Genomic DNA, 114094 nt, shown 5'->3' on the forward strand with positions numbered 1-114094 from the left:
GTGCCGTCCCCGTGTCCGTCCTCGCCGTACCGGCATGATTGCGTGAGGCGTATGACCGCGATCAAAGTGCTCCTCGTCGACGACGACCCGCTGGTGCGGGCAGGACTGGCTCTGATGATGGGCGGGGCCGACGACATCCGGATCGTGGGCGAGGCCGCCGACGGCGGCGAGGTCGAGGCGCTCGTCGAGCGCACCCGCCCCGACGTCGTGCTGATGGACATCCGGATGCCTTCGGTGGACGGGCTGACCGCCACCGAACTGCTGCGTGGCAGGCCGGACGCCCCGCAGATCGTCGTGCTCACCACCTTCCACGCCGACGAGCAGGTCCTCGGGGCGCTGCGCGCGGGCGCCGCCGGGTTCGTCCTCAAGGACACTCCGCCCGCGGAGATCGTGGCGGCGGTGCGCCGGGTCGCGGCCGGGGACCCCGTGCTGTCGCCCGCCGTCACCCGTCAGCTGATGCGGCACGCGGCCGGTACCGCCGCCGACACCCGCCGGGCACGCGCGCGTGCGCGCCTCGCGGCCCTCAACGAGCGGGAGCGCGAGGTCACCGTCGCCGTCGGACGCGGCCTGTCCAACGCCGAGATCGGCACCGCCCTGTTCATGAGCGTCGCCACCGTCAAGACCCACGTCTCCCGCGTCCTCGCCAAACTGGAACTCAACAACCGTGTGCAGATAGCGCTCCTGGCGCACGACGCGGGGCTCCTGGAGGACGGGGAGGACGACGTCGACCGCAAAGCGTGGCCCGGGCACTGATCGGCGTGCCCGGCCGTTGTCCTGGTGACGGGGGCGTCGGCAGGGCGGGAGGGGAAGCATGACGACCGAGGTGGTCGACCTGAGCGGGGCCGGTGAGGAGCTGCGCCGGGACCCGTACCCGGTGTACGCGCGGCTGCGGGAGCGCGGCCCGGTGCACCGGGTGCGGCTGCCGGGCCCCGACGGTCCGTACGAGAGCTGGCTCGTGGTGGGGTACGAGGAGGCGCGAGCCGCCCTCACCGACCCGCGCCTGGTGAAGGACTTCGAGACGGTCTCGGCGACGTTCCTGGACGCGCAGCTGATCGGCAAGCACCTGTTGATCACCGACCCGCCGCAGCACACCCGGCTGCGCTCCCTGGTCAACCGGGCGTTCACCGCGCGCCGCGTGGAGGAGCTGCGCCCGCGCGTGCGGCGGATCACCGACGACCTGCTCGACGCGATGCTGCCGCAGGGCCGCGCCGACCTCGTCGCCTCCCTCGCCTACCCGCTGCCCATCACCGTCATCTGCGAACTCCTCGGCGTCCCCGAGATCGACCGCACCGCCTTCCGCGAGATGTCCACCGAGGTGGTGGCCCCCACCGACGCGGAGCGTGGGTACGAGGCCTTCGTCCGTCTCGGCGCCTACCTGACCGAGCTGATCGAGGACAAGCGGGCCGCCGGGCCGGGCGGCGACCTGCTGAGCGACCTGATCCGCACCACCTCCGAGGACGGTGACCGGCTCTCCGCCGGGGAGCTGCGCGGCATGGCCTTCCTGCTGCTCGTCGCCGGTCACGAGACCACCGTCAATCTCATCACCAACACGGTCCACGCCCTGCTCACCCACCCCGGACAGCTCGCCGCGCTGCGCGCCGACCCCGGCCTGCTCGACGGGGTGATCGAGGAGACCCTGCGCTGGGACGGCCCGGTGGAGAACGCCACCTACCGGTACGCCGCCGAGCCCGTGGAGATCGGCGGCGTCACGATGGAGAAGGGCGCGCCGGTTCTGGTCGGCCTCGCCGCCGCGGACCGGGACACCGGCCGCTATCCCGACGCCGACCGCTACGACATCCACCGTGACCCGCGCGGCCACCTCGCCTTCGGCCACGGCATCCACTACTGCCTGGGCGCCCCGCTGGCCCGTCTGGAGGCCCGTACGGCGATAGGGACGCTGCTGGAGCGTGCCCCTGGCCTGACCCTGGACGGCCCGCCCGGCGAACGGCTGCCCGGAATGCTCATGCGGGGTCTGCGCGCCCTGCCGGTGCGCTGGCGGCCCGGCGCCGACCCGTCCGACGACCCGTCCGCCGACCCTCGGAGCGCGCGTTGACATCACCCACCTCACCCACCTCGCCCACTTCACCGACCTCGCCCACCGCATCACGCACTGTGCCGCCCGCGCCCGCCCCGTCCGCCGACTTCGACCTGACCCTTGCTCGGAAGGCGCTGGACAGCCAGCCGTTCAGCCGTCTGCTCGGCGCCCGGCTGACCGCCTTCGGCGACGGCGCGGCCACGCTGGAGCTCGACATCCGCGAGGACCTGCGCCAGCAGAACGGCTTCCTGCACGGCGGAGTGCTGTCCTACGCCGCGGACAACGCCCTCACCTTCGCCGGGGGCTCGTCCCTCGGCCCGGCCGTCCTGACGGGCGGCTTCTCCATCCAGTACGTGCGCCCCGCCACCGGGCGCACACTGCGCGCCCGTGCCGAGGTCGTCCAGGCCGGCCGCCGCCAGGCCGTCGTCCGCTGCGACCTGCACACGGTGGGGGAGGACGGCGGGGAGAGGCTCTGCGCCGTCGCGCAGGGCACGGTGCTGGCGGTGGAGGGCGGCTGAGGCCGGCCGGGCGGCGAAGGCGGGCCGGCGCTCACCCCAGCGGGGCAGGCTCCCGGCCGCCGGGGATCTCCCGCAGCGGCACCGGCCTGTGCTCCCGCCGCGAGACGTCGCAGGCCTCGGCGATCCGCAGCGCCTGCAGCGCCTCGCGGCCGTCGCAGGGGTTGGCGCGCTCCCCGTTCACCACCTCGACGAACGCGGCCAGTTCCGCCTCGTACGCGGGCGCGAACCGCTCCAGGAAACCGGCCCACGGCTTGTCCGCGGCCGGTGGCCCCGTCGGCTCGGTCGAGGCGATGGGGGTGCGGTCGTCCAGTCCCACCACGATCTGGTCCAGCTCCCCGGCCAGCTCCATGCGCACGTCGTAGCCCGCGCCGTTGAGCCGGGTCGCGGTGGCCGTGACGAGCGTGCCGTCCTCCAGGGTGAGCACCACGGCCGCGGTGTCGGCGTCGCCCGCCGCGCGGAACATCGAGGGTCCGGCGGCCGACCCGGTGGCGTACACCTCGGACACCTCCCGCCCGGTCAGCCAGCGCACCGCGTCGAAGTCGTGGATCAGCGCGTCCCGGTAGATGCCACCGGACAGCGGCAGCCACTCCGCGGGCGGCGGCGCCTGGTCGGAGGTCACCGCCCGCACGGTGTGCAGCCGGCCGAGCCGGCCCGAGCGCACCGCCTCCCGGGCACCGGTGTAGCCGCGGTCGAACCGCCGCTGGAAGCCCATCTGCAGAACCGTCCCGGCGGCCTCCACCTCCTCGATGGCCTGTAAGGTCCCCGCCAGGTCCAGGGCGATCGGCTTCTCGCAGAAGACGGGCAGACCGGAGCGGGCCGCCCGGCCGATCAGCTCCGCGTGGGCCGACGTGGCCGTGGTGATCACGACCGCGTCCACGCCCCACCTGAAGATCTCGTCGACTCCCGGCGCCGCCGTCTCGCCGAGCCGCCGCGCCAGTTCCTGGGCCCGCGCGGGCTCCGCGTCCGTCAGGATCAGCGATCCGACCTCGCGGTGGCGGCTGAGCGTGTTCGCGTGGATCGTGCCGAGGCGGCCGGTCCCGATGACCCCGATGCGCATGGAAACAAAGTGCGGTCGGAGCGCCTGCCCTGTCAATGCGTATGTCCGGACAATCTAACTACACGACTTCCCGTCAACCGGCCACGGAGCTACGCTCGGCCCCGTGCCGAAACCAGATGTGGACCCGACCGTGCAGCTCGACCTCCGCGTGGACCGGAGTTCTCCCGTCCCCTTGTACTTCCAGCTCTCCCAGCAGCTGGAAGCGGCGATCGAGCACGGATCGCTCACCCCCGGCAGCCTGCTGGGCAACGAGATCGAGCTGGCCGGCCGGCTGGGGCTGTCCCGCCCGACCGTCCGCCAGGCCATCCAGTCGCTGGTCGACAAGGGTCTCCTGGTGCGTCGCAGAGGAGTCGGCACCCAGGTCGTGCACAGCCAGGTCAAGCGCCCGCTGGAACTCAGCAGCCTCTACGACGACCTGGAGGCGGCCGGGCAGCGGCCCGCCACCACCGTCCTGGTCAACACCGTCGTGGCGGCCACGGCCGAGGTCGCCGCCGCGCTCGGCGTCGCGGAGGGCGGCGACGTCCAGCGGGTGGAGCGGCTGCGCCTCGCCCACGGGGAGCCGATGGCCTACCTCTGCAACCACCTGCCGGCCGGCCTGCTCGATCTGGACACCGGACAGCTGGAGGCCACCGGGCTGTACCGGCTGATGCGGACCGCCGGGATCACCCTGCACAGCGCCCGCCAGTCCATCGGCGCGCGCGCCGCCACCGCCGCCGAGGCCGAACGGCTCGCCGAGGCGGAGGGCGCCCCGCTGCTCACCATGCAGCGCACCACCTTCGACGACACCGGCCGCCCGGTCGAGTTCGGCGACCACATCTACCGGCCCAGCCGCTACTCCTTCGAGTTCCAGCTCCTCGTACGGCCCTGAACCCTCCGGCGGACCCCTGCCCGACGCCCGACTTCGTCGCAATGTCCGGACAATGCGACCCCGTCACGGTCCCCGGTCACGTGCCGCGCGGGGCCCGTGTTCGATACTGGGGCGTTTGCGTCCGGTGAGCGGTCACCGGACGCGCGCACGTCAGGACGGCGTCGGTACGCCGGAGCACAGCAAGAAGGGCACGGCCTCGTGGCACGGTTTCGGACCTGGGCAGGAATCGCATTGGCGGGGGCGCTGTGCGTATCGCTCGCGGGGTGCAGCAGCACCGGCGGCAAGCGCGCGGAGGACGCCCGCAGGGCCGCCGCCGCCCGGGGCGGGCCGGGGGTGGACACACCGCGCTGGACGTTCGCGATGATCACCCACTCGGGTGACGGCGACACGTTCTGGGACATCGTCCAGAGCGGCGCGAAGCAGGCCGCGATCAAGGACAACATCAACTTCCTGTACTCCCACGACGACGAGGCCCAGCAGCAGGCCCAGCTCGTCGACGCGGCCATCGACAAGAAGGTCGACGCCCTCATCGTCACCCTCGCCAAGCCCGACGCGATGAAGGCCGCCCTCGCCCGCGCCGCCGAGGCCGGCATCCCTGTGATCACCGTGAACTCCGGCTCGGAGCGGTCCAAGGCCTACGGCGCGCTCGCCCACATCGGCCAGGACGAGTCCGTCGCCGGCGAGGCGGTCGGCGAGGAGCTGAACCGGCGCGGCCGCGAGAAGGCTCTCTGCGTGCTCCACGAGCAGGGCAACGTCGGCCACGAACAGCGCTGCGACGGCGTCGGGAAGACCTTCCACGGACAACTGCAGCGGCTCTACGTCAACGGCACCAACATGCCCGACGTGCAGTCCGCCCTGGAGGCCAAGCTCCAGGCCGACGCCGCCGTCGACGCCGTCGTCACTCTCGGCGCCCCCTACGCCGACACCGCCGTGAAGGCACGACAGAGCGCCGGCAGCAAGGCCGAGATCGACACCTTCGACCTCAACGCCAAGGTCGCCGCCGGGCTGAGCTCGGGCACCCTCGGCTTCGCCGTCGACCAGCAGCCCTACCTCCAGGGCTACGAGGCCGTCGACCTGCTGTGGCTGTACAAGTACAACGGCGACGTCCTCGGCGGCGGCCGGCCGGTGCTGACCGGCCCGCAGATCGTCACCGAGGACCAGGCGGCCGAACTGGCCCGGTACACCGAACGGGGCACCCGATGAGCGCCGTCACCGACGAGCGACTGCTGCCCGCCTCCGCCCTGCGCCGGCTGCTCGGCCGGCCGGAGCTGGGCTCCGTCGTCGGCGCGGTCGCGGTCTTCCTGTTCTTCGCGCTCGCCGCCGACAGCTTCCTGCGCGCGCCCAGCCTCAGCACGGTGCTGTACGCCTCCTCCACGATCGGCATCATGGCGGTACCGGTGGCGCTGCTGATGATCGGCGGCGAGTTCGACCTGTCGGCCGGCGTCATGGTGACGTCGTCCGCGCTGATCTCGTCGATGTTCAGCTACCAGATGACGGCGAACGTCTGGGTGGGCGTCGTCGTGTCCCTGGTGACCACCCTCGCGATCGGCGCCTTCAACGGCTTCGTGCTCAACCGCACCGGGCTGCCCAGCTTCATCGTCACGCTGGGCACCTTCCTCATGCTGACCGGGCTGAACCTGGGCTGCACCAAGCTGATCGACGGCACGGTCTCGACGAAGACCATCGCCGACATGGAGGGGTTCCCCAGCGCCCACGCCGTCTTCGCGTCGACGGTGACGATCGGCGGCGTCGACTTCAAGATCACCATCCTGTGGTGGTTCGCCCTGGTCGCGGTCGCCTCCTGGATCCTGCTGCGCACCCGCGCGGGCAACTGGATCTTCGCCGTCGGCGGCAACGCCGAAGCCGCCCGCGCGGTCGGCGTCCCCGTCACCCGGACCCGGATCGGCCTCTACACGGGCGTCGCCCTCGGCGCCTGGGTCTCCGGCCAGCACCTGCTCTTCTCGTACGACGTCGTCCAGTCCGGTGAGGGCGTCGGCAACGAGCTGATCTACATCATCGCGGCTGTCATCGGCGGCTGCCTGATCACCGGCGGCCACGGCAGCGCCGTCGGCTCGGCGGTCGGCGCGTTCATCTTCGGCATGACCGGCAAGGGCATCGTCTTCGCCGAGTGGAACCCCGACTGGTTCAAGTTCTTCCTCGGAGCGATGCTGCTCCTCGCGACCCTGCTCAACGCCTGGGTCCGCAAGCGCGCGGAGGCCACCAAGTGACGCTCGTCGAGCTGACCGACGTCAGCAAGCACTACGGCACCGTCCGGGCCCTGGAGGGCGTCTCCCTGACGGTGAACGCGGGCGAGATCACCTGTGTCCTCGGCGACAACGGCGCGGGCAAGTCGACCCTCATCAAGATCGTCGCGGGACTGCACCAGCACGACGGCGGTGTCCTGCGCGTCGACGGCGAGGAGACCCGGCTGGCCTCGCCCCGCGACGCCCTGGACCGCGGCATCGCCACGGTCCACCAGGACCTGGCGGTGGTCCCGCTCATGCCGGTCTGGCGCAACTTCTTCCTCGGCTCCGAACCCCGCAAGGGCGCCGGCCCCTTCAAGCGCCTGGACGTCGACCTCATGCGGCGGACCACCCACGCGGAACTGCTCCGCATGGGCATCGACCTGCGCGACGTCGACCAGCCCATCGGCACCCTGTCCGGCGGCGAACGACAGTGCGTGGCCATCGCGCGCGCCGTGCACTTCGGCGCGAAGGTCCTCGTACTGGACGAGCCGACGGCCGCACTCGGCGTCAAGCAGTCCGGGGTGGTGCTGAAGTACGTGGCGGCGGCCCGGGACCGGGGCCTGGGCGTGGTCCTGATCACCCACAACCCGCACCACGCCCACCTGGTGGGGGACAGGTTCGTGCTGCTGCGGCGCGGGACCATGGTGGGCAGCCACGAACGCGACGCCATCACGCTGGAGGAACTCACCGGCCAGATGGCCGGCGGCGGCGACCTGGACGATCTGCGCCACGAGCTGCGGCGGACCTGAGACCGGGGACCGTGCCCCGCGCGCGGCCCCACCGGCGAGCCCCACCAGCCACAACACACCCGTACCCGACAACGCTGGCCACCGTGAGGCAGAATCGGCCCCGATGAGCACCTACCGCGACCTCACCGCCCCCATCGGCTCCCGTCGTGCCCCGGTCCTGAGAACCGTCGGCACCCGGGAGCGCCGCTCGCATCTGACCGCACCCCGCGTGCCCACGGTCGGTATCGACATCGGCGGCACCAAAGTGATGGCGGGGGTCGTCGACGCCGACGGCAACATCCTGGAGAAGGTGCGCACCGAGACCCCGGACAAGTCCAAGAGCCCCAAGGTCGTCGAGGACACCATCGTCGAACTGGTGCTGGACCTGTCCGACCGCCACGACGTGCACGCGGTCGGCATCGGCGCCGCCGGCTGGGTCGACGCCGACCGCAACCGCGTGCTGTTCGCCCCGCACCTGTCCTGGCGCAACGAGCCGCTGCGCGACCGCATCGCCGGACGCCTCGCGGTTCCCGTCCTCGTCGACAACGACGCCAACACCGCGGCGTGGGCGGAGTGGCGGTTCGGCGCAGGCCGCGGCGAGGACCACCTCGTCATGATCACCCTCGGCACCGGCATCGGCGGCGCCATCCTGGAGGACGGGCAGGTCAAGCGCGGCAAGTACGGAGTCGCCGGCGAGTTCGGCCACATGCAGGTGGTGCCCGGCGGACACCGCTGCCCGTGCGGCAACCGCGGCTGCTGGGAGCAGTACAGCTCCGGCAACGCCCTCGTGCGCGAGGCCCGGGAGCTGGCCGCCGCCGACTCGCCGGTGGCGTACGGGATCATCGAGCACGTCAAGGGCAACATCGGGGACATCACCGGCCCGATGATCACCGAGCTGGCCCGCGAGGGCGACGCCATGTGCGTGGAGCTGCTCCAGGACATCGGCCAGTGGCTCGGCGTCGGCATCGCCAACCTCGCCGCCGCCCTCGACCCCTCCTGCTTCGTGATCGGCGGCGGCGTCTCGGCCGCAGACGACCTGCTGATCGGCCCCGCGCGCGACGCGTTCAAGCGGCACCTCACCGGCCGCGGCTACCGCCCCGAGGCCCGCATCGTGCGCGCCCAGCTCGGCCCCGAGGCCGGCATGGTCGGCGCCGCCGACCTCGCCCGCCTGGTCGCCCGCCGCTTCCGGCGCGCCAAGCGGCGCCGGGTGGAGCGCTACGAGCGCTTCGAGCGGTTCGCCGAGGCCGCCCGACGGACCCGGGACAGCGCGTGACCGCGGTACTGCCCCACCAGGGCGCGCACCCGGACGAGCCCGCCCGGCCGCCGGAGGACCGCCGCCACATGATCCGCCGGCGGGCGCTCACGCTGCTGATCATCGTGCTCCTCATCGGCGTACCGGCCGGATACCTGGTGATCTCCGCCGCGCAGAGCCGCGACAGCGGCAAGGACAAGGAACGCAAGTACGCGGCGACCGGCCTCACCGCCGGCTGGCCGTCCAGCGTCCAGAGCCGCCTCTACCAGGTGCCGATCCCCGGCGGCTCGACCAGCGTCGCCTACTACGAGACGAACAACTGGAAGACCAGCCGCCTCTACGTGCAGTTCCGGACCACCCCGGCCGGCCTGGACGCGTTCCTGACCGGGCTGGGCGTCAACCGCTCCGACCTCACCGCGGGCGACATCACCATCAGCGCCCGGGACCAGCAGGTCACCGGCTGGAAGTTCACCGGGCCCGGCTTCCGGCCCGGCGACCACTCCGGGCTCGTGCACGAGCAGGAGGACCCCAGGCCGACCCAGGACGTCGTCGTCAACACCGGCGACCCCGCCCACCCCGTGGTGTACGTCGTCTCCCGCACCGTCCCCTGACCGGCGCGGCGGCCGGCTGTGCCGGGGCGCGCCGGTCGCCGGGACCGATTGTCAGACCCCGCCCGTAGAGTCGAAGACGACTGATCCGACGCGCGGGCGGGAGGTGAACAGACCGGATGAGCGACATGGCCGTGGCCGAGCGGACCCGGGTCCCGGTGCGTCTCGCAGCCGTCTTCCTGCCCGCAGCCCTGCCCCGCGAGGGCCGCATGGCCTTCTGGGCCCCCGACGGCGACCCGCTGCCCGCCCTCCCGGACGGGGAGCCGGCCGAACGCACCGAACTGACCGTCGTCCGACGCCACGGCGCCGCCGTCCGCCGCAAGCCGGCCCCCGCGCTGTCGCTGCCGCTCGACCGTGCGCTGCCGCTGCTCGTGCGCGCCCGGCACGACCCGCTGGCCCACCCCGCCACCGCCTGCTGGGGCGCCGCCGCGCTGCACGCCCTCCGGCTCACCGCGCGCGGCAGGCTGCTGCCCGGACTGACCCCGACCGGCCACGACGCCTGGCGGGCCGGCCCGCTCGACCCGCAGGACGTCGCACACCTGCGCGCGGTCGCCGCCGCCCTGCCCCCCGAGGGCCACGCCGTGCCGCTGCCGGGTGCCGGCCCGCTGCGGCTGCCCCGGCCCGAGGCACTGCTGCGCGCCTTCCTGGACGCGGTCGCGGACACCCTGCCCCGCACCCCCGCCGCGCCGTACGCCGCCGGGCGGCCCTTCGCCGACCGCCGGCCCCAGCGGCTCCCCGGCGCCCGCGACTGGGCGGCCGAGGTCGCCGCGGGCATGGACGCGGGCGTGCGGATCTCGCTCCGCCTCGACCTGTCGGCGTACGACCTCTTCGACGGCGGCGCCCGCACCGACGGCGCGGGGGCCGCGATCGTCCAGGTGCACAGCCTCGCCGACCCCACCCTCGTGGCCGACGCCGCGTCCCTGTGGGCGGGCGAGGCCGACGGCGCCTTCGGCCGCCGCGCCCGCGTCGACGCGGCCCTCGCCGTCCGCCGCGCCGCCCGTGTCTGGCCGCCGCTCGCCCGGCTCGGCGAACAGGACGTTCCCGACGTTCTGGCCCTGTCGCAGGAGGAGGTGAGCGACCTCCTCGGTGTCGCCGCGACCCGGCTCGCGGCGGCCGGCGTCGCCGTGCACTGGCCGAGGGACCTGGCCCACGACCTGACCGCCACCGCGGTGGTGCGGCCCGCCCCCGGCTCGGCCACCGACGGCACGGGCTTCTTCGACAGCGAGGACCTGCTGCGCTTCGGCTGGCAGCTGGCGCTCGGCGGCGACCCGCTCACCGAGGCCGAGATGGACGCCCTCGCCGAGGCGCACCGCCCGGTCGTCCGGCTGCGCGACCGCTGGGTGCTGGTCGACCCCGACCTCGTCCGCAAGGCCCGCCGCCGCGAACTGGGCCTGCTGGACCCGGTCGACGCGCTCGCCGTCGCCCTCACCGGCACCGCCGAGATCGACGGCGAGACGGTTCCGGCCGTGCCGGCCGGTGCCCTCGCCGCGCTCCGCGACCGTCTCACGGCCGGCCTGCGCCCCGCCGAACCCCCCGCCGCGCTGAGGGCCACCCTGCGCGACTACCAACTGCGCGGCCTGGCCTGGCTGGAGCTGATGACCGGCCTCGGCCTCGGCGGCTGCCTCGCCGACGACATGGGCCTCGGCAAGACCGTCACCGTCATCGCCCTGCACCTGAAGCGGGCCCGCACCGAACCGACCCTCGTCGTCTGCCCGGCCTCCCTCCTCGGCAACTGGCAGCGGGAGATCGCCCGGTTCGCCCCCGGAGTCCCCGTGCGCCGCTTCCACGGCGCCGACCGCAGCCTCGACTCCCTGTCCGGCGGCTTCGTGCTGACGACGTACGGCACCATGCGGTCCGCGGCCGCCACCCTCGCCGCCCAGCCCTGGGGCATGGTCGTCGCCGACGAGGCCCAGCACGTGAAGAACCCGTACTCGGCGACGGCGAAGGCGCTGCGGACCATCCCGACGCCCGCCCGCGTCGCCCTCACCGGCACACCGGTCGAGAACAACCTGTCCGAACTGTGGGCGCTCCTGGACTGGACGACACCGGGTCTGCTGGGCCCCCTGAAGTCCTTCCGCGCCCGCCACGCGCGCGCGGTGGAGACCGGCGAGGACGAGCAGGCCGCCGAGCGCCTCGCCCGGCTGGTCCGTCCCTTCCTCCTGCGGCGCAGGAAGTCCGACCCCGGCATCGTGCCCGAGCTCCCGCCCAAGACGGAGACCGACCACCCCGTGCCGCTCACCCGCGAACAGGCCGCGCTGTACGAGGCGGTGGTGCGCGAGTCCATGCTCGCCATCGAGACGGCGGAGGGCATCGCCCGGCGCGGACTGGTGCTGAAGCTGCTGGGCGCCCTGAAGCAGATCTGCGACCATCCCGCCCTCTACCTGAAGGAGGAGCACGCCACGGCCACCGGTCACCTCCTCGCCGCCCGCTCGGGCAAGCTCACCCTGCTGGACGAACTGCTGGACACCGTGCTCGCGGAGGACGGCTCGGCGCTCGTCTTCACGCAGTACGTGGGCATGGCCCGGCTCATCACCGCGCACCTCACCGGCCGCGCCGTACCCGTGGACCTCCTGCACGGCGGCACCCCGGTGCCGGAGCGGGAGCGCATGGTCGACCGCTTCCAGGCCGGCACCACCCCGGTCCTCGTGCTGTCCCTGAAGGCGGCCGGTACGGGGCTGAACCTCACCCGCGCCGGTCATGTCGTCCACTTCGACCGCTGGTGGAACCCGGCCGTGGAGGAACAGGCCACCGACCGCGCCTACCGCATCGGTCAGACCCAGCCCGTCCAGGTCCACCGCCTGATCACCGAGGGCACGGTGGAGGACCGCATCGCCGAGATGCTCGCCGCCAAGCGGGCGCTCGCCGACGCGATCCTCGGCTCCGGCGAGTCGGCCCTGACCGAACTGACGGACCGTGAGCTGGCCGACCTGGTGTCGCTGCGGAGGGAGGCGCGGTGACGGACGAGCGGCGGCAAGGGGAACACCCGCGGACGGACGCGGTCGCGGGCGGGGAGGAACGCGGCCGGGAGCGTCCGGAGGCCGGCGTGCGCCCGGCGGACGTCGTGCGACGCGCGCTGCGGGCCGCGCGGGAGGCGACCGGGAGCGCGGCGGACGAGGAGGACCAGGAAGCGGCCCGCGACCGCGCACGGGAGCGGGAACCCGGCCCCGGCGACGCCGCCCGGGCCGCCCTGCGACGGGCGAAGGCCGAGGGCACGAGCGGCGAGCCCGGGAACGACCGCGGCGACGGCCGCGTGGCCGCCGCCGCGGTCGAGGGCCGGGCTGGGACGACGCCCGGCGAGACTGGCGTGCCTACCGCGGGGGTGTCCGGTGAGGCCGGTGTGCCTACCGCGGGGGTGTCCGGTGAGGCCGGTGTGCCTACCGCGGGGGTGTCCGGCGAGGCCGGCGTGCCCGCCGCGGGGGCGGCCGACGAGGTCGGTGTGCCCGCCGCGGGGGCGTCCGGCGAGACCGGCACGGCCGACTCCGGCGGACGGGACCACCCCGCCGGTTCCACCGCAGCCCCTGCTCCCGAGCCCGCCTCCGCCGCCCAGGTCCCGCCCTCATCCCCATCCGCCCCCGCTGCCTCGGCCGCGTCCGCCCCGGCCCCCTCTCCGGCACACCGCGCGGCCGGTCAGCCCCGCGCCGCGGACATCGCGCGGGAGGCGCTGCGCGCCGCTCGTGCGCAGGCCCGGCGGAGCGCTTCCGAGGAGGCCCGACGGGAGGGCGGCCGCCGCCGGGGCGGAGCCGGGCGGGGCGCCGGGGCCGACAAGGACGCCGTAGGCCGCCGGAGTGACACACGGGCGCCCGGCGCCGGCGAGCGGGCCCACCGGACCGCAGAGGGGGCCCATGGCGCCGGCCAGCGCGCGCGGGAACTCCGCGCCATGCTGTCGGGCGCCTTCCGGATGCCGGCGGACGAGTCACCGCCCCTCCCGCACGACGCCCCACCGGACACCTCCGGGGAGCCGACGGGCCCTCCGGCCGCCACCCCCTCAGCCGCGGACATCCACCCCGGGCCGGACGCCGGAGGTGACGCCCGGGCCCGTGCCGGCGGCCCGTCCGACGCCCGGACCCCGGCGGCCGCCGAGGAGCCTGCCCGAACCCGGGCGGCCGACGCGGCCGACGCGGCCGGGCAGCCCGGCCGCGACGAGACGGCGCCGTCGGTCGGGGCAGCAGCGCGGGCGCCCCGCTCCATGGCCGCCCCGTCCCGTGACGGCGACCTGCGGCGCACGTTCCCGGCGTTCCCGGCGTCCCGGCAGCGCACCGGCACCGGCACCGCGGACGGCGAGGGCGCCGCCTTCGCCGAGACCTGGTGGGGCAACGCCTGGGTCACCGCCCTGGAGGAAGGCGCGCTGGACGTCAAGCGGCTGCTGCGCGGGCGCGGTTACGCCGAGGGCGGCCAGGTCGACGCCATCACCGTGACACCGGGACTGGTGCTGGCGTACGTCCGGGGCAGCCGGCCCAGGCCGTACCGCGTACAGGTCCGGCTGCGCACCCTGGACGACGCCGACTGGGACCGCTTCCTGGACGCTGCCGTGGACCGGCCGGACCGCATCGCGGCCCTGCTGGACAAGGAGATGCCGGAGTCCCTCGCCGACTGCGGCGTCCCGCTGCTGCCCGGCCCGGGTGACCTCGACCCGCACTGCAGCTGCCCGGACCGCGGCCACCCCTGCAAACACGCCGCCGCCCTCTGCTACCAGACGGCCCGCCTCCTCGACGCCGACCCCTTCGTGCTGCTGTTGCTGCGCGGCCGGGGCGAGCGCGACCTGCTCGACGCCCTGTCCCGCCGCAACGCCACCCGCGCGGCCCGCGCCGCGCGGGACCGCGAGCCGGAGCCCCTGCCCGGGGTACGCGCCACGGACGCCCTCGCCGAACGCAGGCTGCCGCCCCTGCCGGCCCCGCTCCCCCCGCCGGCCCACCCCGAACAGCCCCCGGCGTACCCGTCCGCGCCGGACGGCCCGGACTCCTTCGCCCTGGACCAGCTCGCCACCGACGCGGCCGCCCGCGCCCACGCCCTGCTCACCACCGGCCGGGACGAGATCGGCGAGCTCACGCTGTGGCAGGACGCGGTCCGCACAGCCGCCGCCCGCCCCGGCTCGGGGCTGACCGCCGCGAGCCGTGCCCTGTACTCCGCGCTCGCCTCCGCCACCGGCCGCACCCCGACCGATCTGGCCCGCGCGGTCGCCGCCTGGCGGCAGGGCGGCCCCGACGGACTGGCGGCGCTGGAGGATCCCTGGGACCCGCCGGCCGGGCGTTTCGACCGGGCCCGCCCCCTGCTCCTCGCCGCCGACCTGCCCGCCTTCCGGCCCTGGCGCAACCGCCTCACCCACCCGGCCGGCGATGTCCAGCTCCGCCTCGGCCGGGACGGCCTGTGGTACGCCTACGAGTCGGAACCGGACCGGGACGACTGGTGGCCCCGCGGCACCCCCGACCCGGACCCGGTGGGCGCACTCACCGGCCTCGGCGGCTCCGGAGGACTGTGAGCCCAGACACCGGCCCCTCTACAAGCACACGCCCCGGCCGTTCCAACGCATAGTCAGGGAAGCGGGAGGTCCTCGGAGTCGGCCCGCGGCTTTGACCAGCGCCGTCGGCGTCCGTGGTCGTCGCTTTCGCATTCCGGACTGCCGTGGCCGCAGGTCTTCGTTTCCGGTGCTCCTGGGGCGGCGGGACCCGGGAAGGAGGACCCTGTCCGTATCCGGAAGAGCCGCTTCAGGGAGCAGTCCCTCCATGTGCGACCACGAGGACCTCGTCCGCAGGAATGCCGCCCTCCAGGAGGAGGTCGAGCAGCTCAAGCACGCCGTCGTGTCCCATGCCGTCGTCGATCAGGCCATCGGGGTCGTGGTCGCGTACGGCCGGCTGCGGCCCGACTGCGCCTGGGACGTTCTCAGAGAGGTCTCCCAGCACACCAACACCAAACTGCGCGAGGTGGCGGAGCACCTCGTGCAGTGGCCGCGCTGCGGATGGCTGCCGCCGGAGATCCATCGGGAGCTGACGGCCTCTCTGGCCGGGACACGCAAGCGCATGGTGAGGAGAGAAACGCGGCCATGACGCCCCGATGCCGACTCGCCGCACGTCCCGCCCAGTACCGCCCAGTACCGCTCCGTCCCGACCTCGCGCCCGCAAGAAGCCCGAACCGGCATCCAGCCCGCCCCGCCGCCGCGCCCGCCCCGCCGCCGCGCCCGGACGGCACCGCGCCCGGACGGCACCGCGCCCGGACGGCACCGCGCCCGGACGGCACCGCGCCCGGACGGCACCGCGCCCGGACGGCACCGCGCCCGGACGGCACCGCGCCCGGACGGCACCGCGCCCGGATGGCACCGACCCGGTACGTGTGCCGGCCCAGCACGTATCCGCGCCCGGATGCCACCGACCTGGCACGTGCGCCGATCCGGCACGTACGCCGATCTGGCACGTGCGCCGATCCGGCACCCGCACCGACCCCGCCTCACCCCCGCAGCGTGTGGGACGGACTCGTGCCGTACGCCTGGCGGTACTGGGCGGCGAACCGGCCGGGGTGGGGGAAGCCCCAACGGGCGGCGACGGAACCGACGGTGGTGCCGTCCGTCGGGTCGGCGGCGCGCAGCTCCTGGTGGGCGTGGGCGAGGCGGACCCGGCGCAGATAGCCGAGCGGGGTGGTGTCGAGGTGGCGCCGGAAGGCGTACTGCAGGGTGCGCACGGTCACGTGTACGGCGGCGGCGATGCCCGCGACGCTCAGTGGCTGGTCGGCGTGGTCGTCGATGTACGCGACGGCGCGCCGCAGTGTGTCCGAGTGCGCGTCCGAGCGGTCCCGCGCGGTCGGGTCGGTGCGCGCGGTGTTGGGGAAGGCGGCGAGCACCGTCGCCGCCAGGAGCTGGCCGCTGGTCGACGCGATCAGCGGTTCGTCTGCCGTCGGCTCGGCGACTACGTGGTCGCGCAGGTAGCCGATGGTGCTCTTCAGCCGGCGCGCGGCGGCGGCCGAGTGGGGCCGGTGCCCGGTCAGCCGTACGGGCTGCGGGCGCCGCCCCGCGGCGGTGGCGGCGACCTGGTCCAGCAGGGCGGTGTCCAGCATCGTGATGTTGTAGCGGGCGGTCCGGACCCGCCCCGCGTAGGGCAGGTCCGGCGGTGCGAAGAGCACCATGTCGCCGGGCCCGAAGCTGTCCCGCACGCCCTGGAAGACGTGGTCCTCGATGGTGCCCTCGTGCATCAGGCACAGGCAGATCCGCCCGAGCGGCGTCACCGCGTAGCTCATGTCGAAGCCCAGGGCGATCTCGTCGACGGTGACCGACGGCATGCTGTCGCGCCGTATGTGCGCCCGGCCCGCCCGGGAGGCGCCGATCGTCATGCGGGCGTACGCCTGACAGAGGAAGTCCTCCGTCGCCTCCAGGTCGTCGCTGTCGAACACCAGCGAGCCCATCACGTCAGTGCCCTGACCAGGTAAAAAGTGCCATGTCAGCGTCCTTCCCCGCCGGGCGGGAAGTAGGCGCCGACGTCCCGCATGCCGGACAGGGCACCGAGCCGCTTTGCGGAAACGGCAAACGGCCTCGCTTTCCGCCCAACGGTTTCAGGAAGATCGGTGGCGATGGCAAGGACCGCGGACCGATGGCCCAGGAGGATCACATGTCGCACCACCCCGCTGAGATCACCCACCGGTCGGTGCCCACACCGGCGGGCCGGACGCACGTGGTGGAGCAGGGGACCGGACCGCTGGTCCTGCTGGTCCACGGCTTCCCGGAGTCCTGGTACTCCTGGCGTCACCAGTTGCCCGCGCTCGCGGCGGCGGGGTATCGCGCGGTCGCCCTCGACGTCCGCGGCTACGGCCGCTCCTCGAAGCCGGCCGCGACGCACGACTACCGGATGCTCGACCTGGTGGCCGACAACGCGGCGGTGGTGCGCGCCCTCGGTGAGGAGACGGCGGTGATCGTCGGCCACGACTGGGGTGCGGCCATCGCCGCGAACTCCGCCCTGCTCAGGCCGGAGGTCTTCCGGGCGGTGGGGCTGCTGAGCGTCCCCTACACCCCGCGCGGCGGCCCGCGCCCCGGCGAGATCTTCTCCCGGATGGGCGGCGACGAGGAGTTCTACGTGTCGTACTTCCAGGAGCCGGGCCGCGCCGAGGCCGAGATGGAGCCCGACGTCCGCGGCTGGCTCGCGGGCTTCTACACCGCGCTGTCCGGCGACACCATGCCCGGACCCGGCGCGCCCGCCCCCCACTTCGTCAGCAGGGGCGGGACGCTGCGGGACCGGTTCCCGGCCGCCGGCGGCCCGCTGCCCGCCTGGCTCGGCGAGCGGGAACTCGACCACTACGCGGGGGAGTTCGAACGGACCGGCTTCACCGGCGCGCTCAACCGCTACCGGAACATGGACCGGGACTGGGAGGACCTCGCCGCTCTCGACGGCGCGCCCGTCACCCAGCCGTCCCTGTTCGTGGGCGGCCGCCGGGACGCCTCCGTCGCATGGCTGGCCGACGCGATCGAGGCGTATCCGGTGACCCTGCCGGGCCTGGTCTCCTCCCACCTCCTCGACGGCTGCGGCCACTGGATCCAGCAGGAACGCCCCACCGAGGTCAACCGCATCCTGACCGACTGGCTCGCCGCTCTGCCGACCTGACCCGCCTCGGCGCCCGCGTTCACGACCCCTCTGCCGCGGTCGGCCGGCTGACCCGGGGTGCCCCACCCGCCGCCCGCGGCACCGCCCCGGCCTCCGCGCGGGGGACCGGGGCGACGGGGCGCCCGGGGGCGACGTCACGGAACGGCCGGACCGGGCATGCCGTGCGGCGCAGCCGAGCGGTGGGGCGACGCCCTCACACGTCGCCGCGCGGCACGGTCTCGAAGGGATCGTCGAAGTCCTCCTTGCGGGCGACACACAGGGCCCAGATGATGAACCCGGACATGGCGATCATGACGATGGACCACACCGGGTAGTACGGCAGGGAGAGGAAGTTGGCGATGACGACGAACGCGCCGACGACCACGCCGAGGACCCTGGCCCAGGTCGCCGCCTGGAACAGGCCGATCCCGATGAGGACGGCGGCGATGCCCAGGGCGAGATGGATCCAGCCCCAGCCGGTCAGATCGAACTCGAAGACGTAGTTGCGCGTGGCGAGGAACACGTCGTCCTCCGCGATCGCCATGATGCCGCGGAAGATGTCGAGGATGCCCACCAGGGTGAGCATGACGGCGGCGAAGGTCGTCAGACCCGCTGCCCACGCGTACTTCGTGGACTGCGCCTCCTGGGGAGCATGGGTGGTGGTCATCTTTCTGCCTCGATTCCTGACGCCTGCTCAGTGGCCGGCGGGTGCGGTGGGGGACGAAGCCGTGGCGGCGGTGGTGGACGCGGTCGTGGTGCCGGAGCCCGCGGCGGTGCCGGCGCCGCTGAGCACGAGGTCCTCGGCCCGGCGGAACTCCTCGTCGGTGATGTCCCCGCGGGAGCGCAGGTCGGACAGCTTGGCCAGTTCGTCGGCGCTCGACGGCCGGCTGCCGACGCCCGCCGCTCTCTGGACGTAGGCGTCGAACTCCGCCTGCTGGGCGCGGGCGTGGTCGATCTCGCGCCGGCCCAAGCCCTTGCCGCGGGCGATGACGTAGACGAAGACGCCGAGGAAGGGCAGCACGACGACGAAGATCATCCAGCCGGTCTTGCCCCAGCCGCTCAACTCGTCGTCCCGGAAGATGTCGCCGATGATCCGGAAGAGCAGGATCAGCCACATGATCCACACGAAGAACCACAGCATGGTCCAGAACATGCTGAGGAGCGGGTAGTCGTAGGCGAGTTCCATGGCGTGCTCATCTCTCTTCTCGGTCCGGGACAGGTGTCCTGCCCGCCGCCCCGGCTGCTCCCAGCGTGCGCACCCCCGCGCGGGCCCGGCCTCACCCCGCACGGGTGAGCCTGGCCCGCGCGGGCTTCCGCCGGTCCCGGACCTGCCGGTCGGGCCTGGGGACGGCGGACGCCCTGTCGTAGCCCTGGTCGACCAGCCGCTCTTCGACCTGGTCGACGACGTCGCCGAGGTCCGGGCCGAGCAGGAAGGCGCCGGCGCGGCGGGTCCCGCGGTGGCGTACGGCGGTGGCCCGGAGCGGCCGCCGGTATCGGCGTGTCCGCGGCGCTCGGCACCACGGCCTCAGTCGGGCAGCCGCCGCATCTCCAGCACCCGCAGCCCCAACGACCGGCAGCGGCCCAGCAGCCCGTACAGATGGGCCTCGTCGACGACACGGCCGTACAGCACGGTCTCGTCGGAGACCACCACGTGGTTCAGCTCCGGGAAGACCTTGGCCAGCGTGTCCGAGAGGTGCCCCTCGACGCGGATCTCGTAGCGCATGTGCCGCTCTCCCGCCGACAGCCGATGGCAGCTTCGTGGCCCTGCGGATCCCAGCATGCCGCCCTCCGGCGGCGTGCCGCCTCACCCCGGGCAGGTGAGACCCCGCGCCCGCCCCGGCGGCGGGCACCGCACGGGGCCGCCCGGCTGAACTGTCCTGGTGGCGCCCCGCCCGGCGCGCGGACGGCGGCTACGCTCGTGCCGTTCCACGGTGCGCGCGCGTCAGGAGGGCGAGACGACGGCTGGGATCGACCGCGAGCGTGTGCTCAGGACCCTGACCTTCTGGCTGCGTCCTGCCTTCGCCCTGCGCGTCCTCAACCGCTTCCAGCGTGTCGCGGGCTTCGACCGCTCCATGGCCCTGGCGTCCAGTGCCTTCACCGCGCTGGTGCCGCTCGCCCTTCTGGCGGGCGTCGTCCTGGGCAACTTGGTCCACGTCGACGCCGCCCAGCGGATCATCCAGCGCTACGACCTCAGCGGTGCCGGCGCCGAGGCGGTGACCTACCTGTTCTCCCCCCAGCAGAGCGAGGACGCGAGCACCGGCGTCTTCAGCGCGCTCTTCCTGACGGTCTCCGTGCTGAGCTTCGCCCGCGCGGCGCAGCGTCTCTTCGAGCAGACCTGGGAGCTGAAACCCCTCAGCGTGCGCAACTCGCGCAACGGCCTGTGGTGGATCCTCACCCTCGGCGCCTACGGACTGCTCACCGGGTGGATCTCCGCGGTGCTGGGAGGGGCGGCGGCCGGTCTGCCGGCCACGGTGTGCGAGGCGGCCGTGACGGCGGTGTTCCTCACCTGGAGCGGCTGGATCCTCGCGGCGAAGCGCATCGCCTGGCGCGAGCTGGTGCCGTTCGGGGTCATCGCGGCGGCGCTCATGGCCGTCTACTCCTGGGGCGCGGACTTCTACCTGCCGCGGCTGTTCAATTCGTACGCGGACCGCTACGGCGTGGTCGGCAGTGTCTTCGCGATGCTCTCGGCGCTCTTCGCGGCCATGGTCGTCCTCGTCGCGTCGGCCGCGGTGGGCCGCGAGGTGGGGGACGAACTCGTCCGGATCCGGGACGGCCTGCAGCCTTCCGAGCACGAGGTCCGGCAGCAGTGGGAGAGCCTGGTGGAGGACACCCGGTCACGCTGGCACAAGGTCCGCGACGATGTGTCCCGCCGCCGCAGGAAGCGCACCGAGCCCTGACCTGCCGGGCGGCGCACCGCCGGCTGTCTCCCCGCCCCGGGGCCCCCGGGGCCCGCGGGGGCAGGCCCATCGGTCCCCATCAGGGGCTTTCGGCCTCTGGGTGGCGTGTTCACGGACAGCGAGGCTTGATGGTGGTAGCAAGAAAAGGCCACTGCGATCCAGCGGGTGGTGAGAGCTGTGGCACCTGACGCCGAGACATCGTCGCGGCCTCCTGCCGGCCCGGACGTCGATCCGCTGGGCGATCCCTTTCTGCGGACCCGGTTCACACCTCCGTCGAGACCCGCGACGTTCCTGCGCCGTGAACGGCTGGTCGAACGCCTCCGGCAGGCGTCGACGACACCCCTGGTGATGGTCAACGGAGCCGCGGGCGCGGGCAAGACCCTCCTCGTCGCCGACTGGGCCGCCGGCCTGCGCCGGCGGGCCGCCTGGCTGACCGTGGACGAGACGGTCCGGCGGCCGGGCATGTTCTGGGCCCACCTGATCAAGGCTCTGGGCACGGCCGGCGTGCCGATCCCCGCCGACGTCGGTTTCCCCTCCGACGCACGCCAGGCGGACCCCACCCTGCTGAACCGGCTGGCGGCACGGCTCAGCGGCGACCGCACCGGCGTCACCCTGGTGGTCGACGAGTACGACCAGGTCGACCCCGAGGTCTCGCAGCAGCTGGGATTCGTCCTGCACCACGCCGGGCCGGGTCTGAACCTGGTGCTGGTCACCCGTACCGAACCGTTGCTGCCGCTGCACCGCTACCGGGCCTCCGGCGAACTGACCGAGATCAGGGACGCCGATCTGGCCTTCACGCCCGAGGAGGCCGTCGAACTGCTGGAGCGGCACGGGCTGCGCCTGCCCCTCGCCGCGGCCGAGGCCCTGGTGGACCGCACCCGCGGGTGGGCGGCCGGCCTGCGGTTGTGCGCCCTGGCCGCTCGCCGGAGCCCGGACCCGGAGCGGTACCTGAAGGAGTTCGAGGCCGGGCACAGCACCGTCGCCGACTTCCTGCTGGCCGAGGTGCTCCAGCGGCAGCCGGCTCCGACGCAGGACCTGCTGCTGCGCGTCAGCGTCCTCGACCGCTTCTGCGCCGGACTGGCGGACGAGCTGACCGGTCGCCGGGACGCCGAGCCCACCCTGGCCGAGCTGCACCGCGTGAATGCCTTCGTCGAGGACCTCGGCCACTCCTGGTACCGCCTGCATCCGCTGTTCCGGGAGATCCTCCGGGTGCATCTGCGCGAGCGGTACCCCGGTCTGGAGCCGGAGCTGCACCGGCGGTCCGCGCACTGGCTGCGGCGGTCCGGGGCCCTGCCCGAGATGGTCGCCCACGGCGCGGCCGCGGGAGACTGGGAGTTCACGGCCCGTGCCCTGGTCGACGACCTGGCGATCGGACAGTTGTTCACCGGACTGTGCCACGACGACCTGGCCCGGTTGTTCGCCGACATGGAACCCGGCACGGCGACCGCGGAGTCCGACCTCGTCCAGGCGGCCCGTGACCTCTCCCGCCACGACCTCGACCGGGGCCTGGTCCACCTGCGGGACGCGAGGGAACACCTCGCCGCCGACAACGCCCGCCCCCCGGCGGTCCAGCTGAGCTACGCGCTGCTGGAGGCGCTGGCCGCCCGGCTGTCCGGTTCCCCGCACCGGGCGGAACAGGCCGCCCGGGCGGCCGGCGAGATCCAGCGGGAGGTCCCGGCCCACCTGCTCGACCGGCACCCCGAGCTGCCCGCCCTGCTGCTGACCCACGTGGGGTCGGCCAGGCTGTGGGCGGGGCACCTGGAAGAGGCGCGCGAGGCACTGACCTCGGTGACCGACGAGCACGGCAGCGCCTCGACGGCGATGGCCCGGCAGGAGTCGCTCGCCCACCTGGCGCTGATCGACTACCTCGACGGCTGGCCGGACAAGGCGCAGCGCCGCGTGACGGCCGCCCTCGCGGAGTCGGAGCGGTTCGGCGTGCCCGAGTGCGCCGACTGCGGCCTCGGCGGACTGGTCCTGGCGGCGGTGGCGGTCGAGCGTGACGAACTGGACCGGGCTCAGGCACTGCTCGACGGGACGCCCGGATGCGCGGTACCGGACCCGGTGACGGCCGCCGGCCGGTCGCTCGTGACGGCCCGGCTGCTGCTGGCCCGCGGAAGGGCGCACGCCGCGGTCGCGGCCGCCGCCGCGGAGGTGCCGGCCGACGTCGCCTCGCCCTGGGCGCAGGGCCACACCGCACTGGTCGCGTCCTGCGCGCACCTGGCCGAAGGGCGGCCGGACGCCGCCGCGGAAGTGCTGCGCGACCTGGACACCGAGCAGCCGGCGTGCGTGGTGGGTGCGGCACGGGCCCACCTCGCGGCCGGGGACCGGACGACGGCACTCGACGTGCTCGACGCGCTGCCCGGAGCACGGCACGTCGGTCCCGCGGTGCGGGTACGGGCCACGCTGGTCCGCGCGCAGGCCGCACACGCCGACGGGGACGCCGCCGCCACCCGCCGGCTGCTCACCGAGGCGCTGCTGACCGCCCGCCGCGACAGGCTGCGTAGGCCCTTCCGGGAGGCCGGCGCGTGGCTCGGGCCCCTCCTCGCGGGGGCGCCCCTGCGGGAGCTGGCCGCCGGGTGGCTCGAGCCCGGTGACGCGGCGCCCGGTGCCGAGCCCGCGCCCGTACTGGTCGAACGGCTCAGTGAGCGCGAGCGGGACGTGCTGGTGCGCCTGGCACGGATGATGTCCACCGAGGAGATCGCCGCCGACCTGTACGTGTCGGTGAACACGGTGAAGACCCACGTGAAGAACCTCCACCGCAAGCTGGCGGTGAACCGGCGCACGGAAGCGGTACGGCAGGCCCGCAGGCTGGGCCTCCTGTGAGACACACCGCCGCACCGGGCGTCCCGGACCGGCATCGGCCTCCGCCCCGCCCGGGGACGTGCCATCCTCCGCCAAGGGTGAGGCGTTCCCCGGCGCGGTCCGGTCCCCTGGACAGGGCGGGCCGGGCCGACGGCGTCCGACCGGCACCGGGCGCCCGCGGACGGCCACCCGGCACCCGCCGACCGACCGTACGGCCGGGCCCGGCGGGCCCGACCGCCCTAGGGGTCGGCCCGCGACCACCGGGCTCCTCGCCCACGGCCCGCGACCACCGGGCCGACGTCCGGAAGGCAGCCGTCATGCCGAGAACCGAGACCACCACCACGCGTGACCGGCGCGGGGAGCGCCGCGCTCACGCCGACTACACCGGTGGTGTCTACGGTTCCATGCTGGCCGCCTCCGTACTGATCGGGGCCGGCACGCTGGGCTCCTTCCCCCGGCTGGAGCTGGTCGCCCTGCTGCTCCTGAGCGGGGTGGCCTTCTGGACAGCGCACGTGCACGCCCAGCTGTTCGGCGCCCGCCTGGCGCAGCACCCCCTCGACCGCCACACCGTCGGGCACGTCTGCCGGGACGAATGGCCCATCGTCAAGGGGACCGTCCCGCCGGCCGCGGCCGTGGCGGTCAGCCCCCTGCTGGGGCTCGGCGTCCAGGGCGCCCTGTGGCTGGCGCTCTCCGTGGCCGTGACCGGCCAGATCGGGTGGTCGGTGGCGGCCGCACGGCGGGCCGGCGCCCCACACCGCCTGATCGCGCTCACCGCCCTGGTCAATCTGGTCCTCGGCCTGCTGATCATCTCGTTCAAGCTGTTCGTGAAGCACTGACACTACCGGCGCCCCGGACCGCCCTCCCGACGGCGCCCGCCCGGCACGGCGCGAACGCCGTGCCTCGCCGGCCCGGGGTGAGGCGCGCGGGGGGCGGCCGCCGGCAAGGCGTCCAGCGTCCGGTACCACGATCGAGCGACCACGACCGCGAACCGAGCAAGACCGGACCTGACGTCAACTGCGGCCGCTGCCTCGACGGGAACCGGACCAGGCCGTTGCGCTGTCTCTGGGGACATGATCGACCATCCGTGCCTTCCGGCCGGTCCGAGGGAGCAGCTGATGAGGCGTATACGTGCGTCCGTTGGGGCCGCGGCCCTGGTGCTCACTGTGGGAGCCCTTCTCGCGGGCTGTTCGCAGGAGTACCAGGACGAGCGGGGCAAGGGGGACGCCCCGGTGGAGGGCGGCAAGGGTGAAGACACACCGGCCGAGGTCTACAACATGCCTGACGGATTCGGAAACCTCGCCACGAAGTGCGTGGGGCACGGCTTCCGCGCCTATGTCACGACGAACGCCACCGGCCCGTCGAACGTGCAGGTCGTGGAGGACAAGTCGTGCGCGGGCTGAGCAGGGCGGCGCGCACGCGGGCGGATCGGCGCGGTCCGCACCCGCACCCGCACCCGGGCCTCCGGCGTGGCGCGCGAGCCGGTGTCGCGGTCATGGGTGCCCTGCTGTCCGCCGTGCTGCTTGCCGGCTGTTCCCAGGACTACTACGACGAGCGGGGCAAGGCTGACGCCCCGGTGAAGGGAAGAGCGGGCCAGAACACCGCTGCCGAGGTCTACAACTTCCCCGACGGCTTCGGAAATCTGGCCACGAAGTGCGTCGGAGAGGGCAAGCGTGGCTACACCACCACGCGGTCCGTACAGAATGAGGAAAAGGGAGAGAACGGGATCGTGATCATTCCGGCCAACGCGGTGATCGTCGACGACCCGACGTGCGCGGCACCGTAACCGGGTGCCAAAGGCCGTCCGGGTGACGCTCCCCGCGCGTCCACCCCGCACGCGGTCCGCAGTGCGTGCATTTCGCGGCGCTCGCGGAACCGCCCGCGCAGGCGATGCGCGTGCCTGTCGTCGGGCTCTTTGCCCGGTCATGCCGGCGCGGGGTCGCACTCATGGCACCATCCGGGAACCCGTCCGCGAGTGCACTCAGTATCGGGCTGCCGTCGGCGGTGTGGCGGCACCGCTCAGACAGTGGTCGAGCAGAGTGTGCATGCGGGGCACGGGGAGGGAGGGGTTGGCCGCGGCGCCCTCTGCGGTGCCGAGGCCGGTGAGGAGGGTGTCCAGGATCTCCGGTGGCATGGTCGGGTTGGCGGCGGCAGCCCGGCGTACCGCGTCGTCGGGGTCGTCCAGCGGAGGTTCGGGCAGGGTGGGGTCGGCGGCGGCCAAGGCGCGTACCTCGGGCTCCGGGTGGCCGACGAGGTGGGTCAGGCCGGTGCGGGGGAACGCGGGCAGGGTCAGCAGGTGCGGGCGGTGGGCGGGCCGGGTCACGAAGATGTCGAGGAGGAGATTCGGCGGAGCCAGCGGGTGGTGGCAGGCCAGCCGGATCCGTACCTCCTCGTCCTCATCGAGCACCAGTATCCCGACGAGTTCTGCGGGCAGGCGGGGCCAGCTCGCCGCAACCCGGCGGAGCACCGGCTCCTCGGACGCCGCGCAGGTGGCGTACCACTCGGGCGACGGCTCGGTGGCCGGCTCCGTGATCGGGCAGGTGCAGTCGGGCCCGTGCCCGACGACCCCGTCGACCGCCTGGAATTCGTCCCAGGTACGGATGGAGGGCTGGAGGCGGGCACGCATCCGCACGTCCTCGTCCGGATCCTGCCTCAGCTCCGCCGCCTCCGGTCCCAGGTCGGGCCGGGTGGCGATCAGCCTGCGGATCTCCGCATCGGGGTGGCGGGCGAGCTGGGAGAGGGCGTTGGCCGGGGTATGGCGGTTCACGGCCAGCGGGTACACCTCGTCCTTCAGCAGGCACCGCTCGACGACCGCCGGTGACAGGGCGCGGGTGCAGAGCACGAACATCGCGTGGCGTGATCCGATGGGTGGCAGCTCGGCCTCCACAGCCTCCGGGTCCAGCTGCCGGCTGCCCTCCCTCGCTGCTTCCCGCACGGCGGGGTCGGGGTCGTCGAGCAGGGCATTGCGCTGCGAGGCGGTGAGCGACTGCCACTGGAACGCGGCGTACAGACGGAGCGCGGGGTGGTCGTGACCAGCCGCGTGCCGGGGAAAGGACCGAGGGACCTGCCGGGAGGAGCAGAGTTCCGAGGCGATCTCCATTTCGGTGACCCGGCCGTCCTCGCCTCCGTCTTGAGCGGTCAGGAAAGTGACGAGGATGTCGTTCGGCAGGGGCCGGACCCACCGAGGCCGGTGCCGGGTGCCGCCGGCGAGACGGGCACGGACGAGTCCCGATGGGGCCGACGCCAAGGGAGCAAGCCGTGCGGGGTCGACGTGCAGGTTGCGGGCGAGGGCGCGGCGGATCCGCTCGACCGGGTGGCACAGGGCCGCGTCGATGACGGCGTCGGGCAGGTCGCGACCCTCGCACATCAGCAGGCCGGCCTCACCGGCGGCTTCGTCCAGGAGGCGTATGAGCACGTCGGCCGGGGCCGCCGTGTTGAAGGCGATGCCGCGCAGCCACAGTTCACGGAGGGAATCGGACACCACGTCATCCTGCCACCCTGCCTCCCGACTTGATCTCCACCGCCAGCAACCCGGGGTTCTCCGCGTCCTTCTCGGACTTGACCACCGTTCCAGGGTAGGCCGCCAGCGCAGCCGCCTCGGCCTTCTCCTTCGCCTCGCCGGTCAGCGGCGTCTCCACCGCATCGCCGCCCTCGGCGGGAGCGGCAGCCTGCGCGTCGGCCGCACCGGTGGTGGAATCACCGGAGTCGGAACCGCCGCCGCAGGCGACGAGCGCACACATCAGCACGGCGGTGGGAACGGCGGCGAGGGCACGACGGGGCACTGCACGCATCAGGTGTCTCCAGAGCGGTAGGAGTACGGAGTCGGGGGGACTTCCGGGGGAACGTCAACGACCCCAGAAACACGCCTTCCAGAGCACGGCCAGAGAACTGACAGAGACAGGCCGGCAAACGGCCAATCTTTCGCCACCACCGCGCACAACGTCCCGCGCTCGGGCCGAAGGACGTCGTGCTCGCCGGATCGGCCCGACCGGGTCAGCCGGAGACCGGAGGCGGGCGCCACGGGGCGGTATGCCGGCTCGCATCGAGCACCCAGTCCCCGCTGACACGACGGCTGCCACGGGAGGGTTCGGCGCCCGGGGGCATCGACGGGGCGGCCGCACCGCGCATCGAGGAGGCGCACGCCCACTGCGCCTGCCGCTGCGGCGTCCCACCCGTCCACCCATTCCGGGGCCGGCCGGCCGATTACGGCTGAGCAGCATGGCCACCCCGATCAAATGGCCACCTCCGATCAACTGGAAGGCAGCGAACTGCACCTGGGCCAGTTGGGCTCCGCCCGGCTGAGGTCCGCGGGCGGCGATGGACGCAAACGGCCTTCGCGGGTCCGTCTGTACGATGCTCGGGCGTCTTGCCTCACATGTCTCGCCGACAACGGCGTGCCGGATCACCTGCTCGCCAGGTGGGCGGGGCACACCAACGTGAAGACGACGAAGAAGTGGTACGTGAAGCCGGACGTGGCGGACCTGCTTCCAGCGGCACAGGCACGGGGAGGTCTCGCAGGGGGCGTGTGACAGATCGTGACAGACGAAGGTGTGAACCCGTGACCGAAGGCAAGATCGAAACGCTGCAATACCGCTTTGACGGGCCAGAACACCTTCCCGTGCTGATCTTGGGACCGTCCCTCGGTACCACATGGCACATGTGGGACCGCCAGGTTCCCGAACTGGCCCAGCAGTGGCGGGTCTTCCGCTTCGACCTGCCGGGCCACGGCGGAGCCCCGGCCTACCCGGCCGGCTCCGTCGCCGAGCTGACCGCCCGTCTGCTCGCCACCCTCGACGGGCTCGGGGTGCAGCGCTTCGGCTACGCGGGATGCGCGCTCGGCGGGGCCATCGGCGTGCAGTTGGCGCTGCGTCACCCGGAGCGGCTGGCGTCCCTCGCGCTGATCGCGGCCTCACCCCGGTTCGGCACGGCCGACGAGTTCCGGCAGCGGGGCGTCGTGGTCCGCACCAACGGGCTGGACCCCATCGCCCGTACCTCGCCCGACCGCTGGTTCACCGGGGGTTTCGCCGCCGCGCAGCCCGCGATCACCGACTGGGCGGTGCAGATGGTGCGCACCACCGACCCCGGGTGCTACATCGCCGCCTGCGAGGCGCTCGCCGGCTTCGACGTACGGGCCGAGCTGGCCATGGTCGGTGTGCCCACCCTGGTGCTGGTCGGCTCCGAGGACCAGGTCACCGGCCCCGCCGAGGCGCGCACCCTGGTCGCCGGCATCCCCGACGCGCGCCTGGCCGTCGTACCGGGCGCCTCGCACCTGGTGCCGGTGGAGCAGCCCGCGGCGGTCACCGACCTGCTGGTCACCCACTTCTCCACCGCCTGGCAGCCCGCCTACGACACCGGCACCCACGCAGGTATCGGCCCCCACACCGCCACCGGCCCCCACACCGCCACCGGCGCCCACGCCGCCACCGGCCCCCACACCGGCACCGGCCCCCACACCGCCACCGGCGCCCACGCCGCCACCGGCCCCCACACCGGCACCGGCCTCGGGGCCGTCCCCCCCACGGGTACCGCCGCCGGTACCGGCCAGACGATGCTGCCCGGGATGCCCGCCGCCGCGGCCCCGGCCGTCCCGCCGCAGCCCACCGCGCCCGTCGCGGAGATCGCGCCCGCCGCCGTCGCGCAGCCGCCCGCGCAGGGCGGCCGTCCCGACCCGTACGACGCGGGACTGAAGGTGCGCCGCGAGGTACTCGGCGACGCCCACGTCGACCGGGCGCTGTCCCAGGCCGACGACTTCTCCGGCGACTTCCAGGAACTCGTCACCCGGTACGCGTGGGGCGAGATCTGGGACCGGCCCGGACTCGACCGGCGGGCCCGCAGCTGCGTCGCGCTCGCCGCGCTGGTCGCCGGTGGCCACCTCGACGACCTCGCCGTCCACACCCGGGCCGCGCTGCGCAACGGCCTCACCCCCGCCGAGATCAAGGAGGTGCTCCTGCAGTCCGCCGTCCACTGCGGCGTGCCGGCCGCCGGAAGCGCGTTCCGCGTGGCCCAGGAGGTCATCCGCGAGGAGACCACCCTGGACGACTGACCCGGGGGGCTCGGCCCCCGTGGGGCGCCCGGTGGCCGCCCGGTAGGACGGCCTGCCGGGCCGGTGAAGGTGTGGCCAAGGGGCAGGATGGGGGACATGAAGCTCACGAAGATGTCGCACGCCTGTGTTCGGCTGGAGAAGGACGGGAGGACGCTCGTCGTCGACCCCGGGGGGTTCAGCGAGGAGGACGCCGCGGTCGGCGCGGACGCCGTGCTGGTCACCCACGAGCACCCCGACCACTTCGACGAGGGGCGGCTGCGCGCCGCCCTGGAGGCCGGCCCGGCCACCGAGATCTGGACGCTGCGGTCGGTGGCGGAGAAGATCGCGGCGGCCTTCCCGGGCCGGGTGCACACCGTCGGCCACGGCGACACCTTCACCGCCGCCGGCTTCGACGTCCAGGTGCACGGCGAGCTGCACGCGGTGATCCACCCCGACATCCCGCGCGTCACCAACGTCGGCTACCTCATCGACGGCGGCCGGGTCTTCCACCCCGGCGACGCCCTCACCGTTCCCGACCACCCGGTGGAGACGCTGATGCTCCCCGTGCAGGCGCCCTGGAGCAAGATCTCCGAGGTCATCGACTACGTCCGCGAGGTGCGGCCGCAGCGCGCCTACGACATCCACGACGCCCTCCTGACCGACCTGGCCCGTCCGATCTACGACCGCCAGATCGGCGCCCTCGGCGGCGCCGAGCACCTGAGGCTGGCGCCGGGCGGCTCGGCGGACGTCTGAGGCCGGTTGTCACACCCGCCGGGTAGGTTGTGAGGCATGCGCATCGCGACCTGGAACGTCAACTCGATCACCGCCCGCCTGCCCAGGCTGCTGGCCTGGCTGGAGAGCAGCGGCACCGACGTGCTGTGCGTGCAGGAGGCCAAGCTCGCCGAGGACCAGTTCCCGTTCGACCCGCTGCGCGAGCTGGGGTACGAGGCGGCCGTCCACGCCACCGGCCGGTGGAACGGCGTGGCGGTACTCTCCCGCGTCGGCCTGGAGGACGTGGTCAAGGGTCTGCCCGGCGACCCCGGCTACGAGGGCGCGGTGGAGCCCCGCGCGATCTCCGCGACCTGCGGCCCGGTCCGCGTCTGGTCGGTGTACGTGCCGAACGGCCGCGAGGTCGGCCACCCTCACTACGCCTACAAGATGCAGTGGTTCGAGGCCCTGCGCGCGGCCGTCGCCGGCGACGCGCGGGGCGACCGCCCCTTCGCCGTCCTCGGCGACTACAACGTGGCCCCGACGGACGACGACGTCTACGACGTGGCGGCCTTCGAGGGCGCCACCCACGTCACCCCCGCCGAGCGTGCCGCCCTCGCCGCCCTGCGTGAGGCCGGCCTGTCCGACGTGGTGCCGCGTCCCCTGAAGTACGACCACCCCTTCACGTACTGGGACTACCGCCAGCTCTGCTTCCCCAAGAACCGGGGCATGCGCATCGACCTGGTCTACGGCAACCAGCCGTTCGCCGACACGGTCAAGGACGCCTACGTCGACCGTGAGGAGCGCAAGGGCAAGGGCGCCTCGGACCACGCGCCGGTGGTGGTGGACCTGGACGTGTAGGGCCGGTGGCGCGAGGGGACCGGCGTCCGTCCGACCCGCCGCCGCGGGCCCGCGCGCCCTGTGGTGTGCACAGCGGTATGAATGTCACGCTGGTGACATGGACATCCGTTTCCTGGACAGATGGCGCAAGAGGCGGGACGCGGACCCTTCGCTCGCGGTCCTCCCCGAGACCGGCGCGGCCGGCGGCACCGACGAGTTCCACCGGCCCGACCCGGCTGACCGGTTCCGCGAGGGCGGGGAGCCGGACGACGGCGGCCGCGGCGGCTACGCCGATCTGCTCGCCGAGTGCGAGCTGCTGCGCTCCCTGGCCGAACGGGAGGGCGTCCGGCTCGACGACACCCCCGCCTCGCTGGCGGCCCTCGACCAGCTGAAGCCGCGCTGGCGCGACGACGAGGAGACGCAGTCCGGGCTCGGCACCGACGCCGGCCTGTACCTGGGCACCGTCGTGGTGCGCACCGTCCCCGGGGCGGGCTGGCGGATCCCGGGGGACGGCCCGCCGGTCGTGCGGCTCGTCTCCGGCCGGGAGGTCGACGTGGTCGCCGACGGCCGGGACTGGGCCGCCACGGGGGTCCCCGAGCTGTCCCAGGTGTACGCGGAGATCGCGGAGGCCTGAGCCCGCCCCCGGCGCCACCACCCCGCGCCGTAAATACGGCTATTGCCCGGAAGGTGCGTGTCGTGCCGTCCGGTCATCCCCGCGTGGATAGTTTGCGGCCACCACGACACGGCTGAGAGTGAGTTGGGCTGGGATGGCCGTCGATCCGTTGATCGAACCGGGGAACGTCAAGGAGCACTGTGGGGACCCGCACGTTCTGCGGAACGTCTCGCCGGGCCGGGTGAAGGTGTCCAGGATCCTCGGGCACCCGCGGGGGCCGCACCCGTGCCGTGCCCCCCGCCTCCCGTGCGCCCACGGCCGTCCGGCCGCCGCCCGTCCGGAAGCCGCCCGTCCTCCGCGCCGTCCGCCGCCGTCGTCGAGGTACGCCCTGGACGGGTCGGCCGGGGCGGGCCTCGACTAGGATGGGCCGTTCATCCCTGGGGTGATGGTGGGTCACCGGCCCACCGTGGGAGGCGTCCCAGGGGCTGCTGCCGGGTGGGGGAAGCCCCCCACGGCCCTCGTCCGCGGGGGGCAGCAGTTCACAAGAGCCATACCCGCCCGGCCGCGCGGCCGGAGATCACTGCTCGCGCAGGGGGACCGCCAGATATGACGGGTCGTCCGCCGGTGAGGAGAAGGTCAGCCGCGCGCCGGACGGGTTGTGCTCGATGTAGAGCGGATCCACGGTGTCGACCACCAACGCCAGCCGGTGTCCCTTCGGGACGTCGTACGCCGTCGAGAACAGCTCCAGGTCCACCCCGAACGGGCGCCCCGGCGTGCGCCCGTGGAAGGTGTACGGCGCGTTGCTGACCAGCTTGCCGATGCCGAACGGCCCCACGTCGTACAGGTAGGCGACGAGGGTGCCGCTCTCCGCGGTCGGCGTGAGGGTGGTGTGCAGGGTCGCGGTGCCCCGGATGTGCTGGGCGTCGCGGTACCGCTCCGACTGCCACACGGCCGCCCAGCGGCGGGGGAGCAGCGGGATCCAGGCGGTCGGGGGGAGTTGGGCGACCTGGTCGACGATGCTGGACAGGAACACGATGCCGCCGTCGGCGCCCGAGTTCACGTTGGTGTGGATGGTGGTGGTGCCCGAGAGGCCGATCTTCCGGCTGGTCGCGCCGACCGACTTCCAGTCCGGGTACCCCTCGTAGCCGCCACCGGAGCGGGAGCTGAGCTGCACGGGCTGCTCCTGGTCGATGCCGTTGCGCTCGCCCTTGAGGTAGCGGTCGAACCAGCGCCCGGTGTCGGTCCAGACGTCGTTGGGCAGCCCGAACAGGCCGGTCAGCTCGGCCGTGGCGTGGTCGCCCGGGCGGAACTCCAGCCGCTTGGGCCCGGTCAGCTTCTCGTAGAAGTCCGCGTACTGGTTGGGCGGGAAGACGGTGTCGCCCCAGGCGTTGGCGAGCAGGACGGCCGTGCCGTTGTGGTTGAGTCGGTCCAGGTAGGTAGCGACCGAACGTTTCTTCCCCCAGTCGATCATGGCCTGTTCCCGGGACAGGTCGGAGGCGTAGAAGCCCCGGAAGACGCTTCTGAGTTCCTCGCTGCGGCGGCCGGTGACCGCTCCCGCGGTGTCCAGCACGGCGCCCGCCTGCAAGTGCTGGGTGCGGCCCGAGTAGATGGAGTCGATCAGGTCCGCCCACCCACTGAGCGCGGCGACCACCTTGACGCGGGGGTCGTGCGCGGCCGCGAGCAGGCTGATGCCGGCGCCGTAGGAGACGCCGCCCATGCCGATGTGCCGCGGGTCGGCGGGGGTGTGGGCGAGCGCCCAGTCGATCACTTTCGCGGCGTCGGCTATGTCGGGCGGGCCCGCGACTTCTATCTCGCCGCCGGACTGCCAGAACCCCCGGACATTGTAGGTGAGCACCACGTACCCGGAGTCGGCCAGCTTCCGGGCCTGGGCGAGGTACTCGAGCTGGGGCAGGCCCCAGCTCGTCGGGAACACGATGAGCGGGTAGCGGCGGGTGCCGTCGGCGCCGGCCGGCGTGATGACGTTCGCCTTGAGGACGGTGCCGCCGTCTCCGGCGATGTCGACGAAGCGGATGCCGTTCGTGGCGGCGGTCGCGGCGGGGGCGGCGACGAGCGCGCCCGCGGCGATCAGGCTCGCGGAGACGGCTCCGACGGCGGTCGTGCGCAGGGTCCTGCGGTGTCCCACGGTCACTCCTCACGTGTGGCACGGGTGCCGGTACAAAGTGACCAGACGGTAACCGTGACCTCTTACCGTAAGTAACCCGTCGGTAAGTTACGTGGGAGTAACGATTGTTGTGTGATGAATGAATGTGGTTGCCGGGTGGAGGAGTTCAGGAGGCGCGGTGGGAGGAAGGGGTGGCTTTCGCCTGGGCGGGCAGCGGCGCCTGCGCCGCCCGCGTCACGTCCGCCACCAGCTCCACCACATCCGGCCCGTACGCCTGGGAGTTGACCACCTTCAGCAGCAGGACGAAGGATCCCTTGCCGTGCTTGCGGGCCAACCGCTCGTGGTGGCGGGCCAGATAGCGCGTCGCCGCCTGGTTGGTGATCGCCCGCTGCCCGCAGAACAGGAACACCGGCCGCGCCTCCCGCCGGTCGCCCGCGGTCAGCCGGGCCAGCAGGACGTACTCCGTGACACCCGGCTCCATGCGGTAGCGCTCGGCCCCGATCTGGAAGGCTCCGCGGTCCGGCCCGGGTTCCGGATCGATGTTCATCCGCACCCCCGGCAGCATCGCCGACATGTGGGCCAGCATCCGCCGGTTGGACCCCGGGCCGCCCACGCAGAACTCCGTGCGCTCGCCGAAGCCCTGCTGCACCCCGTCCTGGGTGACCACCTGCACGTGCGCCCCGCAGTCCTTGATGAGCGCCGCGAGCTCCAGCAGGGCGAACACGTCGAAGCGGTGGACCGCCGGTTCCGAGGTCGCCGGGTCGCGGTTCACGACGAGCAGCGACTCGGAGTTCGCCGGCAGCCCGAAGAACGCCTGCCTGCGCCGGAGTTTCCGCTTCCACACGGAGGTGCGGACGAGCCAGCCCAGCAGGGCGCTGAGCCCCGCCGCCACCACGCCCAGGACGATGTTGCGCACGTCGTCGTTCATGGGCGGGCATGGTAGCGGGCCGACACCCCCGCGGCGTACCCGTGTTCGAGCCCGGATCGCCGCCGGCCCGCCCGGACGGGGGCTGTCGGGACCCGCGCGATCTCGTTACGCTGCGCGGACGGTCCTGACTGGAGGTGCGGATGCGTCGCCCTGTCGCTCGGAAACTGTCGGTCCTGGCGGTCTCGGCCGCCATGGTGTCGGTGGGGGCGGCGGCCCCGCCCTTACACCCGGGCAGCCCGGCCCACCCCGTCGAGAAGTCCCCCGTGGCGGTCGGCTGGGGCGGTGCCGTCGCCAGCGTCGACGCGGACGCGTCGGCCGCCGGCATCGAGATCCTGCGCAAGGGCGGCAACGCCGTCGACGCGGCCGTCGCCACCGCCGCCGCCCTGGGCGTCACCGAGCCCTACTCCGCGGGCATCGGCGGAGGCGGCTACTTCGTCTACTACGACGCGAAGTCCCGCACGGTGCACACCGTCGACGGCCGGGAGACCGCCCCGCTGACCGCGGACTCCGGCCTGTTCCTGGAAGACGGCAAGCCGCTCGCCTTCGCCGACGCCGTCAGCAGCGGCCTGGGCGTCGGCACCCCCGGCACCCCCGCCACCTGGGCGAGCGCGCTCGACCAGTGGGGCAGCCGGTCCCTGAGCACCCTGCTCAAGCCCGCCGAGCGGCTGGCCCGCCACGGCTTCACCGTCGACGAGACCTTCCGCGCGCAGACCGCGGCCAACGAAGCCCGCTTCCGCTACTTCCCCGACACCGCGGAGCTCTTCCTGCCCGGCGGCCGGCTTCCCGCGGTGGGCTCCACGTTCAAGAACCCGGACCTCGCCCGGACCTACCGGGAACTGGGCGCCCGGGGAGTGGGCGCGCTCTACCGCGGCCGACTGGCCGAGGACATCGTCGACACGGTCAACCACCCTCCGGTCGACCCGGGTTCGGGCTGGAACGCCCGCCCGGGCGAGCTGTCCCTGAAGGACCTCGCCGCCTACCGCGCCAAGCTCCAGGCGCCCACCAGGACGTCGTACCGGGGGCTGAACGTCTACTCCATCGCGCCCTCCTCCTCCGGCGGCACGACGGTCGGCGAGGCCCTCAACATCCTCGAGGGGACCGACCTCTCCCGGGCGAGCGAGGCGGAGTACCTGCACCGCTTCATCGAGGCGAGCCGGATCGCGTTCGCCGACCGCGGCCGCTGGCTGGGCGACCCGGCCTTCGAGGACGTACCGACGAAGGAACTGCTCGCCCAGTCGTACGCCGACTCCCGGGCGTGCCTGATCAAGGACGACGCGGTGCTCACCAGCCCGCTCCCGCCCGGCGACCCGCGCCACCCGGCGGACTGCGGCAGCGCCGGCGCGGCGGCCCCGACCACCTACGAGGGGGAGAACACCACCCACCTCACCGTCGCCGACCGGTGGGGCAACGTCGTCGCCTACACCCTCACCATCGAGCAGACCGGCGGCAGCGGCATCACCGTCCCCGGCCGCGGGTTCCTGCTCAACAACGAGCTGACCGACTTCTCCTTCGCCCCGGCCGACCCGGCCGTCCACGACCCGAACCTGCCGGGCCCGGGCAAGCGGCCCAGGTCGTCGATCTCCCCGACCATCGTGCTGGACCGGTACCACCGGCCCGTCGTCGCGCTCGGCTCGCCCGGCGGTTCCACCATCATCACCACCGTGCTGCAGGTGCTCACCGAGTTCGTCGACCGGGGGCGGCCCCTCGTCGAGGCCATCGCGGCTCCGCGCGCCAGCCAGCGCAACACCGCGCGGACGCTCCTCGAACCCGAGCTCTACGACGACGCCGCGCTGCGGGGCCGGCTGGAGGCCATCGGCCACTCCTTCGCGCTCAACCCGGAGATCGGCGCGGCGACCGGGGTGCAGCGCCTGCCGGGCGGCAAGTGGCTGGCCGCCGCCGAGACCGTACGCCGGGGCGGCGGCTCCGCCCAGGTGGTGCGCCCCGCGCGATAGCCCACCGGGTCAGAGCTCGGGGGCGGGCGGCTCGCCCGTGCGGAAGGCGAGCCGCCCCTCCTCGACGTCCACCGTGACCCGGTCGCCCTCCTTGATCCGGCCGTCCAGCAGCAGCCGCGACATCTGGTTGTCGACCTCCCGCTGGATGGTGCGGCGCAGCGGGCGGGCCCCGTACTCCGGCTGGTAGCCGCGCTCGGCCAGCCAGTCCACCGCCGGGCCGGTGAACTCGGCGGCGATGCCCTGCGCGTGCAGCAGCCGGCGCGTCTTCTCCAGCAACAGGTCGGTGATCTCCCGCAGCTGATCGGTCGTCAGCTGACGGAAGACGACCACCTCGTCGATCCGGTTGAGGAACTCCGGACGGAAGTGCTCGCGCAGCGGCCGCAGGATCTGCTCGCGCCGCGCCTCCTCGTCCGCGTCGGCACCGCCCGCCCCGAAGCCGATCCCGGCGCCGCGCCGGGTGATCGCCTCCGAGCCGAGGTTGCTGGTCATCACGATCACCGTGTTGGCGAAGTCCACGGTACGGCCCTGGGCGTCGGTGAGTCGCCCGTCGTCCAGCACCTGGAGCAGGATGTTGAAGACGTCCGGGTGCGCCTTCTCCACCTCGTCCAGCAGCAGCAGCGAGTACGGGTGCCGGCGGACCACCTCGGTGAGCTGGCCGGCCTCCTCGTGGCCCACGTACCCGGGCGGGGCGCCGACCAGCCGGCTCACGGTGTGCCGCTCCTGGTACTCGCTCATGTCGAGCCGCACCATCCGCTCCTCGCTGCCGAACAGGGCCTCCGCGAGGGCGCGCGCCAGCTCCGTCTTGCCGACGCCGGTCGGTCCGAGGAACAGGAAGCTGCCGATGGGCCGGTCCGGGCTCGCCAGCCCGGCGCGCGAGCGCAGCACCGCGTCCGCGACCACCCGTACCGCCTCGTCCTGGCCCACCACCCGCTCGTGCAGGTGCTGCTCCAGACCCAGCAGCCGGTCCTTCTCCTCCTGGGTGAGGCTGCTCACCGGGATGTGGGTCAGCCGGGACACCACCTCGGCGATCGCCTCCGCGGTCACCTCCAGGTCCATCCCCTCGTCCGCCTCGCCGCCGCCGGCCGCTTCCGCGATGCGCTGCTTCAACTCCACGATCCGGTCCCGCAGTTGCGTCGCCGTCTCGTACTGCTCGGCCGCCACCGCCTGGTCCTTGTCCCGGATCAGCTGGTCCATCTCGCGTTCCATGGCCCGCACATCGGTGCCCTTGGTCCGGGCGCCCAGCCGTACCCGCGCGCCCGCCTGGTCGATCAGGTCGATCGCCTTGTCCGGCAGCCGGCGGTCGGTCAGATAGCGGTCGGACAGCTCCACCGCCGCGACCAGCGCCTCGTCCGTGTACCGCACCTGGTGGTGCGCCTCGTAGCGGTCGCGCAGTCCGCGCAGGATCTCCACGGTGTCCGCGACGGACGGCTCGGGCACCAGGATCGGCTGGAAGCGGCGGGCCAGCGCCGCGTCCTTCTCGATGCGCCGGAACTCCTCCAGCGTCGTCGCGCCCACGATGTGCAGCTCGCCGCGCGCCAGGGCCGGCTTGAGGATGTTGCCCGCGTCCATCGAACCGCCCTCGCCGCCCCCGCCGGCGCCGACGACCGAGTGCAGCTCGTCGATGAAGACGATCAGCCGGTCGGAGTGCGCCCGGATCTCGTCGACGATGTTGTTCAGGCGTTCCTCGAAGTCGCCGCGGTAGCGCGTGCCGGCCACCACGCCGGTCAGGTCCATGGCCACCACCCGGCGGCCGGTCAGCACGTCCGGCACGTCGCCGTCCGCGATCCGCTGGGCCAGCCCCTCGACGATGGCCGTCTTGCCGACGCCCGCGTCCCCGATCAGCACCGGGTTGTTCTTGCCGCGTCGGGAGAGCACCTCGATGGTCTGCTCGATCTCCTCGTCCCGCCCGATCACCGGGTCGATACGGCCCTGCCGCGCCATGTCGGTGAGATCGCGCCCGTACTTGTCGAGCGTCGGCGTCGATGTCGGCCGCCGCTGGTCGGGCCGGGCGGCCGGAGCCGCCTCGGGGGCCTCCGCCGGCATGCCGCCGGGCGCGAACCGGGCCGCGTTCAGGATGTGCCCGGCGGCCGAGTCCGGGTTGGCGGCCAGCGCGCTCAGCACGTGCTCGGGGCCGATGTAGCCCGCCCCGCGCGAGCGGGCCAGGTCGTGGGCGTCGAGCAGGGCCCGCTTGGCGGCCGGGGTGAGACTGAGCGAGGTCGGCGGTGGCACCTCGCCGGGCGGATGCTGCGCCGGGCCCGACCGCTCGTCGATCTGCGACGCCAGCGTGTCGGGGTCCGCGCCGGCCCGGCTGAGCAGCGAACGGGTCGGCTCGGCCGCGAGGGCCGCGCGCAGCAGGTGCTCGGTGTCCAGGTCACGGCTGCCGTGCTCGGCCGCGTACTGGGCGGCGCCGCGGACCAGCTCCCTCGCCGGCTGGCTCAGGAGCTGTCCGATGTTGATCTGTCGGGGGCCGGGGCGGGGCCCGCCGAAGAAGCGGGCCAGGAACTCACCGAAGGGGTCGCCGTAGCCCTCCGGGCTGGTGAAGCCGCTGGTCATGGCGTTCCGTTCGATCGACGTACCGGTTCGCAGGCGGGTGCCCTGTCCCTGCGGGGCTTACACCACCATGGCACGGGTGGTGGGGCGCGGCACGTCCGGTCGGGCCCGGCCCCCCTACCTCATCCCCGGTCGGTGAGCACCCTCGGGCCGCCGTCGGTGACGGCCACCGTGTGTTCCGCGTGGGCCGCCCGCGAACCGTCGTCCGTGCGCAGCGTCCAGCCGTCCGGGGCCGCGTGGTAGCCGTCCCCGCCGCCCGCGATGAGCATGGGCTCGATGGCGAGGACCATGCCGTGACGCAGCGGCAGGCCCCGGCCGGGCCGGCCCTCGTTGGGGACGGGCGGGTCCTCGTGCATGCGGCGGCCGATGCCGTGGCCGCCGAACCCGTCCGGGATGCCGTAGCCGACCTCGCGGCACACCCTGCCGATCGCGTGGGCGATGTCGCCGATGCGGTTGCCCACGACAGCCGCCTCGATGCCCGCCGCGAGAGCCCGCTCGGCCGTCCGGACCAGCGCGGTGTCCGCCGGGCGCGGCCGTCCCACCGTGAAGCTGAGCGCCGAGTCGCCCGCCCAGCCCGCCAGTTCGGCACCGCAGTCGACGGAGACCAGGTCGCCGTCGCGCAGCCGGTAGCGGGTGGGGATGCCGTGCACGATCGCGTCGTTCACCGAGGCGCAGACGACCGCCGGGAAGGGGGTCGGCGCGAACGACGGACGGTAGCCGAGGAACGGGGACGTCGCCCCCGCCTCCCGCAGCACCGACCGGGCCACCTCGTCCAGTTCCAGCAGGGACACGCCCACGTCGGCGGCGTCCCGCACCGCCGTCAGCGCCCTCGCCACCACCTGGCCCGCCTCGTGCATCGCGTCGATCGACGCGTCCGTCTTCAGTTCCACCATGCCAATTACTATACCGGTATTAGAATGGGGTGCATGGTACGCACCCCCTTGACCCCCGAAGAGCGCGAACGCGGCGAACGGCTCGGCCGGCTCCTCCGCGAGGCCCGCGGCGGCCGGAGCATGGCCGAGGTGGCGGCCGACGCCGGCATCTCCGCCGAGACGCTCCGCAAGATCGAGACGGGGCGCGCGCCGACCCCCGCCTTCTTCACCGTCGCCGCGCTCGCCGGCGCTCTCGGCCTGTCCATGGACGAGCTCGCGGCGCGCTGCGCTCTCGCAGGGGTCACCCTCGCGTCATGAGCGGGTCGCGTCCCCTTCGAAAACTCCCCGTAGCCGGTCTGTAACACGGCTGGTGTTCGCTACGGAGTCGGATGATCCGGTCGGGTGGGGGTCGAGCGATGAGTGTGGATCAGCTCCCGGGAGCCGTGCGGGAGTTCGCGGACTACCTGGAGGGGCTGCTCGCGCGCCTCGATCAGCACACCGGCTGGGCGGCGGTGTTCTGGCAGCGGGACCCCGACGGCATGCGGGCCTGCCTCGACGGGCGTGAGGTGCCGCCCTGGGACGTGGTCCAGGCGCTGCTGCAGGACCTCGCGGCCGGACACGGCACCGGGGCCGCCGAGCGAGAGGCCGAACGCGCCCGCCCGCTGCACGCGCACGCGCTGGCCGCGTACGACGGCCGGCCCGGCGGCCGGGACGCCCTCGGCGACCGGCTCGACGTCATGCTCCGTGAGCAGCGCTACGCCGCCGAACGCCAGGCCGCACTCGGCCGCCTCCTCGCCGCCGCGACCACCCGCGAGGAGTCCGAGGCCCTGCGCCTCGACCTCGCCTGGGCCCACGACGACCATGAACGGGCGACGGCCCGCTGCGCCGAACTCCGCCACCGGATCGAACGGCTGGAGCGGACCGGTGCGCAGGCGCGAACGCCGTCAGGAGGCGCTGCCGGGCCCCCGGTCCCCGGCCGGGCGGAGCCCCGCGGCGCCGATGCCCCGGCTGCCGACCGTCCCGGCTTCCGGACGTCCGACCGGGACGGCCGCACGGGCGGGGGTGTCGCCGGGGACGCCGGGCCCGCGGAGGCGGGGTGGTCGGGGGGCGGCCCGGGCCCCGGTGCCGGTTCCGGTGGTGCCGGCGACGCGGCGGCCGGTGAGGGGGCGGGTCCCGGGCCGTCGGGCGGTGCCGGGGCGGACCGGGGCGGCGCCGGATCCCCTCACGACGCGGCGTACGCCCGGGGCACGGCACCGGCCCCCGCCGAAGCTTCGGGTGCCGGGTCCGGCGCCACCGCCCTTACGGAGCCCGTGGTGCCCGCGGAGCCCGCGGTGCCCGCCCGCGCCGCCAAGCAGCGCAAGCGCCGTCGCGGCGGTGCCCGGTTCGCCGGTGCGGCCGACGACGGCGCCGCGGCGGTCGCCGTACCCGCGGAGCCCGGTGCGCCCGGTCCCGGCTCCGGCCGCACCCCGCGCGGCGCGCGGTTCGCCGGGGCCGCCGAGGACGGGGGAGCGGACCCCGGGGACACGGCCGAGCCGGTGGACGCGAGGGCGCAGGGGGAGGCCGTCGAGGCGGTGCGGCGGCTGGTGCGGCTGCGCGCCGAGGGCCGCAGCGGTGAGGCGCACGCCCTGCTGGCCGAGCTGGCGTACTGGCCCGCGCCCCGCGTCCCGCTGCTCGCCGCCGAGCTGCGGCGCGCCGGGCTGGGCGCCGACTGGGCGACCCTGCTGTGGGAGGCCGCCTCGCTGCCCGCCGACCGGCTGGTCGCCGCCTCCGACGCGCTCGTCGGGGCCGGCCGCGCCGCCGACGGGGAACAGATCCTGCGGCAGGGCGTCGCCCGGCCCGCCGCCGAGATAGGGGAGGCCGTACGGGACCTGGCCGGGCAGGGCCGCCGCCGTGAGGTGCGGGCGCTGCTCGACGCCTACGTCCGGGTCCGCACCCCCGAGGAGGCCGCGCGCAGCGCCGCCCCCGATCCGCGCACCCTGGTCCCGCTGCTGCTGGAGGCCGCCCGGGCCGTGTCGGACGAGCGGCACTGGGACCTGGTCCACGCGCTCCGGGTGGCCGGCTTCACCGCCTGACCGCCTGACCGCCTGACCGCCTGACCGCCTGACCGCCTGACCGCCTGACCGCCTGACCGCCTGACCGCCTGACCGCCTGACCGCCTGACCGCCTGACCGCCTGACCGCCCGACCGCCCGACCGCCCGACCGCCCGACCGGCGAGCCGGCCGCGTCGTCGCCGCAGGTCGCGCCGGTACGCCGGATGGCTCGCGACTCACCCACCGGAGTGCGAAACACGATCGACTCCGTGCGTTGACGACGATGGTCTTGGCAAGCCTCTCCCGGAGGCTTACGTTCGTCCCTCTACGGCCCGTTTCTACGGGCGTAGAGGCTCTGACGTCCTGTCGAAGGAGCAGCTCATGGCCAACGTCGTACGCGCCGCCCTGGTCCAGGCCACCTGGACCGGCGACACCGGGTCCATGGTGGCGAAACACGTGGAGCACGCCCACGAGGCCGCCCGCCGGGGCGCCAAGGTCATCGGCTTCCAGGAAGTCTTCAACGCGCCCTACTTCTGCCAGGTCCAGGAGCCGGAGCACTACGGCTGGGCCGAGCCGATTCCCGACGGGCCGACCGTACACCGTATGCAGGACCTGGCGCGCGAGACCGGCATGGTGATCGTCGTTCCGGTGTTCGAGGTCGAGCAGTCCGGCTTCTACTACAACACCGCCGCCGTGATCGACGCCGACGGCACCTACCTCGGCAAGTACCGCAAGCACCACATCCCGCAGGTCAGCGGCTTCTGGGAGAAGTACTACTTCCGGCCGGGCAACCTCGGCTGGCCGGTCTTCGACACGGCCGTCGGCAAGGTCGGCGTCTACATCTGCTACGACCGCCACTTCCCGGAGGGCTGGCGGCAACTCGGCCTCAACGGCGCCCAGCTGGTGTACAACCCGTCGGCCACCCACCGCGGCCTGTCCTCCCACCTGTGGCGGCTGGAGCAGCCGGCGGCGGCCGTCGCCAACGAGTACTTCGTCGCCGCGATCAACCGCGTCGGACAGGAGATCTACGGCGACAACGACTTCTACGGCACCAGTTACTTCGTGGACCCGCGCGGGCAGTTCGTCGGGGACGTGGCCAGCGACACCAAGGAGGAACTCGTGGTCCGGGACCTCGACTTCGGCCTCATCGAGGAGGTCCGGCAGCAGTGGGCCTTCTACCGCGACCGGCGCCCCGACGCCTACGAGGGGCTGGTGCGGCCGTGAGCGACCTGTACGCCCGCCACCGGGCCGTCCTGCCGGACTGGCTCGCCCTCTACTACCGGGACCCGCTGGAGATCACCCACGGCGAGGGCCGCCACGTCTGGGACGCCGACGGCAACCGGTACCTGGACTTCTTCGGCGGCATCCTCACCACGATGACCGCGCACGCCCTGCCCGAGGTGACCAAGGCGGTGAGCGAGCAGGCCGGGCGGATCATCCACTCGTCCACCCTGTACCTGAACCGGCCCATGGTCGAACTCGCCGAGCGCATCGCCCAGTTGAGCGGCATCCCGGACGCGCGGGTGTTCTTCACCACCTCCGGCACCGAGGCCAACGACACCGCCCTGCTGCTGGCCACCGCCTACCGCCGCAGCAACACCGTCCTGGCGATGCGCAACAGCTACCACGGCCGCTCCTTCAGCGCGGTCGGCATCACCGGCAACCGCGGCTGGTCGCCCACCTCGCTGTCGCCGCTGCAGACGCTCTACGTCCACGGCGGCGTACGCACCCGCGGCCCGTACGCGCACCTGGACGACACCGGCTTCGTCGCGGCCTGCGTCGAGGACCTGACAGACCTGCTCGGGCACACCCGGGCGCCCGCCGCGCTGATCGCCGAGCCGATCCAGGGCGTCGGCGGCTTCACCTCACCGCCCGACGGACTGTACGCGGCATTCCGTGAGGTGCTGCACGCCCACGGAATCCTGTGGATCGCCGACGAGGTGCAGACCGGCTGGGGCCGCACCGGCGACCACTTCTGGGGCTGGCAGGCCCACGACCGCAGCGGCCCGCCCGACATCGTCACCTTCGCCAAGGGCATCGGCAACGGCACGTCCGTCGGCGGGGTCGTCGCCCGCGCCGAGATCATGAACTGTCTGGACGCCAACTCGATCTCCACCTTCGGCGGAACCCAGGTCACCATGGCGGCGGCGCTCGCGAACCTGACCTACCTGCTGGAGCACGACCTCCAGGGCAACGCCCGGCGCGTCGGCGGACTGCTCATCGAGCGGCTGCGGGCGGTGGCCGCCCAGGACCCGGGCGTCAAGGAGGTGCGCGGACGCGGACTGATGATCGGCGTCGAGCTGGTCCGGCCGGGCACCGACCGCGCCGACCCCGACCGGGCCGCCGCCGTGCTGGAGGCGGCCCGTGCCGGCGGACTGCTCATCGGCAAGGGCGGCGGACACAGCACCAGCGCCCTGCGCGTCGCCCCGCCGCTGTCCCTGACCGTCGCGGAGGCCGAGGAGGGCGCCGCGATCCTCGAACGCGCCCTGCGCGGCACCCGTCAGCGCCCGAGCGGCTGAGCGAGGGAAGACCGCCATGACCACCACCGCCGAACCCCGGGGGCCGGCCCAGCCCCCGGAGCCCGCCCTGTCGGTCCGCCAGGTGCTCTCCCTGGAACGGGTCCTCGCCGGCGAGCCCGAGGTGGTGGCCGGCGCCGCCCAGCTGGACCGGCCGGTGCGCTGGGTGCACGTCGCCGAGGCCGCCGACGTCGGCGTGATGCTCACCGGCGGCGAGATGGTACTCACCACGGGCGTGCTGCTGGCCGGTGACGACGCCCTGCAGGCCGAGTACATCCGGTCCCTGCACCGCGCCGAGGCGGCGGCCGTCGTACTCGGCCTCGGACGCGCCTTCCCCGCCCCGCCGGAGGTGATGCGGCGCGCCGCCGAGCGGTGTGGGCTGCCCCTCGTCGTGCTGCACCGCCCGTTCCCCTTCGCCGAACTGACCGAGGAGGTCCAATCCCGGCTGGTGCGGCGCAAGTTCGCAGCCGTCAGCCTCTCGGAGTCGGTCCGCACCGCCCTGACCGCGCTCATCACGGCCGGCGCCCCCCTGCAGAGCCTGCTCGACGAGGTCGCCCGGCACAGCGGGTGCCCCGTCGTCGTGACCAACCTCGCCCACCGCGTGCTCGCCACGGCGGGGGAGCGGCCCGCGGTCGACGACGTGCTGCGCGACTGGGAGCGCATCGCCCGCCAGGCGGGCGGCGGCGCCGGCGACGGCTGGGTCCGCGCCGAGCTCGGCGGGCGCGGCGAACGCTGGGGCGAGGTCATGCTCTGCGGCTACCGCGGCGACAGCGCGGGCGGCCGGCTGCTCGCCGACCGGGCCGCCGAAGCACTCGTCCTGCACCGCATGCTGGGCGGTGGCTCCGCCTGCTCCTGGGAGGAGCAGTCCGCGCAGGGCCTGCTCACCGACCTGGTCTCCGGGGTCGTACCGGCCCGCCGGCTGCTGGCCCGCGCCCGAGCCGCCGGGCTGCCCGTCAACCGCCGCACGTTCGTCCCGCTGGTCGTCCCCGACGGCGACCCGGGCCGGCTCGACCGCGTGCTGCGCCTGCTGGGGATGTCCGGCCTGGTCGCCGAACTCGCCCCCGGCACCACCGCGATCCTGCTCAGCCTCGCCCGCGACCAGGACGCCGACGCGCTCACCTCCCACTTCGCGGCCAGGCTGCGCACCGAGTCGGGCACCGCCGGCACCGTGGTCGCGGCGGCCGGTGCCCGCCCCGCCTGGGACGACGTCCCGGCCGGGCTGCGCGAGGCCCGCCACGTCGCGGACGCGGTCGCCGACTCCGCCGCCGCCCTCGACCTGCCGCCCGTGGTCCGCCTCAGGGACGTCCATCTGCGCGGGCTGGTCCGCCTGCTGCGCGACGACCCGCACGTGCAGTCCTTCGCCGAGCGGGAGCTGGACGGGCTGCTGGGCGCCGCCGACGACGACCTGCTCGGCGTGTTGCGCACCTACCTCGCCACCGGCCGGAACAAGTCCCGCACCGCCCAGCTCCACCACGTGTCCCGGCCCGCCCTCTACCGCCGCCTGGAGGCCATACAGGCCCGGCTCGGCGTCGACCTCGACGACTTCGAGCAGGCGGCCTCGGTCCACATCGCGCTCCTCGCGCACGACGCGCAGCAGGCCTGAGCCAGGCCCGCGCAACAGCTCCGAAACACGCGACCACCTGGAAAAACGGCGGTGATACATGGGCCCGGGCCAGGGTGACAGCGTGACACGCCGCACGCCCGTGGACGTGACACGCTGCAACTCGAAGCGACTCCGCCCGCTCTCTAGCCTTCTCGCACACCGAGCGACCGGAGGTCCCGATGAGCAGAGTGATCCGCGCCGCCGTCTTCCAGACCGCGTGGACCGGCGACAAGGAGTCGATGATCGAGGCGCACGAGCGGGCGGTGCGCGACGCGGCCGCCCAGGGCGCCGAGATCCTGTGCTTCCAGGAGCTGTTCTACGGACCCTACTTCTGCCAGGTCCAGGACCCGGCCTTCTACGCGTACGCCGAGCGGATCCCCGACGGCCCGATCGTCCGCCGCTTCCAGGCCCTCGCCCGCGAACACGGCATCGTCCTGGTGCTGCCGATGTACGAGGAGGAGCAGCCGGGCGTCCTCTACAACACCGCCGCCGTGATCGACGCGGACGGCACCTACCTCGGCAAGTACCGCAAGACGCACATCCCGCAGGTCCGCGGCTTCTGGGAGAAGTTCTACTTCCGCCCCGGCAACAGCGGCTGGCCGGTCTTCGACACGGCCGTCGGCAAGGTCGGCGTCTACATCTGCTACGACCGCCACTTCCCCGAGGGCTGGCGCGCGCTCGGCCTGGCCGGCGCCGAGATCGTCTTCAACCCGTCGGCCACCTCCCGCGGCCTGTCCCGCTACCTCTGGCAGCTGGAGCAGCCGGCGGCGGCCGTCGCCAACGAGTACTTCGTCGGCGCGATCAACCGGGTCGGCGTCGAGGACCTGGGCGACAACGACTTCTACGGCACGAGCTACTTCGTCGACCCGGAGGCCCAGTTCGTGGGGGAGCCGGCGAGCGACAAGGAACCCGAACTCGTCGTCCGCGACCTGGACCTGGCCAAGCTGCGCGAGGTCCGAGACCGCTGGCAGTTCTACCGCGACCGCGCGCCGGGCGCGTACACCCCGCTGACCGCCCCCTGACGGGGCGGGCCCGCCCCGCGCCCCCGCAACCGGCGCGGGGCACGGCGCGACCAGCCACCGACCACCGGCAGACCCACACCGCGAGGAGCGACCGATGCCCCGTACAGTGATCCGCGGCGGCCTAGTCATCACCGCATCCGACGAGATCCACGCCGACGTCCTGATCGAGGACGGCCGCATCGCCGCCCTCGCCGCCACCGGCACCCCGGCCGCCGAGGCGTGGACGGACGCCCGGGTCATCGATGCCACCGGGAAGTACGTCATCCCGGGCGGGGTCGACGCCCACACCCACATGGAGCTGCCGTTCGGTGGCACCTTCGCCTCCGACACCTTCGAGACCGGCACCCGCGCCGCCGCCTGGGGCGGCACCACCACGATCGTCGACTTCGCCGTGCAGAGCGTCGGCCGCACCCTGCGCGACGGCCTGGACACCTGGCACGCCAAGGCCGAGGGCACCTGCGCGATCGACTACGCCTTCCACATGATCGTTTCCGATGTGAACCAGGAGACGCTCAAGGAGATGGACCTCCTGGTCGAGGAGGGCGTGACCAGTTTCAAGCAGTTCATGGCGTACCCGGGTGTGTTCTACTCCGACGACGGCCAGATCCTGCGCGCCATGCAGCGCTCCGCCGACAACGGCGGGCTGATCATGATGCACGCCGAGAACGGCATCGCCATCGACGTCCTGGTCGAACAGGCCCTCGCCCGCGGTGAGACCGACCCCCGCTACCACGGCGAGGTCCGCAAGGCCCTGCTGGAGGCCGAGGCCACCCACCGTGCCATCCGGCTCGCCCAGGTCGCCGGGGCGCCCCTGTACGTCGTGCACGTCTCGGCGACGGAGGCGGTGGCCGAACTGGCCCGGGCGCGCGACGACGGCCTCAACGTGTTCGGCGAGACCTGCCCGCAGTACCTCTTCCTGTCGACCGACAACCTCGCCGAACCCGGCTTCGAGGGCGCCAAGTACGTCTGCTCCACCCCCCTGCGCCCCAGGGAGCACCAGGCCCGGCTCTGGCAGGGCCTGCGCACCAACGACCTGCAGGTGGTCTCCACCGACCACTGCCCCTTCTGCTTCGTGGGCCAGAAGGAGCTGGGCCGGGGCGACTTCTCCAAGATCCCCAACGGGCTGCCGGGCGTGGAGAACCGCATGGACCTGCTCCACCAGGCCGTCCTCGACGGGCACATCTCCCGACGCCGCTGGATCGAGATCGCCTGCGCCACCCCGGCCCGGATGTTCGGCCTCTACCCGAAGAAGGGCACCATCGCCCCGGGCGCCGACGCCGACATCGTCCTCTACGACCCGCACGCGGCACAGGTCCTCTCCGCCGCCACCCACCACATGAACGTCGACTACTCGGCGTATGAGGGCAAGCGGATCACCGGCCGCGTCGAGACCGTCCTCTCACGCGGCGAACCCGTCATCACCGAGCGGGAGTACACCGGACGCCCGGGCCACGGCGTCTACACCCCGCGCTCCACCTGCCAGTACCTGAACTAGGAGTGCCGCCCATGGACTTCGGACTAGTCCTGCAGACCGACCCGCCGGCCTCCAGGGTCGTCGACCTGATGAAGCGCGCCGAACACAACGGCTTCACCCACGGCTGGACCTTCGACTCCGCCGTGCTCTGGCAGGAACCCTTCGTCATCTACAGCCAGATCCTGGCCCACACGACCACGCTGAAGGTCGGCACGATGGTCACCAACCCGGGCACCCGCACCTGGGAGGTCACCGCCTCCACCTTCGCCACCCTCAACGACATGTTCGGCAACCGCACCGTCTGCGGCATCGGCCGCGGCGACTCCGCGATGCGCGTCGCCGGCCGCAGCCCCAACACCCTCGCCCGCATCAGCGCCGCCATGAAGGCCATCCGCGCCCTCGGCCGGGGCGAGGAGGCCGACCTCGGCGGCGGCACCGTCGTACGGTTCCCGTGGATCGCGCCCGGCGCCGAACTCCCCGTCTGGATGGCCGCGTACGGGCCGAAGGCGCTCAGGATGGCCGGCGAGGAGGCCGACGGGTTCATCCTCCAGCTCGCCGACCTGTACCTCACCGAGTACATGGTCAAGGCCGTGAAGGACGCGGCGGCCGCGGCCGGCCGCGACCCGTCCGAGGTGACGGTCTGCGTCGCCGCACCGGCCTACGTCACCGAGGACGACTCGCCCGAGGCGCTCGCCCACGCGCGCGAGCAGTGCCGGTGGTTCGGCGGCATGGTCGGCAACCACGTGGCCGACCTGGTGGCGAAGTACGGCGAGCACTCCGCCGCCGTACCGGACGCCCTCACCGACTACATCAAGGCGCGCGAGGGATACGACTACTCCCACCACGGACGCGCCGACAACCCCGACACCCGGTTCGTGCCCGATGAGATCGTCGACCGGTTCTGCGTCATCGGCCCCGTGGAGCGGCACATCGAGAAGCTGAACGCGCTGCGCGAGCTGGGCGTCGACCAGTTCGCCGTCTACGACATGCACGACGCGCAGGAGGCGGTCATCGACGCCTACGGCTCGCGGGTGATCCCGGCGGTCAACTCCTGACCTCCACGGGCCTGTCGGCCCCTGCTCACCCCTTTCCTTGTTGGTCTCCCCCTTCCCGCCGTCCCGGGGAGGGGGCCCAGGGCGCTTCCCCACAGGCGCACCCCCGCAGCCAGAGACACCCGGCGCCGCCCGCACGGCCACTCCCCGCCCCGTCTCACCTGATTGGCCCGCCCATGACCGACACCGCCCCCACGGCCGCACCCGCGGCCGCCCAGGTCACCCGCGCCGACGGCCGGGTGGAGATCGCCCCCGACGCCCCCCGCCCCAGCGGTCCCTACGCCAACGAGGACCTGCTCCCGGTCCCCGTCGCCGAGCGCACCTGGACCACCTACAACTTCTCCGCGCTGTGGGTCGGCATGGCCCACAACACGGCCACCTGGACCCTCGCCTCCGGACTGATAACCGTCGGCATGGACTGGAAGCAGGCGGTGTTCACCATCGCCCTGGCCAACGTGATCGTCCTGGTCCCGATGCTGCTGACCGGGCACGCGGGACCGAAGTACGGCATCCCCTTCCCGGTGTTCGCCCGCGCCTCCTTCGGCGTCCGGGGCGCCAACCTCCCCGCCGTCGTCAGGGCGTTGGTCGCCTGCGGCTGGTTCGGCATCCAGACCTGGATCGGCGGCGAGGCGATCTACTTCCTCGCCGGGAAGCTGATCGGCGACGGCTGGAGCGACGCCGCCGTGGTCGGCGGTCACGCCTGGACGATGTGGCTGTCGTTCGCCCTGTTCTGGGCGCTTCAGGTGGCCATCATCCTGCGGGGGATGGAGACCCTGCGCCGCTTCGAGAACTGGGCCGCGCCGTTCGTACTGGTCGGCGCGTTCGTGATGCTGTGGTGGATGAGCGACAGGGCGGGCGGCTTCGGCCCGCTGCTCGACCAGCCGTCCCGGCTCGGCTGGGGCGCCGACTTCTGGAAGCTGTTCTGGCCCTCCCTCATGGGCGTGATCGGCTTCTGGTCGACGCTGTCGCTGAACATCCCCGACTTCACCCGCTACGGCCGCAGCCAGAAGGCGCAGACCTGGGGACAGGCGCTCGGGCTGCCGACCACGATGACGCTGTTCGCCTTCCTGTCGGTGATGGTCACCTCCGGCTCGCAGGCCGTCTACGGCGAGCCGATCTGGGACCCGGTGCAGCTGGCCGCCAAGACCGACAACGTGGTCGGGCTGCTGTTCGCGCTGGTGACCGTGCTGGTGGCGACGCTGTCCGTGAACATCGCGGCGAACCTGGTGTCACCGGCCTTCGACTTCTCCAACGTCGCGCCGCGCAGGATCGGTTTCCGCGCCGGGGCCCTCATCACCTGTGCGCTCGGCGTGGTGATCTTCCCGTGGAAGCTGTACGCCGACCCGCAGGGCTATATCTTCACCTGGCTCGGCCTGGTCGGCGGTCTCCTGGGTACCGTCGCCGGGATCCTGATCGCCGACTACTGGGTCCTGCGCCGGGCCCGGCTGGACCTGGTCGACCTGTACCGTACGGGCGGCCGCTACTGGTACGCCGGCGGCTGGAACTGGCGGGCCGTCGCCGCCTTCCTGGCCGGCGGTGTGCTGGCGATCGGCGGCGCGAACTTCCGGCCGCTGGTCGACGGACGGCCCATCCCGGCGCTGGAGCCGCTCGCCGACTACGGCTGGGCGGTGGGTCTGGGCACCTCCATGGTGCTGTACCTGACGCTGACCCTCGCCACGGGACGGGACAGGGGCCCCGCAGTGACGCAGTGACGCAGTGACGTAGTGACGCCGTGAGGTGGACGGGTGCGGGGCCGGGTCGCCGTCAGGGCGGAACTCCGGCCTCGCGGCCCCGGCCTCGCCGCGCGGTCCGGGGCGGCCACGCTCAGCTCTTGCTCGGGCTCGCGCCGGGGCTCGCGCCGGCAGCCGTGCTCTTCCCGCCGCCCCGCAGCGCGGCCACCGCGTCCTTCGCGGCCTTGATGGCGCCCTTGTTGATCTCGTCCGTGCCCGGCGCCTTCTTCGACTCGAAGTCACTGCCGTTGTAGGTGACGACCACCAGCGCGTTGGCCGCACGGACGAACACCACGCCCTCGCGCGTCTGTTGCTTGTCCTCGGTGGTCAGGTTCACCACCGAGTACGCCTCGTCACCGAGTCCCGGCACGGCCCCGCCGCCGCTCTTCTTCGTGATCCGGTCCTGGTACGACGTCCGGGCCGCCTCGTCGGACTCCATGATCTCGAAGGTGACGTCGAGCCAGCGGTAGTCGTACCCCTTGAGTGCGTTCCACGAACAGGTGCGGCGCAGCTGGGAGTCGGTGGACCGGATCTCCTTGCCCGCCGTCTTGGCGCCGGGCACCAGCGAGCCGACCGTCTTCGCGGTCACACTGCCGCACGGAGCGGGCGCCGCCTCGTGGGTCATCGCCTTCGTCGACGCCGACGGGGCGGGAAGCGCGTCGGACGGGGTCTGCCGGGCGTCCTTGACCGCGGTGTCCTCGGTGGCGGCGAGCGGGCCGGAGGACAGCGCCCAGCCGATGCAGGCGATCACGGCGACCGGGGACAGCCGCGCGGTCAGAACGACGGGCAGAGGAAGAGAACGCACGGCGCACTTCTTTGTGGGGGAGGGTGCGGAGCAGTCCGCACTGCGGACACGGGACGCCAGTGTCACACGGCTGTGTGTGGTGCGGAAGTGTCAACTCGCTCCGTGCCCGCGTGGTCACAGTCTCTCCGGCGCCATGGGGTGTATGTCCTTATTTGTCTCCAGGGGTGCCCCCGATGCCCACGGTGCGCAGGGACACGGCGTGCGGCAGGCATACGACGGGGGCTTGTCAGGAACCCGCTACGGGACGGGGACGCCGGGACGGGAGGAGGGAGCGGATGCGCCTCTACCGCAGCCGCCCCACGGAGCCCGGGTACCGCCGATTGCCGCACGGGCGGGGCTTCCGGTACCTCGACAGCCGCAGGAACCCGCTGCGCGACCCGGCGGAACTGGCCCGCGTCCGGGGGCTGGTCATCCCGCCGGCCTGGCGCGAGGTGTGGATCTGTGCCCGCGCCCACGGCCATCTGCAGGCCGTGGGCACCGACGCGGCCGGGCGGCGGCAGTACTTGTACCACCCGAGGTTCCGCGCCGAGCAGGAACGGGCCAAGCACGAGCGTGCTCGACGTCGCCGAGCGGCTGCCCGCGCTGCGGGAGACCGTCGAAGGTCACCTGAGTGACCGGGGGGTGACCCGGCGCCGGGTACTGGCGACCGCCGTACGCCTGCTCGACCTGGGGTTCTTCCGCATCGGCAGCGACCGGTACACGGAGTTGAACCACAGCTACGGCCTGACCACCCTGCTGCGCGAGCACTCCCGCTGCCGGGCCGGCGCGGTGCTGTTCACCTACACCGGCAAGCACGGCAAGGAGATCGTCCAGACGGTCGCGGACCCCGCCGCCTGCCGCAGTCTCACCGCGCTGATGCGGCGCCGGGGCGGCGGCGACCGGCTGCTGGCCTACTGGGAGCGGCCCGCCTGGCGCGAGGTGAACGGCGACGACGTCAACACCTACCTCAAGGAGGCGGCCGGCCTGGAGATCACGGCGAAGGACTTCCGCACCTGGCACGCCACCGTCATGGCCGCAGTCGCACTGTTGGCCGCCTCGTTGTTCACCCACCGGTGCGGGCGCGTGGGTGCGTACACCTGCGCCAGCTTCACCTCGGCGCCCAGCATCCGCAGGCGCCCCGCGCCCACGGCGCGGCGCAGTGCCGCGAACTCCTCGCGCTCCTCACGTGCGGCGTGGGCGAGTACGGCCCGGCGGGCCGCGTTCAACTGCCGCAGGTAGCCCTTGCCGTACGGTCCGGTGCGCCACAGCCTCACCAGCAGCTTCTTGGCCTGCTTCTCCTCCTCGCGCCGCCGAGCGGCGACGGCCCGCCCGGCGCGCAGCGCGCGGCGGGCCACCGGGTGCACGTGGGCCTCCTCCGCCGCCTCGTGCACGGCGAGCAGACGCATCAGCTGGTCGAACGCCCGCCGACGCGTCGGCCCGGGTACGGCGGCCTTGTAGAAGCCGCGCCGGATCTGGGCGTGCTGGCGGGTCAGGATGTCGGCGGCGTCATCGCGCATCAGGGCCAAAGCCATGATCGATCCTTCTTGGTGGTCCAAACCCGCCGGGTACCCGGAGCGTCCGCCCCTCACGCGGCGGCGGCATAGGCCGCGTCGATGGCGATGTCGGCGCGCGCGTGGATCACCAGCCGGGGGCGGCCGTCCTCGGCGCTCGCCTCCAGGAGCCGGCGAGCCGGGGCGCTGTGCGTGGCGACGGACATCAGGACGCCGAGGCTTCCGCAGGCGCGGTGGGCCCGCAGCACGGCGCCCACCGCCGCGCTCCCGGTGGCCGGCTCGTCCAGGACGATCACGACGGGCGACGGCCGGTGCGCCTCGACGAGGGCGCTGATATCGGCCGCGAGCAGGGCACGCTCGGCGGCGCCGGGGTCACGGTCCACGGTGATCACCAGGACACCGTGTTCCAGCGCGTGAGTGAGAGCCATGCCCGTGTCCCTCCTGACCTCGATGGTCCCGGTGGCCGGTGGCCGGTGGTCGACGTGTCGGGGAGGGAGTACCCCGCGGCGGCGCCGTCAAGCGTCAGGCGGCGGCGCGTCGATCTGCTCCGGGCGGTTCGTCCGAGCGGGTCGGCGGCAGCGACGACCTCTTCGCGCTCCCCGGCGACGCCGAGGGCGTCGACGGGCTGCCGGACGGTGTCCGCCTCCCGGTCGCCGGGCTCGCCGCGGCTCGGAGGCGGCTCAGCCGTCGTCGGGCGTCAGACGTGCGAGGTGGGTGGCCGTGACGCGGGCCCGGCGCCGGGCGTCCCGCAGGCCGCGCTCGGCCTCCCGGGCCCGCACGCGCGCCTCGCGTTCCGCGCCCTCGGCCTCCCGGACGTCGGCCTCGGCGCCGCGCAGCGCGTCGGCCAGCTCGCCGACCCGCCGGCGCAGGCGGGCGGCGCGGTCCGCCGCCTCCCCGGCCGCCCGCTCGGCTTGCTCGGCGTCCGCCTCCCGCCCGCGCAGGTCCTCGGCGGCCCGCTCCGCCGCTTCCCGGGCCTCGGCCGACTCCCGGCGGCGCCGTTCCTCGGTCCTCCGGCGTTTCCCGGCGGCCTTCCGCTCCGCGGCACTGGGTTCGGGTGGCCGGCGGTCCGGTGTCCTGCGCTCCGCCGCCTTCCCGCGCTCCCGGGAAACGGGCGGCACCAGCGTCAGGTGCGTCTGCGTCTGCGTCTGCGCCTGCGTCCGCGTGTCGCCGAGCCGGAAGCCGGGCGCGGCGCTGAGCGGCCTGGCCAGCCTGCCGGTGGCCCACTCGCGGGCCGCCTCGGGGTCGGCGAGCACGGCGCGCAGGGTCTGCTCGATCTCCTCCTGCACCGCACCGCCGACGCGGTGCCCGGCCGCCGCCGTGAGGCTGCCGGCCTGCCGTGTCAGGGCGGCGACCAGGGTGTGCTGCCGACGCGAGAGTTCGCGCAGCTGTGCGCCGTCCAGCTCTTCGTGCGCCCGGCGCAGCCCCTCGCCGAGCCGGACCAGCGGCTCCACCGCCTCAGGCTGCTCGCGTACGAGGAGATTGCTGGCCCAGGCGGCCAGGGTGGGGCGGCGCAGCGCCTTGATCCGGTCCGCGAGTTCCCGGTCACCCGCCGCGCGGGCGGCGGCCGCGTGCCGGTCGCGGACGACGGTGAACTCCTCCGGCCGCAGCCCGTACAGCTCATCGGCGACAGCATCGAGATCCACCGCTTCCACCCGCGCCCCTCCGAGAGAAAAGTTGATGTGCCGCTATATCGATGTATTGGTTCCCCTGGTGTGACCCGCTACGCGGTGTTCCACCGGAACTCCCCAGAGTCGCCCCTCAGTGATGAAGAGCTCCCCAGCCGCTCCCCAGGCGGAGCGGCCTCGCGATGGGCCCCAAGCCGCTCCTGAATGCGGTCCCACCCCTGCAACCACCGCGCTCGCGGACAGCGCCTGTGTGTAGACGGGGTCACCGTCGGCCACGCGGCAGGTGACGAAGGCCCGACAGGACGCGGTGGCCTGTTTCAATCTCGGTAGGGCTCATAGGCTGCTGACCGAAGTGCCTTGCAGCGTTGGCCGGCTATCGGCCGCTCTGGTGAACATGAGCGGATTGAGCTGTCCCGGGTTTCGTAGAGTCCGGGTTCTGCCCCGACGCCGGGAGCCACCCGCTTGGCGTGGGACGGGCGAGATTTTCCTGCGTTCGGTTGGCGAGTCCTGGCGCAGGTTACCGTGCCTGATGGGGTCTCAGGCGGACAGCGGTGACGGCATGGCGGTGGATGCCGGTGATCTCCAGCGTCCAGTTGGCGAGGCGGACGCTGTCGCCGGGGTGCTGCGGCAGGCGTCCGAGCCGGGCGAGGGCGAGGCCGGCGATGGTCGTGTACGGGCCGTGGGTGAGGTCGCCGAGGTCGACGCCGAGGTCGGGCAGGTCGTGGAGGGGGAAGCTGCCGGGCAGGAGCAGGGAGCCGTCGGGCTGGGTGTAGTCGGTTGTGGTGTGGTCGGTCTCGTCGTGGATCTCGCCGACGAGCTCTTCCAGGAGGTCCTCGATGGTGACGATGCCGTCGACGGAACCGTGTTCGTCGACGACGAGGGCGAACTGCTCGTGGGCGGCCATCAGGCGCCGCAGGGCTTCGGAGACCTTCATGAAGTCGGATAAGAAGAGTGCCGGCCGGGCGAGGGCGGTGACGGGGGCTGTGTCGTCGCCGGTGGTCAGGTCGCGCAGGTGAACGATGCCGAGGACGTCGTCGAAGTGGCCCGCTTGCAGGACGGGGGCACGGGAGTGTCCGGAGCGCGCCAGGGCCAGGCGGGCTTGGGCGGCGGGCATGTCGTCGGGCAGGGTGAACACGTCAGGGCGCGGAACGACAACGGTCCGCAGGGGGCGCTCGTGGATCTCCAGGGCGCTGGAGATGATGGTCCGCTGCTGTGTGGTCAGACCACGGTGGCTGATGACCATGTCCCGTAGCTCTTTCGGGGCTGGGCGGCTGCTGGGACGCGCGAGGGTTGCCGCCCAGGAGGCGGACGATCAGGTCGGTGGCCCGGCTGAGAGCCCATACGGCCGGGCGTGCCGCGGTGGCGAGGACGTCGAGGGGGGTGGCTGCCAGCAGGGCCCACCGTTGGGCGTACTGCATGGCCAGGCGCTTGGGCGCGAGTTCGCCGACCACCAGCGTGACGAAGGTCAGCGTCAGGGTCACCAGCGCAATGGCCAGCGGCTCGGCGGCTCTTCCGGCGAATCCCAGGGCGGGTACCAGAGGCTCGGCCAGAGAGACGGCGGCGGTGGCGGAGGCCAGGAAACCGGCCAGCGTGATGCCGATCTGGATGGTGGCCAGGAATCGGTTGGGTTCCTCGGTCAGACGCACCAGCCGGGCCGCGCGGGCTGCCCCGCGGCGCCGCAGGCGGCGCAGCTGGCTCTCCCGCAGGGAGATCAGCGCGATCTCGCTGCCCGCGAAGAGTGCGTTGAGCACGATCAGCGCGGCGATGAGCGCGAGGTCGAACCAGAACCCTTCCATGATGTCACCGTGCCACCCGCTCGGGCGCGCCGCCCTGAGGGCGGCAGGGGTGTGTCGCGGATGGTCAGGGCTTGCCGCTTCGGCGGGCCGCTCGGCGGCTGATATCGGCCCGTCCCGCGCGCCAGGCATGTTCGCTCAGCACCACGGTGGAGGCGGTGGCCACGCAAATGGCCCTTTGGGCGGGCTGAGGGGGACTGTGCCGAACACACCTCGGGCGAAGGGGGCTTGGACGGCGACGACCTGCAGCATGAGAACGGCGGCGAGACAGATCCACAAGGTGCGGTGGTGCAGCTGGTGCCGACCGAGAACGGGCCCTCCTGGCCATCGGTCTGTCCGTGAACCCGGGCACGTTGCTTCCGGTGCTGCCCGCCGCCCCGCTGTCGGCTCTGGTCACTGCCGTGACGAAAGTGGCCTCCGTATGCCGCGCGGCGGGACGGGACGGGACGGGACGGGGCGCCGGGGGCGGCTGCGGGCCGGGACCGCGCTCATCGCCCGGGGCGAGTTCTCCATCGTCATGGTCGGCCCGGTGGGAGTGCTTCAGGACCGGCTCGGCGCCCTCGTGGCCGGCTATTGCTGCTGCCGGCCGTGGCCGGACCTGTGATCACGCGTTTCGCCGGGGCACGCGCTGCGGGCACGACCCGGCGACCACGTCACGATGTGACGGCGCGCTGACCGGCCGGTGGACGGCTACAGGGGCCGGTGCCGCAGGTGCTTGTCCAGGGCGACGGCGAGGGCGGTGAGTGCGGCGATGCCGAGGATGCGCAGCCATGCCTGGCCAGTGATCGGAGCGGTGTGGAAGAGATGGTTCATGGCCGGTACGTAGGTCAGCGCCAACTGGCCGACCGCTTGGGCCAGGACCCCGCCGACGACCCACCGGTTGGACAGCAGGCCGATGCGCCACACAGAGCGGGTCAGAGAGCGGCAGCTGAAGAGGTAGAGCAGTTCGACCGCCACGAACAGGTTCACCGCAGCGGTGCGTGCCTCGGCCAGGCTCGCGCCCATCCTGCGCTCCCATTCGAACAGCCACCAGGAACCGGCCACCAGCAGGGCGGAGACCAGCAGGATCCGGGTGACGAGGGCGCCGGTGAGCAGCGGGCGGGCCGGGTCGCGGGGCGGCCGCCGCATGATGCCGGGGTCTTGTCCGAGCAGATCACCGTGGTGCTGCCGAGCGTCTCCACCGCGGGCAGGCGGCGGATCACCGCCCGGCGCCTGGCCATCCGGCCCACCCCGATGGCCAGCGTGATGGTGACCGCAGCCGGAAGCCCTTCGGGAATCGCGCCCACCGCCAGGGCGACCGCGGCGGTGAACGTCTGCACCGCACCCTGCCCGCGGACCAGGCCGATCGCGAAGGTCACCGCCGCCAGGGCAAGGATCACCACCGTCAGTACCTTGCTGAACGCGGCGAGCTTCGCTGTCAGCGGCGTGGCCAGCGTCTCCGCGGCCCCCACCAGACGATGGATCTCCCCCAGCTCGGTCTGCGCACCGGTTGCCACCGCGATGCCGGTGCCCCGGCCGGCCGCCACCAGCGTTCCGGAGTGGACCATGTTCCGCCGGTCGGCCACCGCCGTCCCCGCGTCCAGCACCACCTCGTCCTTGGCCACCGGAGCGGACTCCCCGGTCAGCGCCGACTCGTCGACCCGCAGCTCCGCGACCCGCACCAGCCGCACATCGGCCGGCACCTTGTCCCCGGCTTCCACCAGCACCAGATCACCCGGTACGAGATCCTCCGAGGGCACCGCCTGCTCACGCCCGCCGCGTACCACCCGGGCTGTGGTGCGTACCATCGACCGCAGGCTCTCCAGCGCCGCCTCGGCCTTCGACTCCTGCACGGAACCGACCAGCGCGTTGACCAGCACCACACCGAGAATCACCGCGGAATCCACGTACTCGCCCAATGCCGCGGTGATCGCACCTGCCGCGATGAGTACGTAGATCAGCGGATGGTGGAACTGACGCAGAACGCGCCAGAGAAGCCCACCGCCCGTGGCGGCGGGCAGCATGTTGGGCCCGAACCGCTGCAGGCGCCGTGCCGCCTCATCCGTACCCAGGCCACGATCGGCATCGGTCTCCAGGAGCAGGACGACCTCATGCGCGGCCAGCCCGTGATGCGCGTCGCGCACTGGGCGATCCCGGCGACCGGGCACCCCGTCGAAGTCAGCGACGCCCACCTGGACCCCGCACGACAGCGACCGGGCAGTGCGCGTGATGCAGGACCGCCTGGCTGACCGACCCCAGCAGCAGCCCTGCGAACCCGCCGCGCCCCCGGGCACCGACCACCAGCAGCTGCGCCGAACGGCTGGCCTCGATCAGTGCCTCACGGGTCCGGCCGTGCACCACCTGGTGCTCCACGGCCACCTCCGGATACCGCTCCCTGTGGCCGGCGAGCGCCTCCGCCAACAGCCGTTCCTCCTCCTGCCCAAGCTCGCCCGGCTGGTTCGCATACGGCGCCGCCGCGTCCTGCGGGGCGGGCAGCGGTGCGTTCCATGTGGTCCAGGCGTGCAGGGCCACAAGGCCGGCTCCACGCCAGGCCGCCTCGGCGAAGGCGAAGTCCACGGCCGGCTCACCCGCGGTGGAGCCGTCGACGCCCAGCACCACCGGCCCGGCGTCGTCACCCGTGTCTCGCACCACGAGCACCGGGCACGTGCCGTGCGCGGCCAGATGCACCGCTGTCGATCCCACCAGCAGCCCGACGAACCCGCCCATGCCCCGGGACCCGACGACCACGAGTTCCGCGGCGCGTGACTGTGCCTCCAGCACCGTCAAAGGCTCCCCTGTCACCACCGCGTGGGAGACATCCACCTCCGGTGCCGCCGACCTGGCACGCTCCACCGCCTCAGCCACCAGGTGCTCGACCATGTTCCGAACCCCGCCTTCAGGCGGCCCCAGCGGCGACGGCCCGAGCGGCACGTGCATCGCGGGCCACAAGAACGCGTGCACCACCCGCAGCCCCGCGCCACGCCATCGCGCCTCGCGCGCCGCCGTGTCCACCGCGGCAAGACTCGACGCGGACCCGTCCACGCCCACGACCACCAGACCGCTCATCATGACTCCCACGTTCGGACGTCCCAACGCCTCCCAGCATCAGCCTCACCCTCCCGAGCACCCCCCCTGGCAGGGCCGACCGTCTGCCGCGCGGGCCCGTTCGGCCCACACGGCGAACGACTCGACGCAGCCTCCTGGTGGACAGGCAGGTCGTCCCTGGGCACCACCCGTCCCCATGCCGCGGCCCGCACCGCCTTCGCTCGCAGCCTTGGACCACATCGCCCCGGCCTGCCCGGGTTTGAGACCGTGGCGTCCATGAGCGGCGGCATGCAGGGGCCCGCCGGCACGGCGGCGGACGGTCGCCCGGGCGGCGGCCGATGTCAAGGGCTCGGCGACGGGAGAGTCGGCGGGCGCGGTCGACGAGGTCCTGCTCGGGCTCGGGGACGGCGTGAACCGGGCGGAGCTCAAGGCCTACTGGGCGTATCAGCGGCTGCGGAACTTCGCCTGCCGGTGCCCGCCGCAGCGCGATCGGCCTGTCGGTGTTGGTCGCGAAACAGGTCAGCCGCATGCAGTCCGCGCCCGACAGTCGAAACTGGGCTCCGGGATGGAGCCGTTCCTTCCGGACGATCAGCCGCATCCCCTTCGGTCAGCCGTCCAGGACGTCGCCGGTGAGTTCGGCGCCCCAGGCCCCGTCCCGGATCTCGCTGTCCGCCTCGACCCGCCGGTGTCCAGGAAAAGGCCGACCATCATCCTCGACCACTACGCCCACTTCGTGCCGGAGGCGGGGAGGAGGGGCGCAGGGCGATCGATAGCCTTCTGGGGGAGCGGGGGAAGGCGGCCGTCGGCGCAAACTCCCCTGACTCCCCAGGACCTGTCCTGAGTGCCCATCACTTGGGCCGCGATCCGTCAACAGCGAGGTGAGAGCCGCGATGTTCACCACCCGCCCCACCCTCCAGGGCACCTTCGGCATGGTGTCGTCCACACACTGGCTGGCGTCGCAGACGGCGATGGCCGTTCTGGAGGACGGGGGCAACGCCTACGACGCCGCCGTGGCCGGGGCGTTCGTGCTGCACGTCGTGGAGCCGCACCTGAACGGGCCGGCCGGCGAGGTGCCGATCGTCATGGCGCCCGCGGGCGGCCCGGTGCGGGTGGTGTGCGGGCAGGGCGTCGCCCCCGCCGGCGCGACCGTCGCCCACTACCAGGGGCTCGGACTCGACCTGGTCCCCGGCACCGGACCGCTCGCCGCCGCCGTGCCCGGCGCCTTCGACGCCTGGATGCTGCTGCTGCGCGACCACGGCACCAAGCCCCTGGACGCCGTCCTGAAGTACGCCGTCGGATACGCCGAGCACGGGCACCCGCCCGTGGAGAACCTCCGCGCGAGCGTCGAGACCGTCCGCCGGCTGTTCGGGACGGAGTGGACCTCGTCCGCCGAGGTGTACCTGCCCGGCGGGGAGCCGCCCCGCCCCGGCCGGCTGTTCCGCAACCCGGCCCTCGCGGCCACCTGGCGCCGGCTGCTCGCCGAGACCGCCGGCGCGGGGGACCGGGAGGCGCGGATCGAGGCCGCCCGTCAGGTGTGGCGGTCCGGGTTCGTCGCCGAGGCCCTCGTCCGGCAGGCCCGCCGGCCCACCCTCGACACCAGCGGCGAGCACCACACCGGCACCCTCACCGAGGCCGACCTCGCCGGCTGGTCCGCGACCTACGAGGCGCCCGCGACGTACGACTGGAACGGCTGGACCCTGTGCAAGGCCGGCCCCTGGAGCCAGGGCCCGGTGCTGCTGCAGCAGCTCGCCCTGCTCCCGCCCGAGTTGCCCGCGCCCGGCTCGGCCGACTACGTCCACCTGCTGGTCGAGGGCTGCAAGCTCGCCATGGCCGACCGGGAGGCCTGGTACGGCGACGCGGCCGAGGTGCCCCTCACCGACCTGCTGTCCGCGCCGTACAACGCGGCCCGGCGGGCACTGATCGGCGAGCGGGCCTGTCACGACCTGCGGCCCGGCAGCCCCGGTGGCCGCACGCCCCGGCTCAGCACGCACGCGCACACCGTCCTCACCGGCGAGCCCGGCACCGGCCCGATGGGCGCCGGCGAACCCACCGTCGCCAAGGCCCCGACCTCCCCGGTGCCGGGCGAGCCCGCCGACGGGGGGCTCACGGCCGGCGCCGACGGAGCCACCCGGGGCGACACCTGCCACATCGACGTCGTGGACCGCTGGGGCAACATGATCGCCGCCACCCCCAGCGGCGGCTGGCTGCAGTCCAACCCCGTCGTGCCCGAACTCGGTTTCCCGCTCGGCACCCGGCTGCAGATGACATGGCTGGAGGAGGGCCTGCCGAACTCCCTCACCCCCGGCCGGCGCCCCCGCACCACGCTCACCCCGTCCCTGGCGCTGCGCGACGGCGTTCCCGTGCTGGCCTTCGGCACGCCCGGCGGCGACCAGCAGGACCAGTGGCAGCTGCACTTCTTCCTCGGTGTCGCCCTGCGCCCACCGGTGCGCGGCGGCCTGGACCTCCAGGGCGCCATAGACGCCCCGAACTGGCACAACGACGGCTTCCCCGGCTCCTTCCACCCCCGCGGCATGCGGCCCGGCAGCGTCACCGTCGAGTCCCGGACGCCCCCCGAGGTGGTCGCGGAGCTGCGGCGGCGCGGGCACCTCGTCACCGTCGGCGGCCCCTGGTCGGAGGGGCGGCTGTGCGCGGTCGCCCGGGAACCGCACACCGGCGTTCTCGCGGCGGCCGCGAATCCGCGGGGCATGCAGGGGTACGCGGTGGGCAGATGAGGCAGGCGCAGTCGACCGGAGGGGGAGCGTGGCAGACCGGAGGCGGAGCGTGAAAGACCGCAACGGGACAGCGGCAGGCCGGCCGCGCGGCTCACGTCGGCCGGGCGCCGCCGGGGCTGTTCATCCCGATTCCACCCACGGTGCGCCCGCCCGGTGGGGGCTGTCAGTGGGGCGTGCTCTCATGGAGACATGATCACAGACGCGGAGTCCATCGACGAGTTCCTCGACCGCCACGCGGCCGACGTGGAGGAAGCGGTCCGCGAGGCGGCCGCGGCGGAGATCCTGCCGCGCTTCCGCCGGCTCTCGGCCAACGAGGTCGACGAGAAGAGCGGGCCGCACGACCTGGTGACGGACGCCGACCGGGAGACCGAGCGGCGGCTGACCCGGGACCTGGGAGCCCTTCTGCCCGGCTCGGTCGTCGTCGGCGAGGAGGCGGTGCACGCCAATCCGGCGACCTACGACGCGATACGCGGCGAGGCGCCGGTCTGGATCGTCGACCCCGTCGACGGTACCCGCCAGTTCGTGCACGGTGACGACGGCTTCTGCACCCTCGTCGCACTCGCCCGGCACGGAGTGGTCCTCGCCTCCTGGACCTACGCGGCCGCCCGGGACCAGCTGGCCACCGCCGTCCGGGGCGGCGGCGCCCACCTCGACGGGAAGCGGCTGCACGCCGGACCGCCCGACCCCGGCCGCCCCCTGCGGGTGGCCCACTCCCACCCCGACTACACCACCGACGCGCAGAAGCAGGCCCTGCTCGGCCTGTGGACCGAGGGCGTGGAGCCGCGCTCGTGCGGTTCGGCGGGTCTGGAGTACCTCGCCGTCGCCCGGGGCCTGTCCGACGCCACGGCGTTCTCCTGGGAGGCCGCCTGGGACCACGCCGCCGGACTCCTGCTGGTCGAGGAGGCGGGCGGCACCCATCTCACCCTGGCCGGCGAGCCGTTCCGGATCACCGGCGGCAACGCGCTGCCGTTCACGGCGGCCAGGGACGCGGCGACGGCACGGCGGGTGGCGGCCCTGCTGGCGGGCACCCCCGGGGGGAGCGGCGGTCGCGCCCTGACCTGAATCCGCCCGTGCCGCGGGCGTCGATCCCCCGTGCCGCGGGCGTTGTCGGCCCCCCGGCATATCCTGGCCCCTCAGAGGCCACCGGCGACGAAGGGGTCCGAAGTGCCGTCGATGCTCGATGCGGTCGTGGTGGGAGCGGGGCCGAACGGGCTGACGGCCGCCGTGGAACTGGCCCGGCGCGGTTTCTCCGTCGCCCTGTTCGAGGCTCGTGACACCGTGGGCGGAGGAGCCCGCACCGAGGAACTGACCCTGCCGGGCTTCCGGCACGACCCCTGCGCGGCGGCCCACCCCCTCGGCGTCAACTCCCCGGCCTTCCGCGCCCTGCCCCTGGAGCGCTACGGGCTGCGCTGGCTGCACGCCGGCCTGCCCATGGCACACCCCTTCCCGGACGGCACGGCCGCGGTGCTGTCGAAGTCGGTCGCCGAGACGGCCGCCTCCTTCGGCCCCCGGGACGCGGGCGCCTACCGCCGGCTCGTCGAGCCCTTCCTGCCCCGGTGGGACACCCTCGCCCGGGACTTCATGTCCCTGCCCTCGACCGCCCTGCCCCGCGACCCGGTCACCCTCGCCCGGTTCGGCCTGGTCGGGCTGCCCCCGGCCGACTGGCTGATGCGCCGCTTCCGCGACGAGCGCGCCAGGACGCTCTTCGCCGGTCTCGTCGGTCATGTCATGGCACCGCTCAGCGGCTTCGCCACCGGCGCCGTCGGCCTGGTCTTCGCGCTCGCCGCGCACGCCCGCGGCTGGCCCGTCGCCCAGGGCGGCTCCCAGGCCGTCTCGGACGCCCTCGCCGCCTACTTCAAGGACCTCGGCGGCACCGTCCACACCGACTACGAGGTCAAGCGCCTCGACGACCTGCCCCCCGCCCGCGCCTACGTCTTCGACACCTCGCCCACCGCGCTCGCCCGCATCGCCGGCCTCGGCCGCGCCTATGAGCACTACCGCTACGGCCCCGGCGTCTTCAAGCTCGACTACGCGCTGGACGGGCCCGTCCCCTGGACCGCGCCCGAGGCGCGCACCGCCGGGACCGTGCAGATCGGCGCCGACAGCGCCGAGATCGGGGCCGCGCTGCGCGCCGCGTCCCGTGAGGGCCGCGCCCCCGACAGACCCTTCCTGATCACCGTGCAGCCCAGCGTCGTCGACCCCACCCGGGCACCCGAGGGGCGGCACGTCTTCTGGGCGTACGGCCATGTCCCCAACGGCTGGACCGGTGACCTGACGGACGCCGTCGAGGCCCAGCTGGAGCGCTTCGCGCCCGGGTTCCGGGACCGGATCCTGGCCCGCGCCACCGCCGGCCCCGCCGAACTCGCCGCCCACAACGCCAACTACGTCGGCGGTGACATCGCCACCGGCGCGGTCTCCGGCCTCCAACTGCTGCTGCGGCCCAAGCTGTCGCTCCTCCCGTACGGGACCCCGCACCCGGCCGTCTTCATCTGCTCCTCGGCGACCCCGCCCGGCCCGGGCGTGCACGGCATGTCCGGGCACAACGCGGCGAAGGCCGTCTGGCGCCGCCTGCGCCGGCAGAGCTGACCGGCATCCGCCGGGGCGCCACGGCCTCCACAACGTCCACTGCGTCCACAACGTCCACGGCGTCCACGGGCACCTCGCCCGGCCGTCCGCGTCTGCCCGTCCGCGTCTGCCCGTTCGCGGCTCCCCGTCCGGGTCACCCGGTCGCCGCCGGTGGCCAGGAATCCCTTAGGCGCCGGCCGGCCCCCGGGGATTGGATGGGGCCATGACCACCATCACGTTCGTCCGGGGCGACATCACCCAACAGACCGCCGACGCCATCGTCAACGCGGCGAACTCCTCGCTGCTCGGCGGTGGTGGCGTCGACGGTGCCATCCACCGCCGCGGCGGCCCCGCAGTCCTCGACGACTGCCGCCGCCTGCGCGCCTCCCGCTACGGCAAGGGGCTCCCCACCGGGCAGGCCGTCGCCACCACCGCGGGCGATCTCGACGCACACTGGGTGATCCACACGGTCGGCCCCGTCTGGTCCCGCACGGAGGACCGCTCCGACCTGCTGGCTTCCTGCTACCGCGAGTCCCTGCGCGTGGCCGACGAACTCGGCGCCCGCACGGTCGCCTTTCCCGCCGTCTCCGCCGGCATCTACGGCTGGCCGCCGGAGGACGCCGCCCGCATCGCGGTCGAGACCGTACGCGCCACCCCCACGGCGGTCGAGGAGGTCAGGTTCGTCCTCCTCGACGACCGGGCCCACGCGGCGTTCGCCGCGCGCCTCACCTGACCACAGGGGGCCCGGCCCCCGCCCGGCCGTCGCCCACGGACCCGTCGCCCGCCGGCAGCGCGCGTGCCACGAGCAGCGCCACGTCGTCGTGGTCGTCGGGGTGGCGCAGCCCGTACAGCAGGAGGTCGCAGATCTCCTCCAGCGGCCGGTGCGGTGGGTCGAGGAAGCTGAGCAGGACGTTCAGCCGGTCGTCGATCGAGTGGTGCCGCGTCTCGACGAGCCCGTCGGTGTACAGGACCAGCAGATCGCCGGGGCCCAGTTCGGTCGTGGCCGAACCGAAGGGAACGCCGCCGACCCCGAGCGGGGCTCCGGTGGGCAGGTCCAGCAGCTCCGGCGCCCGGCCCGGGCGGGCCAGCGCGGGCGGCATGTGACCGGCGTTGGCGATCAGACACCGTCGTGAGCGCGGGTCGTACACCGCGTACAGGCAGGTCACGATGTAGTGCTCCAGATCCGAGGTGATCCTGTCCAGGTGCCGGAGCACCTCCACCGGGTCCAGGTCCAGGTCCGCGTAGGCGCAGGTGGCGGTGCGCAGCCGGCCCATGGTGGCGGCCGCGTCGATGCCGTTGCCCATGACGTCGCCGACGACCAGGGCGGTGCGGTCGTCGGCCAGCGGGATCACGTCGTACCAGTCGCCGCCGACCTCGCTGGTGGCCTGCGCGGGCTGATAGCGGGAGGCGAGCTCCAGACCGGCGTGGTGGGGCTGGTGGTCGGGCAGCAGGCTGCGCTGCAGGGTGAGCGCGGTGTTGCGCACGCTCTGGAACCAGCGGGCGTTGTCGATGGCCACGGCGGCCCGGCCCGCCAGCTCACTGGCCAGGACCACGTCGTCCTCGTCGAAGGGGCGAGGATTGCGGGTGCGTTTGAGATCCAGGGCGCCGAGCACCTCGCCGTGCGCGATCAACGGCACGGCCAGATAGGAGTGAACCCCGGCCCGGGCCAGCAGTGCCCCGGCCTCGGCGTCCCGGGCGATGCGCGGCAGATCACGGTCGTCGACATGGCGCACCAGGACCGGCCGCGCCGTGTGGACGCACAGCGTGACCAGGCGGTCGCCCTCGTAGGAGGCGAGGTCGCCGGGCGGGTCGGCGGCGCGCAGCGCCACGGTCGGGTGGGCCGCCTTGAGCGCGAGGGCGCGGAAGAGCTCCGGGCCGTTGTCCGGGGAGCGGGTGCGCCGGCACGCCAGGGCCGAGTCCAGGATGTCCACGGCGACCACGTCGGCGAGTTCGGGCGTGGCGATCTCGGCCAGTTCGTGCGCGGTCCGCTCCACCTCCAGGGTGGTACCGACCCGGGTGGAGGCGTGCGCGATGAGCGACAGGCGCCGCCTCGCCCGGTCGGCCTCGGCGGCCACCCGGTGCCGTTCGGTGACGTCGACGACGGAGGTGGCCGCGCCCAGCACCCGCCCGCCGGGGTCCTCCAGCCGGTAGAAGGACAGCGACCAGGCGTGCTCGTGCTCGGGATCGGCCGGCGGACGGCCCACGTGGTACTGGTCGAGCAGCGGCGTGCCCGTCGTCAGTACCTGGCGCAGCGCCGACTCGACGGTGTCGGCGTCCGGGAACGGCAGGGTCTCGCGCAGCCGGCGGCCGATGTGGTCCTCGGCCGGAATGCCGTCGATCCGCTCCAGCGCCGGGTTGACCAGCAGATACCGCAGTTCGGGGTCGAGCAGGGCCAGACCGATCGGCGACTGGTCGATGAGCCGCTCGCACAGCGCCAGATCGGTCTCGGCGCGCTGCAGCCGGCCGTGGTCGGCGACGATGCCCAGGGCGTAGACGTCGCCGAGATCGTCCAGCAGCCGCATGTTGCGGAACTCCATCAGCCGGGTGCTGCCGTCCTTGTGGCGGATGGGGAAGGCTCCGGCCCAGCTCCGGCCGGTCTCCAGTACCTCCGCGAACAGGCGGGTGACGGCGTGCAGATGCTCGGGATGGATGAACAGCCGGGCCGCGTACCGGCCCAGGGCCTCCGCCGCGGTGTAGCCGAACAACTCCTCGGCCTGCGGGGTCCAGAACACGATACGTCCGCCCGCGTCGACGACCACGGCGGCGACGCTCAGCACGTCCAGCAGCCCGATCGGCGCGGGCGGCTCGGCGTCGTACGAGCCGTCGACGTCGTACGAGCCGTCGCCGTCGCCCGGCGGGAGGGGATCGGCCGCCATCCCTCCATGCTCTCTCCGGTCGTCCGCCTTGCCCAGTCCCCGGCGGGACGGAACCGTGCACATCGGGCGGGCAAGCAGGAACATGGTCGTGGAGAGGATGGGGACCCCCATGAGTTCTGCGAGTTCTGTGCCACGGGAACCCGAGCCGACGGCCCCGGGGACCGGTGCCCCGCTGGACGCGTCCACCGACGCCGCGGCCGTGGTGTCCGCGCACGGCGTCGTGATCGGCTGGACCCGGGGCGCCGAGGACCTCCTCGGGCACCCTGCGTCGGACGTGGTCGGCGGTCCCGCCGCGCGCCTGCTGGCGATGCCAGGGGACCCGGTCCGGGTGGCCGGCGTCGCCGAGCGGTGCCGCGCGGGCATGGGGTGGAGCGGGCTGATCCCGGTACGGCACCGTGACGGCCACAGCATCGACGTCGACCTGCGGGTCTCCGCGTCCTTCCACGTCGGCACCGAGGAGTGCTTCCTGCTGTCGGCCCGCGAACGCAGGCAGCAGTGGACGGTCGGCCAGTCCGTCCTGGACGGCTTCCTCACCCGTTCCCCGGTCGGCATGGCCGTGATGGACACCGCGCTGCGCTACGTCTGGCTCAACGACACCCTGGAACGCCTCGGCGGGGTGCCCCGCGAGCAGCGCCTGGGCCGGCGGCTGAGCGAGCTGCTGCCCGGGCTGCAGGCGGAGCCCCTGGAGGAGCTGATGCGCAAGGTGCTGGAGACCGGCACCCCGGTGACCGACTACGAGTACACGGGATGGAGCTGGGCCGACCCCCACCGCCGGCACGCCTACTCGACGTCCTTCTTCCCGCTGGTGGACGCGGACGGCGGGGTCACCGGGGTCTGCTACATGGTCCTCGACGTCACCGAGCGGTGGCACGCCCGGCAGCTGCTGTCGTTGATCGCCGAGGCCGGGACGGGGATCGGCAGAACCCTCGACGTCGCGCGGACCGCCCAGGAACTGGCCGACTTCGCCGTCCCGCGCTTCGCGGACTTCGTCATCGTCGACCTGCTGGAGTCGGTGGTCGGCTCCGAGGGGCGCGGGCTGTGGCCGGCCGACGCCGGGCCGGGCCCCGCGCGTCCGTCGATGCGCCGCGCCGGCATGAGTTCGGTGCGCCAGGGCTGCCCGGAGGCGGTGGCGCGGATCGGGGACCGGGTGGACTTCCTGCCCCCGCCGCACGACGCGACCCTCCTCGTCGAGGGTGAACCGATCTTCATACCGGTCCTCGACCCGGACGACGACGTGTGGACGGCCCGGCAACCCGTGCGGGCGCAGCGCATCCGCGACTTCGGGCTGCACTCCCTGATCTCCGTACCGATGCGTGCGCGCAACACCGTGCTGGGCCTGGCCACGTTCGTCCGCTCGCTCAACCCGGACTCCTTCACACCCGACGACGTGCTGCTGGCCCGGGAGGTGGTGGAACGGGCGGCGCTGTGCGTCGACAACGCCCGTCGCTTCACCCGGGAGCACACGGCGGCGGTCACCCTCCAGCACAGCCTGCTGCCCCACACCCTGGCCGGGGGGACGGCCATGGACGTGGCGTCCTGCTACCGGCCCGCCGACGCGACGGGCGGGGTCGGCGGCGACTGGTTCGACATCATCCCGCTGTCCGGCGGGCGCGTCGGGCTCGTCATCGGCGACGTCGTGGGCCACGGCATCGGCGCGGCCGCGTCCATGGGCCGGCTGCGCACGGCGGTGCAGACCCTCGCCGACATGGAGCTGCCGCCCGACGAACTGCTGGCCCACCTCGACGACCTCGTCCTGCGCCTGGCCGAGGAGACCGCCTCCGGCACCTCGGCCGACGGCAGCCCCACCGCCTTCCTCGGCGCTACCTGCCTGTACGCCGTCTACGACCCCGTGAGCAGACGGTGCTCGATGGCCCGGGCCGGCCACCCGCCCCCCGTCGTCGTCACCCCCGACGGGCACGTCGCCTTCCCGGAGCTGCCCGCCGGGCCGCCGCTGGGCCTGGGCGGGATGGCGTTCGAGACCGCAGAGATCGAACTCGCCGAGAACAGTCTGCTGGGCCTGTACACCGACGGCATCGTCCAGGGCACCGACCGTGACATGGAGCTGGGCATGCGCCGGCTCGGCGAGATGCTGGCCCGGCCGGACGCCGAGCTGTCCGACCTGTGCGTGGCCGCGGTGCGGGCGCTGGTCCCGGAGCCGCAGTCCGACGACGTCGCCCTCCTGCTGGCACGCACCCACGCCGTCGGGGCCGACCGGGCCGTCTCCTGGGACGTGCCGGCCGACCCGGCCGCCGTCGCCGAGGTGCGCGCCCGGGCGGTCCGCCAGGTGGCGGCCTGGGGCCTGGAGGACCTGGCCATCACGACGGAACTGATCGTCAGCGAGCTGGTCACCAACGCCATGCGGCACGCGGCCCCGCCCATCCGGCTGCGGCTGCTCCGCGACTCCCGGCTGACCTGCGAGGTCGCCGACGGCAGCAGTACCGCCCCGAGGCTGCGCCATGCGCGCAGCACGGACGAGGGCGGCCGCGGCCTCTTCCTGGTCGCCCAGCTCACCCACCGCTGGGGTGCCCGCTACACGGCCGGCGGAAAGATCATCTGGGCCGAGCAGGAGATCTCCTGACCCGGGCCGCCCTCCCCGCCGCGCCGCCGTCGCAGCACCCCTGACCGAATGCGCGGACCTGCCCCGGCCGTCGTCACTCACGTTGCCCGGCCGTCGCCGTTCACGTCGCCCGGCCGTGGTCACTCACATCGCCAGGTCGTTGCCGTTCACATCACTCGGCCACCGTCGCTCACATCGCCCGGCCATTGTCGTTCACACCGCCCGGCCACCGCCGCTCACACCACCTGGCCCCCCTCTGTGCGCCGCCCTTAACCCCTGGCGGCGAGTGCGGGAGACACCTGCGTAATCCGTCCTCCGTACCGTCGACCATGGCCCTGACCAGGGCGATCGGCGAAACGAAAGGGGCGCGCGTGGCCGTGCCGGACTCCTGGACCGACGACGTGACCGAGCGGACCGAGCGGACCGACCGGGCGACCCGGGTGCGCACGGTCTGCTCGTACTGCGGCGTGGGCTGCGGCATGGTGCTCGACGTCGGCATCGGCCCGGACGGCCGCCGCACGGTGCTGAAGGCGTCCGGCGACAAGGACCACCCGGTGAACGCCGGCCGGCTGTGCACCAAGGGCGCCACCACCGCCGACATGCTCGCCGCGCCCGGCCGGCTGACCACCGCCCTGGTCCGCCCCGACCGCGGTCAGGAGCCGGAGCCTGTCCCGGTGGCCGAGGCAGTCGCCGAGACCGCGGCGCGGCTGCGGGCGATCGTCGATGAGCACGGCCCGGACGCCGTCGCCCTCTACGTCTCCGGGCAGATGACCCTGGAGGCCCAGTACCTGGCGAACAAACTCGCCAAGGGCTACCTGCGCACCAACCGGATCGAGTCCAACTCCCGGCTGTGCATGGCGAGCGCCGGCACCGGCTACAAGCTCTCCCTGGGCGCCGACGGCCCGCCCGGCTCGTACGAGGACCTCGACCGCGCCGACCTCTTCCTGGTCATCGGCTCCAACATGGCCGACTGCCACCCGATCCTCTTCCTGCGGATGATGGACCGGGTGAAGTCGGCCGGCGCCAAGCTCGTCGTCGTCGACCCGCGCCGCACCGCCACCGCCGAGAAGGCCGACCTCTTCCTGCAGCCGCGGCCGGGCACCGACCTCGCCCTGCTCAACGGCCTGCTTCACCTGCTGCACGCCGACGGCCGCACCGACCCCGACTTCATCGCCGCCCACACCGAGGGCTGGGAGGACATGCCCGCCTTCCTCGCCGACTACCCGCCCGCCACCGTCGCCGGGATCACCGGAGTCCCGGAGGCCGATCTGCGCGAGGCGGCCCGGCTGATCGGCGCGGCGGGGGAGTGGACCAGCTGCTGGACCATGGGCCTGAACCAGTCCACGCACGGCACGTGGAACACCAACGCCCTGGTCAACCTGCACCTCGCCACCGGGAAGATCTGCCGCCCGGGCAGCGGCCCGTTCTCCCTCACCGGCCAGCCCAACGCCATGGGCGGCCGCGAGATGGGGTACATGGGGCCGGGGCTGCCGGGCCAGCGGTCCGTCCTCGTCGACGCCGACCGCGCCTTCACCGAGGAACTGTGGGGGCTGGAACCGGGGACCCTGCGCGCCGACGGGGTCGGCCGGGGCACCGTCGAGATGTTCCGGAAGATGGCCGACGGCGAGATCAGGGCCTGCTGGATCATCTGCACCAACCCGGTCGCGTCCGTCGCCAACCGCAGGACCGTCATCGAGGGCCTGGAGGCCGCCGAACTGGTCGTCGTCCAGGACGTCTTCGCCGAGACCGAGACCACCGCCTACGCCGACGTCGTGCTGCCCGGCGCCCTGTGGACCGAGACCGAGGGCGTCCTCGTCAACAGCGAGCGCGGTCTCACCCTCGCCAGGGCCGCCGCCGACCCGCCCGGCGAGGCCACCGCCGACTGGCGCCTCATCGCCGTGGTGGCCCGGGCCATGGGCTTCACCGAGGGCTTCTCCTACGACAGCGCCGAGCAGATCTTCGAGGAGATCAAGCGTGCCCACAACCCGGCGACCGGCTACGACCTGCGCGGGGTGACGTACGACCGGCTGCGCGCGGCCCCCGTGCAATGGCCCGCCGCCACGCCGGACGGGCCCGACCGCAACCCGATCCGGTACGTCGACGCGGACACCGGCGCCCTCACCTTCCCCACCCCGAGCGGCCGGGCCGTCTTCCACGCCCGGCCGCACCTGGAACCCGCCGAACTGCCCGACGACGACTACCCGTTCGTCCTCAACACCGGGCGGGTGCAGCACCAGTGGCACACCCTCACCAAGACGGCCCGGGTGGCCAAGCTGAACCGGCTCGCCCCGGGGCCGTTCGTGGAGATCCACCCCGAGGACGCGGCGCGGCTCGCCCTCGCCGACGGCGACCGCGTCGAGGTCGCCTCGCGGCGCGGGCGGGCCGTGCTGCCGGCCGTCGTCACCGACCGGGTGCGCACCGGGAGTTGTTTCGCACCCTTCCACTGGAACGACCTGTTCGGCGAGTACCTCAGCGTCAACGCCGTCACCAGCGACGCCGTCGACCCGCTCTCCTTCCAGCCGGAGCTGAAGGTCGCCGCGGTGTCGCTGACGAAGGTGCCGACGCCGGCGAGCGCGCGGCCGCCCGCCGGACCCGACCCGGTGATCGTGCCGACCGCCGGCCGGCCGTCCGCCGCCGCCTTCGGCCTGGAGCCCGCTCCGCCGCCCGTGCTCGGCGAACGCGAACGGAGCTACCTCGTCGGCTTCCTCGCCGGCATACCGGCCGGGGCCCCGGGCGTCCCCGTGCTGCCCCCCGACGCCCCGTTCAGCCCGGAGCACGCCCTGTGGGTCAACGGCGCCCTCGCCGGCATGTACTCGCGGACCGCCCCGGCCCCGGCCGGCCCCGCCCACGGTGCCGGGGCCACCCGGCGGGTGGTGATCCTCTGGGCCTCGCAGACCGGCACCGCCGAGGAGTTCGCGGCCGCCACCGCCGAACGGCTCGGTGCGGGCGGCCACGCCGCCTCCCTCCTGGCCATGGCCGACGCGGACCCCGGCGCGCTCCCCGACGACGCCGACCTGCTGCTGATCACCAGCACCTTCGGCGACGGTGACGCCCCGGACAACGGCGCCCGCTTCTGGGACGGCCTGACCGCGCCCGACGCCGGACGCCTGGAGGGACGACGGTACGCGGTCCTCGCTTTCGGCGACTCCTCCTACGCCGACTTCTGCGGGCACGGACGTCGGCTGGACCGGCGGATGGGCGAGCTGGGTGCCGTCCCGCTGGCGCCGCGCGCCGACTGCGAACCGGACTACGAGGCGCGGGCGGAGGCCTGGCTGGACCAGGTGCTCGTCGCGCTGCGGGAGGCGAACCCCGCGGCGGCCGCCCCGACGCCCGCCCCCGCCCCGGCGGCAGCCCCGACGCCCGCCCCCGCTCCGGCGGCAGCCCCGACGCCCGCCCCGGCCTTCGCCCGGCCGCGGCCCCGCGCCGGGCGCCCGGCCCCCGTCACGGCCCGTCTGACCGGCAACCGCCTGCTGGGCCGCCCCGGTTCCGCCAAGGAGGTGCGCCGCTTCACCTTCGACACCCGCGACGGCGGGACCCCGCTCGCCTACGAGGCCGGCGACGCCCTCGCCGTCCATCCGACCAACTCGGCTTCTCTGGTGCGGGAGTGGCTGGCCGTCACCGGGCTCGACGCGGACACCTCCGTCCGGCTGGACGCAGCGGGCGAACTCGCCCTCGGGGACGCGCTGTCGCGCCACCTCGACATCACCCGCGTCACCCCGGCGCTGCTGCGCTTCACCGCGGACCGGGTCCGCGACCCGCGCGAGCTGCGCAAGCTGCTGCGCCCCGACAACAAGGGCGAGCTGGCGAAGTGGTCGTGGGGCCGCCAAGCCGTCGACGTCGCCGCCGAGTTCGGTGTCCGGGCCGCGGCCCAGGAGTGGGCGGACGTGCTGGGGCGGCTGCAGCCGAGGCTGTACTCCATTTCGTCGAGCTCCCTCACCGATCCGCACCTGGCCTCGCTCACCGTCTCCGTCGTGCGCTACGAGAACCTGCGCGGCCGGCTGCGCCAGGGTGTGTGCTCACCGTTCCTCGCCGACGCCGAGCCCGGCACCGAAGTGCCCGTCCACGTGCGGTCCTCCCCGCACTTCCGCCCGCCGGCCGACCCCCGCACCCCGATGGTGATGGTCGGCCCCGGCACCGGTGTCGCGCCCTTCCTGGGCTTCCTCGACGAGCGCCGGGCCCGCGGCCACCGCGCCCCCAACTGGCTGTTCTTCGGGGAGCAGCGCCGGGCGACGGACTTCTACTACGAGCAGGAGCTGACCGCCCACCTGCGGGACGCCACCCTGACCCGCCTGGACACCGCGTTCTCCCGCGACCAGCGGGCCAAGGTCTACGTCCAGGACCGCATGCGGGAACACGGCTCCCAGCTGTGGTCCTGGCTGTGCGACGGCGCCCACTTCTACGTCTGCGGCGACGCCTCCCGGATGGCCAAGGACGTCGACCGGGCGCTGCGCGACATCGCCGTCCTGCACGGTGGTCTGGGCGAGGACGAGGCGACGGCGTACGTCAAACAGCTCACGGCGGACAAAAGGTACGTACGAGACGTTTACTGAACCGAGTTGTGACCGCTCAGCGTTGAAATTCGGTCAGTTCGGCGCGTTGAGGCTCGCTTCGCTCAACACAATCGGACAAGATCTGACGCACCTTGCTCCGCACCGCCGTACTGTCCGTCCTCAGGAAGGTCACGGTATGCCGCACCCGCACGCGTCCCCCACGGGCCGTCCCGTCAGCCGCCGCCGGCTCCTGGAGGGCTCCGCCGCCGTCCTCGGAGCCCTCGCCCTGACCGGGGCGCCGGCCGCCCACCGCGCCGACGCCGCGGAGACCGGTCCCGAATGGAACGGCCGCATCGACCTCTTCCGGCTCGGCACCGAGCCCCCGCACACCACCCTCATGCCGTACGCCACCCTCGGGCAGGCGCTGGCCGCCGACCGCACCCGCTCCCCGTACCGCAAGAGCCTCGACGGCACCTGGAAGTTCGCCTACGCCGACCGCCCCGACGACCGCGACCCCGACTTCCACCGCACCGACCTCGACGACAGCGGCTGGGACACCATCCCGGTCCCCTCCGTCTGGCAGCAGCACGGCCACGACTTCCCGATCTACGTCAACATCACCTACCCCTACTGGGGCCCCAACGGCCTAGGCGAGGACCCCCAGCCGCCCCACGCCCCCACCCGCTACAACCCCGTCGGCCAGTACCGGCGCACCTTCACCGTGCCCCGCTCCTGGTCAGGGCGGCGCACCTTCCTGCACTTCGAGGGCGTGAAGTCCGCGCACTACGTGTGGGTCAACGGCACGATGGTCGGCTACCACGAGGACTCCTTCACGCCCGCCGAGTACGACATCACCGACCACCTCAGGCCCGGCAGCAACCAGATCGCGGTCGAGGTCTACCGGTACTCCGACGGCGACTGGCTGGAGGACCAGGACATGATCCGGCTGAGCGGCATCTTCCGCTCGGTCTACCTGTACTCCACCCCGCCCGTGCACCTGCGCGACTTCAAACTGGAGACCCCCCTGGGGGACGGATACACCTCCGCCGAACTGGCGGTGACGGCGAGCGTCCGCGACCGCACGGGCTCCGGCGGGCCGCCGACGGCATCCGGTGGCCCGGACACGGGATCCCGTCGCCCGCATGCCGGATCCGGCGGTGTGTACACCGTCGACACCATGCTGTACGACGCCGACGGCCACCCCGTCTGGTCCCGCCCCCTGCGCCGGACCGCCGACCTCGGCTCGGCACCGGCCGGCCAGGACGTCACCGTGCGCGGCGCGAAAGCCGTCCCCGCGCCCCGGCTCTGGTCGGCCGAGGACCCCTACCTCTACACCGCCGTGCTCCAGCTGCGCGACCCGTCCGGCCGGGTCGTCGAGACCCTCTCCCACCGCGTCGGCCTGCGCGAGTTCGCCCTGAAGGACGGCCTGATGCGCGTCAACGGCCGGCCCGTCTCCCTGCGCGGCACCAACCGGCACGAGATGCACCCCGACCGCGGCACGGCCCTCACCCGCGCCGACATGGTCCGCGACATCGAGGTCATCAAGCGGATGAACATGAACTCCGTCCGCACCTCGCACTACCCGGACAACCCGGTCTGGCTCGAACTCGCCGACGAGTACGGCCTCTACCTCGTCGACGAGACCAACCTGGAGACCCACGGCATCCGCGGCCAGTACCCCGGCAGCCACCCCGACTGGAGCGCCGCCTGCGTCGCCCGCGCCCAGAACATGGTCCACCGCGACAAGAACCACGCCTCGGTGGTCATCTGGTCCCTGGGCAACGAGGCCGGCGGCGGCAGCACCTTCGCCGCCATGTACGCCTGGATCACGTCCTACGACACCACCCGCGTCGTCCAGTACGAGGGTGACGACCGGCCCGGCGTCAGCGACATCCGCTCGGAGATGTACGACAGCCCCGCCACCGTAGAGGCCCGCGCGAAGAACACCGCCGACACCCGGCCGTACGTCATGATCGAGTACGCCCACGCGATGGGTAACTCCACCGGCAACCTCGGCGAGTACTGGGACCTCGTGCGCCGCTACGACGTCCTCCAGGGCGGCTGGATCTGGGACTTCGCCGACCAGGCCCTGCGCCGGCCCACCCCGGTGCGCCAACTCCTCACCGAGAGCGGTCCCGGACGGGTTCGCGGCGAGGTCATGGCCTCCCACGCCCGCTTCGACCGCGAGCGCGGCGTCTCCGGCGCCACCGTCTTCGCCCGCGACCCCCTGCTGGAGATCACCGGCTCGCTCACCCTGGAGGCCTGGGTCACCCCGCACGTCACCGGCTACCACCAGCCCATCGTCGCCAAGGGCGACACCCAGTACGCCCTCAAGCAGACCAACCGCACACTGGAGTTCTTCATCCACGGCGACGGCCAGTGGATCAGCGCCGGTTGGGCCCTGCCGGACGACTGGACCGGCCGCGAGCACCACATCGCCGGCGTCTTCGACGCGGACGCCGGCACCCTCACCCTGTACGTCGACGGCTCGGTCCGCGCCACCCGCACCACCACCCGCCGCCCCAGCGGCAACACCGCGCCCCTCGCCCTCGGCAACGACACCGACAACCCCAGCCGCGAGTTCAGCGGCACCATCCGCCGCGCCCGGGTCCACGCCCGCGCCCTGAGCGCCGCCGAACTCGCCTCCGACGACCGCGGCCCGGGCGACGACGGTGTCCGCTTCTGGTTCGACGCGGCGACCGCGCAGGTCACCGAGCGCGAGCCCGCCGAGGAGACGTTCCTCGCCTACGGCGGCGACTGGGGCGACAACCCCAACGACGGCAACTTCGTCGCCAACGGCATCGTCACCGCCGACCGCGAGCACACCGGCAAGGCCGCCGAGGTCAAGCGCATCTACCAGGCCATCGGGGTCACCGCGGGCGCCCGGCCGGGCCAGGTCACCCTCACCAACGAGTACCTCTTCACCAACCTCCGCTCCTACGACGGCAGATGGGCGCTGGTCGCCGACGGCCGGACGGTGGACCACGGGAAACTGACCCGTGACCAGCTCGACGTGGCACCCATGACCGGCAAGGAACTCGCCCTGCCCGTGCGGCTCCCCGCCGACCCCGCGCCCGGCGCCGAGTACTTCCTCGAACTCTCCTTCACCACGCGGGAACCCACCCCGTGGGCGAAGCCCGGCTTCGAGGTGGCCCGCGCCCAGCTCCCGCTCGACGCCGGCGCCCCCGCGGTCACCCCCGTTCCCCTCGCCGAGGTCCCCGCCCTCGGCTACGACGACGGCGCCACGGCCGTCACCGTCACCGGCGACGGCTTCACCGTCACCGTCGACAAGCGGCGCGGCGTCATCACCGACTACCGGGCCCACGGCGTCCCTCTGCTCGTCTCCGGGCCCGAGCCCAACTTCTGGCGGGCCCCCACCGACAACGACCGGGGCAACGGCCAGCACACCCGCAACCGCACCTGGCGCGACGCCGGCCGCGACCGCACGGTGACCGGCGTGCGGGTGCGTCCGCTCGGCGACCGAGCCGTCGAGATCAAGGTCGACGGGATCCTGCCGACCGAACCCAAGGCGTCGGCATACAGCACAACGTATACGGTCTTCGGCAACGCCGAGATCAAGGTGGACAACACCCTGCGTCCCGGCGCCGCGAACCTGCCGTACATCCCGGAGGTAGGCACCCTGCTGTACCTCCCCGGCCGCCTCGACCGGCTGCACTACTACGGCCGGGGCCCCGAGGAGAACCACTGGGACCGCCACGACGGCACCGACGTCGGCCTGTACTCCGGCGCCGTCGCCGACCAGGGCACCCCGTACATCCGCCCGCAGGAGAACGGCAACCGGACCGACGTCCGCTGGGCCGCCCTCACCGACCGCCACGGCGTCGGCCTGCTCGCCGCCGGCGAACCCCTCCTGGAGGTCAACGCCTCCCGCTTCACCCCGGAGGACCTGTCCGTCGGCGCCCGCCACGCCTACCAGCTCGACCCCCGCGAGGAGATCGTGCTCCGGCTCAGCCACCGCCAGATGGGCGTCGGCGGCGACAACAGCTGGGGCGCCCACACCCACGACGAGTACAAACTGCTCGCCGACCGCGACTACGCCTACACCTACCGGCTGCGTCCGCTGACGGACCTGTCCCGGGCCACCGCGACCGCCCGCCGGCCGACCGCCGTGGAGTGACGCCGGGCCGCCGCGTCTCGCGATCTCCGCCACACCTCGATGATCTCTGTGGCGGAGGTCGCCGGGGAGCGGAACAATCCCCCACGGAACGGCACACAGAACCGAGGGAAGAGGAAGCTCCCATGGTCGAGCAGGACGAGCGATTCGACGTCGTCGTACTCGGAGCGGGACCCGGCGGCTACGTCGCCGCCGTCCGCGCCGCCCAGCTGGGCAAGCGCGTAGCGGTCGTGGAGGAGAAGTACTGGGGCGGCGTCTGCCTGAACGTCGGCTGCATCCCCACCAAGGCCCTGCTGCGCAACGCCGAGCTCGCGCACATCGTCACCCGCGAGGCCAGGACCTTCGGCATCAAGGTCGACGGACAGATCTCCTTCGACTACGGCGAGGCCTTCCGCCGCAGCCGCAAGGTCGCCGACGGCCGTGTCAAGGGCGTCCACTACCTGATGAAGAAGAACAAGATCACCGAATACGACGGCCGCGGCACCTTCCTCGACGACCACACCCTCCAGGTCACCGGCTACGACGGCAACACGGTCACGCTCGGCTTCGACCACTGCATCATCGCCACCGGCGCCACCCCCAAGCTGCTGCCCGGCACCAAGCGCAGCGCCCGCGTCGTGACCTACGAGGAGCAGATCCTCGCCGAGGACCTGCCGAGTTCGGTCGTCATCGCGGGCGCCGGCGCCATCGGCATCGAGTTCGCCTACGTCCTGCACAACTACGGCGTGAAGGTCACCGTCGTCGAGTTCCTGGACCGCATGGCCCCGCTGGAGGACGCCGAGGTCTCCGCCGAGCTGGCCCGCCAGTACCGCAAGCTGGGCATCGACGTGCTCACCTCAACGCGCGTCGACGCCATCGACGAGTCCGGCCCGCAGGTCCGCGTCACCGTCACCGGCAAGGACGGCGCCCAGCAGGTCCTGGAGGCCGACAAGGTGCTCCAGGCCATCGGCTTCGCCCCGAACGTCACCGGCTACGGCCTGGAGAACACCGGCGTCAAGGTCACCGACCGCGGCGCCATCGACGTCGACGGCCGCTGCCGCACCTCCGTCCCGCACATCTACGCCATCGGCGACGTCACCGCCAAGCTCATGCTGGCGCACGCCGCCGAGGCCATGGGCGTCGTCGCCGCCGAGACGATCGCGGACGCGGAGACCATGGAACTGGACTACGCCATGATCCCGCGCGCCACCTACTGCCAGCCGCAGATCGCGAGCTTCGGCTACACCGAGGCCCAGGCCCGCGAGCTGGGCCACGACGTCAAGGTCGCCAAGTTCCCGTTCACCGCCAACGGCAAGTCGCACGGCCTCGGCGACACCACCGGCTTCGTCAAGCTGATCAGCGACACCAGGTACGGCGAGCTGCTCGGCGGCCACCTCATCGGCCCCGACGTCACCGAGCTGCTGCCCGAGCTGACCCTCGCCCAGCAGTGGGACCTCACCGTCCACGAGGTCGCCCGCAACGTCCACGCCCACCCGACGCTCGGCGAAGCGGTCAAGGAGGCCGTGCACGGCCTGGCCGGCCACATGATCAACATGTAGCCCCGCGGGCGGGGCCGGTCACCCGGACGGCCCCGCCGCGCTCGCCGCCCCCGCCGGCGCGGGCTGTGCTGAGCGTATGAGCACTGGATCCACCCCCGACCCGCGCGGCGACATCGGCACCTCCTGGTCCGCCCCGCCGCCCGGGCGTTCCGGCCGGTCCGACGACTGGGTCACCGGAGGCGTCGCCTTCGCCGGTGTCCTGATGCTGTGCAGCGGCGTCCTCGCCGTCCTGCAGGGCATCGCGGCCATCGCCGAGGACGACGTCTACGGCCGCATCGGCTCCTACGTCTACGAGTTCGACCTCACCGGCTGGGGCTGGATCCACGTGATCCTCGGCGCCCTCGTCGCCGCCACCGGCGCCGGCCTGCTGGGGAACGCCCCGTGGGCCCGCCTCGTCGGCATCATGCTGGCCTCGCTGAGCCTGGTCGCCCAGTTCCTGTTCCTGCCCTACCAGCCGCTGTGGTCCCTCGTGGTCATGGCCATCGACGTGTTCGTGATCTGGGCCCTGGCCGCCCGCCGGGAACGGACCGCCTGAACCCCGGTTCGCCGGGCCCGGGCGCGGCGGACCCCACGGCCCCGCCAGGACGATGTCGGATTCCTGCCAGCCCTGACCCACCGGGTGCCCGATGCTGGACGCATGCAGAACGGGATGCACCTCGACCGGGAGCGCTGTGTGCGCGCCGTGCGGTCCAAGGACGCGCGCTTCGACGGCTGGTTCTTCACCGCCGTCGTGACCACGCGCATCTACTGCCGGCCCAGCTGCCCCGTGGTACCGCCCAAGCCCCAGAACATGACCTTCTTCCCGAGCGCCGCCGCCTGCCAGCAGGCCGGGTTCCGCGCCTGCAAGCGGTGCCGCCCGGACACCAGCCCCGGCTCCCCGGAGTGGAACCGGCGCGCCGACCTCGTCGCCCGCGCCATGCGGCTGATCGGCGACGGAGTGGTGGACCGAGAGGGCGTCACCGGCCTCGCCGCCCGCCTCGGCTACAGCACCCGGCAGATCGAACGGCAGCTCCTCGCCGAGGTCGGCGCCGGCCCGCTCGCCCTGGCCCGCGCCCAGCGCGCCCAGACCGCCCGCCTCCTCGTCGAGACCACAGCCCTGCCCATGGCGGACGTGGCCTTCGCCGCCGGCTTCGCCTCGATCCGCAGCTTCAACGACACCGTCCGCGAGGTCTTCGCGCTCTCCCCGACCGACCTGCGGTCCCGCGCGCCCCGACGGCTCGCCGGCCCCGCCGGCCGGGGCACCCTCCAGCTTCGGCTGCCGTTCCGCGCCCCCCTCAACCCCGACAACCTCTTCGGCCACCTCGCCGCCACCGCCGTACCCGGCGTGGAGGAGTGGCGGGAGGGGGCCTTCCGGCGCACGCTGCGGCTGCCGTACGGGCACGGCGTCGTCGCGCTGACCCCCACCCCCGACCACATCGCCTGCCGGCTCACCCTGAGCGACCTGCGCGACCTGACCGTCGCCATCAGCCGCTGCCGCCGCATGCTCGACCTGGACGCCGACCCGGTCGCCGTCGACGACCAGCTGCGCGCCGATCCGCTGCTGGCACCGCTGGTCGACAAGGCGCCCGGCCGCCGGGTGCCGCGCACCGTCGACGAGGCGGAGTTCGCCGTCCGGGCCGTGCTGGGCCAGCAGGTCTCCACGGCGGCCGCCCGCACCCACGCCGCCCGCCTGGTCACCGTCCACGGCGAACCGGTCGACGACCCCGAGGGCGGCCTCACCCACCTCTTCCCGGCCCCGGACGCCCTGGCGGGGCTGGACCCCGAGACCCTGGCGATGCCCCGCACCCGCCGCACGACCCTCACCACACTCGTGGCCCGCCTCGCCGACGGCAGCCTCCACCTGGGCGCCGACAGCGACTGGGCCGAGGCCCGCGCCCGGCTGCTGGAGCTGCCCGGCTTCGGCCCCTGGACGGCCGACGTCATCACCATGCGCGCCCTCGGCGACCCCGACGCCTTCCTCGCCACCGACCTCGGGGTCCGGCGCGCCGCCCAGGGACTGGGCCTGCCCGGCACCCCCGCCGCCCTCACCGCCCGCGCGGCGGCCTGGCGGCCCTGGCGCGCCTACGCGGTCCAGTACCTGTGGGCGACCGACGACCACCCCATCAACTTCCTCCCCGTATGAGTCCCCATGAGTCCCCATGAGTCCCCGGACAAGGACAGCCCAGTGAGCAGCAAGCAGCACACCGTGATCGACAGCCCCTACGGCCCGCTCACCCTGGTCGCCGACGACGGCGTCCTGTGCGGCCTCTACATGACCGACCAGCGCCACCGCCCGCCGCAGGAGACCTTCGGCGTACCGGACGACACTCCGTTCGCGGCGGCCGAGGAACAGCTCCGCGCCTACTTCCGGGGCGAGCTGAAGGAGTTCGCCCTCGAACTGCGCCTGCACGGCACGCCCTTCCAGCGGCGCGTCTGGGAGCAACTGCGCGCCATCCCCTACGGCGAGACCCGCAGCTACGGCGAACTCGCCGCGGCCCTCGGCAACCCGAACGCCTCCCGCGCCGTCGGCCTCGCCAACGGCCGCAACCCCATCGGCATCATCGTGCCCTGCCACCGGGTGATCGGCGCGGGCGGCTCCCTGACCGGCTACGGCGGCGGCCTGGGCCGCAAGCAGCGCCTGCTCGACTTCGAGGGCGCCGCCGCGCTCTTCTGACCGGCCCGCCTCGGGCCCTTGCGACGGCCCTCAGCGGGCCAGCTCTGCCAGCAGCCGCGGCAGCGCCGTGCCGATCGGCTCCCGGACGACCTCGTCGGCTATCTCGTCGTACGGGGTCGGCTCGGCGTTGACGATGACCAGCCGCGCCCCGTGGTCGGCGGCGACCTGGGCCAGGCCCGCCGCGGGCTGCACCCGCAGACTGCTGCCCACGGCGAAGAACACCTGGCACGCCTTGGTGATCGAGACCGCCTCACCGAGGACCACCGGGTCGAGCCGTTCACCGAACATCACGGTCGCCGACTTCAGGATCCCGCCGCACTCCAGGCAGGGCGGGTCGTCCTCCCCGGCCTCGACCCGGGCCAGCGCGTCCTCCATGGGGCCACGCGTGTGGCACGCGGTGCACACGACACCGCGCGCGCTGCCGTGCAGTTCGAGCACCTTGCGGGCGGGCATCCCGGCGAGCTGGTGCAGACCGTCCACGTTCTGGGTGAGCACCCGCACCGGCACCCCCGACCGCTCCAGCTCGGCCACCGCCCGGTGGGCGGCGTTCGGCTCGGCCCGCAGCGTCCGGTTGCGGCGCCGCAGCTGCCAGGAGCGGCGGCGGATCTCGGGGTCGCCCATGTAGTACTCGTAGGTGACGAGCTTCTCCGCCTCCGGGTCCTTGCGCCACAGCCCGTTCGGCCCGCGGTAGTCGGGGATCCCGGAGTCGGTGGAGATGCCGGCGCCGCTGAGGAGGGCGACGAGGGGCCTGTTCATGCACCCGAGGGTAGGCCGGGCCCGCCGGGCCGGGCGAACGGATATTTGGGCCGCCGCCCCGCTCGGCCGCCCGCTCAGCCCACCCGCCGGCCGTTCTCCAGCTCGGCCGTGCCCATGCCGTCCGCGAGCACGTCCAGCGCCACGTGCACCCGCCGGCCGAGCGCCCCCAGCAGATGGCCGGTCAGGTCCTCGCGGGCGACGAGCCGCCAGGACAGCAGCTCCGACTCCTGCAGCCGGATCGCCTTGAGGTCGTCCTCGCCGAGCACCCCGCCGTCGTAGACGTACGCCACGACCGGCGGCCGGTCCGCTCCGTGCACCCAGTCCACGGCGAGCAGCCGGCCGAGTTCCCGGTCCAGGCCGATCTCCTCCATCGACTCCCGGCGCGCGCCCTCGCGCGGGGTCTCCCCGGAATCCGACTCGATGGTCCCGCCGGGCAGCGCCCAGCCCTCCCGGTAGTTCGGCTCGACGAGCAGCACCCGCCCCTCGGCGTCCCGGAACAGGGCGGCGGCCCCGGCGAGCACCCGGGGCAGGGAGGCGATGTACGCGGCGTAGTCGTCAGTGGTCACCCCGTAAGGGTAGCCAGCTCAGCGGGCGGCCCGGGCCTCCTGCCGGATCAACCGCACCGTCCGCCCGGCCAGTTCGCTGATCCGGATCCCGTCGAACCCGAACACCGCGCTGCGCACGGTGTCCCGCAGCGGTTCCGTCCACCGCGCGGGGATGCCCGCCGCCCCGGCGCGCACGCCCGCCACCGAGCCGGCCGTGGCTCCGTTGGAGTCCGTGTCCAGTCCGCCGCGCACGGTGAGCGCGACGGTGCGGGTGAAGTCGTCGTCGCCGTGGAGGAGCCCGGCGGTGAGGACGGCCGCGTTGGGCACGGTGTGGATCCAGCCCAGCCCCGCCGTCTCCTCCTCGACGGTGGCGAGGGTGTCCGCCCAGGACAGACCCGCCTCGTGGAGGGACATCACCCGTCGCACGGTCCGCGCGAGCCGGCTGCTCGCCGGCACGACCGCCAGCGCCTCGTCCAGTGCGGCGCGGACGGTGGGCGCGGTGAACGCCGCCGAGATCAGCGCGGCGGCGAACATGGCGCCGTAGACGCCGTTGCCGGTGTGCGACAGCACCGCGTCCCGCCGGGCCAGCGCGGCCGCGCGTGGTGGCGCGCCCGGAGAGGTCCAGCCGAACACGTCCGCGCGGATCAGTGCGCCGATCCACTCCTGATACGGATTGTCGTACGTCGCCGTCAGCGGCGGTTTCAGCCCGTTCGCGAGGTTGCGGTAGGCGGCCCGCTCCGCGGTGAACGTCTGCAGGTACGGCAGCCGGAGCAGCCACAGGTCGCCGACCTGCTCGGTGGAGAAGCCGAAGCCGTGGGTCTCCAGCAGGTGCAGGCCGAGCACGGCGTAGTCGACGTCGTCGTCGCGGCAGCTGCCGTCGATCCGGCCGCGCACGCACTGGCGCCACTCCGGGCGCAGCTCGGCGGCGGTCGCCTCGTCCGGGGGCTCGGGGAGGTAGTCGGTCAGGGGCAGGGCGGCCGCCTGCCGCAGATAGCGGTCGATCCGGTCCCGCGTCCACAGGTCGCCCCGCTCGACCGGCTTGCCGAGCATGTTGCCCGCGATCCGGCCGAGCCAGCCCCCGAGGACGCGGTCGGCGAGCTCCTGCTCGGTGCCCACAGCGGTCATGAGGACAGGTTTACCCGATCCCCGCGTCGGGCACGCCGCGCCGGGCCGCGCGTGCCGGTGTCCCACGGTCCGGGCAGGGCATGACGGCGGGCGCGTGGTGAGGTTAAGGTCACTGCGGCGCGACTGGCCCTGACGTGCGCGGGGCCCGGAGAGCAAGGGGATGGCAAGGTGGCTCAGGCTGCAGTGCACGGCACCCGACGGGTGCTCGTTGCCGCGGACAAGTTCAAGGGCTCGCTGACGGCCGTACAGGTCGCCGAGCGGGTGACGGCCGGGCTGCGCAGGGCCGTGCCGGACGTCGAGGTCGAGGCGCTGCCGGTGGCCGACGGCGGCGACGGCACGGTCGACGCGGCCGTCGCGGCCGGGTTCGAGCGCCGCGAGGTGCGCGTCGCCGGCCCGCTCGGCGACGAGGTGACCGCGGCGTTCGCGGTGCGCGGCGACACGGCCGTGGTGGAGATGGCGGAGGCCAGCGGCCTGCAGCGGCTCCCGGCGGGGGTCTTCGCACCGCTCACGGCGTCGACGTACGGCTCCGGAGAGGTGCTGCGCGCCGCGCTGGACGCGGGGGTGCGCACCATCGTGTTCGGGGTCGGCGGCAGCGCCACCACGGACGGCGGGGCGGGCATGCTGTCCGCGCTGGGCGCGCGGTTCCTGACGGCGGACGGCGAGCCGGTCGCCCCGGGCGGCGGTCTCGCCGGTCTCGCGCGGGCCGACCTGTCGGGGCTGGACCCCCGGCTGTCCTCGGTGGACCTGGTCCTGGCGAGCGACGTCGACAACCCGCTGACCGGGCCCACGGGCGCGCCGGCGGTGTACGGACCGCAGAAGGGCGCCTCGCCCGACGACGTGGCGGCCCTGGACGCGGCCCTCGCCCACTTCGCGAAGGTGCTGGAGACGGCGGTCGGCCCGGAGGCTGCCGAGTACGCGGCGGCGCCGGGCGCCGGCGCCGCCGGGGGCATCGGTTACGGGGCGCTGCTGCTGGGCGCCCGGTTCCGCCCCGGCATCGAGGTGATGCTGGACGTCCTCGGTTTCGCGCCCGCGCTGGACCGGGCCGAGCTGGTGATCACCGGTGAGGGCTCCCTCGACGAGCAGACCCTGCACGGCAAGGCCCCGGCCGGGGTCGCCGCGGCGGCCCGCGCCGCCGGCAAGGAGGTCGTGGCGGTCTGCGGCCGGCTCGCCCTGCCGCCGGAGGTTCTGGGCCGGGCCGGGATCCGCCGGGCCTACCCGCTGACGGAGCTGGAGCCGGACGTGGCGAAGTGCATCGCGGACGCCGGGCCGATCCTGGAGCGGGTCGCGGAACGGATCGGCGGGGACTTCCTGACCTGAGGGATGCCCGTACGCCGGAAGGGCCCCGAACCTCACGGTTCGGGGCCCTTCCCACGTCAAGCGTCCCAAGCGTCGGTGCCGAGCCGCTTACGGCAGCTGCGCCGCCCGTGCCTCACGCCGGTTGTCGCGGAAGTTGTTCACCCGGCGGGCCGTGGCGAACAGCGGGATGACCGCGCCCATGACCAGCTGCAGCGCACAGCCCGTCTGCAGCAGCAGCTGGCCGCTCGGGGCGTCGAACGCCCAGGCGGCGAGCAGGCCCATCGACAGCACGATCCAGGAGAGCATGGCGCCGGCGAGGCGGCCCCGCGGCTTCGGGTACTCCACCCGGCTCACCATCAGCCAGGCAGTGCCCAGGATCGCCAGGAGCGTCGCCACGAAGGGCAGCTCCAGCAGCACGATCGAGACCACGGTCAGCGCGCCGAAGGGGGAGGGCATGCCCTGGAACATGCCGTCCTTCATGGTCACGCAGGAGAATCTCGCGAGCCTCAGCACCACCGCCAGCAGCACCACGATCGCGCCGACCGCCGCCACCCGCTGGTGGGCGTCGTCGGCGACCATGCCGTAGACCAGGACGAAGTACGCCGGGGCCAGGCCGAAGCTGATCAGGTCGGAGAGGTTGTCCAGCTCCGCGCCCATCGGTGAGCTGCGCAGCTTGCGCGCCACCAGTCCGTCGAAGAGGTCGAACACCGCCGCGCACAGCATGAGGATCACCGCGGTGGCCGCGCTGTGGCGGGCCATGCCGGTCTCCTGGCTGCCGGTCAGGTGCGGGATCAGGATGCCGGTGGTGGTGAAGTACACCGCCATGAAGCCGCACGTGGCGTTGCCGAGGGTCAGGGTGTCCGCTATCGACAGGCGGAGGGAGAGGGGCATCTCCTCCTCTTCGTCCACCTCGTCGGCCTCCGGCACCCAGCCGGTCTGTGTCTCGGGGTCAATCACGGTCAATGCGAGTCACCCCAGCCACGGTCTTCTGGCCGACCTCGACCGCGACCTCCACGCCCTCCGGCAGGTACAGGTCGACACGCGAGCCGAAGCGGATCAGACCGATGCGCTCGCCCTGCTCGACCTTGGTGCCCTCCGGGATGTACGGCACGATGCGGCGGGCCACGGCACCGGCGATCTGGATCATCTCGATGTCGCCGAGCTCGGTGTCGAAGTGCCAGACGACCCGCTCGTTGTTCTCGCTCTCCTTGTTGAACGCCGGAACGAACCCGCCGGGGACGTGCTCGACGGAGGTCACCGTGCCGGCCAGCGGGGCGCGGTTGACGTGGACGTTCAGCGGGCTCATGAAGATCGCGACGCGGGTGCGCCCGTCCTTCCACGGCATGATGCTCTGCACCACGCCGTCGGCGGGGGAGATGACCCGGCCCGGCGCGATCTCGCGCTCCGGGTCGCGGAAGAACCACAGCATCCCCGCCGCCAGGGCGGTGGCGGGTACGGCGACGGCCTTCGCCGCACCGGAGCGGCGGGCACGGACCAGGCTGACGGCTGCGGTGGCGACGGTCGGGAGAAGCCACGGCGATGCTCCGCGCGCAAGGCGTACGCCGGCGAGGCTGTCGCGAGGTGCAGAGGTTTGGCTGTGGGGCATGGATGACCTTCGTAGCGGATGGTGCCGCGCTTCGACGGGGGGACGGCGGCTTTCCGGCGATCGTAGCGGTTCAAGGCCACAACTGGGTAAGCCAGGATGCCGAGTCGGCAACGGAGAAGAGTTGACGGGGTGTGATCTTCTCTAGGAAGAAAACACCCCCAACCCGGACATCTAGCCCTGGAATCGATACTCTTCGAGCAGTCTGCGGCCGATGATCATCTTCTGGATCTCGGCCGTGCCTTCACCGATGAGCAGCATCGGGGCCTCCCGGTAGAGGCGCTCGATCTCGTACTCCTTGGAGAAGCCGTAGCCGCCGTGGATCCGGAAGGCGTCCTCCACGACTTCCTTGCAGTATTCGGAGGCGAGGTACTTCGCCATCCCTGCTTCGAGGTCGTTTCGCTCCCCGGAGTCCTTTTTGCGTGCCGCGTTCACCATCATCGCATGCGCGGCCTCGACCTTGGTAGCCATCTCGGCCAGCTTGAACTGGATGGCCTGGTGCTGGGCGATCGGCTTGCCGAAAGTGTGACGCTGCTGGGCGTACTGGACGCCGAGCTCGAAGGCACGCTGGGCGACGCCGCAACCGCGGGCTGCGACATTGACGCGACCCACCTCCACGCCGTCCATCATTTGGTAAAAACCTCGGCCGGTGACCCCGCCGAGCACCCGATCGGCGGGAATCCGCAGGCCATCCATGATCAGCTCGGTGGTGTCCACCCCCTTGTAGCCCATCTTCTCGATCTTGCCGGGGATGGTCAGGCCGGGGCGGACCTCACCGAAGCCGGGCTCCTTCTCGACCAGGAAGGTGGTCATGGACCGGTGGGGCGCGGTGCCCTCGGGGTGTCCTTCGTCACTCTTCACCAGGACGGCCACGAGGGACGACGTTCCGCCGTTCGTCAGCCACATCTTCTGGCCGTTCAGGACGTACTCGTCGCCGTCCCGCACCGCCTTCGACGTGATCGCCGACACGTCGGAGCCCAGACCCGGCTCCGACATCGAGAAGGCGCCCCGGATGTCGCCGGCCGCCATCCGCGGCAGGAAGTGGTCCTTCTGCTCCTGCGTGCCGTGCTGCTTGAGCATGTACGCCACGATGAAGTGCGTGTTGATGATGCCGGACACCGACATCCAGCCGCGGGCGATCTCCTCCACGCACAGCGCGTAGGTCAGGAGCGACTCGCCCAGACCCCCGTACTCCTCGGGGATCATCAGGCCGAACAGGCCGAGTTCCTTCAGTCCGTCGACGATCGCCTGCGGGTACTCGTCGCGGTGCTCCAGCTCGGTGGCGACCGGGATGATCTCCTTGTCCACGAAGTCGCGGACCGTGGAGAGGATCTCCTGCTGGACGTCGGTCAGACCGGCGGTCTGGGCGAGACGGGCCATGACTACTTCTCCTGCTCCTTGAGCTCGGGGCGGCCCGGCTGCTCGCCGCCGCGCTCCTTGATGTACGTCTCGGTCGGGACCATCACCTTGCGGCGGAAGACGCACACCAGGGTGCCGTCCTGCTTGTAGCCCTTGGTCTCGACGTAGACGATGCCGCGGTCGTTCTTCGACTTCGACGGCCACTTGTCCAGCACGGTCGTCTGGCCGTAGACCGTGTCGCCGTGGAAGGTGGGCGCCACGTGCTTGAGCGACTCGATCTCCAGGTTGGCGATCGCCTTGCCGGAGATGTCCGGCACGCTCATGCCGAGCAGCAGCGAGTAGATGTAGTTCCCGACGACGACGTTCTTGCCGAAGTCCGTCGTCTTCTCCGCATAGTTGACGTCCATGTGGAGCGGGTGGTGGTTCATGGTGAGGAGGCAGAACAGGTGGTCGTCGTACTCCGTGACCGTCTTGCCCGGCCAGTGCTTGTACGTCGCCCCGACCTCGAACTCCTCGTAGGTGCGTCCGAACTGCATCGCCGTCACGCCTCCGGGATCTCGAACTTGCTGGTGCGCTGCATGCCGGCGGCGCGTCCCTTGCCGGAGATGACCAGGGCCATCTTGCGGCTGGCCTCGTCGATCATCTCGTCGCCGAGCATCGCGGAGCCCTTCTTGCCGCCCGCCTCGGACGTGTAGTAGTCGTACGCGTCCAGGATCAGCTCGGCGTGGTCGAAGTCCTCCTGCGACGGCGAGAAGATCTCGTTCGACGCGTCGACCTGGCCCGGGTGCAGCACCCACTTGCCGTCGAAGCCGAGCGCGGCGGCGCGCTGGGCGACCTCGCGGTAGCCGTCGACGTTGCGGATCTGCAGGTAGGGGCCGTCGATCGCCTGGAGGTTGTTGGCGCGGGCGGCCATCAGGATCTTCATCAGGATGTAGTGGTAGGCGTCCGCCGGGTAGCCGGGCGGCTGCTCGCCCACGACCAGCGACTTCATGTTGATCGACGCCATGAAGTCGGCCGGGCCGAAGATGATCGTCTCGACGCGCTGGGAGGCCTGCGCGATCTCGTTGACGTTGTTCAGGCCCTGCGCGTTCTCGATCTGCGCCTCGATGCCGATCTTGCCGACCTCGAAGCCCATGGTCTTCTCGATCTGCGTCAGCAGCAGGTCCAGGGCGACGATCTGCCGGGCGTCCTGCACCTTCGGCAGCATGATGCAGTCGAGGTTCTGGCCGGCGCCCTCGACGACGGTCACGACGTCGCGGTACGTCCACTCGGTCGTCCAGTCGTTGACCCGCACGACCCGGGTCTTGCCGGTCCAGTCGCCCTCGTTGAGGAACTTCACGATGGTGTGGCGCGCCCCGGGCTTGGCGAGCGGGGCGCAGGCGTCCTCCAGGTCCAGGAAGACCTGGTCGGCCGGCAGGCCCTGCGCCTTCTCCAGGAAGCGCGGGTTCGAGCCCGGTACCGCCAGGCAGGAGCGCCGGGGGCGAAGGCGGTTGACCGTGGTCATGCGGGGACCTCCAGGGGGTCGAGCTTGTTCGCTTTCCGGATCTCGTCGACGATGCGGCCGATGATCCCGGTGATGTCGAAGTCCTTCGGGGTGAACACCGCGGCCACTCCGGCGTCCCGCAGCTGGTCGGCGTCACCGTTCGGGATGATGCCACCTGCGATCACCGGTATATCTGTGGCACCGGCCACACGCAGCCGCTCCAGCACGTCCGGCACCAGCTGTGCGTGCGAGCCGGACAGGATGGACAGGCCCACCGCGTGCACGTCCTCGGCGAGGGCCGCGTCCACGATCTGCTCCGGGGTGAGCCGGATGCCCTGGTAGACCACCTCGAACCCGGCGTCGCGGGCTCGCACGGCGATCTGCTCGGCCCCGTTGGAGTGGCCGTCCAGACCGGGCTTGCCGACCAGGAACCGCAGCTTGCCGACCCCGAGGTCCCGGGCGGTCAGCTCGACCTTGCGGCGCACCTCACCCAGCGCGGAGCCCTCCGCGGCGGCGACCGCCACCGGCGCGGACGACACGCCGGTCGGCGCCCGGAACTCCCCGAACACCTCGCGCAGCGCGCCCGCCCACTCCCCGGTCGTGACGCCGGCGCGGGCGCACTCCAGGGTGGCCTCCATGAGGTTGCCGGTGCCCTTGGCGGCCTCCTTCAGCCGCTCCAGCGCCTTGCACGGGCGCGGGTGGTTGAACGGCGGCTGGTAGCGGGTGTCCCGCCAGTGCTGGAGCGAGGCGACGACCCGGGCCTCGACGGCCGGGTCGACCGTCTGGATCGCGGTGTCCAGATCGGCGGTCAGCGGGTTCGGCTCGGTCGTCTCGAAGATGTTGACACCGACGATCTTCTCCTCGCCGGACTCGATCCGGGCCCGGCGCTCCGCGTGCGAGGCCACCAGCTGCGACTTCAGGTAGCCGGACTCGACGGCGGCCATCGCGCCGCCCATCTCCTGGATCCGCTCGATCTCCGCGAGCGAGTCCTCGACCAGCTGCGTCACCTTCGCCTCGATCACCTTCGAGCCCTCGAAGATGTCGTCGTACTCCAGCAGGTCGCTCTCGTGGGCGAGGACCTGCTGGATGCGCAGCGACCACTGCTGGTCCCAGGGCCGGGGCAGGCCCAGCGCCTCGTTCCAGGCCGGCAGCTGCACGGCACGCGCGCGTGCGTCCTTGGAGAGGGTGACGGCCAGCATCTCCAGGACGATCCGCTGGACGTTGTTCTCCGGCTGCGCCTCGGTCAGGCCGAGCGAATTCACCTGGACGCCGTAGCGGAAGCGGCGCTGCTTGGGGTTCTCGATGCCGTAGCGCTCGCGGGTGATCCGGTCCCAGATGCGGCCGAAGGCGCGCATCTTGCACATCTCCTCGACGAAGCGGACGCCCGCGTTGACGAAGAAGGAGATCCGGGCGACCACGTCGCCCATGCGCTCCTCGGGCACCTGGCCGCTGTCGCGCACGGCGTCGAGTACGGCGATCGCGGTGGACATCGCGTACGCGATCTCCTGGACCGGCGTGGCGCCCGCCTCCTGCAGGTGGTAGCTGCAGATGTTGATCGGGTTCCACTTCGGGATGTGGGAGACCGTGTACGCGATCATGTCCGTCGTCAGGCGCAGACTCGGCCCCGGCGGGAACACGTGGGTGCCCCGGGACAGGTACTCCTTGACGATGTCGTTCTGGGTCGTCCCCTGGAGCTTGGTGATGTCCGCGCCCTGCTCCTCCGCGACGACCTGGTAGAGCGCCAGCAGCCACATGGCGGTGGCGTTGATCGTCATCGAGGTGTTCATCTGCTCCAGGGGGATGTCCTGGAACAGCCGGCGCATGTCACCGAGGTGCGCGACGGGCACGCCGACCCGGCCGACCTCGCCGCGGGCGAGGATGTGGTCGGAGTCGTAGCCGGTCTGCGTCGGCAGGTCGAACGCGACCGACAGGCCGGTCTGGCCCTTGGCGAGGTTGCGCCGGTACAGCTCGTTGGACGCCTCGGCCGTGGAGTGACCGGCGTAGGTCCGCATGAGCCACGGCCGGTCCTTCTCCCGCTTGCCTTCGGCGGGCTGACGCTCAGTCATCTATGACCTCGGGTGTCTCAGATGTTGCGGAAGCGGTTGATGGCGTCGATGTGCTTGGCGCGCATCTCCGGGTCGCGCACGCCCAGGCCCTCCTCGGGGGCGAGGCACAGCACGCCGACCTTGCCCTGGTGGAGGTTGCGGTGCACGTCGTACGCGGCCTGGCCGGTGTTCTCCAGGGAGTACACCTTCGACAGGGTCGGGTGGATCTTGCCCTTCGCGATCAGCCGGTTGGCCTCCCAGGCCTCGCGGTAGTTGGCGAAGTGCGAGCCGATGATCCGCTTCAGCGACATCCACAGGTAGCGGTTGTCGTACTCGTGCATGTAGCCCGAGGTCGAGGCGCAGGTGGTGATGGTGCCGCCCTTGCGGGTGACGAACACGCTCGCGCCGAAGGTCTCGCGGCCGGGGTGCTCGAAGACGATGTCGATGTCCTCGCCGCCGGTCAGCTCGCGGATGCGCTTGCCGAAGCGCTTCCACTCCCTCGGGTCCTGGGTGTTCTCGTCCTTCCAGAACTTGTAGCCCTCGGCGTTGCGGTCGATGATCGCCTCGGCGCCCATGGAGCGGCAGATGTCCGCCTTCTGCGGCGAGGAGACGACGCAGATCGGGTTGGCGCCGCCGGCGAGGGCGAACTGGGTGGCGTAGGAGCCGAGGCCGCCGCTGGCGCCCCAGATCAGCACGTTGTCGCCCTGCTTCATGCCGGCGCCGTTGCGGGAGACCAGCTGCCGGTAGGCGGTGGAGTTCACCAGGCCCGGGGCGGCGGCCTCCTCCCAGCTGAGGTGGCCGGGCTTCGGCATCAGCTGGTTGGACTTGACGAGGGCGATCTCGGCGAGGCCGCCGAAGTTGGTCTCGAAGCCCCAGATGCGCTGCTCCGGGTCGAGCATGGTGTCGTTGTGGCCGTCCGAGGACTCCAGCTCGACGGACAGGCAGTGCGCGACGACCTCGTCACCGGGCTGCCAGGCGTTGACGCCCGGGCCGGTGCGCAGGACGACGCCCGCGAGGTCGGAGCCGATGATGTGGTACGGCAGGTCGTGGCGCTTGGCCAGCTCGCTGGTGCGGCCGTAGCGCTCCAGGAACCCGAAGGTGGACAGCGGCTCGAAGATCGACGTCCACACCGAGTTGTAGTTCACCGAGGAGGCCATGACGGCCACCAGGGCCTCGCCCGGGCCGAGCTCGGGCAGCGGGACCTCGTCCAGGTGGATCGACTTGCGCGGGTCCTTCTCGCGGGTCGTCATGCCCGCGAACATCTCCGTCTCGTCCTTGTGCACGGTGATCGCGCGGTACGACTCGGGCAGCGGCATGGCGGCGAAGTCGGCCGGCGTGGAGTCGGGCGACTGGATCGCGTCCAGGATGTCCTTCACGGTCACGGTGTTGCCTCCGGCGGTGAGCGCCCTGAGGGAGGGGCGCTGAGGGTTACGTCGGTCCTGCTTGGGGGTTTGGGGAAGTGCCGTCGGTTCGGCTGGGTGGTGCTGTTCGGCGGCGCTTTGTGGCGCGGGAGGGTGCCTGTGACGCAGGCGTCCGGGCGTACAGGCGATGGCCTGCCGGGACAGCCCGGACACCTTCAACGTATGGCACGGCGTGTCACCCCGCAAGGCACTGGGTGCCAGAACTTGCTCTCAGATGAAATCTTTACGTAACAGATGAGCGATGATCGATCGAACGGCCGCCGGAAGGGGTGAAAAAAAGGACGCCGGCATGCAAAAACGGCCACCCGGAGGGTGGCCGTTGTCACAGGGTCCGCAGGCGCTCAACGCTCCTTGAGCGCCTGCTCGATGGTGCGCATCACCTCGTCCAGCGAGGCGTCGGTCCGGGCGACGGTGACCAGCACCTCGCCCTGCGTGGTGGCCGCCGCGGCCGGGCCGGCGGGCTGCGGGGCGCCGCCGCGGCCCGCCCCGATGCCCGTCCCGAACGTCTTGCGGACGATCGCGAAGGCGTGGTCGAGCTGCGCCTCCACATCGCCCTGGCCGCCCGCCCGCAGCCAGCGCCGCAGCACGTGGTTGTGCGCGGTGACCACGGCCGAGGCGGCCACCTCGGCGAGCAGCGGGTCGTCGTTGGCGTCGTCGTCGTGCGCGTGCTCGTCGAAGTGACCGAGCAGATAGCGGGTGAACAGGCGCTCGTAGCGGGCCACCGACGCGATCTCCGCCTCGCGCAGGGTGGGCACCTCGCGCGTCAGCTTGTAGCGGGCGACCGAGATGTCCGGCCGGGCCGCGTACATCTTCATCACTTCCTTGATCCCGCGGCACACCGTGTCGAGCGGATGCTCGTGCGCGGGCGCCGCGTTGAGCACCGCCTCGGCGCGGACCAGGGTGTCGTCGTGGTCGGGGAAGATCGCCTCTTCCTTGGAGCGGAAGTGGCGGAAGAAGGTGCGGCGGGCGACCCCGGCCTGGGCCGCGATCTCGTCGACGGTGGTCGCCTCGTACCCCTTGGTCGCGAACAGCTCCATCGCGGCGGCCGCCAGCTCCCGGCGCATCTTGAGCCGCTGGGCGGCGGCGCGACCGCCCGCGGCACTCTCCGGCGCGTCGGGCGTGGCTGGTGTACGTGAGGACTTGGCGGGCTGGGACATGACCCGAACGTACTGCATGTACGCACGCCGGTGCGCGGCTGCCCGGTCCGTCCCGCCCGCGCCGGACGGCGGGCCGCCCGTCCCGGCGGGCGGGGCCGAGCCACCCGGATCGAGCAGCCCGCCCCAGTCCTCACCGGCCCGGAACCAGTCCCCGACGCCCTCAGCGGCGGGCATACTCGCGGAAGCCGCGACCGGTCTTGCGGCCGAGGCAGCCCGCGGCCACCAGGTGCTCCAGCAGCGGCGACGGGGCCAGCCCCGGGTCGCGGAACTCGCGGTGCAACACCCGCTCGATGGCCAGTGAGACGTCGAGACCCACCACGTCCAGCAGCTCGAAGGGGCCCATCGGGTAGCCGCCGCCCAGCTTCATCGCCGCGTCGATGTCGTCGAGGGAGGCGTAGTGCTCCTCCACCATCTTGATCGCGTTGTTCAGGTACGGGAAGAGCAGGGCGTTCACGATGAAACCGGCCCGGTCGCCGCAGTCCACCGCGTGCTTGCGGATCTTCCCGCAGACCTCGTGCACGGTGGCGTGGACGTCGTCGGCCGTGAGGACGGTCCGCACCACCTCGACCAGCTTCATGGCCGGCGCCGGGTTGAAGAAGTGCATACCGATCACGTCCTGCGGCCGCGAGGTGGCGCGGGCACAGGCCACCACCGGCAGCGACGAGGTCGTGGTCGCGAGGACCGCGCCCGGCTTGGCGACCTTGTCCAGCGTCGCGAACAGCTGCCGCTTGACCTCCAGGTCCTCGGCGACCGCCTCCACGGCCAGGTCCACGTCGGCGAACGCGTCGTAGGACCCGGCCGGGACGATCCGCTCCAGGGTCTGCGCCGCCGCCTCGGCGGTCAGCCGGCCCTTGTCCACGGACCGGGCCAGCGACTTGCCGATCCGGGCCTTGGCGGCCTGCGCCTTCTCCTCGCTGCGGGCGGCCAGAACCACCTCGTACCCGGCCTTGGCGAACACCTCGGCGATACCGGAGGCCATGGTCCCCGAGCCCGCCACGCCGACGCTGCGGACCGGCCGGCCGGCCACGGGGCCGCCGTCCTCCAGCGGCGTCAGCGCGTCCCGCACGACGGTGGCGCTGCCGGGAGCCTCGTAGGTGTAGAAGCCCCGCCCCGACTTACGGCCGGTCAGACCCGCCTCGGTGAGCTGCCGCAGGATCGGCGCGGGCGCGTGCAGCCGGTCGCCGGACTCGGCGTACATGGCCTCCAGGACGGTGCGCGCGGTGTCCACGCCGATCAGGTCGAGCAGCGCCAGCGGGCCCATGGGCAGGCCGCAGCCCAGCTTCATGGCCGCGTCGATGTCCTCGCGGGAGGCGTACTTCGACTCGTACATCGCGGCGGCCTGGTTCAGGTAGCCGAACAGCAGCCCGTCCGCGACGAACCCGGGGCGGTCGCCGACCGCGACCGGCTCCTTGCCCAGCTCGACGGCGAGGTCGGTGACCGCGGCGACGGCCTGCGGCGCCGTCAGCACCGAGGAGACCACCTCGACCAGCCGCATCGCCGGCGCCGGGTTGAAGAAGTGCAGGCCCAGCACTCGCTCCGGACGCGCCGAATCGGCGGCGAGCCGGGTGACGGACAGGGCGTTGGTGCCGGTCGCGAGGATGGTGTCGGGACGCACGATCCCGTCCAGCTCACGGAAGATCTGGTGCTTGGTCTCGTACGACTCCGGCGCCACCTCGATGACGAGGTCGGCGTCGGCCGCCGCCCGCAGGTCGGTGGCCGTGCGCACCCGGCCGAGCAGCTCGGCGCGCTCCTGGTCGGTGAGGCGGCCGCGCTCCACGGAGCGGGCGGTGGCGGCCTCCAGGGCGGCGACGGCCTTCGCGGCCTGCGCCTCGCTGACGTCGATGCCGATCACCTCACGGCCGGCCTGGGCCAGCACCTCGGTGATGCCGGTGCCCATGGTGCCGAGGCCGACGACGGCGACGGTCGTGAGCGGGGACAGGGAGGGGTCGGACTGGGGAGTGGCCATCGCGGGACTCCAGTGATGAGGGTGACGACTGGGAGCGCGCCCGGGTGCGCCGAGGGGGCGCACCGGGTGCGTGAGAACACGAGTACGTGCTGGTGAATGCGGGTGTTGCCGGGCTGCGAGCGCACACGCCCGGTGCCTGCCGTCGCCTGCGGGCGCGCACACGCCCCAAGGGGGAGACGGCGGGGGTCCGACCGGCCCTGTCCCGGGGCCGGGTCGTGCGGTACGAGACGTACCGAACCGACTGCTCTCACGGCGGCTGCGTCACCAGGCCGTCGTGAGGGGGTTGCGAGTGGGTGACTCGCTCGTCTGAGCTTAACTGCCGGGTAACGAGCGCGCCACCCCCCGGTCTTTGTGATCTGGCTCCCGCCGCTTCCGCGGTTGCCTACCCTCGGCGTCATGGACGAAGAGTTGCGATCACTCACGGAGCGTCTACGACGGGAGTCGGGCGGGACCCACGCCTTCGAGCAGCTGGCCGCCACCGAGGACACCGACGAACTCGCGGGTGTGCTCACCGAGCCCGGCCGGCCGCTGTGGGCCCGGGAGCTGGCCGCCTTCCGGCTGGGCACGGCGGGGGACCGGCGCGCCTTCGAGTCCCTTGTCCTGCTGCTCAACCACCGCGACCCGCCCCGCTGCGCCTCGGCGGCGCGGGCCCTGGCCCGGCTCGGAGACCCCCGCACCGCCCGCGCGGCCGCCGCTCTGGCCACCAACGAGCTGCGCGTCGCCTACGCCCTGCACCCGGTCCGGCTGCTGGTGGAGCTGCGCGCGCCGGAGTCCGTCCCGGCCCTGGTCACCACCCTGCGCCGCCGCCTCACCCCGCACGACCCCTACCGGCGCGTCGCGCTCGCCTGCGTGGAGGGTCTCGGCGAACTGGCCGACCCCGGCGCCCGACCCGTCCTGGAGGACGCCCTCGCGCACCCGGCCCTCGCCGAGGCGGCGGTCCACGCCCTCGCCCGCATTCCCGGCCCGAGGCGGCACGGACCCTAGGGTCCTTCTGACGGTCGTCCAAGACGCCGCGGAGAACCGTCAGCCGGAGCCGGGACCGTCAGGGACCGCACGTAGCGCACCTCGGGAACCCGGACTCCGGCCACCTGGAACGGCTCCTCGGCGCCGTCGGCCCGGAAACCGGCCCGTTCGTAGAAGCGGCGCGCCCGTTCGTTGCCCGCGAGGACCCAGAGGAACATGCGCGGGTGGCCGAGGGCGGCGCGGCGGCGCAGCGACTCCTGGAGGAGTGTGTGCCCGACACCGGTCCCCAGGTGGTCCGGGTCGACGTAGAGGGCGTACAACTCGGCGTCCTCCGTGCGCTGTTCGCCGTCCCGGTACGGGCCGTGCGCCGCCCAGCCGACGATCCGGCCGGTGCCCGCCGGCTCGGCGACGAGGTCCGACGCGCCTGCGTCGGCCCGCGCCAGCCGTGCCCGGAGCCGGTCGGCGTCCTCGGCCGGGTCGAGGGCGTCCAGATAGGACGGGGGGACCAGGCCCCGGTACGCGAACTGCCAGCCCCGGACGCGGATCGAGCCGACGTGGCCGCAGTCCGCCGCGGTCATCTGCCGGACCAGCAGCGGCGGCGACGTCATCGGCCCACCACCGCCAGGGCCTCGATCTCCATCAGGAACTCCGGCCGGACCAGGGCCGCGACCTGGACGGCCGAGGAGGCCGGGAGCCGGTCGTCGGGCAGGTGGGCGGCGCGGGCCGCGCGGACGGCCGGCATATGGCCCATGTCCGTGACGAAGTAGGTGAGTTTGACGACGTCGTCGAAGCCGGCCCCGGCCGCGGCCAGGCACCGCCGCAGGTTCTCGAACACCTGGCGGGCCTGGGCTTCCGGGTCGCCCTCGCCGACGATCCGGCCGGCCTCGTCCAGAGGCAGTTGTCCGGAGACCGCGACGATGCGGCCGGTGCCGAGGACGACATGCGAGTACTGCGCGGCGGGGGCGACACCCTCGGGGACGGCGATCCTGGTCAGCTCACTCATGCGTCCATGGTGGACCACGGGTCCGACAACGCCCGCCACCGAGGGACCACCGGGACCCGGTACGCCCGGCGGCCGGTCAGCCGCGGAAGCCCAGCAGGCCGTGCAGCACCGAACCGCGCGCCGTGCCGGTGGCGACCTTGGAGGCCAGGGGCTTCGGGTCCGGCTGTGCGGTGCACTCCGCGTCGACCTCGCCGGGGCCCCGCGGCACCGTGCCGTCGGTCAGGTAGCGCGCCAGGTGCTCGTCCAGGCAGTCGTTCCCGCTCAGCGTGATGCCGTGGTTGCCGCCGCCCCGCTCCACGACGAGGCTGGAGCCGCTCAGCAGCGCGTGCATCATGGCGCCGCCCTCGTACGGGGTCGCCGCGTCCTCGGTCGCCTGGAACAGCAGCACCGGCGGCAGCGCGTCGTTGAGGACGTTCAACGGGCTCAGCGCGCCGGTCGGCCAGAACGCGCACGGCGCGTTGTACCAGGCGTTGTTCCAGGTCAGGAAGGGAGCCTTGCGGTACACCGCCCAGTTGTCCGACCGCCACCGCGACCAGTCGGCCGGCCAGGTCGCGTCCCGGCACTCCACCGCCGTGTAGACGCTGTAGCCGTTGTCCCCGGAGGCGTCGACCGCGCCGAAGTTCTCGTACGCCTCGACCAGCGGCTCGTCGTCGCCGTCGTTCACGTACGCGGCGAACGCCTCGGCGAGGTGCGGCCAGTAGCCGTCGTAGTAGCCGCCGGGCAGGAAGGTGTCCTCCAGCTCGGCCGCGCCCACCCGGCCGCCGGCCGGCTTCCGGGCCAGCTCCGCCCGCATCGCGTACCACTCGTCCTCGACCTCGGCCGGGTCGCTGCCGAGCCGGTAGGTGCCGTCGTACCGGGCGATCCAGGCCATCAGCGCGCGGTGGCGGTCGTCGAAGGCGCGGTCCTGGGTGAGGTTGTCCTCGTGCCAGACGCCCGTGGGGTCCACCACGGAGTCCAGGACCATGCGCCGCACCCGCTGCGGGTAGAGCTTGGCGTACACCGCCCCGAGGTAGGTGCCGTAGGAGTAACCGAAGTAGTTCAGCCGCCGAGCGCCGAGCGCCGCCCGGATGGCGTCCATGTCGTGGGCCGAGGCTCGCGTGTTGATGTGCGGCAGGATGTCCGGGTACTTCCGCGCGCAGGCCTCCGCGAAGGACCTGGCCCGCGCCAGGTTCGCCTCCTCGACGGCGGCCGTGCCCGGCACCGAGTCGGGGCGGACCGGCGTGAAGTGGCCCGGCCGGCAGTTCAGGGCAGGGGTGCTGCGGCCGACGCCGCGCGGGTCGAAGCCGATCACGTCGTACCGGGCCGCCACCGCCTCGGGCAGCGCGGCGGCGACGAACCCGGCGAGGGACAGCCCGCTGCCGCCGGGGCCGCCCGGATTGACCAGCAGAGGGCCCTGGTATTCCGGTGCCGTGTGCGGGACGCGGGACAGCGCCAGGGTGATCTGTTCGCCGCGCGGGTCGGCGTGGTCCAGCGGCACCTTCAAGGACGCGCACTGCAGCGTCGGGTAGGCGGCGGTGGCGCACTTCTTCCAGGTGAGGCCGGGCTCCTCCCCGGTGGTCTTGGCATCCTCCCCGGTGGGCGCGGAGTCCTCCCCGATGAGCCCGGAGCCCTCACCGGTGGGCGCCGGTTCCTTCCAGGTGCGCTCGGCGGCGCGGGCGGTCTGCGTGGCGGGCGACGGGCCGGCGGTCGCGGGAACGGCGGTCAGCGTCCCGGTCACGACGGCGGCGGCTGCGCACAGCGCGGCTGCGCGTCTGTTCATGGGGCCTCCCCAGGACGGAGGGTGTACGGACCGCGTGGGTCACGGCCCTCGCCGCATCGTCCCGACGACACCGCCCTGAAGAACCCGTTCTGGAGATACTTGACCCGATCGGGTCGCCGGATCCGCTCGAACGCGCGCGGGCCGGCGAGAGGAGCCCCTCAGATCAGGGTGAGCTGGGTCGGCCGCGCCCGCTCCGGCTCCAGGGTGGGAGCGGACGCGGCCGCGGCGCGGTGCGCGCCCGCGCGCGTGGGGCCGATCCCGTACTCCTCGGCCAGTTCGTGCACCTGACGGGTGATCCGGCGCTGGTACCACCGGGGGGCGTAGGCGCCGTCCGCGTACAGCCGCTCGTAGCGGGCCACCAGGTGCGGGTGGTGCCGGCCGAGCCACGCCGTGAACCACTCGCGGGCACCGGGCCGCAGATGCAGCGTCAGCGGGGTCACCGAGGTGGCGCCGGCCGCCGCGACGGCCCGTACCGTCGCGCGCAGCCGGTCCGGCTGGTCGCCGAGGAAGGGGATCACCGGCGCCATCAGGACACCGCAGCCGATGCCGTGCCCGGCCAGGGCCCGCACCACGTCCAGGCGTCGCTCAGGGGCGGGCGTGCCCGGCTCCACGGTGCGCCACAGCTCGCCGTCGAGGAAGCCGACCGACACCGAGACACCGACGTCCGTCACCTCGGCGGCCTCTCGCAGCAGCTCCAGGTCGCGCAGGATCAGCGTGCCCTTGGTCAGGATCGAGAAGGGGTTGGCGTGGTCGCGCAGGGCCGCCAGGATGCCCGGCATCAGCCGGTAGCGGCCCTCCGCGCGCTGGTAGCAGTCGACGTTGGTGCCCATCGCGACGTGGTCGCCCTGCCAGCGGGGCGAGGACAGCTGGCGGCGCAGTACCTCGGGGGCGTTCACCTTGACGACGATCTGGGTGTCGAATCCGATGCCGGTGTCCAGGTCCAGATAGCTGTGCGTCTTGCGCGCGAAACAGTAAACGCACGCGTGCGTGCAGCCTCGGTAGGGGTTGACCGTCCACTCGAACGGCATGCGTGAGGCGCCCGGCACCCGGTTCAGGACCGAGCGGGCCCGCACCTCGTGGAAGGTGACGCCGGCGAACTCCGGTGTGTCGAAGGTACGGGTGGTCACCGCGTCCGCGCCGAACAGCGCGGCGTCGGCCGCCCGGCCGTGGCCGGTGTCCGCGGCGAGGTTCTCCCAGCGCATGGCGCCTCCTCGGTAGAGCTGACCACAGAATAGAACACGTGTTCCCTTGATCGTGCGAGGGCGTTTTCTGATCGTTTCGGCAGGACCCGATTTGGGTGCCCGGGGACCGGGGTGGTTGGCTTGCCCCAACCCCGAGAACACAGGACCTGGAGGAGCCCATGGCGCAGGTGGAGGCCACCACGGAGCGGGTCGTCGCGGCGGACCCGGAGACGGTGTTCGACGCGCTCGCCGACTACAGCGGCACGCGCGCGAAGCTGCTGCCCGAGCAGTTCAGCGAGTACGAGGTGCGTGAGGGCGGCGACGGCGAGGGCACCCTCGTCCACTGGAAGCTCCAGGCCACCAGCAAGCGGGTGCGCGACTGCCTCCTGGAGGTGACCGAACCCACCGACGGAGAACTGGTCGAGAAAGACCGCAATTCCTCGATGGTCACCACCTGGCGCGTCACCCCCGCCGGAGAGGGCGGCTCCCGCGTTGTCGTGACCACCACCTGGAACGGCGCCGGCGGCATCGGCGGCTTCTTCGAGCGGACCTTCGCCCCCAAGGGGCTCGGCCGCATCTACGACGTCGTCCTCGCCCGCCTCGCGGCCGAGGTCGAGAAGCCCTCCTGACCGACCGGAATCCCGGGACACCCGGTCCTGTCACCGGTTCGGGTGGTTCTGCCCCCGGGTCGGCCCGGGTCCGTAACTCGTCGCATCTGCCGGGAGTTGCCGCTTCACGCGGCAGACCGCTGGGCAGGTGCGACGAGGGGAGCGGCAGGTGGGCGGGACCACGCTGGAGCGTGACGCGACGACGGCGCCGCCGCTCCCGCCGGACCACCCGGCGCCCCCCGGCCTCGGCCCCCGCCGGGTGCGCCTGGTCTTCCTCGCGCTGATGCTCGTGCCGCCCCTGGCGGCGCTGGAGCAGATGATCGTCGCCACCGCCCTGCCGAGGATCGTCGGCGAACTGCCCGGCGTGGACCGGATGTCCTGGGCGATCACCGCCTACCTGCTCACCGCCACCGTCGGACTGCCCGTCCACGGCAATCTCGGTGACCTGCTCGGCCGCAAGGCGTCTTCCAGTTCGTCATCGTCGTGTCGGTCACCGTGCGGGCCGCCCGGGCGCCCCGTCAGGACATCGAGCTCGCCGCGGGCGCCGTCCTGCGCGGCACGGTGCGCGCCGACGGCGGCCGGGCGGTGCCGGACGCGCGCGTGACGCTGCCGGACGTGGCCGGCGACGTCGTCGGCACCCTGACCACCGGCCCGGACGGCGCCTTCCGGTTCGTCGACCTGGCCCGTGGCGAGTACACCGTGATCGCTTCCGGATACCCGTCGGTGGCCACCGTGCTCCGGGGCGCCGGCGGCGGCCGCACCGAGCGGGACCTGCTGCTCGGCCACGAGGACGGACAGTGCGGCGTACGGCTTTACCCAGCGCGGTGCTGGTGAAACCAATTCCGCCGATGCCGCACATCGCGACCTGCGTGCGCCGTACGGTGGTCGCAGCGGAACAGATCTTGTACAGCTCTGGGGAGAGAGGGTCAGGGCCATGGACCGTGGCACCGACAGGGACACGCCTCCCGGCCGCGGACCGGGGGCCGACGCGGCGGAGCCGGCCTCGGCTGCCGGGCGCGTCCCCCTGGCCGTGGTCGTGGTGGACCGCGAGGGTCTGGTCTCCCACTGGAGCAGCGGGGCCCGTCGGCTCTTCGGCGTCCCCAGGGAAGAGGCGATCGGGCAGCCCGCCCTCGATCTGCTGCCCGTCTCCGGAGCGCTGCCCGACGTCGACGAGGACCTGCCCTACGGGGACAGCGCAGCCTACGACGGCCTCGGCCCCGGCCTCGGCCCGTCCCTCAACCGTGGGTTGTCCTATCCGGCTGCCGGCCGGGCCCGGCTCACCGTGCCCGAGCCGGCCGGGGCGGCCACGCCGGAGGGCCGCAAGCGGGTCGACGTGCTGTGGTGGGCCTACCCGCTCGTGGGACCCGGACCGGAACGGCTCCTGGTGCTCGCCGCCGACGCGGGCGCGCTGCACCGGGCCGGCGCCGCGGACGACGCGTCCGCCGTCGAGCGGATCGCGCCCGGGTTCGCCCTGCACACCGACTTCCCCGGCGCCGAGCACCTCGCCCGCGAACTCCCGGGCATCCTGCCCGGCATGAGCGTGGGGGAGAGTTCCCGGGTCGTCTCCCAGGTGCTCGAACTGGGCTACCCCGTCCTGGAGTTCAGCCGGAGCGAGCGGGTGCCGGTCACCCCGGACTGGGGTGTCTCGCGCCGGGTCGAGCGCCGGGCACGCCGGGAGCGGGCCGCCCGGGCCGCCGCCGCGGGGGTGACGGCGTCGGCCGACCCCGACGACGAGCGCGACGACCTGGAACACACCGCCGTCCGTGAGCGCCTGGAGTTCCTCAACGAGGTCAGCGGCCGGATCGGCACCTCCCTCGACCTGTCCCGGACCATCGTCGAGGTGAGCAAGGCGGTCGTCCCCCGCTTCACCGACGTCGCCGGCACCTATCTGCGGGAACAGGTCGTCGCCGGTGAGGGGTTCCCGGACGGCGTGCCCGACACCACCACCCTGTGGCACCGGGTCGCCCTGGAGCACACCGACGAGCCCGGCCGCTGGGACGACGTCGTGCCGGTCGGCGAGGCCATGCCCTTCCCGGCGCACACGCCGTTCTTCCAGTGCATGACCACCGGGGAACCGGTCCTCGTGCCGCGCATCAGCGAGGAGATGGGCCACGCCATCGCCGCGCAGTTCGAGAAGCGCGACATCCGGCCCCTGATCAGCGGCCGGTCCATGCTCGTCGTACCGCTCAAGGCACGCCAGGTCGTGCTCGGTTTCATGATCCTTCTGCGCCACCCCGAGCGCGCGGAGTTCAACGACATGGACCGGGCCACCGGGGCCGAACTCGCCGCCCGCGCGGGCCTCGTGCTCGACAACGCGCGCATGTACACCCACCAGGAGAACGTCGCCGAGACCCTCCAGGACAGCATGCTGCCGCGCATCCCCGCGCGCCTGGCCGGCTGCGACATCGCCACCCGCTACCTGCCCGGGACGCTGCTCGGACGGGTGGGCGGTGACTGGTTCGACTCGGTGAAGCTCCCCGGTGCCCGCACCGCGCTCGTCGTCGGCGACGTCATGGGGCACGGCCTGAACTCGGCCGCCATGATGGGCCAGTTCCGTACGGCGGTGCAGACCATGGCGGCGCTCGATCTGCCGCCCGCCCAGCTGTTGCGCAACCTCGACGCCCTCGCCCAGCGGCTCGGCGACACCTACCTCGCCACCTGTCTGTACGCCGTCTACGACCCCATCGCGGGAGAGCTGCACCTCGCCAACGCCGGTCACATCCCGCCCGTCCTGGTCCGTGCGAGCGACGGTCGCAGCGAACTGCTCGACCTGCCCACCGGCGCCCCGATCGGCGTCGGCGGGGTGCCCTTCGAAGCGGTACGCGTGCGGGTGGAGCCCGGCGACCGGCTGGTGATGTGCACCGACGGCCTGGTCGAGGTGCGCGGCGAGGACATCGGGGTGGGCCTGGCCGCCCTGTGCGAGTCGGCCGCCCATCCGGCCGCCTCCATGGACGACGCGTGCGACGCCATCATCCGTGCCCTCGCCGCGACCTTCGCCAAGGCGGGCCGGGGCGACCGGAAGGACGACGTGGCGCTGCTGATGGCCCGGCTGGGCGGCATCGGCCCCGACCAGGTCGCCGAGTGGCGCCTCCCCCTGACGCCCGCCGAGGTCGGGCGGGCCCGTGCCGTCGTGCGAGAACAACTCCACGACTGGGGCCTGGGCCGGCTGGCCGACACCACCGAGCTGCTGGTGAGCGAGCTGGTCACCAACGCCGTACGGCACTCCCGCGGTCGCCCCGTCGCCCTGCGGCTGGTGCGCGGCGAGACCCTGCTGTGCGAGGTGGACGACGACGACCACGAACTGCCGACGCTGCTGAGCGCGGGCCCCGACGACGAACGGGGCCGCGGCCTGCGGGTGGTGACCACCCTGGCCCGGGAGTGGGGCACCAGCCGGACCGGTACCGGCAAGAGCGTCTGGTTCGAGCTGACCCTGCCGCGCCGCTGAACACGGCGGCGGTCCCGCACACCGTGCGGGAGGCGGCCCCACCGCTCGAACGAACGGGGAGGAACGCGCGAGCGGTTGTAAGCGCTCACCCCGGGGCGGTAGACCGTACAGGGCCGTCATCCGCGACGGATCCGTCGACCACCCCGGGGAGTTGGGCATGAGCGTGACGAGTGGGTACCGCGAGTCCTGGGAGGGCTTCTGGCGCGAGGCGCCCGACGCGCCGGGGGAGGTGTTCTGGGACGCCGAGGCGGACGTGACCGCCGAGCTGCACCTGCCCCTCCTCGTGCCCCATCTCCTCGACGACCGGCTGCCGTTGGTCGACCTCGGCTGCGGCAACGGCACCCAGACCCGGTTCCTGGCCGACCGCTTCCCGCGGGTGATCGGCGTCGACCTCGCCGAGGCGGCGCTCGACCGTGCGCGCAGGGCCGACCCGGCGGGCCGGGCCGAGTACCGGCTGCTGGACGCCGCCGAGAAGGGCGCGGCGGACACCCTGCACGCGGAGCTCGGCGACGTCAACGTCTATATGAGGGGTGTCCTGCACCAGTGCCTGCCCGACGACCGGCAGCCGCTGGCCGACGGGGTCGCGGCGCTGCTGGGGCAGCGCGGACGCGTCTTCCTGGTCGAGCCGTCGCACGCGGCCCGGTCCGTGCTCGGCGCACTCGTCCAGGGGCCGTCCGGGCCGCCGCCCAAGATCGCGCCGATCTTCCGGCACGGCATAGCCCCCGGCGAGATCCACGACGCCGAGGTTCCCGGCCATCTGCGCACCGCCGGGCTCACCGTCCTCGCCTCCGGAGAACTCCCCCTGACCACGACGGAGCGCGGCCCCGACGGGCGGCGCGTGCAGTTGCCGTCGCGGTGGCTGGTGGCGGGCCGGACGGACTGACCGGCTGACGGGGCCGGCAGGCGGGGGACCGGGCCGCGCGCCACACCTCCCATTTCATGCGAAAAACTTTTCGTGTGACTGTTGACGACCCCCGGAGTGGCGGAGATGCTGGAAGCATCCTTCTTTACCTCCTCTTGAAGGCGTGATGGCCATGTCCCCGGACGTCGCTCCCGCGACCGGCCGTTCCCGCCGACGGGCCCCCGTGGGCGCGGTGCTGGCGGACCGCCTCGATGACGCCGCGGTGGTGGATGCCGCGGTCCGGCTCGCCGCTGCCCGCGGGGCGCCGCTGCTGCTCATCGCGGTCCTGCCGCCCCTGCCGCCCAGGGCTGCGGCCCGTTCGGACGGCGTCGCCACCCGCGTGGTGCTGGGAAGGGCGCTGTCGCGCGTGGGCCGTTCCGGTGTGGACCACCGGCCGGCCGCCTATCACCGGCCGGCCGGACGTGCCGGGCGGCTGGACGCGGCCAAGGGCCTGCTGGACGTGGCCGTCGCCCACCGGTGCCCGCTGCTCGTCGTCTCCCGCACCGGACCGGCGGGGCTGGACGCCGGCACGGTGATGGAGGCGGCCGCGATTCGCGGCGGTCCCCTCGTCCACGCGGCCCCACCGGTGACCTGGGCGCCCCTGGCCGCGCCCGCGGGGCGGCTCGGCGGGGCGGGCGGCGGGCCGTTCCGGCCTGTGTCCGGCGCCGCCCCCGAGTAGCCGCCTCGTCAGGTCGGGGGGCGTCGGCGCCGCGCGCACGTCGGCGCCGGGGCGGGGTGGAGTGGTGGCGTCGTCTGCGGGACCCGGCCCCGGCCGGTGGTGCTAGGGCGTGGCCGCGTGCTCGGAGCCGGTGGCGGGGATGTCCTCGCGGTGCAGGAAGGTGGCCAGCAGGTCGCCGACGGGGCGGTCGGCCTCGGTCGGGTGGCGCAGGCCGACGGTCGGGTCGATGGTGTAGCGGTTGCGGCGGCCCACCCGGGTGCGGGTGAGGTATCCGGCCGCCTCGAGGTCGGCCACGATCAGCTGTACGGCGCGTTCGGTGATGCCGATCAGGTCGGCGACGTCCCGTCCCCGCGCTTCCGGGTCGCGGGCGAGGGCGATGAGGACGCGGGCGTGGTTGGTCAGAAACGTCCAGTGGTCGCCGCGCGCGGCGGAGGGCTGCCTCATGACCCTCATCATACGAACGCCGTGACCCGTGACCAACACCATGTTTTCGCGAAAAAATATTGCCGAAAAACTTTTCGCGTAATGCTTGACGGGGGTAGAGGCCACGAGTGACGCTGGAGGCACGTCGTCTCTTCCGTTTCGACTCGCCGGAAGCCTCGCTGGAAGCCGAACCACCATGAATGAACTGTCGTTCGCCGTCCCGCTGTGGGTGTGGGCCGCCGTCACCCTCGGGATCGGCGTCATGCTCGCCGTCGACCTGATCGCGCACCGCGACAACCATGTGATCGGATTCCGCGAAGCCGCGCTGTGGAGCGCGCTGTGGATCGCCGTCGGCCTGGGCTTCGGCCTCATCCTGTGGGCCTGGCAGGGGGGTGAGACCGCTTCCACCTACTACGCCGGCTATCTGATCGAGAAGGCCCTGTCGATCGACAACGTCTTCGTCTTCGCGCTGGTGTTCTCGTTCTTCGCCGTGCCGGACGCCTACCAGCACAAGGTCCTGTTCTGGGGCGTTCTCGGAGCGCTGGCCGCCCGGCTGGTGTTCATCTTCGTCGGCGCCGAACTGCTGCAGGTGTTCTTCTGGACCGCCTACCTGTTCGGTGCGTTCCTGATCTGGACCGGCTGGAAGATGGCCGTCTCCAAGGACGAGGAGGTCCACCCCGACCGGAACCCCGTCGTCCGCCTGGTCCGGAGGCTCATCCCCACCGACCCGCGGTTCCACGGCGACAGATTCTTTCTGCGCCTCCGCGGCCGCAGGGTGGCGACGCTGCTGTTCGTGACCCTGGTGGCCATCGAGGCCACCGACCTGATCTTCGCCGTCGACTCCGTGGCCGCCGTCCTCGCGATCACCACCGACACCTTCCTGGTGTGGACCGCCAACGCCTTCGCGGTCCTGGGCCTGCGCAGCCTGTACTTCTGCCTGGCCGGGCTCCTGCGCCGTTTCCAGTACCTGCACTACGGCCTCGCGGTCCTGCTCGCCTTCGCGGGCGTCAAGCTCATCCTGTCCGAGACCCCGGTCGGCAAGCTGCCCGTGCCCCTCACCCTCGGCGTCATCGCGGTCACCATCACGGTGTCCATCGCCTGGTCCCTCATCGCCACCCGAGGGGGGACCGGCGGCACCGCGGACCGCCCGGGGCCTACCCCGGACCGTGCTGAGCCCACCTCGGACCGTCCCGAGCCCACCTCGGACCGTCCTGAGCCCACCCCGGCAGGTGACATCCCTGCCGCGGCCGGTCGCCACCGCGCCGCACAGGACGCCCCCGGTCGTGATCGGCCCGGTCCGGGACGCTCCGCACACCGTCCCCCGAAGCGGTGAACGCGGCGGATCCGCCGAGCGCCGCTCGGGGTACTCCCGGCGGGGCGGCGGCGTGACTGCCGCGCTTCACGACCGGACCGGTACGACCATGCGGACGTACCGCGTCGCCCGGCCCTGAGGAGGAACCGTGAACAGCGAAGAGAGAGCGCCGGTGGCCACCGGTGTCACCGGCGGACGACTTGCCGGGCTCCGCTCGTGGAACCTGGGACTCACCCTGCTGCACCTGGTCCAGGCCGCGGCGATCGTCGTCCTGGCGGGGGACTTCTCCATCACCGTCACCTCCTCGGTCCCCGAAGGGCCGCCGGGAACCAGGGCGCCCGCCCCCGAAGCGCTGTTCGACGTACCGATCGGCTGGGCCGTCGGCGCCTTCCTGGCTCTGGCGGCCCTGGACCACCTGGTGACGGCGACGGTGGGCCGCGCCGCCTACGAGCGCGATCTACGGCACGGCATCAACCGGTTCCGTTGGGTGGAGTACGCGCTGAGCGCGACGCTGATGGTGCTCCTCATCGGCTTCTACGCGGGCATCACCAACATCAACGCCGTCATCGCCGTCGCCGGTGCCAACATCGGGATGATCCTCTTCGGCTGGCTGGAGGAGCGGATGAACCCGCCGGGGCGCGCGGCGACCACGATGCTCCCGTTCTGGTTCGGGACGCTGATCGGCGTGACGCCGTGGATCTCGATCGCCTACAACGTCGTCGCGGCCGACACCGTCCCCGGGTTCGTGTACGGGATCGTGCTGGTCCAGGCCGTCCTCTTCTTCAGCTTCGGACTGAATCAGTGGCTCCAGTACCGGCAGGCCGGCCGGTGGTCCGACTACGCCTACGGTGAGAAGGGGTACCTGGTGCTCAGCCTCGTGGCGAAGTCGTTGCTGGCGTGGCAGATCTTCGGGGGCTCGCTGTCCGGCTGAACGGGCGGGGCCGCGACCGGCCGCGGGGCACGGGCGGCAACACCTCCGGGGGCCCCGCGGCAGCCGCCCGGGGTGGGCCCGGCCTCCTCGGCCTCCTGGGAAGTCACCGCGGCGCCGCGTAACGTGACGCACCATGAAGATCCTCATCAGCGCCGACATGGAGGGCGCCACGGGGGTGACCTGGCCGGCCGACGTGCTGCCGGGCACCCCGCAGTGGGAGCGGTGCCGGGCGATGTTCACCTCCGACGTCAACGCCGCCGCCCTCGGGTTCTACGCCGGCGGCGCCGACGAGGTCGTGGTCAACGAGGCCCACTGGACCATGCGCAACCTGCTCCTGGAGCGGCTCGACGAGCGGGTGGAGATGCTCACCGGCCGGCACAAGGGGCTGTCCATGGTGGAGGGTGTGCAGCACGGTGACGTCGACGGCATCGCGTTCGTCGGCTACCACGCGGGCGCCGGCATGGACGGCGTCCTCGCCCACACCTACCTCGCCAACCAGATCACCGGCGTCTGGCTGAACGATGTCAGGGCCAGCGAGGGTCTGCTCAACGCCCAGGTGGTCGCCGAGTACGGGGTGCCGGTCGTCCTCGTCACCGGGGACGACATCGCCTGTGAGGACGCCCTCGGGTACGCGCCGGAGGCGCTGAAGGTCGCCGTGAAGGACCACGTCTCGCGGTACGCGGCCGTGTGCCGGACACCGGCCCGTACCGCCGCCGACATCCGGGCCGCCGCCGAGCAGGCGGCCACGCTCGCCGTACGACAGGATCCGGTCGTCGGCGGACCGTATACAGTCGCCGTCGAGTTCGACGCCGAACACCTCGCCCAGGCAGTCACCGTGGTGCCCGGCGTGGACCGTGTCGGCGAGCGCAGGATCGCGTACACCAGCGAGACGATGTACGAGGGGATCCGCACCTTCAAGGCGGTCACCACGATCGCCTCGGCCGCCGTGGAGGAGCAGTATGGCTGACCAGCAGGCCCTGGACGAGGTGGTGCGGTTCACCTCCGACCTGATCCGCATCGACACCACCAACCGGGGCGGCGGCGACTGCCGTGAGCGGCCGGCCGCCGAGTACGCGGCCGAGCGGCTGGCCGGAGCCGGTCTGGAACCGGTGCTGCTGGAGCGCACCCCCGGCCGCACCAACGTCGTCGCGCGGCTCGCGGGCACCGACCCGGCCGCCGACGCACTGCTCGTCCACGGCCACCTGGACGTCGTCCCCGCCGAGGCCGCCGACTGGAGCGTGCACCCCTTCTCCGGGGAGGTCCGCGACGGGGTGGTGTGGGGGCGCGGCGCGGTCGACATGAAGAACATGGACGCGATGATCCTGGCCGTCGTCCGCTCCTGGGCCCGTCAGGGGGTGCGGCCCCGGCGCGACCTCGTCATCGCCTTCACCGCCGACGAGGAGGCCAGCGCCGAGGACGGCTCCGGGTTCCTCGCCGACCACCACCCGGGGCTCTTCGAGGGCTGCGCGGAGGCCGTCGGAGAGTCCGGCGCCTTCACCTTCCACGACGGGAACGGACGGCAGCTCTACCCCATCGCGGCGGGGGAGCGGGGCACCGGCTGGCTGAAGCTCACCGCACGCGGCCGGGCCGGTCACGGCTCGAAGGTCAACGACGAGAACGCGGTGACCCGGCTCGCCGCGGCCGTCGCCCGCATCGGCGAGCACGTGTGGCCGACGCGTCTGACACCGACCGTACGGGCCGCCCTCAACGAACTCGCCGCCCTCTACGGCATCGAGACCGACCTGAGTGACGTGGACGCCCTGCTGGACAAGCTCGGGCCGGCCGCCCGGCTGGTCGAGGCAACGGTGCGCAACAGTGCCAACCCGACCGTCCTGGAAGCCGGTTACAAGGTCAACGTGATCCCAGGGGAGGCCGTCGCCCACGTCGACGGACGATATCTGCCGGGCGGCGAGGACGAGTTCCGCACCACGCTCGACGAACTCACCGGGCCGGACGTCGACTGGGAGTACCTCCACCGCGAGGTCGCCCTGCAGGCGCCGGTGGACTCGCCGACCTACACCCGGATGGCCGCCGCCGTCCGGGAGTTCGCCCCCGAGGGGCACGTGGTGCCGTACTGCATGTCCGGCGGCACCGACGCCAAGCAGTTCTCCCGACTGGGCATCACCGGCTACGGGTTCGCGCCCCTGCGGCTGCCGGAGGGCTTCGACTACCAGGCCCTGTTCCACGGGGTCGACGAGCGGGTCCCGGTCGACGCGCTGCACTTCGGCGTCCGCGTCCTGGACCGGTTCCTG

At 73.1% G+C, this 114094-nt stretch carries 93 protein-coding genes and 4 pseudogenes (1 of these 97 running past the window's edge); 58 read left to right on the forward strand and 39 right to left on the reverse strand.

The features are described 5' to 3' along the window. Window positions 1–51 precede the first annotated feature (51 nt). Genes ACSLTV_RS14480 through ACSLTV_RS14490 form a run of 3 tightly spaced genes read left to right on the forward strand, consistent with a single transcriptional unit; the run spans window position 52 to window position 2553 of the window. On the forward strand, window positions 52–753 hold the full coding sequence (locus ACSLTV_RS14480; protein ID WP_432133767.1) for a response regulator transcription factor: 702 nt from the start codon (window positions 52–54) through the stop codon (window positions 751–753). Between the two features lie 58 nt (window positions 754–811). Beyond that, window positions 812–2053: a cytochrome P450 family protein gene (locus ACSLTV_RS14485; protein WP_432156442.1), complete on the forward strand. Its 1242-nt coding sequence runs from the start codon at window positions 812–814 to the stop codon at window positions 2051–2053. A 59-nt stretch (window positions 2054–2112) separates the two neighbouring features. Further along, entirely contained in the window at window positions 2113–2553 is a 441-nt protein-coding gene (locus ACSLTV_RS14490; protein WP_432133769.1) for a PaaI family thioesterase, read from the forward strand. A 31-nt stretch (window positions 2554–2584) separates the two neighbouring features. Here ACSLTV_RS14490 and ACSLTV_RS14495 read toward each other — a convergent pair whose 3' ends face one another. Next, on the reverse strand, window positions 2585–3610 hold the full coding sequence (locus tag ACSLTV_RS14495) for a Gfo/Idh/MocA family protein (protein WP_432133770.1): 1026 nt from the start codon (window positions 3608–3610) through the stop codon (window positions 2585–2587). A 130-nt stretch (window positions 3611–3740) separates the two neighbouring features. On the opposite strand from ACSLTV_RS14495, the gene ACSLTV_RS14500 reads away from it, so the two are divergent. The 9 genes from ACSLTV_RS14500 (at window position 3741) to ACSLTV_RS14540 (ending at window position 15353) form a co-directional block, all read left to right on the forward strand. Next, complete coding sequence (locus ACSLTV_RS14500; RefSeq protein WP_432133948.1) at window positions 3741–4478, forward strand: GntR family transcriptional regulator; 738 nt, start codon at window positions 3741–3743, stop codon at window positions 4476–4478. 198 nt (window positions 4479–4676) lie between these two features. Continuing rightward, the gene (locus ACSLTV_RS14505; RefSeq protein ID WP_432133771.1) at window positions 4677–5681 is read left to right on the forward strand and encodes a sugar ABC transporter substrate-binding protein; all 1005 of its coding nucleotides are present in this window, start codon (window positions 4677–4679) and stop codon (window positions 5679–5681) included. Continuing rightward, on the forward strand, window positions 5678–6706 hold the full coding sequence (locus tag ACSLTV_RS14510; protein WP_432133772.1) for an ABC transporter permease: 1029 nt from the start codon (window positions 5678–5680) through the stop codon (window positions 6704–6706). Before ACSLTV_RS14505 ends, ACSLTV_RS14510 begins: the two co-directional genes overlap by 4 nt. After that, window positions 6703–7473 (forward strand): ATP-binding cassette domain-containing protein, encoded by a 771-nt coding sequence (locus tag ACSLTV_RS14515; protein WP_432133773.1) that lies wholly within the window; start codon window positions 6703–6705, stop codon window positions 7471–7473. The genes ACSLTV_RS14510 and ACSLTV_RS14515 overlap by 4 nt, the downstream gene beginning before the upstream one ends. A gap of 103 nt (window positions 7474–7576) precedes the next feature. Further along, window positions 7577–8725, forward strand: a complete 1149-nt coding sequence (locus ACSLTV_RS14520) for an ROK family glucokinase (protein ID WP_432133774.1) — start codon at window positions 7577–7579, stop codon at window positions 8723–8725. Beyond that, the gene (locus ACSLTV_RS14525) at window positions 8722–9315 is read left to right on the forward strand and encodes a sugar kinase (protein ID WP_432156441.1); all 594 of its coding nucleotides are present in this window, start codon (window positions 8722–8724) and stop codon (window positions 9313–9315) included. Before ACSLTV_RS14520 ends, ACSLTV_RS14525 begins: the two co-directional genes overlap by 4 nt. 116 nt (window positions 9316–9431) lie before the next feature. Continuing rightward, complete coding sequence (locus ACSLTV_RS14530) at window positions 9432–12269, forward strand: SNF2-related protein (protein ID WP_435612265.1); 2838 nt, start codon at window positions 9432–9434, stop codon at window positions 12267–12269. After that, window positions 12266–14788, forward strand: a complete 2523-nt coding sequence (locus ACSLTV_RS14535) for an SWIM zinc finger family protein (protein ID WP_435612266.1) — start codon at window positions 12266–12268, stop codon at window positions 14786–14788. The genes ACSLTV_RS14530 and ACSLTV_RS14535 overlap by 4 nt, the downstream gene beginning before the upstream one ends. Window positions 14789–15032: 244 nt before the next feature. After that, window positions 15033–15353: an ANTAR domain-containing protein gene (locus ACSLTV_RS14540; protein ID WP_432156438.1), complete on the forward strand. Its 321-nt coding sequence runs from the start codon at window positions 15033–15035 to the stop codon at window positions 15351–15353. Between the two features lie 397 nt (window positions 15354–15750). Here ACSLTV_RS14540 and ACSLTV_RS14545 read toward each other — a convergent pair whose 3' ends face one another. Then, window positions 15751–16698, reverse strand: coding sequence for a helix-turn-helix transcriptional regulator (locus tag ACSLTV_RS14545; protein ID WP_435612267.1), 948 nt, complete (start codon window positions 16696–16698; stop codon window positions 15751–15753). A 185-nt stretch (window positions 16699–16883) separates the two neighbouring features. On the opposite strand from ACSLTV_RS14545, the gene ACSLTV_RS14550 reads away from it, so the two are divergent. Beyond that, on the forward strand, window positions 16884–17888 hold the full coding sequence (locus ACSLTV_RS14550; protein WP_432156436.1) for an alpha/beta fold hydrolase: 1005 nt from the start codon (window positions 16884–16886) through the stop codon (window positions 17886–17888). A 193-nt stretch (window positions 17889–18081) separates the two neighbouring features. Here the strand turns inward: ACSLTV_RS14550 and ACSLTV_RS14555 are convergent, their stop codons facing one another. The 3 genes from ACSLTV_RS14555 to ACSLTV_RS14565 all read right to left on the reverse strand — a co-directional run bounded on the left by ACSLTV_RS14555 (window position 18082) and on the right by ACSLTV_RS14565 (window position 19590). Further along, entirely contained in the window at window positions 18082–18534 is a 453-nt protein-coding gene (locus ACSLTV_RS14555) for a DUF7144 family membrane protein (protein ID WP_432133781.1), read from the reverse strand. A gap of 27 nt (window positions 18535–18561) precedes the next feature. Continuing rightward, window positions 18562–19053: an SHOCT domain-containing protein gene (locus tag ACSLTV_RS14560; protein ID WP_435612268.1), complete on the reverse strand. Its 492-nt coding sequence runs from the start codon at window positions 19051–19053 to the stop codon at window positions 18562–18564. A gap of 339 nt (window positions 19054–19392) precedes the next feature. Then, window positions 19393–19590, reverse strand: coding sequence for a hypothetical protein (locus ACSLTV_RS14565; RefSeq protein WP_432133783.1), 198 nt, complete (start codon window positions 19588–19590; stop codon window positions 19393–19395). 208 nt (window positions 19591–19798) lie between these two features. Here ACSLTV_RS14565 and ACSLTV_RS14570 point away from each other — a divergent pair, with 208 nt between their 5' ends. From ACSLTV_RS14570 to ACSLTV_RS14590, 5 genes are all read left to right on the forward strand, one after another. After that, window positions 19799–20764, forward strand: coding sequence for a YhjD/YihY/BrkB family envelope integrity protein (locus ACSLTV_RS14570; RefSeq protein WP_432156435.1), 966 nt, complete (start codon window positions 19799–19801; stop codon window positions 20762–20764). Window positions 20765–20941: 177 nt separating this feature from the next. Then, window positions 20942–23587, forward strand: coding sequence for a LuxR C-terminal-related transcriptional regulator (locus tag ACSLTV_RS14575; RefSeq protein WP_435612269.1), 2646 nt, complete (start codon window positions 20942–20944; stop codon window positions 23585–23587). A gap of 296 nt (window positions 23588–23883) precedes the next feature. Continuing rightward, window positions 23884–24402 (forward strand): hypothetical protein, encoded by a 519-nt coding sequence (locus ACSLTV_RS14580; RefSeq protein ID WP_432133786.1) that lies wholly within the window; start codon window positions 23884–23886, stop codon window positions 24400–24402. Between the two features lie 279 nt (window positions 24403–24681). Beyond that, on the forward strand, window positions 24682–24966 hold the full coding sequence (locus ACSLTV_RS14585) for a hypothetical protein (RefSeq protein WP_432156433.1): 285 nt from the start codon (window positions 24682–24684) through the stop codon (window positions 24964–24966). Between the two features lie 92 nt (window positions 24967–25058). Further along, window positions 25059–25349, forward strand: a complete 291-nt coding sequence (locus tag ACSLTV_RS14590) for a hypothetical protein (protein ID WP_432133788.1) — start codon at window positions 25059–25061, stop codon at window positions 25347–25349. Window positions 25350–25544: 195 nt separating this feature from the next. On the opposite strand, the gene ACSLTV_RS14595 is transcribed toward ACSLTV_RS14590, so the two are convergent. Together ACSLTV_RS14595 and ACSLTV_RS14600 are read right to left on the reverse strand one after the other, a co-directional pair. Then, window positions 25545–27044, reverse strand: coding sequence for a hypothetical protein (locus ACSLTV_RS14595; protein ID WP_435612270.1), 1500 nt, complete (start codon window positions 27042–27044; stop codon window positions 25545–25547). Between the two features lie 4 nt (window positions 27045–27048). Then, window positions 27049–27354, reverse strand: a complete 306-nt coding sequence (locus ACSLTV_RS14600) for a PepSY domain-containing protein (RefSeq protein WP_435612271.1) — start codon at window positions 27352–27354, stop codon at window positions 27049–27051. Between the two features lie 767 nt (window positions 27355–28121). Here ACSLTV_RS14600 and pcaDC point away from each other — a divergent pair. The 4 genes from pcaDC to ACSLTV_RS14620 all read left to right on the forward strand — a co-directional run bounded on the left by pcaDC (window position 28122) and on the right by ACSLTV_RS14620 (window position 31767). Then, window positions 28122–29606, forward strand: coding sequence for a bifunctional 3-oxoadipate enol-lactonase/4-carboxymuconolactone decarboxylase PcaDC (gene pcaDC / locus ACSLTV_RS14605; protein WP_435612272.1), 1485 nt, complete (start codon window positions 28122–28124; stop codon window positions 29604–29606). Window positions 29607–29702: 96 nt separating this feature from the next. Continuing rightward, on the forward strand, window positions 29703–30338 hold the full coding sequence (locus tag ACSLTV_RS14610; protein ID WP_432133792.1) for an MBL fold metallo-hydrolase: 636 nt from the start codon (window positions 29703–29705) through the stop codon (window positions 30336–30338). Window positions 30339–30374: 36 nt separating this feature from the next. Continuing rightward, complete coding sequence (locus tag ACSLTV_RS14615; protein ID WP_432133793.1) at window positions 30375–31154, forward strand: exodeoxyribonuclease III; 780 nt, start codon at window positions 30375–30377, stop codon at window positions 31152–31154. A 97-nt stretch (window positions 31155–31251) separates the two neighbouring features. Further along, a complete protein-coding gene (locus ACSLTV_RS14620) occupies window positions 31252–31767 on the forward strand; it encodes a DUF6278 family protein (RefSeq protein WP_432133794.1) in 516 nt (171 codons plus the stop codon). A gap of 556 nt (window positions 31768–32323) precedes the next feature. On the opposite strand, the gene ACSLTV_RS14625 is transcribed toward ACSLTV_RS14620, so the two are convergent. Both ACSLTV_RS14625 and ACSLTV_RS14630 read right to left on the reverse strand, forming a co-directional pair. Further along, window positions 32324–33889 carry an alpha/beta fold hydrolase gene (locus ACSLTV_RS14625; protein ID WP_432133795.1) on the reverse strand — a complete coding sequence of 522 codons (1566 nt, stop codon included), beginning with the start codon at window positions 33887–33889 and terminating at the stop codon, window positions 32324–32326. 145 nt (window positions 33890–34034) lie between these two features. Beyond that, a complete protein-coding gene (locus tag ACSLTV_RS14630; RefSeq protein ID WP_432133796.1) occupies window positions 34035–34796 on the reverse strand; it encodes a hypothetical protein in 762 nt (253 codons plus the stop codon). Between the two features lie 140 nt (window positions 34797–34936). Between ACSLTV_RS14630 and ggt the strand changes: the two genes are divergently transcribed. Then, entirely contained in the window at window positions 34937–36748 is a 1812-nt protein-coding gene (ggt, locus tag ACSLTV_RS14635; protein WP_432156428.1) for a gamma-glutamyltransferase, read from the forward strand. A 9-nt stretch (window positions 36749–36757) separates the two neighbouring features. Here the strand turns inward: ggt and ACSLTV_RS14640 are convergent, their stop codons facing one another. Both ACSLTV_RS14640 and map read right to left on the reverse strand, forming a co-directional pair. Next, window positions 36758–39301, reverse strand: coding sequence for an ATP-dependent Clp protease ATP-binding subunit (locus tag ACSLTV_RS14640; RefSeq protein ID WP_432133798.1), 2544 nt, complete (start codon window positions 39299–39301; stop codon window positions 36758–36760). A gap of 119 nt (window positions 39302–39420) precedes the next feature. After that, entirely contained in the window at window positions 39421–40191 is a 771-nt protein-coding gene (gene map / locus ACSLTV_RS14645; RefSeq protein ID WP_435612273.1) for a type I methionyl aminopeptidase, read from the reverse strand. Window positions 40192–40224: 33 nt separating this feature from the next. Between map and ACSLTV_RS14650 the strand changes: the two genes are divergently transcribed. The 9 genes from ACSLTV_RS14650 to ACSLTV_RS14690 all read left to right on the forward strand — a co-directional run bounded on the left by ACSLTV_RS14650 (window position 40225) and on the right by ACSLTV_RS14690 (window position 51580). Then, window positions 40225–40488, forward strand: coding sequence for a helix-turn-helix domain-containing protein (locus tag ACSLTV_RS14650; RefSeq protein WP_432133800.1), 264 nt, complete (start codon window positions 40225–40227; stop codon window positions 40486–40488). 98 nt (window positions 40489–40586) lie between these two features. Next, window positions 40587–42242 (forward strand): hypothetical protein, encoded by a 1656-nt coding sequence (locus ACSLTV_RS14655; protein WP_432156427.1) that lies wholly within the window; start codon window positions 40587–40589, stop codon window positions 42240–42242. A gap of 340 nt (window positions 42243–42582) precedes the next feature. Further along, entirely contained in the window at window positions 42583–43425 is an 843-nt protein-coding gene (locus ACSLTV_RS14660) for a nitrilase-related carbon-nitrogen hydrolase (RefSeq protein ID WP_435612274.1), read from the forward strand. Further along, window positions 43422–44720: an aspartate aminotransferase family protein gene (locus ACSLTV_RS14665; RefSeq protein WP_432133803.1), complete on the forward strand. Its 1299-nt coding sequence runs from the start codon at window positions 43422–43424 to the stop codon at window positions 44718–44720. The genes ACSLTV_RS14660 and ACSLTV_RS14665 overlap by 4 nt, the downstream gene beginning before the upstream one ends. A gap of 16 nt (window positions 44721–44736) precedes the next feature. After that, window positions 44737–46320, forward strand: coding sequence for a PucR family transcriptional regulator (locus ACSLTV_RS14670; RefSeq protein ID WP_432133804.1), 1584 nt, complete (start codon window positions 44737–44739; stop codon window positions 46318–46320). Window positions 46321–46499: 179 nt separating this feature from the next. Further along, a complete protein-coding gene (locus ACSLTV_RS14675) occupies window positions 46500–47342 on the forward strand; it encodes a nitrilase-related carbon-nitrogen hydrolase (RefSeq protein ID WP_432133805.1) in 843 nt (280 codons plus the stop codon). Between the two features lie 94 nt (window positions 47343–47436). Beyond that, window positions 47437–48837: a dihydropyrimidinase gene (gene hydA, locus ACSLTV_RS14680; protein ID WP_432133806.1), complete on the forward strand. Its 1401-nt coding sequence runs from the start codon at window positions 47437–47439 to the stop codon at window positions 48835–48837. Between the two features lie 11 nt (window positions 48838–48848). Beyond that, window positions 48849–49871, forward strand: coding sequence for a TIGR03842 family LLM class F420-dependent oxidoreductase (locus tag ACSLTV_RS14685; protein ID WP_432133807.1), 1023 nt, complete (start codon window positions 48849–48851; stop codon window positions 49869–49871). 173 nt (window positions 49872–50044) lie between these two features. After that, complete coding sequence (locus ACSLTV_RS14690; protein WP_435612275.1) at window positions 50045–51580, forward strand: NCS1 family nucleobase:cation symporter-1; 1536 nt, start codon at window positions 50045–50047, stop codon at window positions 51578–51580. 112 nt (window positions 51581–51692) lie between these two features. On the opposite strand, the gene ACSLTV_RS14695 is transcribed toward ACSLTV_RS14690, so the two are convergent. Further along, a complete protein-coding gene (locus tag ACSLTV_RS14695) occupies window positions 51693–52403 on the reverse strand; it encodes a hypothetical protein (protein ID WP_432133809.1) in 711 nt (236 codons plus the stop codon). Between the two features lie 275 nt (window positions 52404–52678). Between ACSLTV_RS14695 and ACSLTV_RS14700 the strand changes: the two genes are divergently transcribed. Together ACSLTV_RS14700 and ACSLTV_RS14705 are read left to right on the forward strand one after the other, a co-directional pair. After that, window positions 52679–53017 (forward strand): hypothetical protein, encoded by a 339-nt coding sequence (locus tag ACSLTV_RS14700; protein WP_435612276.1) that lies wholly within the window; start codon window positions 52679–52681, stop codon window positions 53015–53017. A gap of 7 nt (window positions 53018–53024) precedes the next feature. Further along, complete coding sequence (locus ACSLTV_RS14705; protein WP_435612295.1) at window positions 53025–53621, forward strand: hypothetical protein; 597 nt, start codon at window positions 53025–53027, stop codon at window positions 53619–53621. On the opposite strand, the pseudogene ACSLTV_RS14710 reads toward ACSLTV_RS14705, so the two are convergent. From ACSLTV_RS14710 to ACSLTV_RS14730, 5 genes and pseudogenes are all read right to left on the reverse strand, one after another. Further along, a pseudogene (locus ACSLTV_RS14710) lies at window positions 53603–53914 on the reverse strand (hemerythrin domain-containing protein); the annotation flags it as partial. The gene ACSLTV_RS14705 and the pseudogene ACSLTV_RS14710 overlap by 19 nt on opposite strands. Before the next feature lie 53 nt (window positions 53915–53967). Then, window positions 53968–54321, reverse strand: a complete 354-nt coding sequence (locus tag ACSLTV_RS14715) for a hypothetical protein (protein WP_432133811.1) — start codon at window positions 54319–54321, stop codon at window positions 53968–53970. A gap of 252 nt (window positions 54322–54573) precedes the next feature. Beyond that, window positions 54574–55536 carry a hypothetical protein gene (locus tag ACSLTV_RS14720; RefSeq protein WP_435612277.1) on the reverse strand — a complete coding sequence of 321 codons (963 nt, stop codon included), beginning with the start codon at window positions 55534–55536 and terminating at the stop codon, window positions 54574–54576. 499 nt (window positions 55537–56035) lie between these two features. Then, on the reverse strand, window positions 56036–56761 hold the full coding sequence (locus ACSLTV_RS14725; RefSeq protein WP_432156425.1) for a CBS domain-containing protein: 726 nt from the start codon (window positions 56759–56761) through the stop codon (window positions 56036–56038). Then, a complete protein-coding gene (locus ACSLTV_RS14730) occupies window positions 56655–57314 on the reverse strand; it encodes a CNNM domain-containing protein (RefSeq protein WP_432156424.1) in 660 nt (219 codons plus the stop codon). The genes ACSLTV_RS14725 and ACSLTV_RS14730 overlap by 107 nt, the downstream gene beginning before the upstream one ends. A gap of 418 nt (window positions 57315–57732) precedes the next feature. On the opposite strand from ACSLTV_RS14730, the gene ACSLTV_RS14735 reads away from it, so the two are divergent. Further along, on the forward strand, window positions 57733–57915 hold the full coding sequence (locus tag ACSLTV_RS14735; RefSeq protein ID WP_435612278.1) for a hypothetical protein: 183 nt from the start codon (window positions 57733–57735) through the stop codon (window positions 57913–57915). A gap of 86 nt (window positions 57916–58001) precedes the next feature. On the opposite strand, the gene ACSLTV_RS14740 is transcribed toward ACSLTV_RS14735, so the two are convergent. From ACSLTV_RS14740 to ACSLTV_RS14755, 4 genes and pseudogenes are all read right to left on the reverse strand, one after another. Next, window positions 58002–58439 (reverse strand): cation transporting ATPase C-terminal domain-containing protein, encoded by a 438-nt coding sequence (locus tag ACSLTV_RS14740; RefSeq protein ID WP_435612279.1) that lies wholly within the window; start codon window positions 58437–58439, stop codon window positions 58002–58004. A 68-nt stretch (window positions 58440–58507) separates the two neighbouring features. Beyond that, a pseudogene (locus ACSLTV_RS14745) lies at window positions 58508–59584 on the reverse strand (HAD-IC family P-type ATPase); the annotation flags it as partial. Continuing rightward, window positions 59469–60356 carry a universal stress protein gene (locus tag ACSLTV_RS14750; RefSeq protein ID WP_432133950.1) on the reverse strand — a complete coding sequence of 296 codons (888 nt, stop codon included), beginning with the start codon at window positions 60354–60356 and terminating at the stop codon, window positions 59469–59471. The pseudogene ACSLTV_RS14745 and the gene ACSLTV_RS14750, both read right to left, overlap by 116 nt. Window positions 60357–60834: 478 nt before the next feature. Further along, window positions 60835–61011 (reverse strand): annotated as a pseudogene (locus ACSLTV_RS14755) (IS1380 family transposase); the annotation flags it as partial. A 214-nt stretch (window positions 61012–61225) separates the two neighbouring features. Here ACSLTV_RS14755 and ACSLTV_RS14760 point away from each other — a divergent pair. The 4 genes from ACSLTV_RS14760 to ACSLTV_RS14775 all read left to right on the forward strand — a co-directional run bounded on the left by ACSLTV_RS14760 (window position 61226) and on the right by ACSLTV_RS14775 (window position 66365). Beyond that, on the forward strand, window positions 61226–63067 hold the full coding sequence (locus ACSLTV_RS14760; RefSeq protein ID WP_435612280.1) for a gamma-glutamyltransferase family protein: 1842 nt from the start codon (window positions 61226–61228) through the stop codon (window positions 63065–63067). Window positions 63068–63256: 189 nt separating this feature from the next. Then, a complete protein-coding gene (locus ACSLTV_RS14765; protein WP_432133816.1) occupies window positions 63257–64129 on the forward strand; it encodes an inositol monophosphatase family protein in 873 nt (290 codons plus the stop codon). A 111-nt stretch (window positions 64130–64240) separates the two neighbouring features. Continuing rightward, window positions 64241–65653, forward strand: a complete 1413-nt coding sequence (locus ACSLTV_RS14770; RefSeq protein WP_435612296.1) for a phytoene desaturase family protein — start codon at window positions 64241–64243, stop codon at window positions 65651–65653. A 202-nt stretch (window positions 65654–65855) separates the two neighbouring features. After that, window positions 65856–66365, forward strand: coding sequence for an O-acetyl-ADP-ribose deacetylase (locus ACSLTV_RS14775; protein WP_432133817.1), 510 nt, complete (start codon window positions 65856–65858; stop codon window positions 66363–66365). On the opposite strand, the gene ACSLTV_RS14780 is transcribed toward ACSLTV_RS14775, so the two are convergent. Next, window positions 66358–68508 carry a SpoIIE family protein phosphatase gene (locus ACSLTV_RS14780; protein ID WP_432156420.1) on the reverse strand — a complete coding sequence of 717 codons (2151 nt, stop codon included), beginning with the start codon at window positions 68506–68508 and terminating at the stop codon, window positions 66358–66360. The two genes, ACSLTV_RS14775 and ACSLTV_RS14780, sit on opposite strands and share 8 nt — an antisense overlap. 109 nt (window positions 68509–68617) lie before the next feature. Between ACSLTV_RS14780 and ACSLTV_RS14785 the strand changes: the two genes are divergently transcribed. The 7 genes from ACSLTV_RS14785 (at window position 68618) to ACSLTV_RS14815 (ending at window position 83881) form a co-directional block, all read left to right on the forward strand. Beyond that, on the forward strand, window positions 68618–71086 hold the full coding sequence (locus ACSLTV_RS14785; RefSeq protein ID WP_435612281.1) for a SpoIIE family protein phosphatase: 2469 nt from the start codon (window positions 68618–68620) through the stop codon (window positions 71084–71086). 458 nt (window positions 71087–71544) lie between these two features. Beyond that, entirely contained in the window at window positions 71545–75615 is a 4071-nt protein-coding gene (locus tag ACSLTV_RS14790; protein ID WP_435612297.1) for a molybdopterin-dependent oxidoreductase, read from the forward strand. A 136-nt stretch (window positions 75616–75751) separates the two neighbouring features. After that, entirely contained in the window at window positions 75752–79693 is a 3942-nt protein-coding gene (locus ACSLTV_RS14795) for a glycoside hydrolase family 2 TIM barrel-domain containing protein (RefSeq protein ID WP_435612282.1), read from the forward strand. Window positions 79694–79815: 122 nt separating this feature from the next. Next, window positions 79816–81228, forward strand: a complete 1413-nt coding sequence (gene lpdA, locus ACSLTV_RS14800; protein ID WP_432133821.1) for a dihydrolipoyl dehydrogenase — start codon at window positions 79816–79818, stop codon at window positions 81226–81228. Between the two features lie 76 nt (window positions 81229–81304). Beyond that, window positions 81305–81763 carry a DUF7144 family membrane protein gene (locus ACSLTV_RS14805; RefSeq protein ID WP_435612283.1) on the forward strand — a complete coding sequence of 153 codons (459 nt, stop codon included), beginning with the start codon at window positions 81305–81307 and terminating at the stop codon, window positions 81761–81763. A gap of 114 nt (window positions 81764–81877) precedes the next feature. Beyond that, on the forward strand, window positions 81878–83350 hold the full coding sequence (locus ACSLTV_RS14810; RefSeq protein ID WP_432156471.1) for an AlkA N-terminal domain-containing protein: 1473 nt from the start codon (window positions 81878–81880) through the stop codon (window positions 83348–83350). Between the two features lie 6 nt (window positions 83351–83356). Beyond that, on the forward strand, window positions 83357–83881 hold the full coding sequence (locus tag ACSLTV_RS14815) for a methylated-DNA--[protein]-cysteine S-methyltransferase (RefSeq protein ID WP_435612284.1): 525 nt from the start codon (window positions 83357–83359) through the stop codon (window positions 83879–83881). A gap of 30 nt (window positions 83882–83911) precedes the next feature. Here the strand turns inward: ACSLTV_RS14815 and ACSLTV_RS14820 are convergent, their stop codons facing one another. The 3 genes from ACSLTV_RS14820 to ACSLTV_RS14830 form a co-directional block, all read right to left on the reverse strand. Continuing rightward, complete coding sequence (locus tag ACSLTV_RS14820) at window positions 83912–84637, reverse strand: SIR2 family NAD-dependent protein deacylase (protein WP_435612285.1); 726 nt, start codon at window positions 84635–84637, stop codon at window positions 83912–83914. Window positions 84638–84711: 74 nt separating this feature from the next. Next, a complete protein-coding gene (locus tag ACSLTV_RS14825) occupies window positions 84712–85203 on the reverse strand; it encodes an NUDIX domain-containing protein (protein ID WP_432133825.1) in 492 nt (163 codons plus the stop codon). Window positions 85204–85221: 18 nt separating this feature from the next. Continuing rightward, window positions 85222–86307, reverse strand: coding sequence for an ADP-ribosylglycohydrolase family protein (locus ACSLTV_RS14830; RefSeq protein WP_432133826.1), 1086 nt, complete (start codon window positions 86305–86307; stop codon window positions 85222–85224). Between the two features lie 168 nt (window positions 86308–86475). Here ACSLTV_RS14830 and ACSLTV_RS14835 point away from each other — a divergent pair, with 168 nt between their 5' ends. Beyond that, window positions 86476–87624 carry a glycerate kinase gene (locus ACSLTV_RS14835; protein ID WP_435612286.1) on the forward strand — a complete coding sequence of 383 codons (1149 nt, stop codon included), beginning with the start codon at window positions 86476–86478 and terminating at the stop codon, window positions 87622–87624. Between the two features lie 87 nt (window positions 87625–87711). Here ACSLTV_RS14835 and pssA read toward each other — a convergent pair whose 3' ends face one another. The 9 genes from pssA to ACSLTV_RS14880 all read right to left on the reverse strand — a co-directional run bounded on the left by pssA (window position 87712) and on the right by ACSLTV_RS14880 (window position 98637). Continuing rightward, window positions 87712–88530 (reverse strand): CDP-diacylglycerol--serine O-phosphatidyltransferase, encoded by an 819-nt coding sequence (gene pssA / locus ACSLTV_RS14840; RefSeq protein ID WP_432133954.1) that lies wholly within the window; start codon window positions 88528–88530, stop codon window positions 87712–87714. Window positions 88531–88552: 22 nt separating this feature from the next. Further along, the gene (locus ACSLTV_RS14845; RefSeq protein WP_432133828.1) at window positions 88553–89209 is read right to left on the reverse strand and encodes a phosphatidylserine decarboxylase; all 657 of its coding nucleotides are present in this window, start codon (window positions 89207–89209) and stop codon (window positions 88553–88555) included. Between the two features lie 171 nt (window positions 89210–89380). Next, the gene (locus ACSLTV_RS14850; protein ID WP_432133829.1) at window positions 89381–90586 is read right to left on the reverse strand and encodes an acyl-CoA dehydrogenase family protein; all 1206 of its coding nucleotides are present in this window, start codon (window positions 90584–90586) and stop codon (window positions 89381–89383) included. A 2-nt stretch (window positions 90587–90588) separates the two neighbouring features. Next, a complete protein-coding gene (locus tag ACSLTV_RS14855) occupies window positions 90589–91101 on the reverse strand; it encodes a MaoC family dehydratase (RefSeq protein ID WP_391098049.1) in 513 nt (170 codons plus the stop codon). Window positions 91102–91106: 5 nt separating this feature from the next. After that, a complete protein-coding gene (locus ACSLTV_RS14860; RefSeq protein WP_432133830.1) occupies window positions 91107–92069 on the reverse strand; it encodes an HpcH/HpaI aldolase/citrate lyase family protein in 963 nt (320 codons plus the stop codon). Next, a complete protein-coding gene (locus ACSLTV_RS14865; RefSeq protein ID WP_432156417.1) occupies window positions 92066–94114 on the reverse strand; it encodes a protein meaA in 2049 nt (682 codons plus the stop codon). The genes ACSLTV_RS14860 and ACSLTV_RS14865 overlap by 4 nt, the downstream gene beginning before the upstream one ends. Window positions 94115–94131: 17 nt before the next feature. Then, window positions 94132–95469, reverse strand: coding sequence for a crotonyl-CoA carboxylase/reductase (gene ccrA, locus ACSLTV_RS14870; RefSeq protein ID WP_432133955.1), 1338 nt, complete (start codon window positions 95467–95469; stop codon window positions 94132–94134). Between the two features lie 386 nt (window positions 95470–95855). Then, window positions 95856–96671, reverse strand: coding sequence for a TetR family transcriptional regulator (locus ACSLTV_RS14875; RefSeq protein ID WP_432133832.1), 816 nt, complete (start codon window positions 96669–96671; stop codon window positions 95856–95858). A gap of 160 nt (window positions 96672–96831) precedes the next feature. Then, window positions 96832–98637 (reverse strand): 3-hydroxyacyl-CoA dehydrogenase family protein, encoded by a 1806-nt coding sequence (locus tag ACSLTV_RS14880; RefSeq protein ID WP_432133833.1) that lies wholly within the window; start codon window positions 98635–98637, stop codon window positions 96832–96834. A 396-nt stretch (window positions 98638–99033) separates the two neighbouring features. Between ACSLTV_RS14880 and ACSLTV_RS14885 the strand changes: the two genes are divergently transcribed. Further along, window positions 99034–99621, forward strand: a complete 588-nt coding sequence (locus ACSLTV_RS14885; RefSeq protein ID WP_432133834.1) for an adenylosuccinate lyase — start codon at window positions 99034–99036, stop codon at window positions 99619–99621. On the opposite strand, the gene ACSLTV_RS14890 is transcribed toward ACSLTV_RS14885, so the two are convergent. The 4 genes from ACSLTV_RS14890 to ACSLTV_RS14905 all read right to left on the reverse strand — a co-directional run bounded on the left by ACSLTV_RS14890 (window position 99618) and on the right by ACSLTV_RS14905 (window position 103564). Beyond that, complete coding sequence (locus ACSLTV_RS14890) at window positions 99618–100208, reverse strand: N-acetyltransferase family protein (RefSeq protein WP_432133835.1); 591 nt, start codon at window positions 100206–100208, stop codon at window positions 99618–99620. The two genes, ACSLTV_RS14885 and ACSLTV_RS14890, sit on opposite strands and share 4 nt — an antisense overlap. Beyond that, window positions 100205–100603: a RidA family protein gene (locus ACSLTV_RS14895; protein ID WP_432133836.1), complete on the reverse strand. Its 399-nt coding sequence runs from the start codon at window positions 100601–100603 to the stop codon at window positions 100205–100207. The genes ACSLTV_RS14890 and ACSLTV_RS14895 overlap by 4 nt, the downstream gene beginning before the upstream one ends. A gap of 76 nt (window positions 100604–100679) precedes the next feature. Further along, entirely contained in the window at window positions 100680–102362 is a 1683-nt protein-coding gene (locus tag ACSLTV_RS14900; protein WP_432133837.1) for an alpha/beta hydrolase, read from the reverse strand. A gap of 158 nt (window positions 102363–102520) precedes the next feature. Further along, entirely contained in the window at window positions 102521–103564 is a 1044-nt protein-coding gene (locus ACSLTV_RS14905) for an Rv2578c family radical SAM protein (protein ID WP_435612287.1), read from the reverse strand. A gap of 158 nt (window positions 103565–103722) precedes the next feature. On the opposite strand from ACSLTV_RS14905, the gene ACSLTV_RS14910 reads away from it, so the two are divergent. The 6 genes and pseudogenes from ACSLTV_RS14910 to ACSLTV_RS14935 all read left to right on the forward strand — a co-directional run bounded on the left by ACSLTV_RS14910 (window position 103723) and on the right by ACSLTV_RS14935 (window position 109176). Next, window positions 103723–104172 carry an SRPBCC family protein gene (locus tag ACSLTV_RS14910; RefSeq protein WP_432133839.1) on the forward strand — a complete coding sequence of 150 codons (450 nt, stop codon included), beginning with the start codon at window positions 103723–103725 and terminating at the stop codon, window positions 104170–104172. Window positions 104173–104320: 148 nt separating this feature from the next. Continuing rightward, entirely contained in the window at window positions 104321–104755 is a 435-nt protein-coding gene (locus tag ACSLTV_RS14915; protein WP_435612299.1) for a hypothetical protein, read from the forward strand. Continuing rightward, window positions 104641–104985, forward strand: a pseudogene (locus ACSLTV_RS14920) (carboxypeptidase-like regulatory domain-containing protein); the annotation flags it as partial. The gene ACSLTV_RS14915 and the pseudogene ACSLTV_RS14920, both read left to right, overlap by 115 nt. A 100-nt stretch (window positions 104986–105085) precedes the next feature. Further along, the gene (locus ACSLTV_RS14925) at window positions 105086–107596 is read left to right on the forward strand and encodes a SpoIIE family protein phosphatase (RefSeq protein ID WP_435612288.1); all 2511 of its coding nucleotides are present in this window, start codon (window positions 105086–105088) and stop codon (window positions 107594–107596) included. A gap of 157 nt (window positions 107597–107753) precedes the next feature. Continuing rightward, window positions 107754–108479, forward strand: coding sequence for a class I SAM-dependent methyltransferase (locus ACSLTV_RS14930; protein WP_432133841.1), 726 nt, complete (start codon window positions 107754–107756; stop codon window positions 108477–108479). 151 nt (window positions 108480–108630) lie between these two features. After that, window positions 108631–109176, forward strand: coding sequence for a universal stress protein (locus ACSLTV_RS14935; protein ID WP_432156412.1), 546 nt, complete (start codon window positions 108631–108633; stop codon window positions 109174–109176). A gap of 102 nt (window positions 109177–109278) precedes the next feature. On the opposite strand, the gene ACSLTV_RS14940 is transcribed toward ACSLTV_RS14935, so the two are convergent. Continuing rightward, window positions 109279–109620 (reverse strand): helix-turn-helix transcriptional regulator, encoded by a 342-nt coding sequence (locus tag ACSLTV_RS14940; RefSeq protein WP_432133843.1) that lies wholly within the window; start codon window positions 109618–109620, stop codon window positions 109279–109281. A 175-nt stretch (window positions 109621–109795) separates the two neighbouring features. On the opposite strand from ACSLTV_RS14940, the gene ACSLTV_RS14945 reads away from it, so the two are divergent. The 4 genes from ACSLTV_RS14945 to ACSLTV_RS14960 form a co-directional block, all read left to right on the forward strand. Further along, on the forward strand, window positions 109796–110932 hold the full coding sequence (locus tag ACSLTV_RS14945; protein WP_435612289.1) for a TerC/Alx family metal homeostasis membrane protein: 1137 nt from the start codon (window positions 109796–109798) through the stop codon (window positions 110930–110932). A 127-nt stretch (window positions 110933–111059) separates the two neighbouring features. Continuing rightward, entirely contained in the window at window positions 111060–111842 is a 783-nt protein-coding gene (gene heR, locus ACSLTV_RS14950) for a heliorhodopsin HeR (RefSeq protein WP_432133845.1), read from the forward strand. A gap of 133 nt (window positions 111843–111975) precedes the next feature. Beyond that, window positions 111976–112809: a M55 family metallopeptidase gene (locus tag ACSLTV_RS14955; RefSeq protein WP_432133846.1), complete on the forward strand. Its 834-nt coding sequence runs from the start codon at window positions 111976–111978 to the stop codon at window positions 112807–112809. After that, a protein-coding gene (locus ACSLTV_RS14960) for a M20/M25/M40 family metallo-hydrolase (protein ID WP_432133847.1) crosses the window boundary here: on the forward strand, window positions 112802–114094 show its 5' portion. 12 nt of this gene lie beyond the right edge of the window; the window shows 1293 of its 1305 coding nt (coding positions 1–1293); it begins with the start codon at window positions 112802–112804; the stop codon falls past the right edge of the window. Before ACSLTV_RS14955 ends, ACSLTV_RS14960 begins: the two co-directional genes overlap by 8 nt.

Source organism: Streptomyces sp. bgisy159 (genome assembly GCF_965341775.1).
Lineage (GTDB): Bacteria > Actinomycetota > Actinomycetes > Streptomycetales > Streptomycetaceae > Streptomyces.

What these genes read in the sequence shown, in the direction of transcription:
- ACSLTV_RS14700 (WP_435612276.1), top strand. Translation starts at nt 52,679, where the DNA reads ATGCGCCTCTACCGCAGCCGCCCCACGGAGCCCGGGTACCGCCGATTG.
- ACSLTV_RS14740 (WP_435612279.1), bottom strand. Translation starts at nt 58,439, where the DNA reads ATGCGGCGGCCGCCCCGCGACCCGGCCCGCCCGCTGCTCACCGGCGCC.
- ACSLTV_RS14485 (WP_432156442.1), top strand. Translation starts at nt 812, where the DNA reads ATGACGACCGAGGTGGTCGACCTGAGCGGGGCCGGTGAGGAGCTGCGC.
- ACSLTV_RS14685 (WP_432133807.1), top strand. Translation starts at nt 48,849, where the DNA reads ATGGACTTCGGACTAGTCCTGCAGACCGACCCGCCGGCCTCCAGGGTC.
- ACSLTV_RS14530 (WP_435612265.1), top strand. Translation starts at nt 9,432, where the DNA reads ATGAGCGACATGGCCGTGGCCGAGCGGACCCGGGTCCCGGTGCGTCTC.
- ACSLTV_RS14850 (WP_432133829.1), bottom strand. Translation starts at nt 90,586, where the DNA reads ATGGCCCGTCTCGCCCAGACCGCCGGTCTGACCGACGTCCAGCAGGAG.
- ACSLTV_RS14655 (WP_432156427.1), top strand. Translation starts at nt 40,587, where the DNA reads ATGAGTGTGGATCAGCTCCCGGGAGCCGTGCGGGAGTTCGCGGACTAC.
- ACSLTV_RS14640 (WP_432133798.1), bottom strand. Translation starts at nt 39,301, where the DNA reads ATGACCAGCGGCTTCACCAGCCCGGAGGGCTACGGCGACCCCTTCGGT.
- ACSLTV_RS14820 (WP_435612285.1), bottom strand. Translation starts at nt 84,637, where the DNA reads ATGAACAGGCCCCTCGTCGCCCTCCTCAGCGGCGCCGGCATCTCCACC.
- ACSLTV_RS14855 (WP_391098049.1), bottom strand. Translation starts at nt 91,101, where the DNA reads ATGCAGTTCGGACGCACCTACGAGGAGTTCGAGGTCGGGGCGACGTAC.
- ACSLTV_RS14480 (WP_432133767.1), top strand. Translation starts at nt 52, where the DNA reads ATGACCGCGATCAAAGTGCTCCTCGTCGACGACGACCCGCTGGTGCGG.
- ACSLTV_RS14610 (WP_432133792.1), top strand. Translation starts at nt 29,703, where the DNA reads ATGAAGCTCACGAAGATGTCGCACGCCTGTGTTCGGCTGGAGAAGGAC.
- ACSLTV_RS14860 (WP_432133830.1), bottom strand. Translation starts at nt 92,069, where the DNA reads ATGACCACGGTCAACCGCCTTCGCCCCCGGCGCTCCTGCCTGGCGGTA.
- map (WP_435612273.1), bottom strand. Translation starts at nt 40,191, where the DNA reads ATGGTGGAACTGAAGACGGACGCGTCGATCGACGCGATGCACGAGGCG.
- ACSLTV_RS14750 (WP_432133950.1), bottom strand. Translation starts at nt 60,356, where the DNA reads ATGAGCGGTCTGGTGGTCGTGGGCGTGGACGGGTCCGCGTCGAGTCTT.
- ACSLTV_RS14520 (WP_432133774.1), top strand. Translation starts at nt 7,577, where the DNA reads ATGAGCACCTACCGCGACCTCACCGCCCCCATCGGCTCCCGTCGTGCC.
- ACSLTV_RS14675 (WP_432133805.1), top strand. Translation starts at nt 46,500, where the DNA reads ATGAGCAGAGTGATCCGCGCCGCCGTCTTCCAGACCGCGTGGACCGGC.
- lpdA (WP_432133821.1), top strand. Translation starts at nt 79,816, where the DNA reads ATGGTCGAGCAGGACGAGCGATTCGACGTCGTCGTACTCGGAGCGGGA.
- ACSLTV_RS14565 (WP_432133783.1), bottom strand. Translation starts at nt 19,590, where the DNA reads ATGCGCTACGAGATCCGCGTCGAGGGGCACCTCTCGGACACGCTGGCC.
- ACSLTV_RS14895 (WP_432133836.1), bottom strand. Translation starts at nt 100,603, where the DNA reads ATGAGTGAGCTGACCAGGATCGCCGTCCCCGAGGGTGTCGCCCCCGCC.
- ACSLTV_RS14875 (WP_432133832.1), bottom strand. Translation starts at nt 96,671, where the DNA reads ATGTCCCAGCCCGCCAAGTCCTCACGTACACCAGCCACGCCCGACGCG.
- ACSLTV_RS14785 (WP_435612281.1), top strand. Translation starts at nt 68,618, where the DNA reads ATGAGTTCTGCGAGTTCTGTGCCACGGGAACCCGAGCCGACGGCCCCG.
- ggt (WP_432156428.1), top strand. Translation starts at nt 34,937, where the DNA reads ATGCGTCGCCCTGTCGCTCGGAAACTGTCGGTCCTGGCGGTCTCGGCC.
- ACSLTV_RS14715 (WP_432133811.1), bottom strand. Translation starts at nt 54,321, where the DNA reads ATGGCTCTCACTCACGCGCTGGAACACGGTGTCCTGGTGATCACCGTG.
- ACSLTV_RS14730 (WP_432156424.1), bottom strand. Translation starts at nt 57,314, where the DNA reads ATGGAAGGGTTCTGGTTCGACCTCGCGCTCATCGCCGCGCTGATCGTG.
- ACSLTV_RS14660 (WP_435612274.1), top strand. Translation starts at nt 42,583, where the DNA reads ATGGCCAACGTCGTACGCGCCGCCCTGGTCCAGGCCACCTGGACCGGC.
- ACSLTV_RS14735 (WP_435612278.1), top strand. Translation starts at nt 57,733, where the DNA reads ATGCCGCGCGGCGGGACGGGACGGGACGGGACGGGGCGCCGGGGGCGG.
- ACSLTV_RS14940 (WP_432133843.1), bottom strand. Translation starts at nt 109,620, where the DNA reads ATGAGGCAGCCCTCCGCCGCGCGCGGCGACCACTGGACGTTTCTGACC.
- ACSLTV_RS14905 (WP_435612287.1), bottom strand. Translation starts at nt 103,564, where the DNA reads ATGCGCTGGGAGAACCTCGCCGCGGACACCGGCCACGGCCGGGCGGCC.
- ACSLTV_RS14580 (WP_432133786.1), top strand. Translation starts at nt 23,884, where the DNA reads ATGCCGAGAACCGAGACCACCACCACGCGTGACCGGCGCGGGGAGCGC.
- ACSLTV_RS14780 (WP_432156420.1), bottom strand. Translation starts at nt 68,508, where the DNA reads ATGGCGGCCGATCCCCTCCCGCCGGGCGACGGCGACGGCTCGTACGAC.
- ACSLTV_RS14925 (WP_435612288.1), top strand. Translation starts at nt 105,086, where the DNA reads ATGGACCGTGGCACCGACAGGGACACGCCTCCCGGCCGCGGACCGGGG.
- ACSLTV_RS14690 (WP_435612275.1), top strand. Translation starts at nt 50,045, where the DNA reads ATGACCGACACCGCCCCCACGGCCGCACCCGCGGCCGCCCAGGTCACC.
- ACSLTV_RS14545 (WP_435612267.1), bottom strand. Translation starts at nt 16,698, where the DNA reads ATGGGCTCGCTGGTGTTCGACAGCGACGACCTGGAGGCGACGGAGGAC.
- ACSLTV_RS14670 (WP_432133804.1), top strand. Translation starts at nt 44,737, where the DNA reads ATGACCACCACCGCCGAACCCCGGGGGCCGGCCCAGCCCCCGGAGCCC.
- ACSLTV_RS14555 (WP_432133781.1), bottom strand. Translation starts at nt 18,534, where the DNA reads ATGACCACCACCCATGCTCCCCAGGAGGCGCAGTCCACGAAGTACGCG.
- ACSLTV_RS14910 (WP_432133839.1), top strand. Translation starts at nt 103,723, where the DNA reads ATGGCGCAGGTGGAGGCCACCACGGAGCGGGTCGTCGCGGCGGACCCG.
- ACSLTV_RS14540 (WP_432156438.1), top strand. Translation starts at nt 15,033, where the DNA reads ATGTGCGACCACGAGGACCTCGTCCGCAGGAATGCCGCCCTCCAGGAG.
- ACSLTV_RS14900 (WP_432133837.1), bottom strand. Translation starts at nt 102,362, where the DNA reads ATGAACAGACGCGCAGCCGCGCTGTGCGCAGCCGCCGCCGTCGTGACC.
- ACSLTV_RS14725 (WP_432156425.1), bottom strand. Translation starts at nt 56,761, where the DNA reads ATGGTCATCAGCCACCGTGGTCTGACCACACAGCAGCGGACCATCATC.
- ACSLTV_RS14760 (WP_435612280.1), top strand. Translation starts at nt 61,226, where the DNA reads ATGTTCACCACCCGCCCCACCCTCCAGGGCACCTTCGGCATGGTGTCG.
- ACSLTV_RS14550 (WP_432156436.1), top strand. Translation starts at nt 16,884, where the DNA reads ATGGCCCAGGAGGATCACATGTCGCACCACCCCGCTGAGATCACCCAC.
- hydA (WP_432133806.1), top strand. Translation starts at nt 47,437, where the DNA reads ATGCCCCGTACAGTGATCCGCGGCGGCCTAGTCATCACCGCATCCGAC.
- ACSLTV_RS14830 (WP_432133826.1), bottom strand. Translation starts at nt 86,307, where the DNA reads ATGACCGCTGTGGGCACCGAGCAGGAGCTCGCCGACCGCGTCCTCGGG.
- ACSLTV_RS14795 (WP_435612282.1), top strand. Translation starts at nt 75,752, where the DNA reads ATGCCGCACCCGCACGCGTCCCCCACGGGCCGTCCCGTCAGCCGCCGC.
- ACSLTV_RS14510 (WP_432133772.1), top strand. Translation starts at nt 5,678, where the DNA reads ATGAGCGCCGTCACCGACGAGCGACTGCTGCCCGCCTCCGCCCTGCGC.
- ACSLTV_RS14650 (WP_432133800.1), top strand. Translation starts at nt 40,225, where the DNA reads ATGGTACGCACCCCCTTGACCCCCGAAGAGCGCGAACGCGGCGAACGG.
- ACSLTV_RS14560 (WP_435612268.1), bottom strand. Translation starts at nt 19,053, where the DNA reads ATGGAACTCGCCTACGACTACCCGCTCCTCAGCATGTTCTGGACCATG.
- ACSLTV_RS14865 (WP_432156417.1), bottom strand. Translation starts at nt 94,114, where the DNA reads ATGACTGAGCGTCAGCCCGCCGAAGGCAAGCGGGAGAAGGACCGGCCG.
- ACSLTV_RS14770 (WP_435612296.1), top strand. Translation starts at nt 64,241, where the DNA reads ATGCTCGATGCGGTCGTGGTGGGAGCGGGGCCGAACGGGCTGACGGCC.
- ACSLTV_RS14885 (WP_432133834.1), top strand. Translation starts at nt 99,034, where the DNA reads ATGGACGAAGAGTTGCGATCACTCACGGAGCGTCTACGACGGGAGTCG.
- ACSLTV_RS14790 (WP_435612297.1), top strand. Translation starts at nt 71,545, where the DNA reads ATGGTGCTCGACGTCGGCATCGGCCCGGACGGCCGCCGCACGGTGCTG.
- ACSLTV_RS14810 (WP_432156471.1), top strand. Translation starts at nt 81,878, where the DNA reads ATGCACCTCGACCGGGAGCGCTGTGTGCGCGCCGTGCGGTCCAAGGAC.
- ACSLTV_RS14775 (WP_432133817.1), top strand. Translation starts at nt 65,856, where the DNA reads ATGACCACCATCACGTTCGTCCGGGGCGACATCACCCAACAGACCGCC.
- ACSLTV_RS14880 (WP_432133833.1), bottom strand. Translation starts at nt 98,637, where the DNA reads ATGGCCACTCCCCAGTCCGACCCCTCCCTGTCCCCGCTCACGACCGTC.
- ACSLTV_RS14935 (WP_432156412.1), top strand. Translation starts at nt 108,631, where the DNA reads ATGTCCCCGGACGTCGCTCCCGCGACCGGCCGTTCCCGCCGACGGGCC.
- ACSLTV_RS14845 (WP_432133828.1), bottom strand. Translation starts at nt 89,209, where the DNA reads ATGCCCCACAGCCAAACCTCTGCACCTCGCGACAGCCTCGCCGGCGTA.
- ACSLTV_RS14955 (WP_432133846.1), top strand. Translation starts at nt 111,976, where the DNA reads ATGAAGATCCTCATCAGCGCCGACATGGAGGGCGCCACGGGGGTGACC.
- ACSLTV_RS14620 (WP_432133794.1), top strand. Translation starts at nt 31,252, where the DNA reads ATGGACATCCGTTTCCTGGACAGATGGCGCAAGAGGCGGGACGCGGAC.
- ACSLTV_RS14945 (WP_435612289.1), top strand. Translation starts at nt 109,796, where the DNA reads ATGAATGAACTGTCGTTCGCCGTCCCGCTGTGGGTGTGGGCCGCCGTC.
- ACSLTV_RS14805 (WP_435612283.1), top strand. Translation starts at nt 81,305, where the DNA reads ATGAGCACTGGATCCACCCCCGACCCGCGCGGCGACATCGGCACCTCC.
- ACSLTV_RS14815 (WP_435612284.1), top strand. Translation starts at nt 83,357, where the DNA reads ATGAGTCCCCATGAGTCCCCGGACAAGGACAGCCCAGTGAGCAGCAAG.
- ACSLTV_RS14590 (WP_432133788.1), top strand. Translation starts at nt 25,059, where the DNA reads ATGGGTGCCCTGCTGTCCGCCGTGCTGCTTGCCGGCTGTTCCCAGGAC.
- ACSLTV_RS14600 (WP_435612271.1), bottom strand. Translation starts at nt 27,354, where the DNA reads ATGCGTGCAGTGCCCCGTCGTGCCCTCGCCGCCGTTCCCACCGCCGTG.
- ACSLTV_RS14615 (WP_432133793.1), top strand. Translation starts at nt 30,375, where the DNA reads ATGCGCATCGCGACCTGGAACGTCAACTCGATCACCGCCCGCCTGCCC.
- ACSLTV_RS14585 (WP_432156433.1), top strand. Translation starts at nt 24,682, where the DNA reads ATGAGGCGTATACGTGCGTCCGTTGGGGCCGCGGCCCTGGTGCTCACT.
- ACSLTV_RS14930 (WP_432133841.1), top strand. Translation starts at nt 107,754, where the DNA reads ATGAGCGTGACGAGTGGGTACCGCGAGTCCTGGGAGGGCTTCTGGCGC.
- ACSLTV_RS14765 (WP_432133816.1), top strand. Translation starts at nt 63,257, where the DNA reads ATGATCACAGACGCGGAGTCCATCGACGAGTTCCTCGACCGCCACGCG.
- ACSLTV_RS14630 (WP_432133796.1), bottom strand. Translation starts at nt 34,796, where the DNA reads ATGAACGACGACGTGCGCAACATCGTCCTGGGCGTGGTGGCGGCGGGG.
- ACSLTV_RS14495 (WP_432133770.1), bottom strand. Translation starts at nt 3,610, where the DNA reads ATGCGCATCGGGGTCATCGGGACCGGCCGCCTCGGCACGATCCACGCG.
- ACSLTV_RS14890 (WP_432133835.1), bottom strand. Translation starts at nt 100,208, where the DNA reads ATGACGTCGCCGCCGCTGCTGGTCCGGCAGATGACCGCGGCGGACTGC.